Here is a 115343-nt window from a genome sequence, read left to right on the forward strand (position 1 = left end):
ATTCCCTCGCTCGTCCGCGGTACCGCCGAATGCCGAAGCAAAACTGCGGAACCGCACTATCCTTGTTATCTGTCCTCACAATTTCAATGATCTCTTTCTCATCTCGCCCCGGGTCATCCCCGAAAGCGAGTGCAAAGGTACACACTTTTTCCGAAACTGCAAGACTAAAGACAAACTTTTTTCAAACTTTTTTGCATCCCAAACAGCAATTATCTGAAAAACAGATATATACATTATATAAAAAGATGAAAAGAAAAAAGAGTAAAAGAGAAGGCCTTATACATATAATAATATACTTCAAACATTTATTCAGAAGAAAAACTGTTTGACCCCAATATTTTTTAGCAGGCCTGCAGTAAAAAAACAAACTTTTTCGGAAAAATCCATATCTCCAACCTCAAGATGCAAATCTCCAGCCCAAAAATATATATCTCCAGGCTAAAGATAGACATCTTTAACCTAAGATTCTATTTAATTTTTCCAATTAATCATCTTATCAGCTTTCCCTTACGTTTAAATCCTTAAGAACAATCCACAAATTAAAGCCGGAGAAAACTAAAAACAAACCCTAAGTTTGCAACCAGAGAATAATCATTTTCATGGAAATAAGAAACACCATTTCAATATCAAACCTTAAAATTCAAACAGTCTCCAAGGAATAATGGTTTCCATAAGGAAAATATAGCACAAAAAAAAATACAGAACACATTCTTGTACAAAAGGAGAAAGAAACGAAAGGACATAAAAAAAGGAGTACCGCTGTACTCCAACCTTTGTTAACCTTAAAATCTAATACTATGAAAAACACATTGCAAAGATACGGACTTTTGGGTTATCTGCAAATATTCAGCCCCAAAGTCCATGCTTTATAACATCTTTTCAGCAATTAGAATCCGGCATTAATAGTCTTTATCAATTAAATACTGGCTAGAACTGCAGGACATCAATCCTTAACCATTCAATTCCTTTCTGGCCACATCCAATGCTTCGTTAATGTTGCTGCAAATGTTTTCTTTTCCCAGCATCTCATAAAATCCGGCCTTTTCCAATACGGCATGCACTTGAGGATTCACTCCCGAAAGAATCAGATGGATATTCTCTTTTTGCGACATTTCGCAGAAAGTTGTCAAGTTGTGGATGCCGGTGGAATCGATGAAAGGCACCTTCCGCATACGGATGATACGAATTTTAGGACGGTCACCCAAACGCGCCATGATTTCTTCGAATTTCGTAGCTATTCCAAAGAAATAAGGACCGTTGATTTCATACACCTCCACTCCGTCGGGCACAGCCAAATGCTCTTCGTGCATTTCCATATCCGATTCCTTATTCGGATCTATCTCATCCGTAATGACAGATATTTCAGTCGTTTCCATCACACGCTTCATAAACAACACGCAAGCAATCACCAAGCCTACCTCAATAGCCACGGTCAGATCAAAGATGACAGTAAGAAAGAATGTCATAAGCAACACCACCACGTCAGACTTCGGATTTCTGAGCAGTCCCTTAAAAACCCGCCAGCCACTCATATTATAAGAAACCACGACAAGAACCCCCGCCAGACAAGCCATCGGAATATACTGGGCCAAAGGCATCAAAAAAAGCAATATCAGCAACAGCACCACCGCATGAACAATGCCGGCTACCGGCGAACGCCCGCCATTGTTTATATTAGTCATCGTACGTGCAATAGCTCCGGTTGCAGGGATTCCGCCCAACACAGGAGAGGCAATGTTGGCTATGCCTTGCGCAATCAGCTCTGTATTCGAATCGTGCCGGTCACCAATCACACCGTCTGCAACTGTAGCTGAGAGCAGCGACTCGATAGCCCCCAAGACAGCGATGGTAATGGCCACAGGAAACAGGTTTTTAACGGCTTCCCAATTGAGTGAAGGGACAGCCGCTTCAGGAAGCTGCGACTTGATGCTGAAACGGTCGCCTATCGTATCGATGCAGTCAACTCCGCCATACATCTTCAGGAAATACACACCGGCCGTCACCAAAACGATAGCAACCAGCGAACCAGGCATCTTCCTTGAAAGCCTCGGAGTAAGAGCGATAACCACTATGCTTACAATGCTAACCGCCACATTCCACCAATTGACCGTATCAAAATGGCGGGCATAAAGCATCCATTTCCCTATAAAGTCACCCGGCACTTTCTCATCTCCGAACCGCAGCCCGAACACATCCGCAATCTGAGTCGTAAAGATAGTCAATGCTATACCGCTCGTAAAGCCGACAATGATAGGATAGGGAATAAACTTGATGATTGTTCCCAGCTTAAATACGCCCAACAATACGAGCAGCACCCCCGCCATCATTGTAGCGACCATCAGACCTTCGATTCCATATTGCTGAATAATTCCATAAATAATCACGATAAAGGCACCCGTCGGCCCGCCTATCTGCACCTTGCTTCCTCCCAAAAAAGAAACAATGAATCCGGCAACGATTGCTGTGATAATTCCCTTTTCCGGACTCACTCCAGATGCAATGCCAAAAGCGATGGCCAAAGGCAAAGCCACGATTCCCACAATAACTCCAGCCATTACATCCGTCATCAGATTGGCCCTCGAATAGTTTTTTAATGTTTCAAATAGTTTCGGTTTAAATTCAACCCCTTTCATAAAATATTCTGTTTAGTGTTATAATTCTCAAAAGAAGTGCAAAAGTAGGTAATTATTTGAACATTAACTCCAAATAATGCGTATTTTAGATAAATAAAAATTGCAATATCCATCCAGCACACAAGGAATAGTCTTAATAAAAACTAAATAAACATTGTAATTATTACAAATTTGAATAAAACAGTTACCTTTGTCAAAGAAAACAGATCACTAACCAATTAAAAACAGAAAATTATGGAAAAGAGCATTAAAGGAACAAGAACAGAAAAAAACCTTGGCATTTCGTTTGCAGGAGAATCACAGGCAAGAATGCGTTATACATATTTTGCAAGTGCAGCCAAAAAAGAAGGATATGAACAAATCGCAGCCATCTTCACCGAAACGGCTGACCAGGAAAAAGAACATGCGAAACGGATGTTCAAATGGCTGGAAGGCGGAATGGTGGAAATCACCGCCAGCTATCCTTCGGGCGTAATAGGCACGACTCTCGAAAACCTGAAGGCAGCAGCAGCAGGAGAAAACGAAGAGTGGAGCCTTGACTATCCGAAATTCGCCGACATCGCAGATGAAGAAGGATTCCCGGCCATCGCCAAAATGTATCGTGAAATTGCCGTAGCTGAAAAGGGCCACGAAGAAAGATACCTGGCTTTGGCAAAAAATGTAGAAAAAGGAAAGGTATTCAAGAAAGATGCCGAAGTAATATGGCAATGCCGTAACTGCGGCTACCTGTTCGTCGGCAAAGAAGCTCCCGAAATCTGCCCGGCATGTTTGCATCCGCAGGCTTACTTTGAAGTAAAGAAAAATAATTATTGATTTTTCAACATATAAACAAGAGGATGGGAATTCGATTTTCAGAATTGAGGGCTCCATCCTCTTTTTTAATCCTGCAAAATACCTAATTCAAGGTATTGCCTTCTTTGAAAGAAGTTCTCAATTTTGTAGCTGGAATATTGTATAATCTCAAAAACATAAAGCATCATGAAAATCAAAGCTATTGTCGGAAGAGAAATTCTTGACTCACGCGGTAACCCTACCGTAGAAGTGGAAGTAAAACTGGAATCAGGCGTTATCGGACGCGCTTCTGTTCCTTCCGGTGCATCCACCGGCGAAAATGAAGCATTAGAGCTAAGAGATAACGACCCTAAACGGTATGGAGGAAAAGGCGTGCTGAAAGCTGTCGAAAATATAAACAGAATCATTGCCCCGGCATTGTCCGGATGGTCATCGCTCGAACAGCGCGCCATCGACAAGAAAATGCTGGAACTTGACGGCACAAAGACCAAATCGAATCTGGGAGCCAATGCCATCCTCGGCGTGTCGCTGGCTGTAGCTAAAGCAGCGGCAAATTATCTGAACATCCCGCTTTACCGTTATATCGGCGGTGTAAACACATACGTGATGCCTGTCCCGATGATGAACATCATCAATGGCGGCTCACACAGCGATGCTCCCATTGCTTTCCAGGAGTTCATGATTCGCCCGGTGGGCGCCTCTTCATTCCGCGAAGGCCTCCGAATGGGTGCAGAAGTATTCCACGCACTGAAAAAAGTGCTCCATAACCGCGGACTAAGCACGGCCGTAGGCGATGAAGGCGGATTTGCTCCTTCGCTGGCAGGCACAGAAGACGCTTTGGAATCCATCATCACAGCCATCAAAACAGCAGGCTATGAACCGGGAAAGGATATCATGATCGGCATGGACTGCGCTTCTTCTGAATTCTACAAAGACGGAATCTATGACTATACCGTATTTGAAGGCGAACACGGAAAGAAACGCACTTCTGACGAACAGATAGCTTATCTGGAAGAACTTATCAACAAATATCCTATTGATTCGATCGAAGACGGAATGAGCGAAAACGACTGGGAAGGCTGGAAGAAACTGACTGCACGCATCGGAAACCGTTGCCAGCTGGTAGGTGACGACCTGTTTGTGACAAATGTAGAATTCCTGTCGAAAGGCATTGCCATGGGATGCGCCAACTCCATTCTGATAAAAGTAAATCAGATAGGCTCATTAAGTGAAACACTCGACGCTATTGAAATGGCTCACCGCCACGGATACACTACCGTCACTTCTCATCGTTCAGGCGAAACGGAAGATGCAACCATTGCTGACATTGCCGTAGCTACCAACAGCGGACAGATCAAGACCGGCTCATTAAGCCGTTCAGACCGTATGGCTAAATACAACCAGCTGCTCCGCATCGAAGAAGAGCTGGGCGATCTGGCCGTTTATGGGTATAAACGCATCAAATAATCTTTAGCTAAATACTTTAATCCGCAGATTCCACTGATTCATAAATCGATGGAATCTGCGATTATTTTTTATATCAGCTTCAATAAGAAACACTCACCGGGATTCCAGCTTTCTTCACCAACGCAGCGATCCGGTCAAGTTCCTCATGCGAAGCTTTCATCAAGAAATGGTCGGGCGTTTCGCGATCAATGGTATAAATCATCACCTGACGGGGAGAAACCTCCTTCATCACTTCCAACCAAGGCAATACATACTTGTCAGAAGTATTATCCACATCTTCTCCTCCATCCGTTTTTCCCTTCATAAACATAGTCTGGATTATGAGATTTCCTTTAAATGCTTTCAACCCCTCGATAATTTCATCCAAATCATAATGCCCGACAGGACGGTCAACTTTCCGAATATAGTCAATATCCACCGTATCCAGTTTCAATATATTATTGTCCACCTTATTCAACGCCGCAAACACTTCGGGCTTGCGGATAAAAGTAGAATTGCTTAAAACACTCACTTTCGCATCTGGAAAATATTTATCTCGCAAGGCTAACGTATCATCGATAATCTCTGGAAAATAAGGATTGGCCGTAGGCTCTCCGTTACCGGCAAAAGTCAGCACATCAGGAAATGGACCGTTTGCCTTCATTTCAATAAGCCGCTCCTCAAGTGATTCACGCACTGCCTCACGCGTCTGAACCTTCAATTTAGGACGATGCTGGCCGTTATACCCGCATTCACAATAGATACAATCGAAAGTACACACTTTACCGTCAGCAGGAAGCAGGTTGATACCTAACGATACTCCCAAGCGCCGACTATGAACAGGACCGAATATAGGAGCTGAATAAATGACTGTAGACATAACTGTATTTTTTTATTGATTACAAAAATAACAAATTATTCAATCCCGTACGCATAATACCTTTGCTCTTCACCATTTTATTCGCAATTGCAATTGCAGGTCAAATTTATTGTTGCCTTGTATCTTTTCCATACCCGAACCAATCGAGCTGCGGTCGCCATAATGTGTCCATCCCCATTTCGCTTGAATTGTCAACAGTTTTTTCCACCGCCAGTTCATATTTAATGCCAGCCTGGTTCCTTTTCCATAGAACGATATCATTGAAAAAGCATAAAGCAGTCCTGGTTCATAAAGATAGATGCGCGAAGCATAATCATCCGTAAAAAAACAAGAAGCCGAAACGGAGCCTCGCAAAGGAAACTTTTCAGTTCCCAACTTAAATGTTGCACTCCCCGCATACCCGTTAGAAGGCCGCTGTTTCCAATACGATGAACGGACATATTCTGCCACACCTTTCATATGCATCCAGTCCGTACATTGATATGAAACCTGCCCATGAAAACGCTGCCGGATATTCGGCAAAATATATTTCTCCTCTTCTTTCCATATAAAGTTTTTCGCCTTGTTTTTGCAGCTATACTTTATCAACATATTCAGTGAATTTGAATGTGAATAACTTAACTGAAAAACACCTTCCAATCCTATTGTTTTCCGTCTGTCCACCTGATACCGATACCACGGAAAGTAAAAGAAATCTACGTATGAAACCAATTTGCATTTAGACAATGCATTTGTTTCCAGTCCTATATAGAACCCAAGTTCATTTTGAGTCTTGGTATTTTCACCGAAACCGTTCGCATAAAGACTTTGATAACGCTTGTCATAATATCTGTTCATAAATATGAATGTAGTATTAACAGACGGTGAATAACTCAATGTATGAAGCATGGCCAAAGCTCCCGACTTGTCAAAAGCCAGCTCGCCAGACAAAATCAGTTTTTGAAGAAAAAATTTATAATTTGCCCCGATATTGAAAAAACATTGCCCCCTCGGATAATACCGATTATACAAACGAGGGGCAGGATTCAACAGCTTGTTGAAAACATTATAAACAGTAGTTAATCCATATTCCATATATTTACCATTATAAGATAAATTACAACCAATCAAGTGATTATTGACTGTATTTTTCTTTTCCATATCTTTCTTCAAACGATGATATCCATCCGTTTTCATCGTTCTTATAAACATGTCCTCCACACGTGCATCCTGCATGCGGAAAGAATAGAAAACCGATCCTGTCCACCTTCTTGCCAGCTCCACAGTTATTCCAGCTCCCTGAAGGTAGTCCGACTCATTGGTAGAAGCATATTTCATAAGCCCTCTTCCGACACGGTTCATGCTTCCCAAAGAAGATGACTTCCCCATATTGAATCCCATGTTCATCACAAGCCCGTATCCGAAACTTGCCCGGTAGTTTCCAAGAACCAATGCCTTGATCTTTCCAAAGTTGTTAAGAAACAGACTGGCCGAATAAAAATCATATCCCTTCCGGTTATACAAAGCAAAGAACGGTTCGCCCGCATCTTTTTCAGCAGCAAATCCAAAGAATATCCGATCTTTATATTGAAACTTGTACCGCACATTATGATAAAACGGATCACCTATATATTTTTTGTCAGGATTTTCAGAAAGCGTTTTTTCTGAATACTCAGCGTATCCAGCTTTCTTATTCACAGGGAAGTCAACACGAGCCATCAGTTCCTGCTTGCCATATTTCCATATTTTCCGGAACCCCATATCTTTTCTGTCATCTTCTGCAGGCCCTATATATATAAAATCTTCAAGAAACCGCCTCGTCTGCACATCCATTCCCTCTACACCGAGAAGTTCATTCTTTGTCAGCATCGGACCATACTTATACAGATAATACAAAATATTTTCAATCATCTTATCAGAAAGAAAAGGCAACTGCTCTAACTGCTCTTTTGTGATGGTGTTGATATTGAAAGGATGCTCCGCAAGTTCGCTGAGCTCTTCATACTGCTCCTGCATAAACGACACGCCTTCGTCAGTATCCATATGCTCCCACCATTCCATCCACTCAGACTGTGCACAGAGATTTGAACAGATGCAACAACTTAATATACAGACCAAATAAAACTTTTTCAACATAGAAATAAACAGGGTTAACAACTCACATAAATACGTTAATAACGGCATAAAATCAAATTATTATTTTTATTTTTGCCAATATGAAACGATGGCTATACATATTATTTTTTCTGCCGTTCGCTTTGGCATTCAAAGCTTACGGACAAGAACAGCTTCACACCGAAATCAAAGGGTATAAAGTCCCTGCCATCATATACAACGGTGACACTATACCTCATATAACGCTCAGACTTGTCTACGTTTACCCTGAACTGAAATTCAAGAACAAACGTCAGGAAAGATATTATTACAAACTGGTGAGAGATGTGAAGAAGACACTCCCTCTTGCCAAGGAAGTGCGGAATGCCGTCATAGAAACATACGAATACCTGGAAACTCTTCCCGATGAAGAGGCCAAACAGAAACACATCAAAGCTGTTGAAAAAGGCTTGAAAAAGCAATACACACCAAGAATGAAGAAATTAACATTCTCGCAAGGCAAGCTGTTGATAAAACTGGTTGACCGGGAATGCAACCAGTCTTCGTTCCAACTGGTGCGTGCCTTCATGGGGCCCTTCAAGGCCGGATTCTACCAGACTTTCGCTGCTCTGTTTGGAGCAAGCCTGAAAAAGGAATATCGTCCGGATGATGAAGACAAAATGATTGAAAGAGTCGCTACTCTTGTAGAAAACGGCCAACTGTAACTATTGTCGTTCAAATAATTAACATGTTATAAACCGACTAATAAACATAGCGGTTAATATCCGAAAAGTTCCTTCATTTTATACGCAAATTCCCATAAAACGATACCTGCCGTAACAGAAACATTCAGGGAGTGTTTAGTTCCGTATTGCGGAATCTCGATACATCCGTCGCACATATTCACAACTTCCTGCTTTACCCCTTTCACTTCATTTCCCAATACAACGGCATATTTCTTCCCTGGCTCAAGCTGAAATTTGTCGAGCATGGTGCTGCCTTCACACTGCTCAACAGCCAATACCGTATATCCCAACGCATGAAGTTCATCTACAGCCTCTTGCGTTGTATCAAAATACTTCCATCCAACCGTAAGCTCTGCCCCCAAAGCCGTTTTGTGCATTTCCGGATGAGGAGGAGTGGCAGTTATTCCGCAAAGACAAATCCGATTGATAAGAAACGCGTCCGAAGTACGGAACACAGCTCCGATGTTATGCAAACTTCTAACATCATCAAGCACCACCTCCAACGGCAACTTGCTGGCTTCCTTAAATTCATCTGCCGTCAGGCGGTTCATTTCCGTAATTTTCAGTTTTCTCATTTCAGACATAGAGTAAAAGTGTTTTTAGATGTGTACAAAGATACAAACTATATTCATAACCCTGTTGAAAACATGTAAATAGTATGGGAAAAGAAAATGAAAAAAAGTTCTTGCACATTCCGCATAAATTCCTATAAATGCCGGAAAGCGAACAATGCAAAGAAAGAAACTTATTTTTTGTATCTGCAATTTAAACACATTCTTACCCGATTTCAGCAAGCGGATAAATGAAAAGTTTTTAACTTTGCAACAAATGAACAATTTGTTAATAGAACATATAAAAAGAACAATATCAGGGATTAAAGATGTGAATGAAGCACTCATATCTCGTTTCCTTGCTTTAATAACGGAAAAAACAAATCAACAGATGTTTTTTTTCTAACACAATTAACCGGATATTATCACTATCATACATTTCTTTTAAAAAGAAGAAAAAATAATAAGATTATGATGAATAAAGAAAATAGGTTGAAAAAGGGTTATGCCGATGAAGCCGTTGACAAAGGCATTGATTTGAGAAAGGAGATAAAGAAACTCTGCAAGGAAAAGAACGCTGTCATTTTAGGGCACTTCTACCAGGCTGACGAAATCCAGGAGATAGCCGACTTTATAGGAGATAGCCTGGCACTTGCACAATGGGCCGCAAAGACTTCTGCAGATATCATTGTCATGTGCGGCGTACATTTTATGGGAGAAACAGCTAAAATTCTTTGTCCCGACAAGAAGGTGCTTATACCCGATCTGAATGCAGGATGTTCGCTGGCCGACAGTTGTCCGGCCGATGAGTTTGCACGTTTTGTGAATGAACATCCCGGATACAAGGTGATTTCGTATGTAAATACAAGCGCAGCCGTAAAAGCTGTGACTGACGTTGTGGTCACATCTACCAATGCGCGCCAGATTGTAGAAAGCTTTCCGAAAGATCAGAAGCTGATATTCGGTCCCGACAAAAATCTGGGAAACTACATCAACTCGATTACAGGACGCGACATGCTTCTTTGGAACGGAGCCTGCCATGTGCATGAGAAGTTTTCGGTGGAGAAGATTCTGGAACTGAAGAAACAGTATCCCGATGCGCAGGTGCTTGTGCATCCTGAATGCAAGGGAGCCGTTGCCAAACTGGCCGATAAAGTAGCGTCTACGGCCGGCTTGCTGAAGTTTGCCATGCAGAGCGACAACAAAAACTTCATTGTAGCTACAGAAAGCGGAATCCTGTATGAGATGAAAAAGAAGTGTCCGGGAAAAAATTTCATACCAGCTCCTCCGGAAGACAGTACCTGCGCATGCAACGAGTGCAATTTCATGCGCCTGAATACGCTTGAAAAACTGTATAACACCTTGAAGTTTGAATGGCCTGAAGTGCAGGTGGACCAGGAAATCGCAGAAAAAGCCATAAAGCCGATTGAAAAGATGCTGGAGATCTCTGCAAAGCTAGGTTTATGACATTTATTTGTTAACAGCCTCTAAGCTGAAACATCTTCTTGTTAAAACATGTTGTAAAACATGGATTTTTGGGCTGAACATTTGCAGATAACCCAAAAGTCCGTATCTTTGCAATGTGTTTTTCATAGTATTAGATTTTAAGGTTAACAAAGGTTGGAGTACAGCGGTACTCCTTTTTTTATGCCTGCATGTTTGGTTCAAATAGAGGCAACCAGTTTTGGTCGAGCAATGGAGAATGCAGTCTATTTAAGATGGTTTCAATAGATTCTGATATCCAGATGGTTAAAAAAAATAATGAAAAAAATATTCTGAAAATATTGCAGATAAGAAAAATAGTTGTACCTTTGCAACCGCAATCGAGAGAGAAAGCAGCAAAATCAAAACTTAATGGTGCGTTAGTTCAGTTGGTTAGAATACATGCCTGTCACGCATGGGGTCACGGGTTCGAGTCCCGTACGCACCGCAACAATAATTAGAAGCCCTTGAAAGTCAATCACTTTCGAGGGCTTTTTCTTTATGGGTCTCAATCGGGAGACCACTTCTCTGACACATTATGATACATGGGGATACATTAGATATTATTCCATTCACTTAAAGATTTCTTTCATTCATAACCATTTGTTCTATATGTTCTATTGGGATAATTGGGTATATGCGGATTCCGAGCTGGATTCCACATATATCGCTATACCCCTATCTTGTAGCATGATATACAGATATATTCCCTCTCCAATATAATCCGATATACTATTTGGTCTCTTTGTTGGTCTCTACGAAACTATATCCTACAAATTTTATTTTATCGCAAGAAAATTCGACAGCAAGTTAAGGTCTATTTTGGCTGTTAATTTCATCAGAAACATATCATATACTATCTTTTCTATATTTTTTTAGTTGGTAGTGCATTTTTCTTTAAAACTTCGATTTCCTTATATTAACCTTTGCTTAGTTCTTGTACTTGGTAGTGATTGATACCAATTTTTTAGTAATTAAAATCTGTATTGGTAGTATTTTTATCATTATTTGGTAGCATATAAAATATTGATTATCAATATGTTATTTGGATATATTAAAACTTAACGATACTTTTGCACTCGTAATCACAACAACAAATGTGATGAAAAATATAGTAATCATACTAATATTAAAAAATATGAAACAATACATTTCAATAATAGGTGATTCCGAGTTGCAAAAGCGACTTAAGCCATTGTATGAGTTGAAATCAGATATTAACAGTCTGAAATCGGAAATCAATAAAAAGGCTACCGCCAAGTTTTATACGATTCTCCAAGTATGTGAAATTCTACATCTATCAAGAAGTACGGTGTATAGGATGATTCGTAACGGAGATCTGAAAGCACATAAGGCATACCGTAGGGTATTAATCCCAGAAACAAGTATCAAAAATTTATTAATCAATATAAACAATTAATTATGATGAATACCAATCAAAGAAGTATGGATTATGTAACAAAAGACAGAATCTATAAATTTTCTCAAGATTGTAGTAAGAGTTCGTTAGCTCAATTTATGTATCGGTTCTTTCCAAAAGAACATGTTGACTCTCGTATGGATTGGAGCAACATAAGGACAGATACAACACTTTGCTATCACGGCTATTATGCTGTAATTATACCGTTCAAAAGCAAAGACGGAAAAATAAGAAATGTGCTTAAAGTCCTTTATAACCCAGAAACAGGAATGATTGTCCGTGATGGAGACGGTGATGCCCTTATACAACATGCTTCCAAGCAGAACAGCCGTGCTGGGTATGAATCTTATCCTTGGGGAGACAAATGTTACTCTATTGCTAAGGAATTGGCTAAGGGATATAGGTTGGAAAAAATACCTACATTGTTTGGTATGGAAAAAATATATGAAGCTGACCATATTTGCGTAGTAACATCAGTTGTGGACGCTTTGGTTATGTCAATTATATGTCCTCATTATCCGTGGGTAGCAACAGGATATGAGGGTATGTTGGGAACAACATTGTATCATTCCAATGTACGGAGGGAATTGATTGACCAAAATGCCCAAATAACAATCTTCCCCGAAATAGACGGTATAGCAGAAGCCAAAGAAATTCAATCGTATCTATTAAAATCTGGCATAGAAGCAAAAGTCTATCCGCATTGGGACTATCTCAAGAACTGCGAATATGTAGGACACCGTAAGAGTATAGCAACAATCGCACTGAAAATGCTTGAAATGCAATACTCATATAGTGATATTATGCTTGCATTACGATTAATTGATGAAAGCCAACTTGTACCATTTTAACAAGAGGTATCCCCATAAAGTAACACAGACAAGGGATATTGCCCTATCTATTCCAATCTACCAAGTTGGTTCTTCGTATCCGCTTCGATAACGTAATAACCTGTAAAACATTATTAATCAGATAAAAACATTCTAATATACACATAAAAAGAATAAAGCTATGAATACAGAACTTGACAATAACAGCAAACTTTATTATGATACTGTAAGATTCACAACAAGCAGTGAATATATTACTCTAATCACAGGCAATGAAAGCCTATTCAAGCATGAAGTTGATATAGAGACAGGAGAATTGAAGTCTATAGAATTTAACTCCCGGTCCAATAGTATCAACCGTGATAAAATACCATTCTCCTTGTATATCCGTGCAAATATGCAGTCAAGGAAAATGACGATAGAGTTCTCCTCCAAATTATTGCTTGAAGACTATCCTCTGTTAATATCGGAAGATACCTTTCCACAAGCATTGCAGAATATGGAACGATTGGGTATTTGTATCCTTGATATTGAATCCATTACTAAAGATTGTAAATTTAACAAATTGCACTTGACAAAAGATATTGATATGAAATTGACAGAAAACATCTTGAATAGTCTGAACCTGTGTACTGGCAATTATCGCAAGCGTACTTGGAAATACTATGAGGGAGAAAGTATATGCTTCAAGAAAGATGTAAAAACAAAAGATTGCAAGGAAGAACTGAATATCTATAATAAGGAAAAAGAAATCCAAACCACAAAGAATAAGGCATTCCTAAAAATGACAGGCAATGCGGAAAAAATCATATCATATTATAAGAACAAAACAAGATTTGAGCTTAAAATGGAGAGCATAAGAAAGATTAAGCAGAAACTAAAGATTACAGATACATCACTCCATAGCGTAATGCGTGGAAACCCAGATATACTGTTAGAGCAGTTTGACGACATTTTCACATCTTCTACCAATAACAAAGCCACTGATAAACGTCTTATTGACAGCATAGGGGATTATGGTCTGTATAACACATTGCGCTATCATAACTTTGACTTGAAAAAAGTGGAGCAGGAAATAAAAGACTTAGGTGTGTATGGTTCTCAATCAAGGGCAGCTCTTTCAAGACAAATGAAAAAGTTGAAGCAAATGCTCCATACTTGGAGTGAACAGAATATACAGTCAAATAGCATAATTGACAGTATTAGGAATAAATTAGCAGATAAGAACGACAAACGATATGATGAACCACCTGATATTGCTTGCTAACTTGTATAAATTACCTTGTCATATAAGATAATCAGATATGACGACTTGTCATATAGTAAAAGAGTATTGATTGCAAAATCACTTGTAAACCATTACAATACCTTGTCTTGAAAGGAACGATTCTTGAAAAGATTAATAATGGAATAATAATAAAACTGATATGTCTAAAAAAGAATTTTTCTACTGTAAAGATGTTATACGATTTTCACTAAAGAATGCCACAAAGAAAATTTCATCCATTAGATTAAGAATGAATATACATGGTGAGCGTATGACATGCTATCTACCTGCGGAATACAAGATATGCCCCCAACATTGGGATAAAGAAGCTGGTTGCGCAATAGAGGACAGCAAGCGAAATCCAGACTTGAAAGGTAATGTGCAGTTGCAGCTTATATTGCGGAACATAAACAAAGAGATTGAGAAAACGACCAATGCTCTTATTAGGGTGTTAGAGGAATTGAAGCTACGGGACATCTATCCTACCGTAGAACTGGTGCGTACCAGATTAAGGGAAGAATTGGATCGTACAATCAAAGAAAAACAGACATTCTCCGACTTTATCAGTTTTATGGATTATTATATTTCTCTTTGTAAAGACGGAACAATATTAAACAGTAAAGGCGGAAGACTGGCTATGGGAACTATACAGAGTTATGTCTCCACCAAAAAGATTATGCAACAATATTGTACCAACAGACACGTTAAGTTGAGATTGGATGATGTTACGATTAACTTCTACAATGACTTTGTAAAGTATATGAACGAAGCAAGTCATTCTCGTGGGAAATACAGACCTAACGTAATAGGAAAGTTTATCAAGAGCATTAAGGCGATATTACGTTATGCCTATGATAACAATTACACGACCAATGACGACTTCAAGCGTAAAGATTTTAAGGTGTATAAAGAAAATGTGGAGACAGTCTATCTTACGGAAAAGGAGTTGGACAAACTCTATAATCTTGAGCTGAATGAAAACGATACCCATGTAAGGGATTGTTTCATCATATCAAGTTATACAGGATTGCGTTATTCTGATATAGCCCGTCTGCAACGGAAACATTTGGACTTTGAAAATAAGTTACTGACTATTGTTACCCAAAAGACAAATACACTTGTGGTAATCCCTATGCACCCCAAAGTAGAAGCCATCTTCCGTAAGTATGGAAACCAACCTCCTAAGGCTCAATCAAATCAAAGTACAAATAGAGTCTTAAAAAGATTGTGCCGTAAAGCAGGAATTACTAACTTTGTATCAGTGGTTGAGACTTCTGGCGGAGTTAAACACGAAGTTACACACGAAAAATGTGATATGGTAACCAGTCATACAGCACGAAGAAGTTTTGCCACCAATGCTTATAGGGCAGGAATACCGAGCTTGTCTATTATGCAGATAACAGGACACAGCACGGAAACCAGTTTTATGAAGTATATCAGAATATCTAAGGAAGAAAATGCTATTGCATTGAGCAAACATACTTTTTTTCAAGCAAATGCATAATTCGTAAATTAAAAGATGATAAACATGCAAAAAAAAGAAATAAAGAAAAAATCAGGAATAGAAATAAACAAGAATTCTAATGAATCTATTAACCCAATAGCAATAGAAGAGTTACTGTTTATGCTGCTTGTTATAAAAGATGTGATTAGCCAGATACTACAAGATAAAAAGTTTTCACACGAAAAAACATTCCAAAAGATACGTGATTATGTGGAAAAATACTATGCGGATAACAGGTTGTATTATTCCAAGAATAAGTTTATCTTTCATGAAGATATAATAATCAACAAGAATGTTGCTGACATATGTATAGACAAATTAGACGAATTACAATATGAAGATGTATATAAACAATTAGAAGTGCATGAAATAGTCGAAAATGGATTTTTAAGTATTCCTCGCTTAATATATCTATTATCTGAAAAATCATTTTGGGATGGATTATACAATGAAGCTAAAAAACAAGGACCTGATTTTGCAAATTATAATGATTTTTTGCAGATAAAAAAAGAATTACAGAACTATTCAAATGAAATAGGAATACAGCTTTATATACCTATTAATGTAAAAAGATGGTGTAGATTTGCCCTTGACACCGCATCAAAAATGATAAATTCAAATGAGATGACAGTTAAGGCAAAATCATTGTTTTTGTATAAATTATTGACAGAAGCAGGTATAGAAAATAAAAATCAGACTAGCATTGCAAGCTTCATTGCAATGTTAATAGGTGGTGATAAAGATACGATATATGGATATTTTAAGCATATAAAAAAAAGTCCTATGAATCGAAAAAAAGGAGAGTATATCAGTGGTTCTGTAAATGAAATAATGGAAGCTTGCCAATCTTTGTTAAAGGTGGAACAAGGTACAGAATCTGTTTTTAAGAAAGTATATACAGATTTGGTCGCAATGAAAGAGGAAGAATGTAATAAACTAAAACAATATGCCGACAAAGAACATAATACGCAGACATTATCTTATAATCCGCAGGATATTGCAGAATGACTATCCGAGCAAGCATACCCTAATGGAGTATATGAAACGGTATGATGCGGAAATAGGAGAAAGAACATTCCAAAGAGACTTGGCGGAAATACGGAGCAACTTTGACATTGATATAATATATGATGAACAAAGAAACGGTTATTATTTGCTGAAAGATAGTACATTGTATATTGACCAATTACTGTATTTCATCGGATTAGCTGAAAGTTCTGACATAGCCCTCTCTACCCTCAAAGATAAAAACAGATTATCGGGCTATGTGTCAATCAGTCCCAATCCGAAATCAAAGGGAGTTGAGCATATTGGTTGGTTGCTTAGAGCCATACAATACCGACAGGTTATAACCATTATACATTGCAGCTATCAGAGAGGAGAACAGACAACCTATACCGTAGAGCCTTATCTCTTGAAAGAGTTTGAGGGAATGTGGTATCTGTTTGCTTATTGTGAGGATATAAAAGCATTCCGTACCTTCGGGCTTGACAGAATCGGGCAAATACAGATAACAGACAGAACATTCCAACGTAAAGAAGAATTGGAGCGGACAGCAGAGAAGTTTGATAATGTATATGGATTGGTATATGAACCCGATAATAACCCCAATGCTCCGATAGAGGAAGTAAGACTGAAAGTTTCTTCTGTTATGCTGCCTTATATCCAATCTCTGCCGATACATTCCTCACAAACCATAGACGGAGATACAATAACACTACATCTGATAATAAACCCAGAATTGGAAAACAAGATAATGGGTTATGGAGAGCATATTGAGGTATTGTCTCCACCATCCTTACGGAACAAGATTAAGGAAAGGATGAAGCAATCACTATCAAGATACGATGATTGAGCAATCACAGAGACCGTTACAGCAATGTAGCGGTTATTTTTTTACCCATAAACCAAGAAAACAATGAAAAAGGCAAGACCACCGACTTAATCTGTCGTACCCATAGTCCGATATTTGCGGAAAACTTACAACTCTGCATCAAGAGGAGGGAAGAAGTCGGCAGGAGAACACTCAAATTCCTGTGCTATGACATACAACTGATGGACGCTGTATTTCATGTCGAATTTGTCGCTCTCTATCTGTCCGATGAAGCTGGGGGAACAGCCAAGAATCTCAGCCATACCACGCTGCGATATGCCAAGCTCCTTACGCTTTTCCTTTACTTTCTGTATGACAAATATATCAACCTTTGACTTCATGCAAAAAACTCTGATTAACAGATTGTAAAGTTGAAGAAAAGATTTATCTTTGTGCTCAGTATTACTAAGCATATACTAAAAAGCAAAGGATTATGGGAAAGAAAATTATTGAAAATGGATGGCTGTACGAGTATGAAGAAACAGCAGAAAGCCAGATTATAAACGGCTATGAAGTTACAGGAGTGAGATATGTATTGGGAGAGCAATTTGACACCTCTTGCAAGAAAGCATTAATCTGCATCGGTATAAATCCAAGCACGGCAATCCCCGAACAGCTTGACCCGACACTAAAAAGGGTACAGAAATATGCCAAAAACAGCGGAGAATATGGAGCATGGTATATGTTGAACGTATATCCGCAACGTGCAACCAATCCCGATGATATGGATACAGAGCCTAATATGGAAATACACCGTAACAATCTGACTGCCATAAAGAACCTGTTATCGGAAATCAAGGAAGCAGATGTATGGTGTGCTTGGGGAAATACCATCGGAAAGAGGAAGTATCTGTATGATTTGTTGTTTGGAAATAAAGAAAAAGGTATTGACGGTATTATCAGCCTGTTCAATACAAACTATCACTTCAAGGCATACGGATCTACCGTTAAAGGTTGTCCTAAACACCCTCTTGTGATGTCCAATAATGACGAACTGAAAGACTTGGCAGAGGTTGGATTAATCGAACTGAATAATAACATCAATAAAACAACAGGAAAATGAATATCAGGAATTTAATTTTATTTGGTGCAGCAATATTCATGGCTGCTTGTAGTGATGAGGAAGGTATAGATAGACACAATGGGGGTAACGGTAATGACAGTCCTGTATTGGTCGGACTGAATATCAAGGATGCAAAATATATCTACGGTAGCGAAAGCAATACCCGTTCATCGTCTGTCCAATACAGGCAGATAAAAAAGGACGGCACGGATATGATACTCGGATGGATAACCGAAAAAGGAGATACTGTAGAAGTAAAGAACATTACCAATATATGGGATATTAACGAGAAATATCTTTTGGTAAATACTAACTCCCCTATAAAATTGGAGGAAAAAGAAGATAAACCCAAATATGACGGGAATGGGTATCCTTTGCTAGATGAAAGTGTTGAAGTTTTCTTTGGAGTATCTTATCTTATTGACAAACAAACCGAGTCGGTATTTGAGATAAAAGGACATGTCAAAATTGGTGAACATTTTTATGATGGATATTTTGCGTTGGACGGTAGTAAAGCAATTACCGATAAAAATGGAAATATCTATATGTCGATAGACAAAAGTCTTTGGGGAGAAAATATCAAACCGATACTCTTTAAAATTCATACACAAGACCAATCAGACCTTAAAATAGAAAGTTATGCCGAAATCAATTCGGAAGATTATTTCTATAATGAAGATATGAAATACGACTGGTTTGTCGTCAACAGTCAAGGTACATGTTTCTATGACAAGCGTTATATTCGACCGTCTTCGGGTACTCGTCAATATACCATAGGGCAGTTCATCAAGGGAAGCACGTATGGGGCAGGATTTGTTTCTTCTGATAAAAATGACTTGTATCTGACGGCAATAGGAGGACAAGAAAATGACAGTTATCTGACAGTAGCCAAATTATCGGATAATGGAAATGGCTTGCAAGGAGAAGAAGTCGCTGAAATAGCTACATATTTTTATGAACCAAACTATAAGATCTGTACATTATGGAATCAGTTCAAGAACTCCACTATAATTTGGGCAGGAGATTTCTATGAATTTAATATGGACGATTACAGCCTGACCAAAATTGACGCTGATTTGTGGGGATTCTTTCAGAAAAACTCTTATACCACCACTACTGCATCATTCATACAGAATAGCGTGGACAAACTTAACATAGTGTCATTAAGAGATTATAGTACAAAGACTATTGACTTGGCAAATGAGGGTATAGACCTGCGAAACATATACACAATGGAGGGAAGCGAGTTTCTGCACTTCTCTGGTTTCAGATATACGGACAGCCAGTCTGTCATCGGTACGATAGACGAGAACGGAAATGTGGCAATATCCGAAACATTGCCTGTAAATACCATTACCACCATTATACAAATCAAATGAAAAAACAGCTTAAACAATTAGAGGAGTTTCACAAGGCATTCGGACTGTATATGAACGAACACCCCACCTTACGCATTCCCCAAGAACTGCACGAACTGCGCATGAGGGTAATGAAAGAGGAAGTGGACGAGTATGCAGAGGAATACGCAATCACAGGAGACAGTGAAGATGCACGCTTACAGGCAGTAGCCAAAGAATTAGCCGACATAGCCTATACTTTGTTGGGTACGGTTGTCTCTCACGGATTGCAGGACGAGTTTGAGCGTATCTTCGATGCGGTACACGAAAGCAACATGAGCAAGCTGGACGAGAATGGCAAGCCTATCTACCGTAAAGACGGAAAGATACTGAAATCAAGCCGTTACCATGAACCCGACTTGAGTTTCTTGAAGAACAAGAAATAACTATAATGTATAATTTGTTAAGCCACGACCAATACGAACAAGGTTGTGGCTTTTTTCTGTCCCTACGTCTAATTCTGTCGTAACCGCCACTCTACCTTTGTTACAAAAAATCCCATGCAAAGGAAAATATTCAAATTCAAGATAATAAGCAAAGAGGGACATTGTACCCTGTCGCTTGATTATACCAATCTGACTAACGAGATTATCCGTCCAATCACTGCAAGGCTTATCAAGATAGAACCCAATGAGAAATGCAAATTGCTGTTTGTCGGGAAAGAAGATTGCAGGCTCACATTGGAAGATGTCTATAACCTGTCGAGCCTGTTCCAATCGGTTATAGGCTCTGCTTTGGTATGGGATATTATAGGGGATTATCTGCATACGGACGACAGCCAAGAATTGGACGGCTACCTGATTATTAACTCTGACCTTATCAACTAATGAGCAATATACTACCACTATTCCAACAATACACTCCATACGATACCAAGATTGTAAAGACCGCTACCCGATACGGCTTGTATCTTATCGGGGGAACGGCAATAGACCTGCTATGCAGATATTACTCCGTTCCGTTTTGGAGAAGCAGATCCAATAATGACCTTGACTTTTGGACGGCATACGACAACAGCCATAAGGACAGGTTTATCCGTCGTATCAAGCGTACTTTAGGATTTGTGGTTAAGGAAGATTCAGACTACATGCTCTCTTTAGAATCCTCTTCCATCCATACAGACACGGATATTCTAATAGACTATGACCGTAAAAACCGCAAGTTCGGCTATGCCGTTAATGATATTAAGGTCATGTCTCCGATATATCTCTTTGCATCCAAGTTTGACCGTTATGTGAACTGCAATAATGAACAGCGCAAGACTACTGATTTCAAGGATTTACAAACTCTCTTATTACTAATTGAGCGGACAAATGGTTTTGACGAACTTGAAAACCATTTATCCGCTCTGAATTATGACCAAAGAGCCGAAGATTTACTCAATGGCATTATAGCAAGTATGGGGTGTTAGATATTATTATCCGCTTTGCCGATGCGTCTCCTTTTCCTCTGATTGAGGGTGTTGTTAAGATATATGCTTGGCTTGAAGTTCACGACCTTTTTAGCAGGGATTTCGATTGGAGCAAATGTTGTGGGATTCATTCCTTTACGTGCTGCCTTTTTCTTCACGGAGAATGTTCCGAAGCCGATAAGAATAATCTGTTTGTTCTGCTTCATTTCCTCTGTAATGATTTCCATTACTGCATTTAAGGCATTCAGCGATTCGGTTTTGCTTAATCCTGTCTTGTTAGCGATTGCATTGGTTAATTCTTTCTTGTTCATAAGGTTGAAATTTTATTGATTTACAATAAGAATTTCAAGAGCCGTTCCTTGCCAATAAGATATGACGGCTTGTCATGGCGTGATTTGGTGATATATGACGCATGTCTAACAGATATGACAGCTTGTCAAGTCAATATAGGCAGGTCTCAATCTGGGTCTCAATTATGAGATATATGGTGATACACCATGACACACAGAGATACAAGCCCTATTGTCTGTCATAGTGATTCTATGTGTCAATATACATCATTGTGTATCATAACACTCCTATGTTCGCAACCCGTACGCACCGCAACAAACATCCGGCTTTGCATTCTTTGATGCAAAGCCGGATGTTTGTTTTCTATTATAATGCAATGGGGCTTTTCTGAACAAACTGGCAAATAAATCAATATTGAAGAATTGATTTTGTCTAACGGCGATGATATTAATTAAGAATTTCCTATGTTTGCAATCGAATAGAGGTAATTCTAAGATTATAGAAATTGCATATTGAATTTATCATAAGATGAAAAAGATTCTTATACTATTATGTGTTTGTTTATTTGTAAAAAATACTTTTGCATATAGACAAACTGGGGAAACCGAACTAAATGCACCCACGAAAGCTTATATATTGTCGCGTTTTTGCACAGAAGTAAAATACAATTTTGCTTTTTATGATAAACTAAAATTCGATTGGGATAGTTTGTGTGTAGCTTCGATGCCGTCTTTGATAGCAACTTCATCCGATGAAGATTTCTTGAAAGGGATGCAAATTCTTTGTAATCAGCTTCATGATGGACATACATATATTTTCCCGATGAATAATCCCAAGAATCCGTCTGATTGGATTCGGCCGTTTCCGATGAAAACTAAAAGAATCGGTGATAGAGTATTTGTAACGGATGTATATAGTTCAAATCTGCAACAGTCGAGAGTACGTCCCGGGTGTGAGATTGTAGAAATAGATGGCGAAAATGTACTGGATTATGGAAATAGACATATTCGACCTTATTTAGCTTCTTCAACTCCCCAATGGTCAAAATATAGACCATTTGCAGAGTTTGAATTGACCAAGGATAAAGGCTCTAAATCAAGTAAAATTTTATTCAAGAATGAAAAAGGGAAGGAGTTTGTAGTAGAGAGTAATAGAAATCTTTCATGGGACTTACAAAAAGATACTCCTTCGATGAGCTTTAGGGTAAAGGAAGATAATATAGGCTTGTTGACTGTGGGTAGTTTTCAAAATTCCGATTTCAATCGTGCATATTTCGATGAACTGTATGATGAAATATTAAAAACAGATGCTTTAATTATTGATATTCGTAATAATAGCGGTGGAAATTCATTAAATGCAGATTACCTTGTCAGCCATTTTATCCATCTGCCCATTCCACAAGGAACATGGAGTTCGCCAATGTATATAGCAGCCCATGCTTCTTGGAATTATCCGCGGGAATGGTATATGCAAACTCCAGCCCCCATTTTACCTATTAATGAAAAGGAAATTTATCAGAAACCTATTGTGTTATTGGTAAATGCTACCACTTTTTCTTCCGCTGAAAATTTTTGCGTACTGTTCAGAGGTGCTAAAAGAGGAAAAATTATCGGGACTCCTACCGGAGGAAGTACAGGAAATCCAATCTTTATTGATCTTGGATTTGGATTGGGTTGTTGTATTTGCACCAAACATGAATTAGATACCGATGGAAATGAATTTATAGGTGTTGGAATTCAACCAGATATTGTAGCTGAAGAAGATATTGACACGTTTTTAAATAATGGAGATAGTGTAATAGAAAAAGCCCTTGATCTTTTGAGAAATAAGTAAGATATCAATTGAAATAAGAATTAAGGCTGAATAATGTGGAAAAATGAACGGACTGCACTTATTTTGAAGTGTGGAAAAGAAGTAATTCCTGCCATGCTTTTTGGCATACCCTCGCTCGATTATTTTCTTTCTGTTTTTCGTCAGCAGATAAATCTGAATTCCGTATATTTGTTGCTTTCCAAACTATTGTTGCTATGAATATCTCTTGTTTTGTCAATGATTATAGGGAAGCGTTCGGAGAATGTGCTCCTTTGCCTGTTCTGTTCTTTTATTCAGACACTCCTTTGGCCGACACTGAGAAAACCGGAGGCTGCTTTTTTAAGGTGCTGCAACGTGTGCGTCAGGGCATTCCGGTGAGTCTGAACGGAGAAGTAATCGGTTGTGGCGGAGGTAAGTTTTATACCGGATTTGCGTCGATGCCTGAATATGTTCCCGATTTTGTTTCGCAGAAAGAACATTACAAGCAGACACCCGGAATGGTGGCGGATTATATAGAGCAGCTCGGACTTGAAGCGGCCGGCAAGAAGTTTCTGAATTTCGTGCGGGCTGATCAGGTAGACGACGGTTTTGAAGATGCCGAAGGACTTTTGTTTTTTGCCACTCCCGATATGCTTTCCGGTCTGTGTGCCTGGGCATTCTATGACAACAATTCGCCTGATGCCGTGACTTCCATGTTCGGTTCGGGATGTTCTTCTGTGGTATCGCTTGCCGTGAAGGAAAACAGGGATAAGGGAAGCCGTACCTTTCTTGGCCTGTTTGATCCTTCGGTGCGGCCGCATGTAGGGGAGAATGAATTGAGTTTTGTCATTCCTTTTCATCGGTTTAAAACCATGTGCGTAACTATGCGGCAATGTTGTCTGTTCGGCACACGTGCTTGGGGTAAAGTAAAAGAAAGGATAAACGGGCATTGCAGCGGCATTTGAGTTTTTTTGGCAATTTCCTTGATTCTCCCCTTAATATTCAGTACATTTGTTTTTTTAAACAGGGGTACTATGGGGTTGCACAAAATATCGTTTGCTGTTGTTTTCGTTTTGCTTATGCTGCCGGGCGCCGTTCCTGCCGTTGCAGCGAACTCGGGGAACTTCGCCACATGGAGTCTGATAAAGGTGGATTACAGAATGACGCATAAGCTGGGATTTGTCGGTTATGCGGAATTTCGTTCCAAAGACAATCTGAAGCACACCGACCGTTGGACTTTGAGCGCGATGCTGAATTACAGGCTGAATTCTTATTTGAAGGTTGAAGGAGGGTACGCTTTCCATTATCGGTATAAAGGCGAAGGTGTCTGGGGTGTCCGTAACCGCTATAAATTGGGCTTGACGGGCACTTTAGGCTGGAGCAATATAAAGCTGTCCCTTCGTGAAAGATTGCAGCGTACAACGGCTGACGGCGTGTCGGAAGACAGGTTGCGCTCGCGGCTTAAGTTGAGTTATTCTTCCGGCAAGAGTGTGTTGTCCCCTTATTTCTCGGCGGAACTTTTTCAGCCTTTGGGTGACGACGCTTTTTTTACTGTCAGCAGAATGCGTTACCGTCCGGGAATTGTGTTCAAGCTTTCAAGGGTCTGTTCATTGGACTTGTTTTATTGCCGGCAATATGAACCGAAAGAATGCCGCAATATCATGGGGGTAGAGTTGGGGCTGAAATTCTGAAACTCTGCAGGTCGGTCCGGGTAATCAAGGCAAGGCTATGCGTGCTAAGATGTGGCGGTGCAGGACAAGGAGGCCATGCAAGCCGCATGGAAATCTGCCATTCCCATGAAAATCTGTATCTCTAGCCTAGAGATATAAATCTCCAGCTTAGAGATACATGTCTTCAGGCTGAAAATATATATATCCAGCCTGGATATGAATTTTCTGTAAAGTCCGGCGGTTTTTTTTATGGTCAGAATACGCCTTTGCCGGATGCAGACTGTTTGAGTTCGGAGATGGTTTTTCGGAATACGGGATGAAGCAGGCCACCCGCTATTTCGCTCAGCGGAGTCATGACAAACGCTCGTTCCGTCATCAGCGGATGCGGAAGTACAAGTTCTGGAGAGTTAAAAACAATGTTGTCATACAGAAGCAGATCAATGTCTATCACCCGGTCGGAATAAATGCCCTTCACGGACTTTTTGCTGCGTCCCATCGCTTTTTCTATGTCTTGTGTGAGGTGCAGTACTTCCAGCGGGGGAAAAGCCGTTTCTACGCACGCCGCTGCGTTCAGAAAGCTGTTTTCCGAGTCGAATCCCCAGGGAGCGGTTTCATAAAAAGAAGAAAGGGAAACAACTTTCCCTATCTTCTCTTTTATTGCTTCTATGGCTCTGAGCATGTTTTGCTTTTTGTCGCCCAGATTGGTGCCTAATCCTAAATAAACTTTTGACACGTCACCGTCATTTATCGAGAATCAACATAGCGTCCCCATACGTGCCGAAGCGATAGTCTTCCTTGAGCGCCACATCGTAGGCATGCATGACCAGTTCGTATCCTCCGTATGCACATACCAGCATCAGCATGGTGGAAAGCGGCATGTGGAAGTTTGTAACCATGGCGTTAGCTACAGAGAATTCGTAAGGAGGGAAGATGAACTTGTTGGTCCACCCTTCGAACTCTTTCAGATGGCCGTCTGTGCCCACCGCCGTTTCGATGGTGCGCATGACGGTAGTTCCTACGGCACACACCTTGTTTCCCCGGTCTTTGGCCTCGTTGACAATCCGGCAGGCTTCGGCATTGACAAACATCTGCTCCGAATCCATCTTGTGTTTGGTAAGATCTTCCACATCGATGTCGCGGAAATTGCCGAGCCCGGCGTGCATGGTGATGAAGGCAAAATCTATTCCTTTGATTTCCATGCGCTTCATCAGCTCGCGGCTGAAATGGAGTCCGGCTGCAGGAACGGTTACTGCCCCTTCATTTCTGGCGAATATGGTCTGGAAACGTTCTTCGTCGAGCGGTTCTGCCGGACGGTGTATGAATGGAGGCAATGGCGGTTCTCCCAAGGCATAGAGTGCTTTCTTGAATTCGTCGTGCGGCCCGTCATAAAGGAAACGGAGCGTGCGTCCGCGTGAAGTGGTATTATCGATAACTTCGGCTACCATCGAGTCGTCGTCGCCGAAATAAAGCTTGTTTCCGATACGGATTTTCCGTGCGGGGTCTACCAGTACGTCCCACAAGCGGAGTTCTTCGTTCAGTTCGCGGAGCAGAAATACCTCGATTCTGGCTCCCGTCTTTTCCTTGTTTCCGTACAAACGTGCAGGAAATACTTTTGTGTCATTAAAGATAAAAGCATCCTTGTCATCAAAGTAGTTCAGAATATCCTTAAAAATGACATGTTCTATTTCGCCTGTTGACTTGTGTACAACCATCAGGCGCGATTCATCCCTGTACTTTGCCGGGTAAAGAGCGATTTTCTCTTCCGGCAGCTTGAATTTGAATTGTGACAGTTTCATCTTCTTCCTTTCTTTCCTTAATCGTTTATAACATCTATTTCTTGTTGGTTGAGCCATTGCTCGAAGTCGTCCACCTTCATGCAGTTTTCCAGCTTCACATCACCCACACGTGTGCGTATCAGTCCGGTCAGGTGCGCTCCGCTTTCAAGCGCTTCGCCGATGTCGCGCGCCAGTGCCCGTATGTAGGTTCCTTTGCTGCATACCACACGTATCTTTATTTCGGGCAGGTTGCATTCCAGCAGTTCAATTTCGTCGATGACAAGAATTTTAGGTTTCAGTTCCACTTCATCACCTTTTCTTGCCAGGTCGTAGGCACGCTTCCCGTCGATCTTGCATGCTGAGAATGCCGGCGGAATCTGCTCGATTGTGCCGACAAATTTTTTCAGCGCTTCTTCCACCGCTTCTCTTGTGATGTGCTCTGTAGGGTATACAGCGTCTATTTCTTTCTCAAGATCAAACGACGGTGTGGTGGCACCTAGTTGAAGGGTGGCGATATATTCTTTGGTATGATGCTGAAACTCTTCGATGCGCTTCGTTGCTTTTCCGGTACAGATTATCATCACTCCGGTTGCCAGCGGGTCGAGCGTTCCTGCATGACCGACCTTTATCTTTTTTACTCCCAGCTTTCTGCTGATATGGTATCTTATTTTATTGACAACCGCGAACGATGTCCATCGGTACGGCTTGTCGAAATACAGCACTTCTCCTTCCTTGAAATTCATCAAACCAATTCTAAATTATAACCCATTAATATCATGGCAAGTATTATTCCTCCTACGATAATCCGGTACCATCCGAAAGCTTTGAATCCGTATCTGGTGACAAAGCTGATGAAGAATTTGATGGCCAGCATCGCCACGATGAAAGCTACTACGTTTCCTACTATCAGTGCAGTGAGGTTGGTGGTTATGATTTCAATGCCTCCGTCCATGAAAAGTTTGGCCATTTTATATACGGTGGCCGCAAACATGGTAGGAACTGCCAGGAAGAATGAAAATTCTGCCGCGGCTTTCCGTGTGAGCTTCTGTGCCATACCTCCTACGATGGTGGCCATGGAGCGTGACACGCCCGGTATCATTGAGATACATTGGAAAAGTCCGATGATGAAGGCGCGCTTTTCGGTCATTTGGGTATTTTCTTTTCCGTTTCCGAATATTTTGTCGCAGAACAGCATGAATACGCCTCCCACGATCAGCATGACTGCTACTACCGTTACGCTTTCAAGCATTTCGTCGATGAAGTCGCTGAAAAGCAGACCAAGAACGGCCGCCGGAATGAAAGCTACCAGAAGTTTCCAGTAAAAGTCATACTTGTGGAGAAAACGTTGCAATGCGCCGCTTCCTTCGGGAACCGGTGTGTGGTTCAGCCGGAAAAAGCGTTTCCAGTAAAGCACTACAACCGACAGGATGGCACCGAACTGGATGATAAAGGTAAATGCCTTTACGAACTCGGTGCTTTTTACTCCCAGCATGTTCTGTGCTATAATCATGTGTCCGGTTGAAGATACCGGAAGAAACTCGGTCAGTCCCTCAACAATCGCAATGATGATTGTCTGCAATAAATTCAAATCCCCTTCCATCATTTATCTGTTTTATTCGTTGTGTCTATATTGTCTGTTGTTTTGTCCGACGGTTTGCGCAGGATTCCGTAGATCATCGAGATAAATCCGATGAAGCATACGGCAGGCGCTACTTTGATGCGGCGTGCACTGAATATGTCCGGCTGAAAAGTAGTTTCTGTTGATCCGGGACCTGACATCAGCAGAAAGCCGATGATAATGACAATCATCCCTGCCGCAAGCAGGATGAAGTTTGTCTTGTCGAAGGCAAATTTTTTTCTGTCCATATTGTTTCTTGTTTTTATTGTTTTCTTTTGGAGTGCGTCTTGAATTTATAAGTTGTAAAGGTCGCCCACCTTCATCCTGAGGTATTTGTTGATGGAAAAGTAGGCGCAGAGCGAAGTGATGGCGATTCCGAACACGAACACCGCACCCATAACGGTCAGCATTACCGCAGGGGTGATGATTTCCAGCAGTCCCCTTTCGTATTTCACCAGAAAATAGGCCATGCCTATCAGCAGCGCGTCAGCCATGGCCGAGGCCAAAACTCCTATCCATATGTGTCTTGTCATGAAAGGCCTGCGGATGAACGACCAGCTTGCTCCCACCAGTTTCATGGTATGGATGAGAAAACGTTTGGAATAAATGCCCAGTCGTATCGTATTGTTGATGAGCGCAAACGAGATGAAGGTCAGCAGCGCGGCCAGTCCGAGAAGAAAGAAACTGATTTTCTTGATGTTCCGGTTCACCGAATCCATCAGTTCTTCGGGATAGTTCACTTCCATCACCTTCTTGTTTGCAAGCAGTTCTTCCTGAATCCATTTCAGGCTGTCGGTGTTGGCATAAGCTGAGTTCAGCTTGATTTCGATGGATGCCGTGAACGGATTGTATCCCAGAAACTCGGCCGGGTCGGTTCCCATCGCTTCCGTCTGTTCCTTCAGAGCCTGCGCCTTGGATATGTATGTGGTCTGTTTGACGAAAGGCTTCTGTTCGAGTTTCTTCTGGAAGCTGATGATTTCCGGTTCTTTCATGTCGTCGCTGAGCACAACAGAGCAGGAAATGTTTTCGCGCACGTATACAGAAAGGTTGTTTGCGGTCATTACAAAGAAGACCACCATTCCGAGCAGCATCAGCACCAGCATCGTGCTGATGCATGAAGTGATGAACTGCATGTCGAAAAATGTTCCGTTTTTTCTGCTCATACTTATTTCTTTCTAAATACATAAATGATAGAGCTGCTGCGTTCTTTCGTTGCCAGCGAGCTGAACAATCCTTCTGTTCCGCTTGCCATTCCTTTCAGGAAAGTCAATGCACTTTTCTTGTATTTTTCACTCAGCATGGACACATAGAATGCATCGAGCGGCATCGGGAGGAATTTGGTAAGAATAAAACCATGTTTGGCTCCGAATTGTTGCATAACGGCCGGAGAAAAATGCCATAAATGCCGCGGCACATCGTATGCTGCCCACATTTCTTTGTATTTTTTTGCGTCGAACGAGGTCGGGTTCGGAACAGCCACCACCAGTATGCCTCTGTCTTTCAGAATGCGGTTCAATGTTTCCCATGTTTCGTTGAGGTGTTCCAGATGCTCCATGACGTGCCAGAGCGTAATGACGTCAAACGACTTGTCCTCTTTCTGCTCCAGCGTTTCGGGAGGATCTATGTCGAGGCCGAAATGTTCTTTGGCGAACGCCCGTGCCTGGGGGCTTTTCTCGATGGCTGAAACCCGCCAGCCTTTTTTCTTCATATAATGAGGGAAGTAGCCCGTGCCTGTGCCTATGTCGAGCAGGATTCCGCGGCTCAGCCCGCTGTGCCGCTTGATGAGGCGTGCCTTGCGTGCGAGCATAAAGCGGCGCACCCAGTGATAGATACGGTTTGTGAGGCCCTTGTTCGTGTCACTGTGTGAAATATAGTCGGGTGATTCGTAGTAGCGTCCGATTTCGTTTTCGGCAGGAAATGATTGCGTGAACAGAAAACCGCACTTCTTGCATCGCCAAATGTCGAATGATTCCCCCGTGGCATAATGATCTATGCACGTCATTTCCTTTTCAAAATGATTCTCTCCGCAGAGCGGACATTTGTCTATATTTCGTAGATTCACTTTAATCCCTAATTTCTTGCAAAGAAACAAATAAAATGAGCATGGGTCGTTTTTCTTTAAAAGTTTTTAAGAGATTCGGTGGTTTTCAGCAGGTTTTTATTATCTTCGCCCTCATTATTGAAACAGATATTGATGTGATATGGGAAATAAAAAACTGACACGCTCGAACAACCGCATGATTGCGGGAGTTTGTGCAGGAATAGCGGATTACTTTAACTGGGACATAACGCTGGTGCGTATCGTATATGTGCTGCTTACTTTCTTCACGGTATTTTCCGGAGGCATTGTCTACCTCGTTTTGTGGCTGATCATGCCGGAAGCCCCTCGGAGCGTGGAGTAAGAAGTTGACCCGGGAAGTCTTCCGGCCTGGCCGCACAAGTCGGTTGACTTGCCGGCACAAATTGAAAAGCTTCCCGGGTCAGAATATTTGGTCATTCGGTTATCTCCACGCCTTTCAGTGTAGCCGAACTTGCTTCGGTAATGCGTACCTTCACGAAGTCGCCGATACGGTGTGTGCCGCGGTCGAATACAACAACCTTGTTTTGTTCGGTACGTCCGAAGAGCTGTTCTTTCGAGCGTTTCGACACTCCTTCGGCAAGCACTTCGAATGTCTTGCCTACATCTTTTGCGTTGCTTTCTGCCGAAAGTCTGTTCTGAAGTTCGATGAGTTCGTTCAGCCGGCGGATTTTCACATCCTCCGGAACATCGTCCGGCAGGTGTTTAGATGCGTATGTGCCCGGACGTTCAGAATATTTGAACATGAAAGCGGAGTCGTATGCACACTCGCGCATGAGCGAGAGCGACATCTGGTGGTCTTCTTCCGTTTCCGAGTGGAATCCGGAGAAGATGTCTGTGCTCAGACCGCAGTCGGGAATGATGCGCCGGATGGCTTCCACCCGTTCCAGATACCACTCACGGGTATATTTGCGGTTCATCAGTTTCAGAATGCGCGAGCTTCCGCTCTGTACGGGCAGGTGGATGTGTTTGCATACGTTAGGCATTTCTGCAATCACGCGGAGCGTTTCGTCGCTCATGTCTTTAGGATGCGAGGTGGTGAAGCGGATACGCATTCCGGGCACTGCCATGGCCACGGTTTGCAGCAGAGTAGGGAAGTCCACCGTTTTTCCGTCCTTCTCGAAATGATAGGAGTTTACGTTTTGTCCGAGCAGCGTCACTTCCTTGTAGCCTTTTCTTTCGAGATCATGAACTTCGTTCAGGATGCTTTCCACATCACGGCTCCGTTCGCGCCCCCTTGTATAAGGAACGATGCAGTAGTGGCAGAAGTTGTTGCATCCACGCATAATCGAAACGAAGCCTGAAATATGGTTCCCGCAGATGCGTGAAGGGATGACGTCGCGGTAGGTTTCGCTTGTCGACAGCTCTACGTTGATGGCTTTTTCTCCGTGTTCTACCGATGCGATAAGGTCGGGGAGAGTGAGATAAGCGTCGGGGCCGGCCACAAGATCTACATGATAGTTGTCGATCAGGTTGTTTTTCACGCGTTCGGCCATACATCCCAATACTCCCACAATCAGATTCTTGCGCTTTTTCCGGAGCGAATGGAAAAATTCCAGGCGGTTCAGAATTTTCTGTTCCGCATTGTCCCGGATGGAGCAGGTATTCAGAAATACGGCGTCGGCTTCATCAAGCGAATCGCATGGAGAATATCCCGCCATCTGCATGATGGAGGCAACTACCTCGCTGTCAGCCACATTCATCTGACATCCGTAAGTTTCGATAAACAGTTTCTTGTTTTCGTTTTCAGTCGCAGATTTAAAGTCTGTTCCTGTAGTTTCTTTTGTCATACTGTATTTATATTAAATGATTCGGCCGCAAAGATACCTGTTTCTTGGTTAACTTCCATGAAAACGGTAGGAGATAATGGATTTTATTCGTATCTTTGACCGGAACCTCATATGATTGGCCTTATGGATTTTATAACGATATTGGTATTCATGCTGGTCATGGCGGCTGTTTTTTATCAGCGTGTGACCGACAACATCCAGAAGAAAGCTGCGAAGAAAAAAACAGCCTCTCCGCATCAGACCTTTCAGCCTGTTCAGGAAAAGCCGTTTGTGCAGACCGAAGGGGAATATTCTGTACCATCATACATATCTGTGGAAGAAGGGCTGAAAAATACTTCTGTACGGAAAAAGAAAGAGCGTAAGAAACGGAATGAAATGCCGGCGGAAAGAAAGGAACAGGGCAAAGAGAAAGGCAACGAAATACATCCGTTGCCGTCCTTGAAAAATGCTTCCGAAGCGCGCCGCGCGTTTATCTATTCCGAAATATTCAATCGCAAATATGATTGAAGATCCCTTACCTGAATAACTTTGACTGATAACACTAAAAACACATTAATACCATGAATTTCAATTTTATTTCGGCGGTTGAGGCCGCCCATGTGATAAAGAACGGGGATATTGTCGGACTTAGCGGGTTTACTCCTGCGGGAAGTCCGAAAGCTGTGATGGCAGAGGTGGCGAAAATGGCGGAAGAAAAGCATGCGAAGGGCGAGGAGTTTCAGATAGGATTGATAACTGGAGCCTCGACGGGCGATTCGTGTGACGGGACGCTTACACGCGCCCATGCCCTTAAGTTTCGCGCTCCTTATACAACTAACGCAGATTTCCGCAAAGCGGTAAACAACGGAGAAATCAATTATACTGACATTCATCTTTCGCAAGTGGCTCAGCGTTTGCGCTCCGGCTTTCTGGGTCATGTGAACGTTGCGGTGATCGAGGCCTGCGAAATAACAGAAGACGGACGGGTATATCTGACCGCCGGTGTGGGCATCACGCCAACCATTGCGCGTTTGGCCGATAAGGTGATTATCGAACTGAACGCGGCTCATAGCAAGAAACTTATCGGCATTCACGACCTGTATGAAATGGAGCGTCCGCCTTACCGCCGTCCGATTCCCATCGTGCGTCCGAGCGACCGTATCGGTCTGCCTTATGTCCAGTTGGATTTGAGCAAGCTGGTAGGCATCGTTGAAACGAACATGCCTGACGAGGCGCGCGGATTTCATGAGCCGGATGCCGTTACTGAAAAGATAGGCCAGAACGTGGCCGAATTTCTGTCGGCAGACATGAAGAGAGGAATCATCCCTTCTACTTTCCTTCCTTTGCAGTCGGGAGTAGGAAATATAGCCAATGCCGTGCTGAGCGCATTGGGAAAAGACCAAAGCATTCCGCCTTTTGAAATGTATACGGAAGTGATTCAGAATTCAGTTATCAAGCTGATAAAAGAAGGCCGGGTGAAGTTCGGAAGCACCTGCTCGCTGAGTGTGACGAATGATTGTCTGGAAGATATCTACGATAATATGGACTTCTTCCGCCATAAGCTGGTTCTCCGCCCGTCCGAAATATCCAATTGTCCGGAAGTTGTACGCCGCATCGGTGTAATAACCATGAATACGGCTATTGAGGCCGATATTTATGGCAATGTCAACTCTACGCACATCTGCGGGACGAAAATGATGAACGGTATCGGAGGCTCGGGTGATTTCACGCGCAGTGCTTACATTTCTATTTTTTCTTGTCCTTCAACGGCGAAAGGCGGGTGTATCAGCTCAATTGTTCCGATGGTTTCTCATCTTGACCATAGCGAGCACTCGGTCAATGTGATCATAACTGAACAGGGTGTGGCTGATTTGCGCGGAAAGAGTCCGATGGAACGTGCAAAAGCCATTATTGAGAATTGTGCGCATCCCGACTACAAGCAGTTGCTTTGGGATTACCTGAAGATTTCTACCAAAGGACAGACTTGCCATTGCCTGTCGGCTGCATTGGGAATGCATCAGGTGTTCCTGAAGAAAGGGGATATGCGTCTGACCGACTGGGCTGACTTCCCTGCATGATTTTTTGTTTGAACGCAGAAAGGCAAAGAATCCCGGATTCCCGTCTTTCTGCGTTCAAACAGTTTTCAGTTCTCTTTAAATGCTTCCATGATGGCTGTAGGACGGCCGTTTTCTGTAAAGGCTCCCAATACATACGGAGTAGGCTTGCATTCGGGTTCCCAATAAAATACGCCCTTGCAATGTCCGTCCGTATTGTTTTTTGCCTCCCGGATAATCCGGCTCAGTATTTCTTTTCCTTCTTCCGGTTTTGCCGATTCCATTCCGGTTTCCACTATCATTACGTCACATCCATATTTTCGGCTCACTTTGCGGATATTGTCCATGCACCGGACAATTGCTTCATCGGCCGACTTTACATGTTTGTACATGATCGACCAGTATGGATAAAGCGACATGCCGATCATATCCCATTTTCCTCCGTTGGCCTTCAGACCGTCGAAGATGTAATTGTACAGATCGTTGTTGAAGCCGTTGTCCAGATGGACAATGGCAATGACATCAGGAAAAACAGACTTGGCGGCATCGTATCCGGCTGTAGTCAGCCCTGCATATTGTGCCATCTGTTTGCTTGCACGTCCCATTTCCCAAAGAAACCCGTCGCTGGTTTCGTTTCCTATCTGCACCCATTTGGGAGTGATGCCATTGTCTTTCAATAATTGCAGCACTTCTTTCGTATGAGAGGCGAGCGCTTTCTTCATGTCTTCGTATGAAAGTCCTTTCCATGCTTCGGGTACATTCTGTTTTGCCGGGTCGGCCCACCAGTCGCTGTAATGAAAGTCGACCATCAGATCCATTCCGTTTGCCTTGGCGCGTTTGGCCAGAACAAGCATGTCTTCTTTGCTGCTCCATCCGTCTTTCGGATTCACCCATACGCGCAGACGGATGGCATTCAATCCCAGTTCTTTCATCAATGCTGTACATTCGCGTTCTTCTCCCTTTGAATTATAGAAACGATGTCCTTCTGATTCAAGTTGTGTAGTCCAGCTTATGTCAGCTCCTTTATAGAAAGTGTCCTCCACAATTTTCCCTGAAGAAGAGGAGGTCGTTGCGGTTGCTTGCGGGTATTCTGTCTTTATTTGGATCTTCCCGGCTTTAATGCCTTTGGCGGTTGCCTGTAGTTCCATTATACCGGCTTCCTCTTCGGCCTGCACGATGATTGTCAGCATCCCGTTGAATGCGTGCATTTGCGGGAGATGGAAAAGGTCGAGGCAAGCCGGATCACCATTGGCAGAAGCACGGTATTTTCCCTTGCCTTTTACCTTGAAACTAACCAGCCTTCCATCGGTGGGGCAGAGATTGCCGTTCTTGTCCACAATCCGCAATGTGACATATGCCAGATCTTTTCCGTCGGCTTTCAAAGTACTCCGGCTGCTTGTCAGTTCGATGTGATGAGGTTTTCCGGCCGTGCGGACTATTTTTTCGGCTACAGCCTTTCCTTTATCGTCGTAAGCCACCACTTTTACTTCTCCCGGAGTATAGGGAACGTCCATCCACATCAGGCGGTACCGGCGTTGCAGCCAGAGTGAATCTTTTCCCTGCAAAGCCTTGCTTTCCTCACGGGTGAGTTTGTGCTGTTTGCCGTAGCTTTTTCCATTGACGAAGAGTTCAGCTTCAGGATAGCTGGTGTATACAAATACAGGCGTATTTTCTCCTTCTCTTCCATGCCAGTTCCAGTGAGGCAAGACATGCAGGGTGGGCGATTCTTTATTCCAAAGACTGCGGTAAAGATAGTAGCGGTCTTTGGGCAGACTTGCCAAATCGATGATTCCGAAAAGTGAACTGTGGCTGGGCCAGGCATCGGTATCATAGGGAGAAGGCTCGCCCAGATAGTCGAATCCTGTCCATACAAATTGGCCGATGGTCCAGGGATAGTCGTCTGCCAAGGCGAGGTCTTCATCCGGGACATTGCTCCATGAACAATGTTCCAGGTCATATCCCGTTGACTGGTGGTCGTCGTATATGGCTGTATGTTGTTTGATAACCGGAAATTTGTATACGCCCCGTGAACTGACCGTCGAGGAAGTTTCGGATCCCAGCACCAGATTTTGGGGCAGACGGTTATAGGCTTCCTGATAGCGGTGTGCGCGGTAATTGAATCCGGGGATATCTATCATGGCAGCAAATCCATTGTCAAGCACACAGCTCACCTGATCCATTCCGCAAGTGACAGGGCGTGTGGGATCTTCCCGATGACAGATGTCCTGCAAGAATTTGGCTACTTTGTAGCCTTCCGGACTGCATTGGGTGGGCACTTCGTTTCCGATGCTCCACATCACTACACACGGGTTGTTGCGGTAATGATGCAACATGTTGATCATGTCTTTTTCCGCCCATTCGTTGAAATAGCGGTGATAGCCATTCTCGCATTTGGCGATGTCCCATTCATCAAAAGGTTCAATCATCATCATGAATCCCATTTCGTCGCAAAGCTCAACCAGTTCGGGGGCAGGCATGTTGTGAGATGTGCGGATAGCGTCGCATCCCATATCCTTCAGCATGACAAGCTGGTGGCGTAAGGCAGAAACATTGATTGCCGCTCCCAGCGGACCCAAGTCGTGGTGATTGCATACCCCTTGAAACTTGCGGTGCTTTCCGTTGAGGTAGAATCCCTTGTCGGCAATAAATTCGATGGAGCGGATTCCGAAACGGGTGGCATAGCTGTCGAGCAATGTTTCTCCTTTATAGATTTTTGAAACAGCACGATAAAGTGCAGGTGATTCGGGCGACCAGAGTTTCGGCTTTTCTACAATGAAATTCTGTGTGAAAGGTTGTCCGTGGTTGATATACCCTTTATTTTTCTTGGTGGCAACCGTTTTTCCTTCAGGAGAAATGATGTCCGTTATAACCGTCAGCTCCATGCCTTCCGCGTTTTCGATGGAAGTTTTCAGGCAAACCGAGGCGTAGTCTTCTGCAACATGAGGAGTTGTAAGCTGCGTTCCCCATACCGGCACATGGATTTTCCCGGTTGTTATAACGTGTACATTGCGGTAAAGTCCGGCTCCCGGGTACCAGCGTGATGATTGCGGACGGTTCTCCAGTCGGACAGCAAGCACGTTGTCTTTTCCATTCCCGTTGAGCAGAGAAGTGACATTGCAATGGAATGAGTTGTATCCCAACGGCCAGAAACAAGCCTCTTTTCCGTTTACATAGACACGCGCCTCACTCATGGCTCCGTCGAACACCAATGTGGTCTGTTTCCCTGGTTCTGAATTGAACGTTGTGCGATACCATCCCACGCCTACATACGGCAGTCCTCCCGTGCGTCCGGTTTTGACAGAAGCCTGCGTTTCGAAGTTTTGTGTTACGGCTACGTTCTGCAAGTCGTTGTTCCTGTCGAAAGGGCCGTAGATGGCCCAATCGTGAGGAACAGTAACTTCTTCCCATTTATCATCGTTGAATCCAACGGTCTGCGCGTTCTCTATATCTCCTTTCGTGAATTTCCAGCCTTTTTCCAAAGTCTGTTCCGAGCGCTGTGCGAATGTTGTACAGACGCATCCCAGAAAAAAAGCTGTCGCAAGCAGAAGTTTTTTGTGCTTCATGGTTTTAAAGTTTGAGTTGATATAAAATTACGGAAAAACGTTCAGTTTTTCAATCCCTTTTAAATGCGTTCAATGAAGTCATCGGACGCCCGTCATCATCAAACATTCCTTTGTGATAGCTTTTCCATCCTCCATAGCATTGGGGTTCCCATGCGAATACGCCCAGACAACCTTCTACTTGTTTTGCTTTGGTGATGAAGTCAGTGTAGAATGCTTCGGCTTCTTCGTAGTTCCATGGAATGCCGATTTCGCACATCATGACTTTTGTGCTGTATTTTTCGATGAGTGCTTTCATGTTGGCGATACAGGCATCGTTCTGTTGCATCCAGGTGTTTCCGTTTTCATCAATGGGATTCCACTCCGTCAGGCCGTTTGTATCGCTTGGGTCTTCGCCCGGATAGAGCGACATGCCGATGATATCCCATTTGGCATTTGCTGCTTTCAAGGCATCAAACAGCCCGTTGTAATATTGTGGCCGGTTGCCTTTGTCAATATGGATGATAACCTGTGCATCGGGGTATACTGTCTTTACCGCATCATACCCCGCATTGATGAGTTGGGCGAAGCTGGCGGCATTGCTATAATCATAATCCGTAAATCCGTCGTTCCAAAGCATACCGTAACGGGTTTCATTGCCTACCTGTACCCATTCTACATCAATGTTCTGGGCTTTCAGTGCAGACAGGACATCTGTTGTATGGTCTGCTACAGCCTGTTCCAGTTCGGTAAGCGAATAGTTTCCCCATGCCACCGGTTTCTTTTGGTCACCCGGATCCGCCCATTCGTCGCTGTAATGGAAGTCAATCATCAGGCGGTAGCCTAACTGACTTGCTCTCCACGCCTTTACCAGTACGTCCTGTTTGTTGCACCATCCGTCGGTTGGATTTACCCACACGCGCAGGCGGACGGAATTCATGCCAAGTTCGCGGAGCAGTTCCATGCATTCGCGTTCCACTCCCGTAGAGTCGTAGAATCTGCGTCCGCTGGCTTCCATCTCGGTAAGCCAGCTTATGTCAGCTCCGCGTGCGAAGCCTGTCATGTCATAACCTCCCGTCGGGTCCGTGTTTTCCGGCTGTTCCGGGAAGGTCGGGTTATCATCATCGTTGCAAGAAACGGTTGTCAAGCCGCAAAGGAGGATGAAACTCATCCACCAGGTTTTTATCTTTTTCATAATGTAATTCTGTTTTTAGTTGTTTTCAGTATAACTCCATGTCATAGTGGTGAGATTGACTGTAATGGTAAGATTCGGTGTTACTCCCCATTCGTATCCGTAGATCCAAAGCGGACTTCCGAAACTGTTTGCTTCGAGCGATGTGCCATTCTGATTGGTTTCGCTCCATGTCGTTCCGTAGAGTGTTCCGTCTTCGCCAACGAACACAAAGTCAAAATCATAATAGCTGTTGAACGTGCCTGTAAAGATATTTTCTGAAGTTTCTTCTAGTTCAATGACCAAGTCACTTATTGTCCATGTATCTCTGTTGAATTTGTACATTGACATGTTGCCTGTGCCGGTTCCAATCGGTTCGTATCTCCATGTCATTTCGCTTAGGTTCACTGTGATGGAAACGGCTCCAGATCCGTCAAACCAGATATTCCATTTGTCATCGGCAGAAGAAAGTTTCGAGTTGTCGGTCGGATCACATCCGTACCATACCCCGTTCGTTCTGTCTACTATGTTGATTTCACTGCGATATTCGCCGGAATATGTTCCGGTATAAATACCATTCGCACTATCAGTAAGGCGAAGAGTTGTCATGAAGGTTTCGCTTCCATCATTAGAATAACATACAACATCCAAGGTTTCCGGATATGTCACAGGGATCTCTGCTCCACCTGCTTCAACCGTCACTGTCCAGTTTGTCGGGTCGGACAGATTCAGACGAATTGTACATTCTCCTGCCTGAGGAACTTCCACGTTGATGCTTCCTGCCGTTTCTGCAAGCGACAAACTTTCACCGTTCATAGCGAAAGCAATAGATGTTGATTGTCCTGAATCTGTTCCGGTAGTAGCATTGAACTGTTCCCCTTGTCCGGAAATAGTTATTGTCCGGCTTTCAGCTCCATCTGCTGTGAAGGTTGCCAGCCATTCATTGCTGCTTTCATTCAACGTCATGGCTACGTCCTCACCCGCAAGGCCGCTGACCGTGAGCGAAGAAACATGAAGCGCACTCCATTCTTCACCTTGTGTGTTGACTGTTACATAGTAACATCCGCTTGCATTGGGGTACCACATATTCCATTGGGTAGATTCATTTGAAAGAACGAAGGGCTTTCCATCTTCACCGATGTTTCCCCAAACCATTCCGTTTCCTTCGCGCATATAGAAGTTCTCCCAAGCATTAGCCACAATAAATCCTGAGTAAATGCCGTCTGCATTTGCCGAATAAAGAGTTTCGCCAGTAGCATTTTTGCTTGCGTCCAATATGATTCCTGTATTCATATCCATTTCATACGGAGTGACATTCACTTTCACCACATTGCTGTATGCAGAAGGTATATTGGTTCCCGTTGCACTTCCCAAACGGAAATAGATGGCATTCGACTGGCCGATTGTTGCACCTACCGTATTTGCGATTGTATTCAATTCTGCTCCTGTAAAGGCGTGTGACAAGGAAGTGGTTTCTGTTTCAGACACAGTACCGGAAAAATCTTCCGACAAAGACGCTTCAAGGCTGGCTACTACTTTGGCAGCCGTTCCTACATTTTCATCGCTGATTACGATTGTTTGGTCTGTCCATGCGAACGAGAGAACGATTTGCTGCGCAACGTCTGCGTTTAATGTCACATCGGTTGTGGATGCGATCAGTTCGTTGCCGCTCAAACTCTGCAAATAGATCTTGTCGCCGTCCTCCTCACACGATGTAAAGGAGAGCAAAGTTGCGATTACGGCAAACAGGTATTTTATCGTTTTCATTGTAACTTTGATTTATACGGTTAATAATTTTCGTTATACAGATTCGGATTTGCCGTAAGTTCAGTCGACGGGATGGGGTAGATGTTGAATTTGCTGTCCACTGAAGTCCCGCTTGACGAGCCTCCTTTCCATTCCCAAAGCTTGTCGGCTGTAGTGAATCGGTTGAAGCGTATCAGGTCTGTACGGCGTGTGCTTTCCCAATAAAGCTCGCGGCAACGCTCATCAAGATAGAAGTCGGTATTAAGGTCGGCTTCTGTCACGTTCTCGCTGGTGTCGCCGAACGCACGTTCACGCAATTCGTTCACATATCCCATTGCTGTTGTGGCGTTTCCTCCTTGTCCGCCTCTGGCAACGGCTTCACCATACATTAAATATACGTCTGCCAGACGGAAGAGCGGATAATCAGTGTTTGCACCGTTTTCTGCCGTATTTGATGCGGATTGGCCGTCATCGGTCAGGTTGGTCCATTTCGTTACCAGCCATCCGGTTGACTGGTCGTCCATGGCCGTTACTTCCTGCGTCTGTCCTTCCTTGAAAAACATGCCTCTTCGGTCGTTAGGGTCAAACACCTCTGATGCCGTCTGACGGATTCTCATGTTTCCCCAGCCGTTGGCAGCACCATAGTCAGCCGGCTGCTGTGCGGTAGAAGTATTGCTGATTGCTCCGCACACCATATAAGTTCCCGCTCCCCATGAAACCGTAGTTGTAGCGTCAATCGGGAGTGTGAAGATGATTTCGTTGGTGCGCAAGTGATTGTCTGCATTGAAAAGCTTGCTGTAGTCTGTTTCCAGCGAGTATCCTTGAGCTATGGCATTGTTGCAGGCCGTGATGCATTCTGTGTATTTGGCTTCGTTGATATACACTTCTGCATTCAGATACATCTTTGCCAGCAAGGTATAGGCAGCACCTTTCGATGCACGTCCGTAGGGGCAGTCGGCTCTGTCGAGCAACAAGTTCGAACCTTCAGTGAGGTCGGTAAGTTCATCCTCAATGAAGTCGAAGATCTGCTGCGCCGTATAGCGTGGAGGAATATAGCTTCCCACCGGATCATTTTCCGTAACGAAAGGAATGTTGCGGAAGAAGTCCATTGCGTGATAATAGAACAGAGCGCGGAGGAAACGGGCTTCCGCACGGTATTGGCGGATTGTGTTCTGATCTTCCGCGCTGAACGAAGCGATGCTTTCTTCCGTAGCGTTGCGCAGGAATTCATTGCAAAGCGCGATGTTGTAATAGATGCGGTAATACATGTCCGACACCCATGAGTCGTTTGCATCCCACGAAAGGTTGTTGATGTCAGTCAAGTTCTCGCCGCTCAGCCACGTATAAGCCACTTCGTCGGTGCAGACTTCCTGCAGGTTGAAGAAGCAGCGCGAATAGTCCTGGCCGTTATTGGTAGACAAGTCTGCACTTCCGTTTTTTTCTTGTCCGTTGGTCACCATGGCCGTATAAATTTTCGCCAATACCTGGAAATAGCTTTCCGGAGTGTGGTAGATGCTTTCGGAGGTGGTTTCCGTATGCGGATACTGGTTCAAGTCGTCCACGCAAGAAGGAGTCAGTACCGCTGTGCAGCAGATCAGTGCTGTGTATAATATCCTTTTCATTTTAGTATCGTTTGCTATTGTTGATATTTGACCGTTGACAGCTAACAGCCAGCTGTCAGCAGCCGGTTATCAATTGTTGATTATCGGTTAGTTTAAAAATTGAGTCCCAGATTCAATGAATAAGTCCTTGGGCGCGGATAGAACGAGTTGTCCATTCCGTTGGGCACTTCCGGGTCTACGCCGCTGTATTTGGTAATGCAGAACACATTCTGGATCATTGCGCTGACATTAAGGCTGCATCCTTTGAATATTTCTCCGAAGTTATATCCCAAAGTCAGGTTGTCCATTTTCAGGAACGAAGCGTTTTCTACATAATAGTCCGACAAATACTGGCGTGTCTGGAATCCCGTTTCAAGATAACTTGTCGAGAGGTTGTTCAGCTGGTAGCTGTTGTAGCTCATTGTTTCAAACGCTCCCGTGTTCATAGCCATGCCGTTGTATACGTAGTTGCCGATATTGGCGCGGAAGCTCATGCCCAGATTCCACTGTTTCCAGCGGAGCGAAGTGCTGAGTCCCATGATATAGTCGGGAGCCGGTGAATGGTAGCGGTATAAGTCGTCCGAATTAATCGTGCCGTCATTGTTGAGGTCGGCATACGCGCCTTCAATTGGCTTTCCGGTTTTTTCGTCATAGAGCTGCTTGTAGACGTAGAACATGTAAGGTTCGTAACCTTCGGTTAATGTCTGGAACTGGTAGCCGTCGATAGAAGGTCCTACCGGTGTATTGGTTGCTTCGCCGCCCTGTACAAGCGAGAGGTTCTTTACTTTCATTTTCTGCCAGGTCATGTTGAAGCTGATGTCCCAGGTCAGGTCATCGGTCTGTATGGGAGTAGCGTTCAAGGAGAATTCGATACCTTGGCTGTCCACATTTCCCACGTTGGTGGTAATGGTTTTGTTGAAGGTAGATCCTGCGGCCGCGGGAACTGTGGCGATCAGATCTTTTGTCTGGCGGGTATAATAATCGAAGCTACCGGTCAGACGGTCATCCAGAAATCCGAAATCAAATCCGACATTCCATGAAGTAGTCGTTTCCCATTTCAAGTCTGAAACGTATGCTTCCGGACGGTAAGTGTAGACAGGTGTTCCGCCTACTATTCCCTGCGCTCCGTCCTGGCTCAGCGTATAGAGCGGAAGATAGTTATAGTTCCCGATTCCGTCTTGCTGTCCGGTGACACCGTAGCTGGCACGGAGCTTCAGGTTGCTCAAAACTTTCTGGTCTTTCATGAACTCCTCTTCGGTCAATCTCCATCCCAGGGCGACAGAGGGGAAAGTACCCCAACGTTGGTCGGGTGCGAAACGGGAAGTGGCATCACGGCGCACGGTAGCGGTCAGCATATAGCGCGAGCCGTATGAATAGTTGATACGTCCGTAGTACGAAAGCAGCACATGGCGGTAATCTGTAGCTCTGTAAGCGGTCTGAACATCTCCTGCCGCGTTCATGGATGCCGTGGCAGGAGAGCTTGACTTCCAGTATTGGTAATCGTATCCTGCCGTAATGTCGAAGCTGCTGTTTATCGAGTCGAAGAACTTGTTGTAGTTGGCATAGAGGGTCAGCAGCCGGTTGATGTTTTTCTGCGGCCCGTAAGGATAATAATATCCGCCCGTTGTGTAATATTGTGCGGCTTCCGGACTGACGTATTCAGAGCCTTTTCCTTCGGCATAGTCGTAGCCCAGTGTGGCGTGAAGCTTCAGTTCGGGAAGAAAATGCACCCGGTAGTCAATATCGAAGTTCCCGATAAAGCGCACTACCTTGCTGTGTGCGTCGCGCTGTTCCAGCAGTCCGACCGGGTTCACCAGCGCACCGTTTACCGGATTTCCGTCGCTTCCTATCGCTTCGTTGAACCCTCCGAAGGCATCATTGCCCGAATAGACGGGGATGGTGGGGTTCATGGTGGCTCCTCCCCAAATGGCTGAAGTGTTGGCAAACTGGTTTTTGTTGAGCGCTCCCTTTGCGTTGAGTGTCAGTTTCAGATGGTCATCGAAGAACGAGGGCGAGAGCGAAACGCTTCCCGTGAAACGTTCTGCGTTGTCGGTTTTCAGCAGACCGTCCTGGTTGTAGTAGCCGATAGAAACTCGGATGGGCCAGTTGGGAGCGATGCGTCCCGAAAGGCTCAGGTTGTTGTCGGTTCCGTATGCGTTGTGATAAATCTGGTCGTTCCAGTCGGTGCGTGCTGTTCCGAGTAGAGCTTGCTGGGCTGCAGAACCTTGTGTGTTGACTACGTTGATAAACTGGTCGTAGTCGAGCATGTCGGCCAGTTTGGTTCTTGTCTGAATGGAATGGGTCGTGCTGAGCGAAATCTTCAGCTTGTCGGAATTTCCTTTCTTGGTAGTGATGATGATGACACCGTTCGACGCGCGCGATCCGTAGATGGCGGTTGATGAAGCATCCTTCAGGATGGTCATGCTTTCGATGTCATTCGGATTGATGAGGCTGAGGAAGTTTCCGTCGTTGCCGCTGATTCCTCCTTGTTCCAGGGGAACTCCGTCAAGCACGATGAGCGGGTCGTTGCTGGCATTAAGCGAAGCTCCGCCACGTACGCGGATGGTGCTTCCCGATGTAGGAGAACCGCTGTTCGACATAATCTGTACGCCTGAAATTTTTCCGTTGATAAGCTGTTCGGGTGAACTGACAAGTCCTGTATTGAAGTCTTCGCTCGATACGTTGGTTACGGCACCGGTGAGGTCGCTTTTCCGTTGCGTTCCGTAGCCAATAACCACAACGTCGCTCAGCACCTGGCTGTCGGGCTGCAGCTGCACGTTCAATACGTTGCCTTTGATGGCAATTGTTTGCGAGGCATAGCCGATATAAGAGAACTGCAGTTCTTTCGCTCCGTCGGGTACGGTGAGCGAATAATTTCCGTCGAAGTCCGTAATGGTTCCTACGGCTGTTCCTGCTACAAGTACGTTTACGCCGATAAGCGGCTCGTTGGTGTCATCGGTTACTTTGCCTGTAATCGTTCTGCCTCCCGACTGGGCGAAGGCGGCTGACACGCAGACCTGCCAGAGGATGCAGAAAAGCAGGAGCATCTTGGCTTTGGTCACGGTTAAAAGGTTTGTTTTCATAAAGCGGTAATTAGATTAAATTTTGGTTTAATGTTTTCCATCAGAATTTCAGGTCCTTGAAACTCAAGTACAAAAGTAGAGAATGGAAATATGGAACAACGACAAATATTGGACATATCAAGACAATTTTTGGACAAAAGCCTGTGGAGGGTGTCCGAAAGGCTTTTCGGGCTTGTGCAGCCTGGTCTGATTTGTGTGCAGGGAAGGTTCAAGGTCTTCAGTCTAGAGATATGCATCTCCTGTCTGAGGATATGTATCTTTAGTCTGAAGATTTATATCTCCAGTTTGAGGATAAAGATTGGTTTGCGGTGCCCGGCTTTTGTCTTCCTGTGTCTGCTATGTTAAAAATAGAGTAAGGCTGCATTTATTCCGATAATAAATTCTATCTTTGCAGGCGAAATAAAAAAGTGGAAAGATTTGAGTAGCTTGCAACCACGGAAAAAAATGCTAAAACACAGACTTGTTTCCCCGATGATTACTTTCCTACTCTGTCCGTACACGGATAAACAAACAATCATTTTTTTAATTTATTCAGTAAAATGGGATACTTATTCACATCCGAATCGGTGTCTGAAGGACACCCCGACAAAGTGGCCGATCAAATATCGGACGCTGTGCTTGACAAACTGCTGGCGTATGACCCCAGTTCGAAAGTAGCTTGCGAAACTCTGGTGACTACCGGACAGGTGGTACTGGCGGGAGAAGTGAAAACCAAGGCGTATATCGATTTGCAGCGTGTGGCGCGCGAAGTGATCAATAGAATCGGATATACCAAGAGTGACTACATGTTTGAAGGAAATTCGTGCGGCGTGCTTTCTGCCATCCACGAGCAAAGTCCCGACATCAACCGAGGCGTGGAACGCGAAGACCCGATGAATCAGGGAGCCGGCGACCAGGGCATGATGTTTGGCTATGCCACCAACGAAACGGAAAACTACATGCCGCTTTCGCTCGATCTTGCGCACAAGCTGCTGATGGTGCTGGCTGAAATCCGCCGCGAAGGAAAGTATATGACTTATCTCCGTCCGGACTCGAAGAGCCAGGTTACCATCGAATACGATGACGACCGCCGTCCGGTGCGCATCGATACCATTGTGGTTTCTACTCAGCACGATGAATTTATCCGTCCTGCCGACGAATCTGCAGAAGCGCAGCTGAAGGCAGACGAGGAGATGCTTGAACAGATCCGCAAGGATGTGATCGAAGTGCTGATGCCTCGCGTGGTAGCTGAAATCCATAATCCGGAAGTGTTGAAGCTCTTTAACGACAAAATCAAATATTATGTCAATCCGACCGGAAAATTCGTTATCGGCGGCCCGCACGGAGATACGGGTCTTACGGGACGTAAAATCATCGTAGACACATACGGGGGTGCCGGCGCGCACGGCGGAGGAGCTTTCTCGGGGAAAGACCCCAGCAAGGTTGACCGCAGCGCGGCATACGCGGCGCGTCACATCGCGAAGAATCTGGTGGCTGCGGGTGTAGCCGACGAAGTGCTTGTGCAGGTTTCATACGCTATCGGCGTGGCACGGCCCATCAATATCTTTGTAAATACTTACGGCCGCAGCCATGTGTCTATGAGCGACGGAGAGATAGCAAAGAAGGTGGACGAACTGTTTGACATGCGTCCGCGTGCCATTGAAGAGCGTCTGAAATTGCGCTATCCGATTTATAGCGAAACCGCGGCTTACGGACATATGGGACGTGAACCGAAAATGGTGACCAAGCATTTTGAATCGGCTTACGAAGGCAACAAGGATATCGAAGTGGAGCTCTTCACTTGGGAAAAGCTTGATTATGTGGACAAAGTGAAGGAAGCATTCGGGCTGAAATAAGAAAGGGATCCCCAAAGGATGTGTCAAAACGGAAAATGACAGTCAAAAATCAAGGTCATTCTGGCATAGCGGAGAATCTCGTGTAAATCATTTGTCTTTTCGAGATCCTTCACTGCATTCAGAATGACGAAATGAAGGCTGGTTTTCGTTTTGACACAGCCTCTTGAATAAATGGTCATAATCTTCCTCTAGGAGGGGATTGGTTAGACTTTAAACCACAATTCCTATGAATGAAATCAAGAACGTATGCGTTTATTGCGCTTCGAGCACGCAGGTTGCGCCTGTCTATTTCGATGCCGCTTCCAGACTGGGGGAGATTCTTGCTTCTCAAGGCATCAACCTGATTAACGGGGCGGGATGCCAGGGGCTGATGCGCAGCGTGTCAGACGCGGTGTTGGCCGGAGGGGGAACCGTGACGGGAGTTATTCCCCGGTTCATGGTAGAACGCGGATGGCACCACAGCGGGCTTACCCGGCTTGTACAGACAGAAACCATGCACGAGCGCAAGCGGCTGATGATTGACATGGCCGACGGCATCATAGCCTTGCCGGGCGGATGCGGTACGCTGGAGGAACTGCTTGAGGCAATTACATGGAAACAGCTCGGGCTGCACCCGAAGCCTATCGTTGTGCTCAACACCAATCGTTTTTACGACCCCTTGCTTGAACTTCTGAGGCAGGCCGCTGATCAGAAATTCATGCGCGAGCAGCACATGAATCTTTGGCAGATGGCTTATACTCCCGAAGAAGCGGTAGATTTATTGTATACAATACCTTATTGGAGCAAAGAAATTTGTAAATTTGCGGCAATATGAATGAATATTGCCATACAGGTTTTTCACAGGTCAGGGTGCTTTATCAGCAGCATAAGGCAGAAACAGACAGCGCGTTGGTCCGGAGCATGGAAGCGAAGGACGCTTCGGGGATGCAGGGCGAGCCTTTGCCCTATTCGCTTTATGCCGACTGGTCTGTAACCTGTGTGATATTCTGCTGCTTCTTTTTGATCTTTTATGCCATAAGGAACGGAAAGAAATACCTGTACCAGCACTTTAAGGGCTTTTTCAAGCAGAAAGACCGCGCCAGTCTGTTTGATGATGATTCCGGCTACAATTTCAGATATGCGCTGGCTTTGTCGGCTTCATGCTGTGTGCTGTATGGCCTGTTCCTTTACGGTTATTTCACGGAAACCGCTCCTTCCCTCCTGCATGTCATGCCTCATATTCTTCTGCTGGGCATTTATATAGCCAGCGTTCTTTTGCTTGTCTGCATCAAGTGGGGGGCTTATCTTTTTGTCAACTGGGTCTTCTTCGAAAAAGAGCAGAACGCGCGCTGGATAACCTCTTATTTCGACCTTTTGGGAGGCTGCGGACTCATGCTTTTCCCGGTTTCTCTGCTGGCTGTTTATTTCGGTCTGTCTGCCGGATTTTCGTGCGGCATTGTTCTTTTTATATTAATTTGTGGCAAAATATTGTTATTTTATAAGTGCATTAGGAACTTTTTCAGCCGATTTCATGGCATTTTACATTTAATTCTGTACTTTTGTGCCCTCGAAATAGGACCTCTTCTTTTTCTTTGGAAAGGATTGGCGTATATAAACAACTTATTAATTCTAAATTTTTAGAACATTGAAGATAAAGAAAGTACTGGTTTCTCAGCCTAAACCGACGTCAGAAAAGTCACCGTATTATGACATCGCTGAGAAGTACGGAGTGAAGATAGATTTTCGCCCGTTCATAAAGGTAGAGAGTTTGTCGGCTAAAGAATTTAGACAACAGAAGATTTCTATTTTGGACCACACAGCTGTTGTGTTTACTTCACGTCATGCAATAGACCATTTCTTTAGTCTTTGTACAGAGTTGCGTGTGACCATTCCTGAAACGATGAAATATTTCTGTACGTCAGAAACAATTGCACTTTATATCCAGAAGTATGTGCAGTATCGCAAGCGCAAGGTGTTTTTCGGGTCTACAGGCAAGTTTGCCGACTTGGTTCCGCTGATGGTGAAGCACGGTGGAGAGAAATACCTGATTCCGATGTCCGACGTACATAATGATGAGGTGAAGAACCTGCTCGACAAAAATAAAATCCAGCATACAGAAGCGGTGATGTACCGGACTGTCAGCAACGACTTCACTCCGGAAGAGGAATTCAACTATGACATGCTGATTTTTTTCAGCCCGGCGGGAATCCAGTCGCTCATGAAGAACTTTCCGAACTTTGAGCAGAAGGATATCGCTATCGGCAGTTTCGGACCGACAACGGCGAAGGCTGTGAAAGATGCAGGCTTGCGTCTGGATCTGGAAGCTCCGACAAGTGCCGCTCCTTCCATGCCTGCCGCATTGGATATGTTTATCCGCGAGCATAATAAATAAAAGAATAGCATTTTCGCCGCAGAGGCTGCAGAGGCGCACAGAGCTTTCATCTTTCTGTGAAACTCTGCGGCCTCTGTGGTGTATTGACAAGATATGAAAACATATGCGTTGCCAAAGAAAGAACGGCTGAACAGCCGGATACTTATCGAAAAGCTCTTTTCCGGAGGGAGCAGATCGCTTCCTGCCTTTCCGCTGCGTATTGTATACATGCAGGTGGAAGGGGAGAATCTTCCTGCGGCAAGTATTATGGTAAGTGTGCCTAAAAAGCGGTTTAAACGAGCTGTCAAGCGCAACAGGGTGAAAAGACAAATACGTGAGGCTTATCGTATGCATAAGGATATCCTTCTTGACTCGCTGGAAGCGGCCGGACGCAAAGTTGCCGTCGCCTTTATCTGGCTCGACAACGAACTGCATGATTCGTCCGAAGTGGAAGCTAAGGTGAAAAAACTGTTGCAACTTGTAGCGGAACGCATTTCATGATCCGGAAATTCTTTACTTTTCTGCTTCTGCTTCCCATTTATTTTTACAGGAACTGCATTTCTCCGTTTACGCCTCCTTCCTGCCGTTTTACTCCGACCTGCTCGCAATATGCTGTTGAGGCGATAAAGAAGCACGGGCCTGTCAAAGGTTTGTATCTGGCCATACGCCGCATTCTGCGCTGTCATCCGTGGGGCGGTTCGGGATATGACCCCGTTCCATAACTTTTTCTTTTCCCCGATTATGTTGCTTGATGTCCATACCCATCATTTGCCGCCCTTGCCCGAAACGGCGCTATGGAGCTGCTGCATGCAGGACAGGGATCTGCCGGCGTTTGAGCAGGCCCGGTGGATTTCGCCGGGAATTCATCCGTGGTATCTTTCTTCCGGTACGCTTGACAGGCAGGCAGAATGGCTGGAGTCGCTTCTTGCCGGCGATGCGCGTGTGCTTGCGGTGGGCGAATCGGGCCTTGACCGGCTGTGCGGCACTCCTTTTGATGTTCAGCAGGAAGCGTTCAGGATATCTGTTTCCCTTTCCGAGCGTTACCGGATTCCGCTTGTTATCCATGCGGTGAAAAGTTTCAATGAACTTGTTGCGTGTAAAAAAGAAACGAATCCTTCCCAGCCCTGGATCATTCATGGATTCCGCGGGAAAAAGGAGCTGGCCGCAAGTCTGCTCCGTCACGGTTTTTATCTGTCGGTGGGGGATAAGTTCAATGCCGAAGCGGTGAAGATTGTTCCTTCGGGACGTTTGCTGGCGGAAACAGACGATAAAGGCTGCAATATCTCAGAGGTAGTGCGTAAATTGGCTGAAGTGCGGGGCGAAACATGTCAGGCATTGCGCACAGTCCTCAGCCTCAATGCTGCGCATCTCTTTTTTAAGCGATAAAAATTGGTTATTCAGATAAAGTGTCGTATTTTTGCTTCCCACAATATATCTATAAAATCATAATATGTTAAATTAAGAAACTCATTCGATGAACTTTGTAGAAGAATTAAAATGGCGTGGAATGGTCCACAACATGATGCCGGGTACAGAAGAATTACTGGAAAAAGAAATGGTTACTGCTTATTTGGGTATTGACCCTACTGCCGATTCGTTGCATATCGGCCATCTGTGCGGAGTCATGATGCTCCGTCATTTTCAGCGGTGCGGCCATAAGCCTTTGGCATTGGTGGGAGGAGCTACCGGCATGATCGGTGATCCGTCGGGAAAGTCGCAGGAACGCAACTTGCTTGACGAAGAAACGCTGCGCCATAATCAGGAGTGTATCAAGAAGCAGTTAGGAAAATTCCTTGATTTTGAGTCGGATGCACCCAATAAGGCGGAATTGGTGAACAATTACGACTGGATGAAAGACTTTACTTTCCTTGAATTTGCGCGTACGGTAGGAAAACATATCACTGTGAACTATATGATGGCGAAAGAATCGGTTCAGAAACGTCTGAACGGTGAAGCGCGTGACGGCCTTTCGTTTACGGAGTTCACTTATCAGCTTTTGCAGGGATATGACTTCCTGCATTTATATGAAACTAGAAACTGCAAGCTGCAGTTGGGCGGTTCCGACCAGTGGGGGAACATCACGACAGGTGCCGAGCTGATCCGTCGTACGAATGGAGGAGAGGTCTTTGCGTTGACTTGTCCGTTGGTGACTAAGGCTGATGGAACAAAATTCGGCAAGACCGAGTCGGGCAATGTATGGCTTGACCCTAGATATACTTCTCCTTACAAGTTCTATCAGTTCTGGCTGAACGTGAGCGATGATGACGCAGAGCGTTACATCAAGATTTTCACTTCGCTTACCAAAGAAGAAATAGACGCGCTGGTTGCTGAGCATAAACAGGCTCCGCATCTGCGTGTGCTTCAGAAGCGTTTGGCTAAAGAAGTGACTGTGATGGTTCATTCAGAAGAAGATTACAATGCTGCGGTGGAGGCATCGGGCATTCTCTTCGGCAACTCAACCTCTGAAGCGTTGAAGAAACTGGATGAGGATACGCTTTTGTCGGTATTCGAGGGGGTTCCTCAGTTTGAAGTTGCCAAGGCTGAAATAGAGGCTGGTATCAAAGTTGTTGATCTCTTTACAGAAAAAGCGGCTATTTTCCCGTCAAAAGGGGAGATGCGCAAGCTGGTGCAGGGAGGCGGCGTTTCGCTTAACAAGGAAAAACTGTCTGCTTTCGACCAACTAATCACTGCTGCGGATCTGCTGGATGACAAGTATCTTCTGGTTCAGAAAGGAAAGAAAAACTATTATCTGGTCATTGCCAAATAAGCAGGCAATAGTTGCAGATATATTCCGATAAAAGAGATTGTGCCAATTTATAGGTTGAATCTATAATTGGCACAATCTTTTTGTTTTTACGGCTTCTTGTCCAGCTCTTTCAACAATTCGTCAACTGCGGCTTTCAGTTGCGTGTCTTCACCTGTCACTATCGTTTCGGGAGCATTCAGCACGTAAATGTCCGGTTCGAGCTGTTTGTTCTCCAGGTAGCTTCCGTCCGGCAGCTGGTAGCCTATAACAGGGATTCCGAATATTAGCGACGGGTCTTGCAGCCGTACCCAGTTGACACTGGTCATGGTTCCCGGTACCGATGCTCCTACCAGTTTCCCGATGTTCTGGTGTTTGTAGACCCAGGGCGTACCGTGTGCGTTCGAGTAGTTCGCTTCACACTGCAGCATGATGGAAGGTTTGTTCCAGCGACGGCTTGGCATGTCACAGGCGGCACGTCCGCGGATTACCTGAGTCAGGTATTTTTTTCCGCTGAACAGCACTTCAATGTCTTCATGCAGGCGTCCTCCTCCATTGAAACGCGTATCGATGACGATACCGTCGCAATTGTTGTATTTGCCCAGGATGTCTGAATATACGGTGCGGAAACTTCCGTCGTCCATCGATTCGATATGTACATAGCCCAGCCGTCCGTTTGACCATTTTTCTACATCGGCGGCGCGCTGTTTTACCCAGCGTTCATAAAGCAGCCCGTTCATTGTTCCGCTGCTTACCGGTTTTACAACCTCGTCCCAGCGCTCCTTGGTTGCCGGATTGCAGAAAGAAACCAGTACTTTTTTCCCGGCTTTCCCGTTCAGCAAAGCTGTGCAGTCGGTTGTGCCGGTCAGTTCTTTGCCGTCTATTTTTTCAATGACAGTACCGGCTTCCACTCGTGAAGATTTTCTGTCGAAGGGGCCTTTCTCAATCACTTCAGCCACTTTCAGACCGTTATCCGTGTAGTTCCAGTCGTAAAGCAGGCCGAGGCTGGCTGTTTTCTCTCCTCCAGACTTGCTGTAGCGCCCTCCGGTGTGCGACACATTCAGTTCGCCCAGCCATTCGCTCAGCAGCTCTGCAAAGTCGTAATTGTTGGTGATGTGCGGAAGAAACTTGCGGTAGGTGGCCGTCATCGCTTCCCAGTCAACCCCGTGCATGTTCTCATCGTAGAATCTCTTCTTTTCCTCTTTATATACATAGTTGAACATGAATTCCCGTTCGGCCGCCAGATCCATCTTCATTTCTGCGCGATAGCTGATCGGTTTCAGTGCATCCGAAGCCAGATCCATTTTCTGCATGGCACTTCCTCCCAGAATGAACAGGTTCTTTTCTTCCTTATCTAGCTGCATGCCTCCCCATCCGGCATTCATCTTGTGGATGAGCTTGGTGTCATGCTTGCGGAGATTCATTTTCCACATGTCGAATCCCCCTTCGAAAGCCGACAAGTAATACAGCGACTCGCCGTCTTTGGGTATGATGGCCGAAGCGATGCGTGATGAATTTGGGGTCAGACGCACGATGCGGTCTTCGATGCCGTCGAGTTCTACCACAATGTCTTTTGTTTCTTCTTTCTTGGCTTCGTCTTTCTTGCCGTCATCCTTTTTCTTCTTGTCTTGCTTCTTTTCAGCTTCTGCCTTTGCTTTTTCCTGTTCTTTTTCAAGTTCTTTCTGCAGTTCGTAGTCCTCTTTGCTCAAACGGAACTTGTCGTAGGCATCTTGATTGACAAATGCAAGCATCACGTCATCGAGCGATCCCCATGAGGCATGGTTGCGCATGCCGTACCGTTCGGTTGTGAAAAGGATGGCGTTTCCTCCCATCACCCATTGGGGAGAGCCGCTGGTATATCCGCTGTTGGTGAGGTTGACCGGAGATCCTTTTCCGTCGGCACTTGCAATAGCTATATCGGTATACGGGTCGTGGTGGTTTGCGACGAATTCGAACGTGAACCATTTGCCGTCGGGCGACCAGGAGTAGCTGAACGGGCTTCCCAGGCTGTACCATGTAGACCCGTCTGTAATCTGGCGCACCTTCTTCGATTGCAGGTTAACGACTTTCAGGCGGAGCCGGTCTTCGATGAAAGCCACTTCTTTCCCGTCGGGAGAAAAAGAGGGATGCGTTCTTTCAACCGTTTTCGAAGGCAGCAGCACTTCTTCTTCGATCAGCGTGGCGTTTGGAAAGTTGAGGTCTTCCTTGCGCGATATTCGGGCAATGTACATTTCCCAATTGCCGTTGCGCAGGCTGGAATAAACCAGTGAGCGGTTGTCGGCACCGAACGACAGCCCTTCTTCTGCTTCGGGAGTATGGGTGATCTGTTTGGTCGTTCCGTACTCGACGGAGGTAACAAACACATCTCCGCGGACGATGAACGCCACCTGCTTGCCGTCGGGCGAAACCACCGCTTCGCTGGCTCCTCTGGTGAATGTCAGTGTGGCCGGGATGTCTTCATCGTCGCGTGTAAGCGAAATGTTTACTTTTTTCGGTTTTCCTCCGGTTTGCTGTGTATAGATTTCTCCGTCATAAGTATAGCAGAGCAGGCCGTTGTTTCCGGCGGAAAGGAAACGCACCGGATTTGTTTTGAATGCGGTGAGCTGTTCTGTCTGTTGCGGATTGTCAAGAGAAGCTTTGTATACGTTGAACGAGCCTCCGTTGCGTTCGCTCAGGAAATAAAACGCATTCTCGTCGCCGGTCCATACCGGATTGCGGTCCTCTCCTGCATGGTTTGTCAGATTGGTATGCTTTCCCGTCTGGGTGTCGTACATCCAGACGTCGCGGGTGATGGACGAAGTATGGTGCTTGCGCCATTCGTCTTCGAATCCCTTCCTGTCCTGGTAAAGGAATCTGCTTCCGGCCTTGTCAAAGCAGACAAGTTCGGCTGGAGTTCCAAGAATCTGTTCTGTCTTTCCTCCCTCTGCCGGCACTTTATACAGTTCGGTCATGGCAGAAGTCGGGAAGAGGGCGCTGTTGGCCGGATCCTGTATGCTGGCTGAGAACACCACGTACTTTCCGTCGGGAGTGAAAGCCGAAGGAGTTTCTGCGGCCGAATTCATTGTCAGCCGTTTAGCCGACCCTCCTTCTGCCGGCATTACGAAGATGTCGGCGTTTCCGTAGCGGTCGCTTGCAAAGGCGATTTGTTTGCCGTCAGGGCTCCACACGGGAGAGGATTCATACGAATCTTGCGTTGTGAGCCGCACGGCTTCTCCGCCCGTTGCGGCTACCTTATAAATATCCCCTTTGTAACAAAACACAATATTCTTTCCGTCGGGCGAGATTCGCACGTCGCGCATCCAAAGAGGGGTGGCTGCCGTGGCTCCTGCCGTAACGGTTCCCAATACAAGGCTTAGCAATAGTTTCTTCATTTTGTCTGATAAATTTAAATTTCCGTTTACAGCGCGGAAAGTTATCAAAAATAACCGAATCGGCAAAATCAGTTTTTGAATGTTGTGCAATTTGCCAGCTCAGGGGCAGACCGACGGGCATTGGCTGGTGACCTGTGGGCGGAAAGGAAGGTTGCGCAACAAAAAAAGTGAAGATTTATTTGGAGCATATTCTAAAAAACATGTATCTTTGCACCGTTTTCTGAGGAAAACGCATGAAGTTTGGACTATGGTGTAATGGTAGCACAACAGGTTTTGGTTCTGTTTGTCCAGGTTCGAATCCTGGTAGTCCAACAGAGATTCTCCGAAAAGCTTTGCTCTTCGGAGAATCTTATTTTGAGGGCACTCTTGATATGCCTTGTCCGCCGCTGGAAGATAACAGGCAACTTAAAAAAATGAGCCGTCATCTTCATGAAGATAAGCCGTCATCTTGTCCAACTTGTCCCATCATCTTAATCGGTTTTTCCCATCATATTTTTTCAGGTTGTTTTTATTTTCCGAATACGCATGGCAAGAAACTTGTACCTGTAAAAGATTGTTACATAATTCATGCAAAAGTAATCCGAAAGAAACCGTTCTGTAACATAAAACAGCGACTTTTGTGCAAACTAAAATCAAGAGGAGGACACAGACAATGGAAACTATCGGAAACAAATACGTAGTGGAATGCACTTCGGGCGGAGAGTATTATGCTTATCTGTTGAATCACGAACAATGCTGCGCTTTCGGGGAAACGGCAGAAGAGGCCATTGAAAACCTTGAAGAGGCCGCCGAAGAGTTCTTCAGCGAAATCAATTCGGTCTTCTACATCGAAGACATCGCGTGAGAGGAAAGCTCTAACACACCAAATAGATAATTGCCAATATTTTTTAGTCATTCGGCCATCTCTGTGCGAACAGCGATGGCTTGTTTTTTGAAATGCCATATTAACTCGGCAGACATATCTCTGTAATATTATCGGGCTATTTTTGTATGTCGTTAAGAGAAAAACATAGATATGGAAGGAAGACCTTATTACCGGACCATTGTAGTTTCGGACATTCATCTGGGTACATCCCATTCGAAGGTAAACCAAATCAGCGATTTCTTAAGAAGGGTTGACTGTGACCGGCTCATCCTGAACGGGGACATCATCGACGGCTGGCATCTGCAGAAGTCGGGCATCGGCAAATGGAAACAGGAGCATACGCACTTCTTCAAGATCATCATGAAGATGATGGAGAAGCACGGGACGGAAATCATTTATGTGAGAGGGAACCACGATGACTTTCTCGACAATCTGGCTCCGCTGCGCCTTGCCAATCTCCATATTGTAAAAGATTATATGCTGGAGAGCAACGGGAAGCATTACTTCGTGACGCATGGGGATGTTTTCGACAAGGTGACGACCGAAATGAAATGGCTCGCCAAGTTGGGCGATATAGGCTACACCCTGCTGCTCTGGCTCAACAGCCTGTATAACAAGTATCGCGTGAAGCGGGGAAAGCCTTACTATTCGCTTTCGCAGGCCATCAAGCAGAAAGTGAAGTCTGCCGTATCTTATATTTCTGACTTTGAGAATGTGCTGGTTGATTTTGCGCGTGCGCGCCAGTGCGAGGGAGTGATTTGCGGGCATATCCATCACCCTGAGAACCGGATGATAAACGGCATCCATTACCTTAATTCGGGCGACTGGGTAGAAACCATGTCGGCTCTGACGGAAGACGTGGACGGAGAATGGAGGGTTGTCTATTATTCAGACCTTGCCGGAGCGGTTCCGCCGGAAGAGGAGAGCGAACAAGAAAATGTATTACCTTTAATATCTATAGCTTCATGAAAGTACTGTTTGTTGTTCAGGGTGAGGGCAGAGGACATCTTACTCAGGCTATAACAATGGAAAAGTTGCTGAAAGGCAACGGGCACGAGGTGGTTGAAGTGCTGGTCGGAAAAAGCGAGTCGAGGCGTCTGCCTGGATTCTTCATCCGTTCCATGCATGCTCCCATCAGGCAGTTTACGAGTCCGAACTTTTTGCCTACGCATGCCAACAAGCGGGCGAATCTCTCCCGGAGTGTGGCGTATAATCTGCTGAAGCTTCCTGAATACTTCGAGAGCATGTGCTATATCCGGCAGCGCATAGAAGAAACCGGTGCGGAGCTGGTCATTAACTTTTATGAGCTGCTGACGGGGCTGACTTATTTCTTTCTCCGTCCCAATGTGCCGCAAATCTGCATCGGCCATCAGTATCTTTTCTTACATAAGGATTTCAAGTTTCCCAAGGCCAACCGTTTCAGCCTTTTTTTCCTGAACCTTTTTACGAAGATGACTTCGCTGGGAGCATCCCACAGGCTGGCTCTTTCGTTCCGTCCGATGGACGAAGACGCAGAAAGGCATATCACGGTTGTTCCCCCTCTGCTGCGTTCGGATGTGTTCCGTCAGGAAAGCAGGCAAGGCGACTATATTCACGGGTATATGGTCAATTCGGGCTTTTCGGAAAGCATTATGAAGTGGCACAAGATTCATCCAGAGATGCCTCTCCGCTTCTTTTGGGATCATTGGGAAGAAGAACCGGTGAAGAAAATAGACGGCACGCTTTCGTTTTACCAGCTTGATGACGTGGAGTTCTTGCGTCAGATGGCGGGATGCAAGGCTTATGCCAGCACGGCGGGGTTCGAGTCAATCTGCGAGGCCATGTATTTGGGGAAGCCGATCATGATGGTTCCGGCCCATATCGAACAGGAATGCAATGCCTTCGATGCAGAACAGAACGGAGCCGGCATCATTGACGGGAACTTCAATCTGGACAATCTGGTTGACTTTGCCGGCAGATTCCGGCCCAACAGAGAGTTCCGCAGATGGGTTGAATCGGCCGAATACATCATTTTGAATGAAATCGAGCGTTTTGCTCCGCAAAATTCTTTGCATCAGATGTATATGGTAGAAGAATTTGTGTAAAAAAGTCTAAAATTCTCTGTTGAAATCATCTTGTAACATAAAATCGTTTATTTTGCAAAAAAAGTGATTTTATGGCACAGAAGAAGAAAGAAAACCCTTATCTGGAAAGGGATATCAGTTGGATGTATTTTAACAGACGTATTTTGCAGGAGGCGTGTCGCCCGCATGTTCCTATTCTGGAACGTATGGCTTTTCTGGGGATCTACTCGAACAATCTTGATGAATTTTTCCGCGTGCGTGTCGCCACACAAAGCCGTATTGCCGAGTGTATGGACCGCTCGGCTGCGGCTGAGAGGGAAAAGGCGAAAAAGCTGCTCAAGCAGATCGGAAAAATAAACTCTCATTACGTAAAGGACTATGAAGAAGCTGTGCATAATGTAACTGCCGACCTGCGCAAAGACAACATTTATCTGGTTTCAGACGCGGAAGTGACTTCCGAGCAGTTGGAATTCATACGCTCGTTCTATAAAGCTAAAATTTACGGATTTCTGATTCCCGTATGGTTCTCGGCAATCAAGCTGCTTGATTATGAAAACGACGAGAATATCTATCTTGCGGTGAAGGCAACGAAAACAGGGGAAAAAGCTGTGTCGGACTATGCCTTCTTGGAGCTTCCGGTAAATATCTGCGGACGCTTTGTGCGTCTTCCGGACAGCGGCGACAAGAGTTATCTGATGTATCTTGATGACGCAATCCGCTGCTGCCTGCCTCTGGTGTTTGAGGGGCTGGGCTTCGACAAGTTCGAAGCGTATGCTTTCAAGTTTACGCGTGACGCAGAAATGGAAATAGACAACGACCTGCGTACGGGTACGCTGCAGAAAATTTCGAAGGGTGTGAAAAGCCGTAAGCGCGGTGAGCCGCTGCGTGTGATTTATGACTCGAATATGCCGAAAGACTTGCTGAAACGGGTATTGAAGAAGCTTGATCTCGACAGCATGGACACGGTAATCAGCAGCGGACGCTATCAGAACCATAAAGACCTGATGAAATTCCCTGACTGCGGACGTCCGCATCTGAAATATCCTTCCTGGCAGCCCATTCTGAAGAAAGAGCTTGACGGGTCGGACAGCCTGCTGCACAAGATTCAGGAGAAGGACCGCTTTATCCATGTGCCTTATCACAGCTTTGATTCATTTATCCGTGTGCTTCAGGAGGCGGCTGTGAGCAAGGAGGTAGAAAGCATCAAGATTACCCTCTACCGCCTGGCCAAGGAGTCGAAGGTGGTGAAGGCTCTTATCGGTGCAGCCCGGAACGGGAAAAAAGTGACCGTATGCATTGAACTGCTGGCACGGTTTGACGAAGCGTCAAATATCAACTGGTCGAAAAAGATGCAGGATGCGGGAATTAAAGTGATTTTTGGTGTGGAAGGCTTGAAAGTGCATTCCAAGATCACGCATATCGGCATGAAGAAGGGGCCGGATATAGCCTGCATCAGCACCGGCAACTTCCATGAGGGCAATGCGCGCATGTATACCGACTGCATGCTGATGACCGCTTATCCGCGGCTGGTAAGGGACGTTGACCATGTATTTGATTTTATCGAACGCCCGTATACTCCCATTAGATTCAAGGAACTGCTGGTTTCTCCCAACGAGATGAAGAACAAGTTTGTGGCGCTCATCAATAATGAAATAAAGAACAAGAAGGCGGGAAAACCGGCTTACATCAAGATAAAGATCAACCATATCACCGACCCGATTATGGTGAACAAGCTGTATGAAGCGTCGCAGGCCGGTGTCGACATTGATCTGGTGCTCCGTGGCAACTGCTCGCTGGTGACTGGAATTCCCGGAATCAGCTCCAACATCAGAATTCACGGAATTATTGACCGTTATTTGGAACATTCACGTATCTTTGTATTTGCCAACGGCGGTGAGGAGAAGGTGTTTATCGGTTCTGCCGACTGGATGCCGCGCAACCTCGACAACCGCATTGAAGTGATCACTCCTGTCTATAATCCGGAAATCAAGGAGGAGATGAAGCTCATCGTTGAATACGGGCTGAAAGACACGATGCAGGGACGCATCGTCGACGGGCACGGAGAAAACAAGTTCTGGGGAGAGGAAGAAGAAGGCGCCCAGCCTTTCCGCTCTCAAGAAGCACTTTACAATCATTATGTGGCAGAGAACATGAATGACTAAATAATTATGGATTTGAAAGACAAATTTGAAAGCTACGGCTTCAACTATGCTGCAATTGACATCGGTTCGAACGCGGTCCGTCTGCTCATCAAGCATGTGGAGGAAGACCGGAACGGAAAGGCGACTTTCTCGAAAGTGCTTCTTTTGCGCGTGCCTCTCCGTTTGGGATTTGATGTGTTTGCCATGGGGAAGCTCTCCGAACGGAAAGAGAAAGACATGATCCGGCTGATGGACGCTTTCCAGAATCTTATGAAAATTTACGATGTGGAGGATTATCGTGCCTGCGCCACTTCGGCCATGCGTGATGCCAAGAACGGAAAGGCAATCATCAAGCGCATCAAGAAGAAAACGGGCATCAACATCGAAATCATTGACGGACAGGAAGAAGCGAAGATGGTCTACAATAACCACATCGAATGCATGGAAGACCGGAACGGAAACTATATGTATGTGGATGTGGGCGGCGGAAGCACCGAAATCAACTTGCTTTCTCAGGGAGAACTGGTGTGCAGCCGTTCGTATAACATCGGCACGGTAAGAATCCTGAACAAGGCGGTGAAATCCAGCGAATGGGAACGCCTGAAAACCGACATGGCTGACATTGCCAAATCATATCCCGGAACAAACATTATCGGTTCGGGAGGAAATATCAACAAGATTTACCGTCTGGTTGAAAAGAAAGACAAGAAAGAGCAGAAAATGCCGGTTGAGGCGCTCCACGAGCTGCACGACAGTCTGAAGGTGCTCTCGGTGGAAGAACGTATGGAGAAATACCAGTTGAAGCCCGACCGTGCGGATGTTATCGTGCCGGCAGGGGAAATATTCACGACCATTGCCGACATTATCCATGCCAACTATGTATACGTGCCGGTAATCGGTTTGTCTGACGGCATCATCGACGGACTGTATGCGCACCATCTGGAAGAGGAAAAGGCTGCGTTGGGCGGCAACTGAATGCGTGTGGTCTTCCCGTACCAAACCTTTTCTGAAAGGATAAAATCTCTTGCTCCAGGCTAAAGATACATATCTCCAGCCTGGAGATACATATTTTTAACCTGAAGATGCATATCTTTAGGCTGAAGACAGAAATGCCGACCACATTTCTGTCTTTTTGTATCCGGAACTTCCGGAGTGTTCTGCCCGGCGCATCCTCCTTTTTCGTATGCCCGAGAATTTCGCCGTATCATAAAATCACGTATCTTTGCAGGAGTTTTTCATTTACGTCGAACACAACAAAAAAGAAAGGGAAACATTGTGGCTAAAGATAATGAAGTGGTATTGACCCCGATGATGAAGCAGTACTTTGAACTGAAGGCGAAGCACCCGGACGCGATTATGCTGTTCCGGTGCGGTGACTTTTATGAAACTTATTCGGAGGATGCTGTGACTGCTGCCGATATTTTGGGAATCACGCTGACCCGGCGCGCCAACGGACAAAGCAAGACTGTAGAAATGGCGGGTTTTCCTTACCATGCGCTCGACACTTACCTGCCCAAGCTGATACGTGCAGGCAGGCGTGTGGCTATCTGTGACCAGCTGGAGGATCCGAAAACGACGAAAAAGCTGGTGAAGCGGGGCATCACGGAGCTGGTGACACCGGGAGTAGCCATCAATGACAATGTGCTTTCTTATAAAGAGAACAACTTTCTGGCAGCCATACACTTCGGGAAAACCGCTTGTGGTGTGGCTTTTCTAGACATCTCGACCGGAGAGTTTCTCACGGCGGAAGGTCCTGCGGACCATATAGACAAGCTGCTGAACAATTTCGCTCCGAAGGAAGTGCTTTTTGAACGCGGAAAGAAGCCGATGTTCGAAGGAAACTTCGGCAACAAATTCTTCACCTTCGAGCTTGAAGACTGGGTGTTTACCGAAAACTTCGGGAGAGAAAAGCTGCTGAAGCATTTCGACACCAAGAACCTCAAAGGGTTCGGTATCGAGAATCTTCATAACGGCATCGTGGCTTCGGGAGCTATCCTTCAGTATCTGGAGATGACGCAGCATTTCCAGATTGACCATATCACTTCGATCACGCGCATCGAAGAGGAGCGGTACGTGCGTCTTGACAAGTTTACGGTGAGAAGCTTGGAGCTTGTAGGAAGCATGAATGACGAAGGAACCAGCCTGCTCGACATTATCGACCGTACGGTCAGTCCGATGGGCGCGCGTATGCTGAAGCGCTGGGTGCTGTTCCCTTTGAAGGAGATACGGCCGATAAACGAGAGGCTGGATGTGGTGGAGTATTTTTTCCGAGAACCGGATTTCAAGGATTTTGTTGAGGAAAAGCTGCATCTGATCGGCGATTTGGAACGCATCATCTCGAAGGCGGCGGTAGGACGCATTTCGCCGAGGGAGGTGGTGCAGCTGAAAGTGGCTTTGCAGGCAATCGAACCGATCAAGAATGCATGTCTGAATGCGGACAACGAGAGCCTGCGGCGCATCGGCGAACAGCTGCAGCCCTGCGCTGAGCTGCGCGACCGGATTGCCAGAGAGATAAAGAACGATCCGCCGCTGCTCATCAATAAAGGCGGAGTGATTGCGGATAACGTGAACGGAGAGCTTGATGAACTGCGCAAGATTGCTTATTCGGGAAAAGACTATCTGCTTCAGATACAGCAGCGGGAGATCGAACAGACAGGCATTCCCAGCCTGAAGATCGCCTATAACAATGTGTTCGGCTATTATATTGAAGTAAGGAATACCCACAAGGATAAGGTTCCTTCCGACTGGATCCGCAAGCAGACGCTGGTCAATGCGGAGCGTTACATCACGCAGGAACTGAAGGAGTATGAAGAAAAGATTCTGACAGCGGAAGAAAAGATTCTGATTCTGGAAACCCGCCTGTATAATGAACTGGTGGCCGGACTGACCGAATACATTCCTTCCATCAAGGTCGACGCATCGCATATTGCGCGGCTGGATTGCCTGCTTGCATTTGCCGGCGTGGCGAAGGAGAACAGATACATCCGCCCGGTAGTGGCTGACGATGACATTCTTGATATCAGACAGGGACGCCATCCGGTCATTGAGAAGCAGTTGCCTTTGGGAGAGAAATACATAGCCAATGATGTTTATCTGGATACGGAGAAACAGCAGATCATCATTATTACCGGACCGAATATGGCCGGAAAGTCGGCTTTGCTCCGGCAGACCGCATTGATCACGCTGATGGCTCAGATCGGATGCTTTGTGCCGGCGGAAAGCGCGCATGTGGGGCTGGTCGACAAGGTCTTTACACGTGTGGGAGCAAGCGACAACATCTCTGTCGGCGAGTCAACCTTTATGGTTGAGATGAACGAGGCTGCCAATATCCTGAACAACCTTTCTCCCCGCAGCCTGGTGCTTTTTGACGAACTGGGGCGAGGAACTTCCACTTATGACGGCATCTCGATCGCGTGGGCGATTGTGGAGCATATCCACGAGCACAAGCGCGCCCGTGCCCGCACGCTTTTCGCTACGCACTATCATGAGCTGAACGATATGGAGGCTAAGTTCTCGCGTATAAAGAACTACAATGTTTCGGTGAAGGAAGTGGACAACAAGGTAATTTTTCTCCGCAAACTGGAACGGGGAGGCAGCGAGCATTCCTTTGGTATTCATGTGGCGAAGATGGCCGGCATGCCCAAGTCTATCGTGAAGCGGGCGGAAGAGATTCTGTGCCAGTTGGAAAAAGAGAACCGTCAGGAGGGTATTGCTTCCAGATCGGTTGCAGCGGCGGCGGCATCACGTCCGAAACCCGGAGAAGGAGTGCAGTTGAACTTTTTCCAGCTTGATGACCCTGTATTGTGCCAGATACGTGACGAGATTCTGAATCTGGACGTCGACAATCTGACTCCGCTGGAGGCTCTGAACAAGCTGAACGACATAAAGAAAATCGTGAGGGGAAAATAGTTCTTCGCAACCCTTCCTGCGGCAGCCGTTTGTCTATGATTCTGCGGTGTATTGTCTGGGTGTTTTGCCGAAAGCAGCCTGGAAGCATTTCGAGAAGTAAGACGGGTTGGAGTATCCTACCATATACATGACTTCCGCGATGCTGAACTTCTTTTGTTTGAGCAGCATGGCAGCTTTTTTCATCCGGATGGACTTGATGTATTCTACGGGACTCATGCCTGTGAGCTGTTTCAGTTTGCGGTAAATCTGTTTGCTTCCCATCCCGGACAGTTCGCAGAGCGAGTTTACGTTCAGGTCTGAATCCGAAATATGGTCTTCAATGAGCTGGGTGATGCCGGCCAGAAATTTTTCGTCCTGCGAAGCGATGTTGTCCGGTTCCTTGGGAGTGGACAGGCTGTCAACTCTCGCTTTGGTTTCATAGGCTGCTTTGTTGTCAAGAAGCTGTGCCACCTTGTATAAGAGCAGCTCAGCGTCAAAGGGTTTGGAGATGAAGGCATCTATTTTTGATTGCAGGCTTTCCCGCCGCGTTTCCCTGTCGTCTTTGGCCGTAAGCAGAATGATGGGGATGGTGGACGTGTTTATGTTCTTTTTCAGGATGTCGCTCATTTCGATTCCGTCCATAACCGGCATCATAAAGTCTGAGATAATGAGGTCGGGCATGTGGCTTCCAACGCTCGACAACGCTTCTTTTCCGTCCGATGCGTACAGGCAGTTGTAGTGACCTGTCAGGATATTTCCTATCATATCCCTCATCTCGGCATTGTCGTCAACGACCAGAACGGTTTGTTTGTCCTCATCTTCCGTATTCTCAGCTTCTTCCGGCTGAAGGTTGATTGTCCGGTCGGCGGGAAAAGACAGGGTAAACGACGTTCCTTTGCCGTCATCAGAAGTCACGGAAACAGCTCCATGGTGCATTTCTGTATAGGTCTTGACCAGATATAGCCCGATGCCTGTGCCTTCCTTGACGTGCTTGGTGCGTGACGACTGGAAGAATCGCTGGAAGATGTAAGGGAGTTCGTTTTGTGGAATGCCGATTCCGGTATCTGAAATGGTTATGGATACTGTTTCCCGTTCTTCGTCATAATGGATGGCGACTGATACGCTTCCTTCTTCCGGCGTGTATTTGTTTGCGTTTGACAGCAGGTTATTGATGATCGAGTCAAACTTGACAGCATCCATGTCCATATAAAGCTTGTCCGTGTCGCTGGTGAATTTCCATTCGTGCTTGTGCGTTACGTCAGCTTCGGCAAATCCCATGTATATGCTTCTGACGCGTGAAACCAGTTCGATTCGTGAAGTTATCAGAAACGAATCCTCCTTGCTGTCGATGCGGTTGAAGTCAAGCAGCTTATGAATCATTGCATTGAGTGACATGGCGTTCCGGTATACGCTTTCCAGCATGGCCTTTTGCCTGGAGTCTTTGGTGTCTATGATCAGCTTGCTTACCGGTGCGATAATCATGCTTACCGGATTTTTCAGATCATGCGAGATGTTTGAAAGAAAGTTGATTTTTCTTCGCGACTGTTCCAGTATCTGTCTTTTTTCGATGCGTTCCAGCCGAAGCCGGTTCTTGACAATGAAAAAATTGATGATCCATGCAATAAGCGCGCTTGCCAGCATGAAGTAGCATATTTTTGCCCAAAGAGTATAGTACCATGGCGGGAGGATGTTGACAGTCAGAAGATTGTCTGTTTCTTTTCCGCTTTCCATGTCTTTCACCGACAGTTGGTATTTTCCGTATGGCAGGTTGTTGTATACGATTCGGTTTGAATGTCCGTTTTCCAGGTGCCATTTGCTGTCGAGCCCTTTCAGTCTGTATGCAAACATTTTTCTTTCCGTTTGCGAATAGGGAAGGTCGGAAAACTCCAGGATCAGGTTGTTTTCCGTATGTTTCAGGCTGACTGTTTCACTGTAGCGGATGCTCTTTTCTGTCTTGAACGGATGGTTGTTTACGTAAATGCCGGTCAGGCGCACGGTTGTGGGCATCTGTTCGGGTTCGTTGACTATCGACTGGCTGCAAATGCCTATTCCGTCGTTTCCTCCGAGAATCACCCGGCGGTTGGTCTTGTCATAGTAAAGACAGGAAAACGGGCGGTCGGCAATGCGCAGCCGGGTAGCCTTGCACTCGCTTTTGCATATAGTCCAGAGCCCTTTGGAGGTTGAAATCCAGATAGCGTTTTCCACCTCTGTCATCGACAGTATTCCGCAGTCGTGTGATTCTTCAAGAGGGATGAGGTCTGTGTGCTCCGTGGCCGGGTCGATACGGAGTATCTGATTGTGGCATCCTATCCATACCAAGCCCTCTGAATCGGTCATGAGAAAGTCTGGCTGTGTCCCTGAAAGCGAGTCGGGGAGGTTGAATGTAGAGATGGCATTTGTTTCAGGGTTCAGTTTCTGGATCCCGTTATTGTAGAGCATGAGCCAGATATTTCCGGTTTTGTCTTGCACGATCTGGTTCACGAACATGCTTTTCAGTCCGTCGGCCGATGTATAGTTCTTGTCTGCGATAAGATAGTTGGAGCGCGATTCTTTCAGTTTCTTCATGCTGATGCGGAAGATTCCCCCGAGGCAGGTACTTATCCAAAGGTTTTTCTGCTTGTCTTCAAACAGATAGTATGCCCAGTTTGCGTTGTAGGTATGGGTGCTGTCGGTTATGAAATAATGCACGAACTGTCTGGTCTGTTTGTCGTATCTTTCAATGCTTCCGTCCGTAGCTATCCACACATCTCCGTCGTTGTCTTCATAGATATGCCGGATGCGGTTGTGCGCCAGAGGGAGTGAGGTGTTTACCTTGAACCAACGGACTTGCGGTTTCTCTTCGTCCAGGCTTGTCAGTTGCAGCAGTCCGTCCGTACCTCCTGCCCAGTAGGTTCCTTTCGAATCATGCAAGATTGAGTAAAACTGGTTTCCCTCTCCGCTGTCGGTCAGTTGCCAGATCGGCATGAAGCGGTAGTGTCTGGAGTTTTTTGCCAGCGATACTCCATTGTCGGTCCCGATCCATACGTTGGCGTTTGCATCAGCAAACAGACTCCATACGATGTTGTTTGGCAGGGAGGCTGTATTTCTGGAATCATGGCGGAGGTGGGTGATTTGCCGTGTGGATTTGTCGAAAATATACATTCCATTGTCTGTTCCGAGCAAAAGATTCTTTTCCGTGTCGAAGGCCAGCGATTTGATAGAGTTCCGGTGAAACGATTCGATTCGTTCCGTTTTTCCGTCCGGCTTATACTTCATCAGTTCACCTTCGGTTCCTATCCAGATACACCGCTCTTCCTTGTCTTCCAGCAGAGCGTTGATGAAAAGGTTCTTGTGTTCGTTGGGATTTTGGATGTTTATCTGTTTGAAGTCATTCTTTTCTTCGTTGAAGCTGCACAACCCGTTGTAGGTGCCTACATAGAGCGTACTGTCTGATGATAGCAGCAGTGAATAGATGGTGGGGTGCGGAAGATTGCTGTTGCGGGGAGTGAACTGGCGGAGGCGTTTTGTGTTCAGGTCATAAAGAAACAAGCCGCTGAACGTGCCTATCCAGAGCCGGTCTTCCTGGCGGGCAATGCTGCGCACATCGGCAGGGAAAGAAACCGGTGCGGGCAGATAATGGTCTGTTTTATAATTGTATATCAAGATGCCGTTGTCTGTTCCGAGATAGAAACAGTCGCCGATGCATATGCCGCAGTAGATGCGCACGTTGTTTTCCGTTCCGTACTCAAAATGGGCGTGGGCGGTGTATCCGTCGTAGCTGAGCAGGCCTGCGTTTGAGCCAAACCATATCAGGCCGCTGGGATCTTGCAGGAAGCAGCTGGTGATGGACGATTCGGTATCGTTGTGAATCCTTTCAAGTTGCAGGTAAGAAATCTGCTGCCCGAAAGCAGAAAAAAGGCTTTGCAGAATCAGGGTCAGGAGCAGCAGAATATGTTTTTTCATACGGAGTGATTTTGGGTAAATGATACATTAGCAAAGGTAACAAGATTTTTTAATTTGTAAATGCCTATAAACCTGTTAACTTTCATTATCTTTGCACGTCTGATGGGAAATAAATAAAAATCAAATATATAATTACTCGCTATGGAATATAATTTCAGAGAGATTGAGAAGAAATGGCGGCAGAAGTGGGTGGAAAATAAAACCTACAAGGTTGCTGAAGATGAAACAAAGAAAAAATATTATGTGTTGAATATGTTTCCTTACCCTTCGGGTGCAGGACTGCATGTGGGACATCCCTTGGGATACATCGCCAGTGACATTTATGCGCGCTATAAAAGGCTGCAAGGGTTCAATGTGTTGAATCCGATGGGCTATGACGCTTACGGCCTGCCTGCCGAACAGTATGCCATCCAGACCGGACAGCATCCGGCGATCACTACTGTCAACAACATCAACCGCTATCGGGAGCAGCTTGACAAGATCGGCTTTTCGTTCGACTGGGACCGGGAGGTTCGCACATGTGATCCGGAATATTACCACTGGACGCAATGGGCGTTCCAGAAGATGTTCAACAGCTATTACTGCAACCAGGAACGGCAGGCGCGTCCTATAAGCGAACTGGTCAAAGCTTTTGAAACAAGCGGTACCCAAGGGCTGGATGTGGCTTGCAGCGAAGAGCTGGACTTCACGGCAGAAGAATGGAAGGCCAAGTCGGATAAGGAAAAGCAGGAAACGCTGATGAACTATCGCATTGCTTATTTGGGTGAAACGATGGTGAACTGGTGTCCGGCCTTAGGCACGGTGCTTGCCAATGACGAGGTTGTTGACGGTGTGTCGGAACGTGGCGGCCATCCGGTGGTGCAGAAGAAAATGCGCCAGTGGTGCCTGAGAGTTTCGGCGTATGCCCAGCGTTTGCTTGACGGTCTGGACACAATTGACTGGACTGATTCGCTGAAAGAAACGCAGCGCAACTGGATCGGTCGTTCGGAAGGTGCGGAAGTGCGCTTCAAGGTGAAGGACAGTGACATGGAGTTTACCATCTTCACCACTCGTGCCGATACGATGTTTGGCGTAACATTCATGGTGCTGGCACCCGAAAGTGAGCTGGTTTCTCAACTGACTACCGACGGGCAGCGTGCTGAAGTGGAGGCTTACCTTGACCGCACGAAGAAACGTACAGAGCGTGAACGCATTTCTGACCGCCGTGTGACGGGTGTATTCAGCGGTTCGTATGCTGTCAATCCGTTTACGGGTGAAGCTGTGCCTGTCTGGATCAGCGATTACGTATTGGCGGGATACGGTACGGGAGCCATTATGGCGGTTCCGGCTCACGACAGCCGTGACTATGCGTTTGCAAAGCATTTTGGCCTGCCGATTGTTCCTTTGGTGGAAGGATGCGATGTAAGCGAAGAAAGTTTCGATGCGAAAGAAGGCATCGTATGTAATTCTCCGAAAGAAGGCGTTACGCCATATTGTGATCTGAACTTGAACGGACTGACCATCAAGGAAGCGATTGCAGCGACCAAGAAATATGTGAAGGAACATAACCTGGGGCGTGTGAAGGTAAACTACCGTCTGCGTGACGCCATCTTTTCGCGCCAGCGTTATTGGGGCGAACCGTTCCCTGTGTATTATAAGGACGGGATGCCTTATATGATTGACGAAAGCAAGCTGCCGCTGGAATTGCCGGAAGTAGACAAGTTCCTTCCGACAGAAACAGGCGAGCCGCCGTTGGGGCATGCAGCCAAGTGGGCCTGGGATGTAACGAAGGGCGAAGTGGTGGAGAACTCAAAGATTGACAATGTGAATGTGTTCCCGCTCGAACTGAATACCATGCCGGGATTTGCCGGTTCAAGCGCTTATTATCTGCGCTACATGGATCCGCACAACAGCAAGGAGCTGGTTTCTGAGAAGGCTGACCGTTATTGGCAGAACGTGGATTTGTATGTCGGCGGAACAGAACATGCGACGGGACATCTGATTTATTCCCGTTTCTGGAACAAGTTCTTGTATGATTTGGGTGTAAGTGTCAAGGAAGAGCCCTTCCAGAAACTTGTGAACCAGGGCATGATTCAGGGACGAAGCAATTTTGTTTACCGCATCAAGGATACCAATACTTTTGTTTCGCTGGGACTGAAAGATCAGTATGATGTGACTCCGCTGCACGTGGATGTAAACATTGTATCGAACGACGTTCTTGACATTGAAGCCTTCAAAAACTGGCGTCCGGAATACAATACGGCGGAATTCATCCTGGAAGACGGAAAATACATCTGCGGATGGGCCGTTGAGAAGATGAGCAAATCAATGTATAATGTCGTGAATCCGGATATGATTGTAGAAAGATACGGTGCCGATACGTTGCGCATGTATGAGATGTTCCTTGGTCCTGTAGAGCAGTCCAAACCTTGGGACACGAACGGCATCGACGGTGTTCACCGCTTCCTGAAGAAGCTTTGGAACATGTTCTACGACCGTCAGGGCAATTTCATGCCGGCAGAGGGAGAGGCTTCCAAAGAAGAACTGAAATCGATCCATAAGCTGATCAAGAAGGTGACGGCAGATATTGAGGTGTTCTCTTACAATACATCTGTAAGTGCATTCATGATCTGCGTGAACGAACTGACTGCACTGAAGTGCCGCAACAAAGCCGTGTTAAGCGACTTGATTGTGCTTCTGGCTCCGTTTGCTCCTCATCTTGCGGAAGAGTTATGGGAAGCGCTCGGACACGACACAACCGTGTGTGACGCAACGTGGCCGCTGTGCAATGAAGAATATCTGAAGGAAGACTCTGTAAAATATACGGTATCGTTCAACGGAAAGGCTCGTTTCACGATGGAGTTCCCGGTAGATGCAGACAATGATACCATTCAGGCTGCAGTAATGGCCGAAGAACAGTCGCAGAAATGGATTGACGGCAAGACACCGAAGAAGGTGATTATTGTGCCGAAGAAGATTATAAACATCGTATTGTAACCTTTTTATTCACCGTAGAGGGTGCAGAGGGACACAGAGAAAGACGATTGATCTTTGTGCTCTTTGTGTCCTCTGCGGTGATTTTTTTATATCGGTTTTTATGGAATCATCATTGTTAATCAAGAAATTGGGCCGTGAGTCGAAAGACTATCTGGCCATTACGTTCGGTCTGATCTGCTATTCGCTTGGTTGGGCGGCTTTCCTTCTGCCTTATCAGATTACTACCGGGGGAGTGACAGGTATTGCAGCTATCATCTATTATGCCACAGGGATAGAGATCCAGATTTCTTATTTCATCATCAACGCCGTCTTTCTGGGATTTGCCTTGAAGATTCTGGGCCCGAGATTCAGCGTGAAGACTGTGTATGCCATCTTTATGCTGACTTTTCTGCTTTGGTTTTTCCAGATGCTGCTGAAGGACGAAAACGGACATTTGCCGCAACTGCTCGGCCCGAATCAGGACTTCATGGCCTGTGTTATCGGGGCAGGTCTTTTGGGTTTCGGCATAGGCATCGTGTTCTGCAACAACGGTAGCACGGGCGGAACGGATATCATCGCATGGATTATCAACAAGTATAAGGACGTGACGCTGGGCCGGATGATGATGTACTGTGACATTGTCATCATTTCTTCCTGCTATTTCATTTTTCATGACTGGCGCAGGGTGCTGTTTGGCTTCTGTGTGCTGTTTATCATGAGCATTGTGATCGACTACGTTATCAACAGTGCCCGCCAGTCGGTGCAGTTCCTGATCTTTTCGCGCAAATACGAAGAAATCGCTGAAGGAATAGCCACGAAGATTGACCGCGGCGTGACGCTGCTCGACGGGAAAGGATGGTACAGTAAGCAGGAAATCAAAGTGGTGGTGGTGCTGGCTAAGAAAAGCGAGTCAATAGACATTTTCCGTCTGGTGAAGGATATAGACCCGAATGCTTTCGTTTCCCAGAGCAACGTGGTGGGCGTGTACGGCGAAGGGTTTGACAAGCTGAAAGTGAAATAGGGGAGTGTGCCGTGAGCAGAGAGGTTCTCATACAAGTGTCCTATCCTCACGGACCGGACACAGGCAATGTATATGATAATGAAAAGAAAAGTGTGTCCTTAGTTGTTTCCGCCGCTAAGGCATGATAGAGGCTGATGACGCTTTGTATCTCATCGTAGCGGTCGGCTATCAGTGTCAGGCGGGCTGACAGCAGCGACTGGCGCGCGGTAAGAGCTTCCAGGAAGTTTGTTGTTCCGTGTTCCATCAAGAGCTGCGTGTCGTGTACCGTGTTTTGCGGGTGTTTAACCTGTTCGTCGTTCAGGCGTATCCGTTCGCGGGCCGTCTGCCATTGCGACAGGGCGTTGTTCACTTCTTCGCCGGCATCAAGCAGCGACTGCCGGAAGCTGAGCAAGGCTTCTTCTTGCTGAGCCTTTGCTATTTTCAGGTTAGCAATGTTTTCTCCGCGGTTGAAAAGAGGCTGTATCAATGATCCGATGGCCTGCAGAAGCCATCCGCCCGGATTGGTTATGGTTGTCCCTCCATTGTTTGTCCATCCTGCCGCACCGTTTAGCGTGATGCTCGGATAGAAGGCCGCCCGTGCGCTGTTGGTTGTATAGAATGCCTGCTTTAATGCGGCTTCAGCCTGCCGGATGTCCGGACGGTTTGCGAGCAGGTCGAGCGGAACTCCCGTGCTGAGGTTTTGCGGAAACGACTGGCGGCTGAGGCTTCCCCGTTCGATATGCCTTGCTGTTTGTCCCAAGAGGGAAGACAGCGAGTTTTCCGTTTCTTTTATGCTTTGCTGAAGGCTGAGCAGCGAGGCGGCTGCATCGGCACGGCTGGCTTCTGCCTGACTTACGGTCGAGCGGTCGGCCTGTCCGGCTTTCATCAAGGAATAGAGCGTTTGCACGTATTCCTTCCAGTTTTCCACGGTTTCGGCAGTGACATTTGCTTGTTCGTCAAGCATCAGGAGTGTATAGTAGCTTTCGGCTACGGTGGCGATGAGCTGTGTTTGTACGGCTTGCCGGTAGGCATCGCTTTCTTCCAGTGCAGCGCGTGCGTTTCGCTTTGCGTTTGTCAGTTTGCCGAAAAGGTCGGCTTCCCAGCTTGCCGATGCTCCCAGCGTATAGGTTTTGGCCGGTTTGCTTCTCTCAAAACTGCTCAGGCTTCCTTCCGGATCAAGTTGCAAGGAAGGGAGATAGGCGAGTTTGGAAGACATCAGCGAAGCTTGTGCTTCCTTGACTTTCAGGCGGGCTATGTGGAGATCCGTATTCGTCCGGAGTGCCTGGCTTATCAGATCCTGCAGTTGAGGGTCGGCAAAGAGTTCTTTCCATGAGAGTTCTGCCAGCGACGAAGCGGTGTCGGCAGCCAGTTCTTCACGGAACAGGCTGTCGGTTGTGGCTGTAAGATCGGGTTGCTTGTATTTGTTGTAGATGCCGCATCCTTCAAGCAGGCATGTGGCAAATAGGGCAAACAATATCTTTTTCATATGCTTGGTCATTTTTGTCCGGATTTTCTGCTTTTGCCGGTGTTATTGCTTATTTGTATGATGGTCAATGTCTTCTTTATATATACGTTTGGGCATCAGCCGTTCCTGCATTGCCTGGAACACGATGAAGAGGGCCGGAACGGTGAAGAGCAGGGCGATGGTTCCTATAATCACGCCGCCCACCACGCCTGTGCCGAGCGAGATGTTGCCGTTGGCCCCTGCTCCTGACGCGAATACCAGGGGAAGCATGCCGATAGCCATGCAGAGTACGGTCATCAGAATCGGACGCAGGCGGACGGATGCGGCAGAAACGGCAGCTTGGGCGAGGCTCATTCCCTGGCGGCGGCGTTCGGCGGCGTATTCGGTTACCAGAATCGCAGTCTTGGCCAGCAGTCCGATAAGCATGATCAGTCCCGTCTGCATGTAAATGTTGTTTTCCAGTCCGCACAGATTGCTCAGGGCGAAGCTGCCCAACAATCCGAAAGGTACGCTGAGCATTACCGCCAGTGGGACGAATAGGCTTTCATAGAGAGCGCAGAGAATGAGGTAGACGAATACAATGCAAATGGCAAACACGATGACCGTGTTCGAGCTGCTTCCTGCTTCTTCGCGGGTGATACCTCCGTACTCGTAGCCGTAGCCCACGGGCAATGTGCTCTGCGCCACCTCTTCTACAGCCTTTATGACATCGCCCGAACTGTATCCGTCGTTCATCATGGCATTGATCTGGATGCTGTTGTAGAGGTTGAAGCGGGTCAGCGTTTCCGGCCCGTATGTCTTGGTAAGGGTGACGAATTGTCCGATGGGAGCCATTTCTCCGGCATCTGTGCGTACGAACATGTTGTCAAGCGCACCGGTGTTCAGACGGAAGTCTTTTCCGGCCTGCACATAAACGCGGTAGAGCTTGGAGAACCGGTTGAAGTTGGACGAATAGCTTCCTCCTATGTATCCGGACATGACGTCCAGCACGTCGGTGGGTGATACGCCCATCCGTTTGCATCGCGCGGCATCCACCTCCACACGGTATTGCGGATAGTTTATGTCAAAGGTAGAATAGGCTGTCTGTATTTCGGGGCGTTTGTTCAGTGCCGCGATGAACTTGTCTGTATATTCCTTCAGTGTCGAGATGTCGCCTCCTGCGCGGTCCTGCACATAGAGCTCCACGCCGCTTCCTGTGCTGTATCCCATGATGGTGGGTTGTGCGAAGGCGAAGAGCTTGGCACTGTGTATATTGGCCGTACGGCGGTATATTTCTCCGATGACAGCAGTGATGTAGTCTTCTTCCTTTTGCCGTTCTTCCCAGTTCTTCAGTTTGATGATGAGCATTCCGCCGCTGGCAGCCTGTCCGCCCAGCATGCTGTATCCGGCTACGTTGGAGTAGCGCATGATTTGCGGTATGTCTTTGATGCTGGCTTCCACTTCGGCCATGGCCTTGATGGTTCGTGAAAGGCTGCTTCCGGGAGGCGTGGTGGCGTTGACGAATACAGTGCCCATGTCTTCGTCGGGCACAAGTCCTGTTTTAGTGGACTTCATCAGTACGGCCAGCAGGACGATGGATGCCGCAACACCGGCTCCGATCAGCCACTTGCGGCGGAAGAGCCATTTCACCCCGCTTTTATAGCGTAGCAGGAGGCGGTTGAACGAAGCCTCGAACGCCTGATGGAAACGCGAAGAAAAGCTTAGCTTCTGGCCGGTGGATGCATCGGTGTGCGGCGTCATGATCAGTGCGCAGAGTGCAGGACAGAGTGTCAGCGCATTGATGGCGGATATGCCTACCGCCACTGCCATTGTCAGTCCGAACTGCATATAGAACGTTCCGCTGGTTCCTCCCATAAACGAGGTGGGTACAAACACAGCCATAAATACCAGCGAAGTGGTGACGATGGCCGTGGCGATGCCGTCCATTGCCCGCGTTGTGGCCTGATAGGGCGAGCGGATTCCTTCATCGAACTGCGCCTGCACCGCTTCTACCACCACAATGGCATCGTCTACCACCGTACCGATGACCAGCACGAGAGCGAACAATGTCAGCAGATTCAGTGAAAATCCGGCTACATAGAGGAATGCAAAGGTTCCTACCAGCGATACGATGACCGATATGGCAGGAATGACGGTCGACCGTATGCTTTGCAGAAAGACGTAAACCACGAGAATGACGAGAATGATTGCTTCGACCAATGTTTTCACAACCTCGTGGATGGAAGCATCGAGAAACTCTTTTGTGCTCATCAGGTCCGCCAGCACCAGTCCTTTGGGAAGTTCTTTGTCCACTTCTTCCATCAGTTTGTCTATTTCGCTGATAATTTCGTTTGCGTTCGAGCCGGCTGTTTGTGAGATCATAGCCGTGGCTCCCGGGTGTCCGTTTACCTCACTGTTGTGCGAATAGCTTTGCGTGCCCAGTTCAATGGTAGCGATGTCTTTCAGGCGCAGCACTTCTCCGCCTTCCAGAGAGGTGATGACCAGGTTTCCGAATTCTTCGGGTTTCTCATAGCGTCCGCGGTATTTTAAAGTGTACTGGAATGTGTTGTCCGAGTCCTCGCCTAACGTACCGGTGGCGGTTTCTATGTTCTGTTCGTCAAGAACGGCAGTTATGTCGGCAGGCACCAGCCCGTATTGCGCCATCTTTTGCGGATTGAGCCAGATGCGCATGGCATAGTCGTCCCCCATCACGTTTACGTTTCCCACGCCGCTGATGCGTGACAACCGCGGCTCGATGTTTATCTTGAAATAATTGTTGATGAATGTTTGGTCGTAGCTGTCGTCGGGCGAATAGAGTGCGATGATTTTCAGCATGCTGTTCTGCCGCTTTTCTACGGTGACTCCGATTTGGGTCACTTCGGCCGGCAGCAGTCCCTCGGCCTCGCTCACGCGGTTTTTTGTATTGATAGTCGCCATATCCGGGTCGGTGCCTTGCTTGAAATAGACGGTAATGTCGCCTGCACCGGTATTGGTGGAAGTGGATGTCATATAGATCATGTCTTCTACGCCATTGATGGCCTCTTCCAGCGGTACGACAACCGATTTCTGTACGGTTTCGGCATTGGCTCCCGTATAAGTGGTCGATACCATGACAGTAGGCGGTGCTATGTCAGGATATTGTTCCATCGGAAGGTTGCTTAGTCCGATAAGTCCTACCAGCAGGATCAACACCGATATTACGCCTGCCAGGATGGGACGGTTTATAAAGGTCTGTAATTTCATAATGCTTTAGTTGATATTGTTTGTTGTAAGAATAGTCCAATCATACTTGTTTGTCGTTTTTGCTTTCATGGCTCTTTCAGGTCTTTTCGTGTCCGCTTTCAATCAGTGTCCCCTCTTGCAGCAGGCCTGCTCCTTCGGCCACGATCACGTCACCGGCCTTCAGTCCTTGCTCTATAATGTATTCTTTTCCGTTGTCAACCGGAAAGACGGTTACGGGAGTGGATGTCGCTTTGCCGTCTGTCACGCGATAGACAAAGATTTTGTCCTGTATTTCGTAGGTAGCCTCTTGCGGTACGACAAGCACATTGTCCATCTGATACGGAAAGACCACCGTTCCGCTTCCTCCGTTGCGCAGCATCCGTTCGGGGTTGGGAAAGGTGGCCCGCAGGCTGACGCTTCCCGTTCCGGTATCGATTGTGCCGCTCATTGCATCTATTTTCCCTTTGTGCGCATACATCAGTCCGTCGCTCAGCCGTAATTCTACTTCAGGCATCTGCTTCATGGCTTCTTCCAGCGTTCCGTTTTCTCGTATCAGCGACAATACCTGATTCTCGGTCATCGAGAAGTAAACATACATTTCCCCGTCGTCCGAAACCGTGGCAAGCGGTGTGGTTATGGAAGCATCGACCAGTGCGCCGACACGGTATGGAATCATGCTTGCCACTCCGTTGACCGGACTTTTCACTTCTGTGTACGAGAGGTCATTCCGCGCGCTGATTTCGGCTGCTTGTGCCTGCTCCAGCGCGGCTTCCGCCTCAAGCAGCTGGTTGCGTGCCGTTTGCAGGTCAAAAGCCGATACGACATGCTCGTTGAACAGCTCTTCTTTGCTGCTTGCAGTCATCCGTGCAGTTGCCACAGCAGCCTCTGCGCTTTTTACGTTGGCCACAGCCGTCTGCAAGGCAGCTTTGTATGGCACCTGGTCGATGATGAAGAGTGTTTGTCCTTTAGTGACTTTTGCTCCTTCTTCGATGCATACTTCTGTTATCGTGCCGCTGACTTGCGGCCGTATTTCCACGCATTGCCTTCCGGTGATGACCGCAGTATAGTTTTGGTTGAGCGTGCGGCTTTCGGCGGTCATGGTCATCGTGTTGTATCTGCCCGTTTCGGCAGTATGCGGTGTGTTGCTGCAGGATGTTGCCAGCAGCAGACATCCGATTTCTGTGTATAAAAACAACTTCTTCATTTCTTTAATTTGATTTTGTTTTTAAGTTAATTCTGACAGCAAAAGTAGGAAGTGCGCTTCTCAGAGTTCGGGTTTCATTCCGTTTTTTGTTGGTTTGAATTTGCTGCTTAATGTTTTTAAACGCTAGTTGCAGAATGTTTTGATTTTTGCAGGCAGGATGGAACGCAAAGAGGCGTATGGCAGAAAAATTGTCAGAATCCGAAAAGAAATAGTTTCAAACCGATGATTATATCTTTTTTCAGTTTACAAACTATAAAACATTGAAAATGATTTCTGCCGTTGGACCGATCTGTCTATTTTTATGGGCAAAATGTCAGATAAGCATGAAATGTAAAGTTTTTTCAGAGTGGATTTCGCCTGAGGCCGTGACTAACGGACAGGTGACAGAGAAGGCCTCCAACAGCAGGATGAGCATACTGGAACTTTCAGGCGAGCATGTGTTTCTTTTGGGGGCGTGTCGGAGAAATCGTGTGAAACTTCTTTGCTGCTCATGGAGGGGGAGATTAGCTTTTCGATACGCGGAGAACGCGTTGCGGTTCTTGCTCCGGCGTACATCGATTTTATCCTTGTCAGCAACAGGTGGAGCGACATAAAGACGAATGCAGCATTTAAAGGCCGCCTGATTCTGTCAGACAAGATTTTCTTTAAGAAAACGATAGACAATATCCGCTTTAATTTTTCGGAAGTCATCTATTGGTGTGCGCAAAAGCCTTTTGTTTCGTTCGGCGACGAGGAGAGCAAGCGCATGATTTTGCTTACAGATCTGCTGATTGACATCATCAATAAGCCGGACCATCATTTCTGCGAGGAAATTCAGAAAGACTTCTTGCAGACCTTGCTGTTGGATTTGTGGAACATCGTTTTCAAGCTATACAAGACAGGTTCTGGCAGCGAAAGGTATGTGTGGGCCGATATGCTCGGCCGTTTTCTCCATCTGGTGCGGACTCATTGCCGTGAACACCATGAGGTGAAATGGTATGCCGAGCAGCTTTGTGTTTCGCCGGATGTGCTTTCGACCAGGTTGCGCAAATTCTACGGGAAGAACGCCAGCCAACTGATTGAGGAAGAGCTGCTGCTGGATGCCAAAGGCTGTCTGCTCGACCCGGAAAAGTCGGTTCAGGATGTGGCGGAGCTTCTCAATTTTTCCGACCAGTCTGCTTTCTGCAAATTTTTTAGACGGTGCTGCGGAGTTTCTCCCGGTGCGTACAGAAAAAATGAATGCATCGAGAAAGAGTGACGTATCCTTATTGCTCTGCAGACTCCGATTCTTTTGTGTATTCTTCGATGCGGAACTGGTTGACGGTTATGTTGATCGAGTCGTAGTTTGTGCGGTATACGACGGTGCGGATAGCCATGCCATCGTTCGCCTCAAGAATATACTCGTTGGCATAATTGCTGTTCATGCGGTACCACATGCCGTTCTGGCCGTATAGAAAGCGGACTACATTCTTTTCCGATTCATAGTCCCAGCTGATTCTGTATGTCATTGTTTCTCCTTTGTTGAACGAAAAAGTGCAGGACTGCTCGTCATAGTCGATGTAGTCGAGATCCGTGACCTCTTCTTTGTAGAAGTTCAATACTGCTGCGCTTCCGAGCGAGTCGTATGCCATCTGGATGTAGTTTTCCGGCACGCAGAGGTATCTGAACGTTTCTCCCAGGTGGATTTTCGGAAGTGGAGTGTATTCGCCTGTTTCGTATTTGTCGCAAGCCTGGGCGATGAAGGGAAGCAATATGGTGAATGCGATTCTTTTAAGTCCCGTTCTATTCATCACGAACCGGACGGGCATATATGATAATGAAAAGATGTTTTGATGCAGAAATATAGTTGTCATGGCTTCTGTCGTAGTTTGTATAAGTTGAAGCAGAGTCTGGAGCATGGTCAGTGGATGCTGATTGTTCCGTCTTCTGCTGTATCCGTATTGTTTTCTGTTTCTTCTTCCTGGTTCTCTTCAGCAATGTAGTAATCTCCTTCTGTGACATACGTTCGTTCTTTGCCGTGTCGGTCATACCATGGATATTCCACAATCACATGCGTCTTCTCCTTTGTTGCGAGTGTGTCGATGTGGAACGAAGCCGTGGCCCTGCCTGTACGGGTTTTTAGGGTATCCCCGTATGCATTGTGGCGCAGACTGAACCGGAGGGTGTCGTTTGTGCTCAGCGTGTCGTTGTAGACAAGATTCAGCAGGTGAGAGATGCCTGATGAAGGATTGTAGTACATTTCAGCCTGCAGGTTCAGACATTCTCCTCCGAACCATGCCCTGAGGATATTGAAGGCATCGTGTCCCAAGGTGTCGGTATCGGAAGGCATGGTGATATAGCTTTTTTCCAAGAGCTGGTGGTATTTGTTCACTTTCACCAGATACCGTGTTTCGCTTTCCCTGTCCAGTATTTCTCCGCTGATGAACACCCTTTTTCCTTCTTCAAGTTCGTGTTCGACCGACGTTTCGTCTATGATAAGCGTATTTCCCTTGTCGGTCAGGATTTTGCCGTCTTTTACCGTACCCATGCTTATGCATCCGGTGCTGTGCGCCGGATAGTAGATTTTCCGGCAGTTGTCGTCGTCATCGCAGGCGGCCAGTCCGGAAAATGCCCATATAAGCGCGACGACATGTTTCCAAGAAATCAGATTCGTTTTCATAACCTCATTGTTTTGTGTTGTACAATTTTTCTGGAACTTGTCTTCGTAGCAATGGTTTTCTTTATGGTGCAAAGAAAAGCAATGCCGGCGGAAATTTGTTTGTCTGAAAGCCGAATAGATTTGTCTGAATCCGATGGGAAAGAAGAAAAAGCTCCGGCATATTCTTCAAACGGCGATGTGGTTTATACAAACGACACTGTGGTTTATACATTCAACATCGTGGTTTATACAAACCACATTGTTGCCTGAAGTTTTAATCCCGGAATTTTATGGCTTCCGCCATGCCGTTTCCGGAAATTATCCGTACCTTTATCCCGATTAAAAACGGTTGACGATATGAAGAAGAAACTGGTCTTTGCAACGAACAATGCGCACAAGCTGGACGAGGTGCGTCAGATATTGGGTGAAAAGGTAGAAGTGCTGAGTCTGAATGATATCAACTGCCATGCAGATATTCCGGAAACCGCCGATACGCTGGAGGGGAATGCGAGGCAGAAAGCGGAATATATCTATAAGAATTATGCGATGGACTGTTTTGCAGATGATACAGGCCTGGAAGTGGAGGCTCTGAACGGCGCACCGGGAGTTTATTCGGCACGCTATGCCGGTGGAGAGGGGCACGATTCTGAGGCGAACATGAAGAAGCTTCTTGCTGAACTGAGCGGGGAAACGAACCGCAAGGCTCAATTCCGCACCGCCATCTGCCTGATTGAAGGCGGCACAGAACATCTCTTTGAAGGCATTGTGAAAGGCCGTATAATCGAAGAAAAACGCGGAGGCTCGGGCTTTGGCTACGATCCGGTGTTCGTGCCCGAAGGCTATGACGAAACTTTTGCCGAAATGGGCAACGAGGAAAAGAATAAGATCAGTCACCGTGCCCGCGCGGTGCAGAAGTTGTGCGAGTATTTAAGATAAGTAAATTGTATACATGAAAACATACATTCTAAGTGTTTTTGATGATTTACAGCGGTTTGGTGATTCGTTAGATGTAAAAGCCGCTTTGTGTAATAAATCATGGCTTGTATTTAATGACCTAGGGGTGAAGGAGGTTTATGTTTTTCAAAAAGACGGAACCTTGTTTGATTCCATCAATGGCAAAGTGACAAAAGGTTCGTGGCAATACATAAAAGCCAATAAAACCTTGCTTATAACTGTAGAAGAAGATGCTTATATGTTTCATCCATTGTTCATGGACGGTACTGTTCTCGTTTTACAAATGGATGGAACAGAAGACTGTTGTTTTATGATAGATGAAAATAATCAGAAGTTTTTTCTTCCTAAAACGGTGGAAGCTTTGTGTCTTTATTTCAAGCAAAACGAATCTGTCGCACCGGATGAAAAATATAACCAATTGTCATCGGATAAGGAATTGCAGGAAGAAAGAATAAGGCAAGACGAAGCAGCCATAGCTGAAATCTTGGAGAAAAATGTAACTTATCAGGCGTTGGTGGCGAGAGGTAGCCGCAATATAAAACTAGCGGGAGCCTTTCTTTTTGCAACATTTATTATTCCTTTAATTTTGAGTTCGTTGTTTGTAGGTGATATAATTTCGCTAATTGCACTTTTCATTGGAGCGGTTTGTTTTGTTTTAGCTGTTGTTTATTGGCGTTATTTCAATCTTGCAGAAGAGAGTGCAAAAAAAATCAGCAAGGAAGTCAGTCAAGAGTATTATAAGAATAATCGTCCTTAATATTAGTTGACTTTGCTGAGAGAGAGCTCTCTCAGAATCCGTTCCACCTTTTCGAAAAAGAGCGAGATGTGCGCTCCGTCCACAAAAGCATGGCTTACGGTCAGTGCGATAGGCATGTAGAGCCGTCCGGCACGGGTGATGGCCTTGCCTGCATTCATCAGCGGATAGTCCAGCGGATGGCCTACAGACTGCTGGGTGTAGGTGATAGACGTGAAGTAGAGTTTCGGTGTGGCACTCAGCAAGAATACATCAAAATCCCCTTGGGAGGCTATCTGTTTGTCGGTTCCGTAAGGATCGCCGTCTTCCGGAATGGAGGTTACTATCTGCCTGGCTTTCTCATAGAACGTGCAGAAATCCTTGTGGTAGGGGATGCGTACCGTATAGAAAGTCTTTCCCGGCACAGCGATGGGGGAGATGACATCTACAGTGTCGTGATAGACCACCTGCCCGTTCTTGTCCCAGCGGTAACGCAGCTCCTTGATTTCGTTTACAGACCGAAGAATGGCATACAGGTAATAAAGGAAAAAGGACTTTCCCTTTGTCTTGGCGGAAGCATACGCTTCGGTGCAGTCCGCTTCGCCGGTAACGGCAATCCATGAGTTGGCGAATCCGCGGAAGAAATTGTAGTTGTCCTTCCGCTCCCACGTATCGATGTCAATGATATGTTTCATGCTTTTCCGAATTTTTGTGCTACTTTATGATAGGTCGGCAGATTGACATGCAGGCGTTCTCCCAGTTCGATCATGTCAAACAGCAAGCCTTGTATTTCTGATTCGTGTCCGCGCGCAATGTCCTTCTGCATGGAGGCCGTGCTGTGCGGGTCGAGCTTGTCGATTACTTTCAGGTTGTATGCGACCGGGTCTTCAGGGAAAGCTATGCCCAGCCTGTGCCCGATTTCGGCGCTTTCGCGCGACAGGCCGACGAAGGTGTCGCGCACTTCTCCCTCGCGCTGCACTTCACCCATCGGAACGTCGTGATATGCGCCCGTACATGCCATGGCTGAGATGAACGCCCACTTGATGAAGGTGTCGCGGTTTATATCGTCGGAAACATCTGCTTTAATACCGCATCCGCGCAGTTCTCCGGCTATTTCTTCCAGCCGTTCCCGGGCAATCCCCTGTTCGGGGCGTGCTCCGAATACCATGCGGAATATGCTTCCCATCTGGGTGATCTCTCCTTCGCCCGAAACAAAGCCCACGATATAGATGCATCCGTCGAGCACATCCACTGAAGGCACGAGCCGTCCGATACGCGGACCTGTGCCGTATACGTTGAGGATAGGAATCACCAGTGTGCCGGGAGCTGAGGCACGTTCCAGCACATCCTTGATTGAATCGATGGAATATCCTTTTACGCACACGAAGATCACGTCTGCTTTCCCTTCGAACTCTTCAGATGTGCAAGCTGTGACCGGGAGATAATGCTCTCCTTTCAGGTCTGACTTCAGGTGAAGTCCGTTGCGGCGTATGGCTTCAAGGTGTCTGCCGCGTGCGATGCAGGTTACATCTTTGCCTGCCAGGGCCAGGAATCCGGCTATGGAACCTCCCACGCCCCCTGTTCCTACTATCAAATATTTCATGCGAATGAGTTTTTATGTTCTTGTGTCTGCAAACTTATAGATAAACTGAAAAACAAGCAAACCTGAAGGCTTAAAAACATATTTGAATCCGATGGGGTTTGCGTGGTTTGGCTTCTGATTGCATGGAATTCCTGCCGGATAAGGATTGTTGTTAATGAAAGATGTTTGTATCGGAGTACACAGGTCTGTTATTCGTGTACTCCGAGGCGGTCCTTATACGTTGAAGCGGAAGTGCATGATGTCGCCGTCCTGCACTACGTAGTCTTTGCCTTCCACGTTCAGCTTGCCGGCTTCCCGTACGGCAGCTTCGCTTCCATAATGGAGATAGTCGTCATATTTGATGACTTCAGCGCGGATGAATCCTTTCTCAAAATCTGTGTGGATAACGCCTGCACATTGCGGAGCCTTCCAGCCTTTGTGGTATGTCCATGCCTTGACTTCCATTTCGCCTGCAGTGAAGAATGTTTCCAGATTCAGCAGCTTGTAGGCCGACTTGATGAGTCGGTTTACGCCGGATTCTTCGAGCCCCACTTCTTGCAGGAACATCTGGCGGTCCTCGTAGGTTTCCAGTTCGGCGATGTCTGCTTCTGTTTTGGCGGCAACGATCAGTATCTGTGCGTTTTCATCCTTTACGGCTTCGCGCACCTGCTCTACGTATTTGTTTCCCGTAACGGCGCTTCCTTCGTCAACGTTGCATACATACATCACCGGTTTCGAGGTCAGCAGAAAAAGATCGTGTGCAATCTTCTGCTCGTCTTTCGATTCAAACTGCACGGTGCGTGCGGATTTGCCTTGTTCCAGCGCCTCCTTATAGCGTACCAGCACTTCATAAGTCTGCTTGGCAACTTTATCTCCTCCGGTTTGCGCCTGTTTCTGTACGCGCTGGATGCGGCTTTCGATGGTTTCAAGGTCTTTCAGCTGAAGCTCTGTATCGATAATTTCTTTGTCGCGTACGGGGTTGACCGTGCCGTCTACATGCGTTACGTTTTCATCGTCGAAACAACGCAGCACATGAATGATTGCGTCGGTTTCGCGGATGTTGGCCAGAAACTTGTTTCCGAGTCCCTCGCCCTTGCTTGCTCCTTTCACAAGTCCGGCGATGTCTACTATCTCTACCGTTGTAGGGACAATGCGGCCCGGATGTACCAGTTCGGCAAGTTTGTTCAACCGTTCGTCGGGAACTGTAATCACTCCCACGTTCGGTTCGATGGTGCAGAAAGGAAAATTGGCCGCTTGGGCCTTTGCGTTTGATAAGCAGTTGAAAAGAGTTGATTTGCCCACGTTCGGCAGACCAACGATACCACATTGTAATGCCATAAAGTTTATTTTGTTTTTAATATTATCCGTTGATATTCAAACGATGTGCAAAGGTACTTAATTTTTATCATATATTTGTGCGTGCAGAAATTGTAATTGCATGGTGGCAGACTTTTCCGCTCATCTGCTTTCAGTTTATAAGTGAAACCGGTGCTTTTGTGCGGTTAACTTTAGAAATCCGGGCGCAGAGAACAATAAAAAAGAGGCACTTCCTCACGAGGTGCCTCTTTCAAAAGATGAGAGAGTTTATGAATTTTGTTTTCTGCTATCAGGTGGTTTATTTATCCATTGTAACGGTCATTTCCGGAATCAGAATGAAATCTTTCTTTTTGTTGTTCCATTTGTAGTATTCCGTTGTAACGCTCTTGTTATCATAAATATAACGGATGCACAAGTCATTCTCCCAGCGGTTCTTCATGCCGTTCCATTTTTGTGACATGTTTTCAGTCATCTGGTTGTTTGCGTCATATTTATAGTTATATTTCATATAGTTGGTCAGCATATTGCCGTCTTTCTTGTAAACGGTTTCTGAAACTTTCACGCCGTTTACCTCTTCTGCGTTATAGATGAGATTGTTGTCCCATTCTTCTGCAAAAACTGTAAGATTAGCTACGAAAGCAATCACTACGACAAACAAACTTCTCAATAAACTTCTTGTCTTCATATCTTTATTTTTTTAAGGTTTGACTGACATTTTGTTTTTAATCACAGTGCAAATATACGGATAGTTTTGATATTGCGTATATGTTTTGCCGAAAATTTTGCGGTTAATTAGCAAAATGTTATCAAATAAAGATATGTTAACAATCTCTTCAGATCAATGCGCTTCGAGCCAATTCTTTCCCCAACCGCAGTCTGCACGCAGAGGTACTTTCATTTTGTAAGCACTTTCCATTTCGCTTATCACTATTTGCTTCACTTTTTCCTTTTCTTCAGGCAGTACGCTGAAGTTCAATTCGTCATGAACCTGAAGAATCATTTTCGATCGGATGCCCTCTTTCATGAAGCGTTGGTAGATGCGGACCATTGCTACTTTTATAATGTCGGCAGCACTTCCCTGGATCGGAGCGTTTATGGCGTTCCGTTCGGCATATCCGCGTACAACGGCATTGTGTGAATTAATATCCGGCAAGTAGCGTTTGCGTTTGAATATAGTTTCGATGTATCCCTTCTCACGTGCCGAGCGGATGCTTTTATCCATATATTCCCGTACGTGCGGATATGTTTCGAAGTATCCGTCGATAAGGGCTTTTGCTTCTTTCCGGTCTACATTCAGACGCTCCGCCAGGCCGAATACAGAAATGCCGTAGATTATGCCGAAGTTTGCTGTTTTTGCTTTGCTCCGCTGTTCGCGGGTGACCCCTTCCAACGGTTCCTTATATATCTTTGCTGCGGTTGCCGCATGGATATCCTGCTCTTCATTGAACGCTTCAATCATGTGCGGGTCTTCGCTCAGATGCGCCATGATACGCAGCTCTATCTGTGAATAGTCGGCCGAGAAGAACTCGCAACCGTCGTCCGGTATGAAGGCCTTCCGTATTTCTTTGCCGTCTTCGTTGCGTACCGGGATGTTCTGAAGGTTCGGGTTGCTTGAGCTTAGCCTTCCCGTAGCCGTAACGGTCTGGTTGAACGAAGTGTGTATCCGTCCTGTCTTCGGGTTGATCAGTTGGGGGAGAGCGTCGATATACGTTCCCAGCAGTTTTTTGAGTCCGCGGTGTTCAAGGATCTTGCCTACGATTTCATGTTTTCCCTTCAGGCTTTCCAGCACTTCTTCTGAGGTTACATATTGTCCGCTCTTGGTCTTTTTGGCTTTCTCCACAATCTTGAGCTTGTCGAACAATATCTCGCCCACCTGTTTGGGAGAAGCGATATTGAAGTTTGTTCCGGCCAGCTGGTGCACCTCTTCTTCAATCTGGTTCATCCGAGCGGTGAAGTGTCGGGAGGTTTCCTTCAGAGCCTCCGTATCAATCCGTACTCCGTTCCGTTCCATATAGGCGAGTACGGGGACGAGCGGCATCTCGATTTCCTCGAACAGGTCTTTTACTCCGTTCTCGGCCAGTTCGCCTTCCAGCACATTTTTCAGTTTCAGCGTCACGTCGGCATCTTCGCACGCATACTTGTATACTTCATTGGGCGGAAGGTCACGCATGTTTTTCTGGTTTTTTCCTTTGGGTCCGATCAGTTCCTCTATTTTGATTGTATCATATTTCAAATAGATTTCCGCCAGATAGTCCATTCCGTGCCTGAGTTCGGGCTGGAGAACGTAGTGGGCAATCATTGTGTCAAACATTTTCCCTTTTAGGGTTACTCCATAGTTTTCCAGAACCAGCAGGTCGTATTTGATGTTTTGTCCGACCTTGACTATTTTTTCGTTTTCGAATACGGGCTTGAATATGTTTACAATCTTTTGTGCTTCTTCACCGTCGGGCGGCACCGGAACATAAAAAGCCTGGTTTTCTTCATACGAGAAGCTCATTCCAACCAGTTCGGCACTGATTGGATCGGTTCCTGTTGTTTCCGTATCTAGACTGAGAACTTGCGTTGTAATTAATTTTTGAAATAAATCACGCATTTTCTCTTCATTATCAACAAGTTGATAGTCGTAATGCAGGTCGTCAAGCCTCGTGAGATTTGAATTTTTCGTTTCTTCCGTTCCGTTGTCCGTGAAAAATCCAAAGAGATCGGGTTGTGCGGGCGTGGCCGGTGCGGATTTCTTTTCTCCGTTCAATACCCGTTCTATGAGGGTGCGGAACTCCAGCTGCTCGAAGATCCGGCGCAATTCTTTTTCGTCCGGTTCTCTTCTTTTCAGGGTTTCCATGTCAAGCTCTACCGGCACATCGGTCTTGATGGTGGCAAGGAATTTTGAGAAGCGAATCTGTTCTTCGTTTTCTTCCACTTTTTTCTTGATAGCTCCTTTCAGCTCATCGGTATGGGCCAGCAGGCTTTCGATGCTTCCGAATTGCGCAATCAGTTTTTGCGCTGTCTTTTCTCCTACGCCGGGACATCCTGGAATGTTGTCAGCCGTGTCGCCCATCAGCCCGAGCATGTCGATGACCTGTGCGGGCGATTCGATATTGAATTTCTCCTTAACTTCATCGACTCCCATGATGTCGAAGTCCTTGTCGCCGTATTTCGGGCGATACATGAATACATGTTCGCTTACAAGCTGGCCATAGTCTTTGTCGGGAGTCATCATATACGTATTGATGCCCCTTTTCCCGGCCTGTGTCGCCAGTGTGCCGATCACATCGTCTGCCTCATAGCCTCTTATTTCCAGTATGGGAATCCGGTAGGCTTTGATAATATCCTTTATCGGCGTTACCGACCATTTGATTACCTCAGGCGTTTCTTCTCTCTGCGCTTTGTATGCGGCAAAGGCATTGTGTCTGAATGTCGGCCCGGGAGGGTCGAATGCGATTCCGATGTGTGTGGGTTCTTCTTTCCGCAACACTTCCTCCAGTGTATTGACAAAGCCTAGTACGGCTGAAGTGTTGAAGCCTTTTGAATTGATACGGGGATTCTTGATGAATGCATAATAGGCACGGTAAATCAGTGCGTATGCGTCTAATAGGAACAGTTTCTCCATGTCGGCTAAAAATCTTTAGTTTTTTCATGTAAATGTACAAAAAAATACGCTATTATTTCTTTTATTATTATTTTTGTACGCTAAATAAATGCACATGAACAAAATAGATTTGATAAAGCAGCCCGTAGAAACAGAATTAAATGAATTTAGGGCACTTTTTGAGGCCTCTTTGACAAGTTCAAATCCGAGGCTGCAGGATGTGTTGTCGTATATAAAGAAGCGGAAAGGGAAGATGATGCGTCCTATTCTGGTGATGTTGATGGCCAAACTGTTCGGCAAATTGAATGACGCGACGTTTCATGCTGCTCTTTCTTTGGAATTGCTTCATACGGCGAGCCTTGTTCATGATGACGTTGTGGACGAAAGCGATGAACGTCGGGGGCAATCCTCTGTCAATGCGATCTATAATAACAAGGTGTCTGTGCTTGTAGGGGACTACATGTTGGCAACGAGTCTGAAGCATGCTTCACATACAGGGATGATACGTCTGGTTGAACTGGTCGCTTGTCTGGGACGGGACCTTTCTGAGGGTGAAATACTTCAGCTGACCAATATCGAGAACAATGATTTTTCAGAACAGGCTTATTTTGATGTCATACGCAAGAAGACGGCTGCTCTGTTCCGTGCGAGTGCTGAGAGCGGAGCTGTATCAGTAGGGGCAGGTGAGGAGAACATCCGCAAGGCCTCCCTCTTCGGCGAGCTGATTGGAATAGCCTTTCAGATCAAGGATGACATATTCGACTATTTTGACAGTTCCCAAATCGGCAAGCCCACAGGCAATGACATGATGGAAGGCAAGCTTACTCTTCCGGCCATTTATGTGCTGAATAAATTAAACGATTCCAAGTTGAATGAACTTGCTTTGCGCATACGGAAACTGGAGGCTTCGAAAGAGGAAATAGGCAGCTTTGTAGAGCGGGTCAAGAATGAAGGCGGCATTGGATATGCCGAAAAAACAATGAGGGATTTCCGGAACAAGGCTTTGGGTCTTTTGTCTGACTTTGAAGGCAATGCCATTTGCCGGTCGTTGGCTGCTTATATTGATTATGTAGTGGAACGCGACAAATGATTTTGCGCAGCATAAGAAAACAAGGGTGAGCAGGTGTATTTGTACGCTGTTCACCCTTGTTCTTTTGGGGACTCCGTTTCCTTTCGTATGGAGATGGCCGGAGCTTTGTTTTGCTTGAGATTAAAAGAGCTTCGTTTCTTCGCCCAATATGTCTGAAAGCAATTTGTTTGCCAGGCGGCTGGTTCCCAGACGGAACAAGTCGTTGTTCAGCCAGTCTTTGCCGAGAACTTCCTTTACAATGGTGTAATAAACGATGGCATCGTGCACTGTGTTCAGTCCTCCGGCAGGTTTGAATCCCACTTTCCTTTCCGTTTCAAGGTAGTATTCCTTTATAGCCTGACACATGACGTAAGCTGCTTCGGGAGTAGCGGCCGGCTGTTCTTTTCCCGTGGACGTCTTGATGAAGTCTGCTCCCGAATACATTGCCAGAATGGCTGCTTTCTTGATGTTTGAGGCAGAGCCCAAGGCACCGGTTTCAAGGATTACTTTCATGTGCTTTTCGCCGCATATGTCTTTCAGTTCCTGAATCTCGTCACACATTCCTTCATAATCTCCGCTGAGGAATTTTCCGACAGAGATCACAATATCTATTTCGTCAGCCCCTGCATGAAGCGCCATGGCCGTTTCTGCAACTTTTACTTCCATGAATGTCTGTGAAGAGGGGAATCCTCCGGACACGCATGCTATCTTCACATGGTCGGCTTCCAGTGTGTCGTTGACGATTTCTGCCATGTTGGGATAAACACAGATAGCTGCAACGTTTTTCAGATCGGGGTATTTGTCGTCGAAGTCATTGACTTTCTCTGTAAACTCCATCACGCTGGTTTCGCTGTCTGTACATTTCAGCGTTGTCAGATCGATGCAGTTGAACAGGAACTTCTTGACTTCAGGTGTGTTGTTTTCATCCGCATGCTTCTCGATGAGATGCGATACTTTTGATGCGATTTCATCGTCTTTGAGATCTGTATTGTATTTTCCCAAAGCCACCTCATATTTGCTGGGCTGGTTCAGGTTTTCTTTGTTTTCCTCTTCCATGTTGCGGAACAGGTCGCTTTCGAATTCGTCGTTGTTATACATATCGCTTATAATTTAGGGTTGTTCTTATGTCGGTCTTTGTCACGTGCAGTTTTCTTGTCGAGATTCTTTTTGAAGGCTTCTGTCAGGTCTGTTCCGGTTTGGTTGGCGATGCAGAGCAGTACCCATAGCACGTCGGCCATTTCATCTCCCAAATCGTGCTTCTCGCCTTCCTTGAAAGACTGGTCGCCATAAGTGCGTGCCATGATGCGGGCAAGTTCGCCCACTTCCTCTGTCAGAACCGCCATGTTGGTCAGTTCACTGAAATAGCGTACGCCATATTTTTTTATCCAGTTGTCTACTGTTTTCTGAGCTTCTTCTATTGTCATTTTATTCTTTGTTTTTGGTGTCCATGCAGATTGTTACCGGACCGTTGTTCAGCAGTTCTACTTTCATGTCTGCTCCGAAGGTTCCTGTTCCCACCTGTTTCCCTAAGGCGATGCTCAATTCATTGCAGAAATAGTCATAAAGGGGGACTGCTGTTTCATGTCTGGCTGCACGTATGTATGAGGGACGGTTTCCTTTCTTCGTAGAAGCCATGAGCGTGAACTGACTTACTACAAGTATTTCTCCGTTTGTGTCTAGAATCGATTTGTTCATGACTCCGTTTTCATCATCAAATACGCGGAGATTGACAATCTTTTTGCACAGCCAGTCGGCATCTTCCCGGGCGTCGGCTTCCTCAATGCCCAGAAGGATCAGAAATCCCTCTTTAATGGACGACTTGCATGCTCCGTCAATTGTAACCGAAGCATGGCTGACACGTTGTATTACTACTCTCATTGGTTCTTGTTTTTTACAAAAATACGAAATTTATTTGTTTTCTTGCAGGCTTTCCTTGACGGTTTTTGCATTTGTTTCGCCAATTACTTCAGCCAGTTCTTCAAGGCTTGCCTGGCGGATACGGGCCACGCTCTTGAATTTCTTCAGCAGAGCGGTTTTCCGTTTTTCTCCGATGCCTTTGATGTTGTCGAGCGCCGAAGCTATCTGACTTTTGCTCCGTTTGTCCCTGTGGAAAGTGATGGCAAACCGGTGCACTTCATCCTGGATATTTTCCAGCAGATGGAAGAGGGGCGTTCCTTGTTTTATGCCTACCGTTTGTGGGGGGAATCCGAACAGAATTTCCGAGGTCCGGTGCTTGTTGTTCTTGGCCAGTCCGACGATTGGAATTGACAGGTGAAGCTCGTCTTCGATGACTTCTCTGACCACCTCCATTTGTCCTTTTCCTCCATCGGTTAAGATGAGGTCGGGGAGTTCTCCCTGCTCGTCAAGGATTCGCGTGTATCGGCGCCTTACAACTTCCTGCATGGAAGCGTAGTCGTCCGGACCGGTAACAGTCTTGATTATGTATTTCCGGTAATCTTTTTTGCTTGGCTTGGCCTTCTTGAATACTACGCATGCGGCCACAGCATCCGCTCCCTGGATGTTCGAGTTGTCGAAGCATTCGATATGGTTCGGCATATGGCTTAGGTTCAGCTGTTCTTGTATCTCTTTCATCAGGCGTACGCTTCGCTGTTCCGGATTCAGCTTTTCCGCCTGTTTCAGGCGGTCGATTTTGTATTGCTTTACGTTCATGACCGAAAGATCCAGCAGGTGTTTCTTTTCCCCCCGTTGCGGGATGGTAAACGTCACTCCGTTCATTTCCATATCCAGTTCGAACGGGATGATGATTTCTTTCGACTGGCTTTTGTATCTTTCCCTCATTTCTGCGATTCCGAGCTGAAGAAGCTCCTCTTTGCTTTCGTTCATCCGTACCTTGTACTCGAATGTGAAAGCCTGGTTAATGCATCCGTTGGTGATGTGCAGGTAATTGATGTAGGCTGAGTTTTCGTCCTTCTCGATAGAGAATACGTCAATGTTGTGCAGGGTCGAGCTGACAACCTCGCTTTTTGAACGGTAGTTTTCAATCAGCAGGTATTTCTCTTTTACCTTTTGAGCTTCTTCAAATCGCATTTCGTCTGCAAGCCCTTTCATCTTTTCCATGAGAAGAGCACTTATGGACTGCGTGTTTCCTTTCAGTATCTCTTTTATCTGACCGACATTCTCCATGTATTCTTCGTGTGAAATCAGTCCGATGCAAGGCCCTTTGCAGTTCTTTATATGATATTCCAGGCAGACTTTGAATTTTCCTTGGCTGATGTTTTCGGGAGTCAGCGCAAGCCGGCAGGTGCGTAGCGGATACAGTTTCTTGATGAGTTCAAGCAATGCCATCATCGAAGGAATGTGGCTGTACGGTCCGTAGTAAGTTGATCCGTCCCGGATGATTTTCCGTGTTCTGTAGACCCGCGGAAAATACTCGTTGCTGACGCAGATTGACGGATAGGTCTTGTCGTCTTTCAGCAGGACGTTGTATCTTGGCTTGTATTTCTTGATGAGGTTGTTTTCCAGAAGCAGCGCGTCTTCTTCCGTATTCACCACGATATATCGTATGTCGGCAATTTTCGTTACAAGAATCTTTGTCTTTGCAGACTGATGCTCTTTTGAAAAATAAGAATAGACGCGCCTTTTCAGGTTTTTGGCTTTCCCTACATAGATGATTGTTCCTTCTGCGTTCAGGTATTGGTAGATGCCTGGCCCTTCCGGCAGATTGAGTACGATTCTGTGCAGGTACTCAGCCGTTGTCAACCCGTTTGTCTTTTCGTTTTCTTCCATTGCTGGATATTATAGCTGCAGCAGGGTAGTAACCTCCGTACCTTCTTCGAAGGCTTTTCTTCCGTTGAGTCCCTTCAGCTCGATGACAAAGTTTACATAAGCTTTCTCCACGCCAAAGCGTTTGGTCAGTCTGTATGCGGCAGCCATGGTTCCTCCTGTGGCCAGAAGGTCGTCGTGCAGCAAGACAACATCATCCTTTGATATGGCGTCTTTGTGTATCTGTATGGTGTCCGTCCCGTATTCTTTCTCGTAGGTTTCTTCTACCACCTCTGCCGGCAATTTCCCCGGCTTGCGCGCCATGATGAATCCGGCTCCGAGGCGTGCGGCCAAGGCTCCTCCCAGGATGAACCCTCTTGATTCGATTCCGACTACTTTTGTGATGCCTTTGTCCTTATACATCTCATACAGCTCTTCTATAAGTCCTTGAAGGCACTCGGCGTTTTTGAAGAGTGTCGTTACATCATAGAACAGGATTCCCGGTTTGGGGAAATTCTGGATTTCTCTCAAGTTCTTTCTTAATGTTTCTTTATTCATAACCAATGTTTTATGTGATTTCCTTAAATAAATTGTTTCACGTGAAACACTCCGTCCGTTACCGGCCCATCAGGACAAGAAGCACGTTGATGTCGCTTGGAGATATCCCCGGAATGCGGCTTGCCTGCGCAAGGGTTTCCGGATCGATCTTTATCAGCTTTTGTCTGGCTTCGGTTGACAGGGACTGGAGGTTGGCGTAGTCGAACTTGCCTTTGATCCGGATTGACTCCAGGCGATGGATCTTGTCGGCAATCGTCCGTTCGCGGTCGATATATCCCTTGTATTTGATGAGGACTTCTGCCGCTTCTACGATTTCATCTTTCCGCTCCTTTACTTGGTCGATGGCTTCTTGAAGTGCGGGGATATGCGGCGCGATGTTTTCGACGGTGATTTGCGGCCGGCTGATAAGGTCGATCAGTTTGCACCCATGGGAGAGGCGTGCGGTTCCGAGAGCCTCCAGCGTGTCATTTATCTTGTCGGCCTTGATGGAGTAGGTCGTGGCAAATTTTGTCAGCCGTTCTATCTCTTCTTTCTTCTTGCAGAAGATGTCATAGCGATCCTGCTTTGCCAGCCCGATCCGGTAAGCCCGTTCCGTGAGTCGCATGTCAGCATCGTCCTGACGCAGAAGGATGCGGTATTCGGCCCGCGAGGTAAACATGCGGTAAGGCTCGTCTACGCCTTTGGTCACCAAGTCGTCGATAAGCACGCCGATATACGCTTCGTCGCGTCCCAGTACGAACGGTTCTCCGCCATGGCAGTTGATGTGCGCATTGATTCCGGCAACGATTCCCTGTCCTCCTGCTTCTTCGTATCCGGTGGTTCCGTTTACCTGTCCGGCGAAGAACAGGTTCTTGACGATTTTCGATTCCAGCGTATGCTTGAGCTGTGTCGGGTCGAAATAGTCGTATTCGATAGCGTATCCCGGCCGGTATACTACAATATCCTTGAAGCACGGAATCTTTTTCAGGGCTTCGAGCTGGATCTCCATCGGGAGCGAAGAAGAAAATCCGTTCAGGTAAAGTTCGTGTGTCGTTTCACCTTCCGGTTCCAGAAAGAGCTGGTGCTGGGGCTTGTCGGGGAAAGTCACGATTTTCGTTTCGATGCTCGGGCAATAGCGCGGCCCGATGCTTTGGATCTGCCCGTTGAAGAGAGGAGAGTCCTTCAATCCGCTGCGCAGCACCTCATGCGCTTCTTCGTTGGTGAAGCAGGTCCAGCACTGGAGCTGTTTGAGTTTGCGAGGCTCGCTGATGAAGGAGAAGCGGTGAAAATCATTTTCTCCGTCCTGCGTATCCATTAATTCGAAGTGTACGCTTTTCGCGTCAATCCGCACGGGTGTTCCTGTTTTCATTCTCCCCGCAGTTATGCCATGCCGGGTGATTGACTCGGTCAGGTGATACGATGCCGGCTCTGCGCACCGTCCGCCGGCAAGCATCTTGTGCCCGATATGCATCAGTCCGTTCAGGAATGTACCGGCGGTAAGAACTACGCATTTGGCATGAAAGGTAACGCCCCAGCATGTTATGAGTCCCGTCACTTCGCCGTTCTCTACAATCAGCTCTTCCACTGTATCCTGCCAGATATGAAGATTTGGAATGTTGTCCAGCACTTCGCGCCATGCCCAGATGAATTTGCCGCGGTCGCATTGCGCGCGCGGGCTCCACATGGCAGGTCCTTTTGAGCGGTTCAGCATTCGGAACTGAATGGCGGTCTTGTCGGTTACCAGACCCATATATCCTCCAAGGGCATCGATTTCTCTCACGATTTGCCCTTTTGCGATGCCGCCCACGGCCGGGTTGCAGCTCATCTGCGCAATCTTGTTCATGTCCATTGTGATAAGACATGTTTTTGAGCCGAGGTTGGCGGCCGCGGCCGCGGCTTCACATCCCGCATGTCCGGCACCGATTACAATCACATCGTAGTTGAAGTTCATTCTTCTTTTTATAGTTTTGATTCGGGGGCAAAAATACGAAAAAATGGTGGCATGGTCAACACCAAACGTTCCGTTTAAGGCGGTTGCTTGATGTGATGAAAACTGCAGCCTGTTTCCCTGGTACGTTTAAGAGCCTGATATAATATTTTATTGGAAAATCAAAACGCTCTAAGGCTTTCGGAAGTCTGGGCCAAGCCGCATGTCTTTTGTGCATGAGCCGAAAAAACTGCGGCTTGGCGTCTTTTTTTTCTTTTTGTGTGGAAGAGGTGTTCCGGCGGGACGGGTTCATTGCATTTGGTCCAGCATCGCCAGCGCCCGGTTTTCCGCCGCTTCCATAATCTCGCGTTCTCCCGGTCCTTTGTCGTTGATTCCGCAGAGATGAAGGATTCCGTGGATGATGACGCGGTGCAGTTCGGTGTCGTACGGCGCATTGAATTGTTCGGCGTTGGTGCGTACGGTGTCAAGACTGATGAAAAGGTCGCCGGAGATCCGGTTTCCTTCCGTGTAGTCGAATGTGATGATATCCGTATAGTAGTCATGTTGCAGGTACTGGCGGTTTACCTCCAGTATTTTCTCGTCCGAACAGAAAATGTAGGCTATTTCGCCTGTGCGTTTTCCGTAAGTTTCGGCTACGGCTTTTATCCATGCCGTGATTTTAGATTTCTTGATGTCGGGCATTTCTACCCCTTCGGTCTGATAACTAATCATGGGTTGCGTAATATTTTAAAAGAACAGATAGCAGATGAAAATCGAAGCGATAACTCCGGCAAGGTCGGCCAGCAGCCCGCAGGGAATCGAATGCCTCATGCGGGAGATGCCGACGCTTCCGAAGTATACGGCAAGGATATAGAATGTAGTGTCTGTAGAGCCCTGGAAAATGCACGACAGGCGGCCGACGAAAGAGTCGGCTCCGTATGTGCTCATGGCATCTACCATCAGGCCGCGCGCCCCGCTTCCGCTCAGCGGTTTCATGAGGGCGGTGGGGAGAGCTCCTACGAACTGACTGTCTATGCCGCAAAGTTCTGCCAGCCGTGCGATTCCCTGGATCAGATAGTCCATGCATCCCGAAGCGCGGAACACCCCGATCGCTACTAGTATCGCCACGAGGTAAGGAATGATGCGGATGGCGGTTGTGAATCCTTCTTTCGCTCCTTCCACAAAAGCGTCGTACACGTTGACCTTCTTTCGCGCACCGGCCCATATAAAGCTGATGATGATGGTGAAGAGAAGCACGTTGGCGATGGTCGTCGACCAGGTGTTTATCTGTTCTCTCGACAATGTGCTGAAGAAGAATATCAGGCAGGCGATGAACAGGCTGGCTCCTCCGAGAAAGAGGAGGATGGTGCGGTTGAGCAGGTTGATTTTCTGGTAAATGCTGACCGCAATGATGCCGGCCAGTGTAGAGAAGAATGTCGCAAGCAGAATCGGGACGAACACATCGGTGGGCTGGGCGGCTCCGAGCTGGGCGCGGTAGACCATGATGCTGATAGGTATCAGTGTGAGCCCCGACGTGTTGAGCACCAGAAACATGATCATCGGGTTGCTTGCCGTGTCTTTTTTCGGATTCAGCTCCTGCAAGCCTTCCATCGCTTTCAGTCCGAGCGGCGTGGCCGCATTGTCGAGCCCCAGCATGTTTGCCGCAAGATTCATGAAGATGCTTCCGGTTACGGGATGGCCTTTGGGAATATCCGGAAAAAGTTTGCAGAACAGCGGACTCAGAACGCGTGAGAGCACGTTGACCACACCTCCCTTTTCGCCGATCTTCATGATGCCCAGCCAGAGCGAAAGCACTCCTGTCAAGCCGATGGAAATCTCGAAGGCCGTCTTCGATGATTCGAAGGTAGAATTGATGACGGCAGGGAAGATTTCCGTGTCGCCGAAAAAGATCAGACGTACCGCCGCCACGATGAAGGCAAGGGCGAAGAAAGCAATCCAGATGTAGTTTAATACCATGTCCGTGTTTTTTGATTCGGATGTCAAAGGTAATGAAAAAAGTCGGAAAACAAAAAGCGATGCCGCAAACGCTGCATTGGAAAACTTTTTGTAAATTCGTGGGCATGAAAACGATGAAGCAGAAATATGTCCGCTGGACGGTTGAGGGGATTCTGGCAGCCTTTGTGCTGGTGTGCCGTTTTGTGCCGGATTGCGGAGAATGGTATGCCCGCACGGTTTATCCTTCGGTTTCGTTCGTGCTTTCGGCTTGTACGAGCTGGATTCCGTTTTCGCTCGAAGAGTGGGTGGTGACGGGATGCGTTGCGGCACTTGTGCTCATCCCTTGGGCCGGGCGGAAAAAGAAGGCATCCTGGCGCACGGTCCTCCGGCGCGAGGCCGAACTTCTGGTCATTGTCTGGTGCTGGTTCTATGTGGGATGGGGAGCCAATTATTTCCGTCATGATTTCTTCACGCGCTCCGGAACAGAGCGGGCCGAATATCGTGCGGATGCTTTCGGCCGCTTCCTCCGCGCCTATACCGATAGCCTGAACAAGTCTTATACGATTGCCCCCATGCCTTCCCGAGAGAAGCTGGAAAGCGAGCTGAAAGCCGTGTTCGCTTCGGTCCGCCCGCACTTCGGACTTGCCCGGCCCCGTCCGTTCCATCATCCCAAGCGGGTTGCCTTCAACGGCCTTTATTCGGGTGTAGACGTGCTTGGCTTCATGGGGCCTTTCTTCTCTGAATCGCAGTTGAACCGCGACCTGCTTCCCGTAGAATACCCGTTCACTTACGCCCACGAATATTCTCATCTGTTGGGCGTGAGCAGTGAAGCCGAGGCCAACTTCTGGGCTTACCAGATCTGCATCCGTTCAGATAGTCCGGCGGTACGCTATTCCGGTTATTTCGGCTTGCTTCCGTACGTGTTGTCGAATGCCCGTTCGCTGCTTCCGGAAGAAGCATACGCCCGGCTGGTTTCCTCCGTCCGTCCCGAAGTGCTGGACGATTTGCGGGAAAAGCAGGCGCATTGGGCTTCGTTGTACAGCCCTTTTGTCGGGAGCATTCAGGAAACCGTCTATTCATGGTATCTGAAAGGAAACCGGATACCTTCGGCCCAAAAGAACTATGCCGAGGTGATCGGGATGATTCTTTCGTTGCCGGATTCGCTCGCCTTGACGGATTGAGCGATTGCGCACATTGTCGTGAAATCCGGCCTCCGGCCGTCATAACGTTGTGAAAATCCGGTTTGCGCTGACGGGCGAGGGCGTCGTTGGGAGTGAAACAGGATGCATCTTCAGGCAGGCTTCCATGCATACCCCGCTCAGGAGCCTTATGGAAGGGGCAGAATGACGGGACATCTTTGTCTGAACACCGCGGTGTTTGCCGGAATCTGACGGGACATTCCGGTAAAAGTGTCCCGACAGATTGGGAGAAGTTTTCCGGATTTGTGCGTATCGTTTCAGAAAAACGTGGACCGCGTGGCGGAAGAGGCATTTTTATTCTGAAAGCATTCGGGACGGATACAGTTTTGAAAAGACAAAAAGACAACAGAATGTCCGATTATGTTGTTTTGTTACCTGTTTTAAGGCTTATTTTTCGGTCTTATTGTTGGCGATAGGGGTGAATCTGTTTCTATCTGACAATCTTCGGGGCGATTTCCTTGCGATTTTTCCGGATTCCCCGTCCCTTGGCCGGAAATGAGCGATTCTCGTGCGTCCGGTTTGTCATTATGTCAAAATGATAAAAACGAAAAATGTGTGCGGACAATGTGATTCCCGATAAAAATCCTTATCTTTACAGCCTGAATTTTTCTATGCAGTAACGAAAGAAAAAGACCGATGACCATTACAATCAAGAAAGTAACGACAAAGAAAGAGCTCAAGAAATTTATCCGTTTCAATTACGAGCTTTATAAAAACAATCCTTATTCGGTTCCTGATTTGCTGGATGACATGCTGAACACGTTCTCTCCGCAGAAGAACGCAGCGTTCGAATTTTGTGAGGCTGACTATTTTCTGGCTTACCGCGGCGGTGAGATTGTTGGCAGGGTAGCTGCCATCATCAATCATCGGGCCAATGAAACCTGGAACAAGAAAGAGGTCCGTTTCGGCTGGATTGACTTCATCGACGAAGAAGAGGTGTCGGCGGCTCTGCTCAAGACCGTTGAAGAATGGGGGAAGGCCCGCGGCATGGAAGCGATGGTGGGTCCGCTCGGATTTACCGACATGGATGCCGAAGGAATGCTGGTGGAAGGATTCGACCAGCTCAGCACGATGTCTACCATCTATAACTATTCTTATTATCCGGAGCATATGGAGCAGCTGGGCTTCCAGAAGGAAATCGACTGGGTGGAGTATAAGCTCACCGTTCCCGACAAGCTGCCTGAAAAGTTTGTCCGCATCTCAGAACTTATTCTTCAGAAATACAAGCTCAGGATCAAAAAGCTCAAGCGGGGCGAAATCAAGAAGTATAACTACGGCCAGCGCATCTTCGATCTGATAAACGAGGCGTATGCTCCGTTGTACGGATATTCGAAGATGACTCAGGGGCAGATCAACCAATATATAAAGATGTATCTTCCGCTCATTGACCTCCGCATGGTGTCGCTGGTAGAAAACGAAGAAGGCGAGCTGGTGGCCGTGGGCATTTCGATGCCTTCGCTTTCGGAGGCTTTGCAGAAGGCGAAAGGCAAGATGCTTCCTTTCGGATGGTATTATCTGCTGAAGGCATTGTTCGTAAAACGTCCGAAGATTCTCGATCTGCTGCTGGTGGGAGTGAAGCCCGAATACCAGAGCAAGGGTGTGAACGCGCTTCTGTTTTATGACCTGGTGCCCGTTTACCAGCAGATGGGGTTTGTGTATGGCGAAAGCAATCCCGAACTGGAGCTGAACAAGAAAGTGCAGTCGCAGTGGAGCGCCTTCGAATCGGTTCAGCACAAACGCCGCAGAGCTTACAAGAAAGTATTTTGAATGTCCCTCCGGCCTTTTCCGAAGAAAGGGCCGGCGAGGCTAAATGTATAAGTTATGGAAGACAATCGTATTCAGCAGGAAAATCCGGTTTCATATACAGAGGAAAACATCCGCCATCTGAGTGATATGGAGCATGTGCGCACCCGTCCGGGCATGTATATCGGTCGGCTGGGCGACGGTTCGCAGGCGGAAGACGGCATTTATGTTCTCCTCAAGGAAGTGATAGACAACAGTATCGACGAATTCAAGATGGGTGCGGGAAAACGTATCGACATCACGATGGAGGACAACCTCCGGGTTTCGGTGCGCGACTACGGGCGGGGCATTCCGCTGGGAAGTCTGGTAGATGCCGTTTCCATGCTGAACACGGGAGGAAAATATGATACGAAGGCTTTCAAGAAAAGCGTCGGGCTGAACGGAGTGGGAGCGAAGGCGGTGAATGCGTTGAGCTCCCGGTTTGTGGCGCGGAGCGTGCGCGACGGACAGATGCGTGAAGCCGTGTTCGAACGCGGCGATCTGGTGAGCGACACGTCGGGACCCACGGATGAAGAGAACGGAACCTATATCTTTTTCGAGCCGGACAATACGCTTTTCACGGGCTATCATTTCCGCATCGAATACATCGAAACGATGCTCCGCAACTATACTTATCTGAATACGGGGCTTTCCATCTATTATAACGGCCACCGCATCGTGAGCCGGAACGGTTTGGAGGATCTGCTCAACGACAACATGACGGCTCCGGGACTTTATCCGATCATTCATCTGGTGGGTGAAGACATTGAGATAGCCTTTACCCACAGCTCGCAGTATGGAGAAGAATACTATTCGTTTGTCAACGGGCAGCATACAACGCAGGGAGGAACGCACCAAAGTGCCTTCAAGGAACACATCGCCCGCACCATCAAGGAGTTTTACGGGAAAAGCCTGGAGTATCAGGACATACGCAACGGACTGGTGGCGGCCATTGCCGTCAATGTGATTGAGCCGACGTTTGAGAGTCAGACAAAAATCAAGTTAGGCTCGCTGGTGATGGCTCCCGAAAAAGACTCCGAGGGAAATCCTTATCCGTTGTCCGGAGTGAGCGTCAACAAGTTTGTGGGGGATTTCGTGAAGGAAAATGTAGACAATTACCTCCATAAGCATCCCGATGTGGCAGAGGTGATGCTTAAAAAGATACAAGAGTCGGAAAAGGAACGCAAGGCGATTGCCGGAGTCACCAAGATTGCCCGCGAACGTGCGAAGAAGGCAAATCTTCACAACCGCAAGCTGCGCGACTGCCGTGTGCATCTGAACGACCTGAAGGGGCCGAAGGACGGGGAAGACGACCCTCGCCTGGAAAGCTCTATCTTTATAACCGAGGGGGATTCGGCAAGCGGCTCCATCACCAAAAGCCGTGACGTGAATACGCAGGCCGTGTTCAGCTTGCGGGGAAAACCGCTGAATTCTTTCGGCCTTACAAAGAAGGTGGTTTACGAGAACGAGGAGTTCAATCTGCTTCAGGCAGCCCTGAACATCGAGGACGGCCTTGACGGACTTCGGTATAATAAGGTGATAGTGGCTACCGATGCGGATGTCGACGGCATGCATATCCGCCTGCTGATGATCACTTTCTTTCTGCAGTTCTTTCCGGATCTGATAAAGAAAGGGCATGTGTATATCTTGCAGACTCCTTTGTTCCGTGTGCGAAACAGAAAGAAAGGGGTATACGAAACCATCTACTGCTATTCGGAAGAAGACAGGCTGGCGGCTATTGAGAAGCTCAGTCCGAACCCGGAAATCACCAGGTTCAAGGGATTGGGCGAAATATCTCCGGACGAGTTCCGTAATTTCATAGGAAAAGACATGCGTCTGGAGCAGGTTACGCTCCGAAAGACGGATGCGGTGAAGGAAATGCTGGAGTTCTATATGGGAAAGAATACGATGGAGCGTCAGAATTTCATTATCAACAACCTGGTGATAGAAGAAGACTTGATTAGTTAACAGCTGGAAACAGGCGGCTGGTGATTTGCAGTGAAGATTCCGGTTATCAGCTGCCAAGTGTCAATTATCAATTATTTAGAGGTGAAAAGGGCAATATTCCCGGGCACGTTCGACCCGTTTACAATCGGACATTATTCGGTGGTGCGCCGTGCGCTCACTTTCATGGATGAGATAATAATCGGTATCGGGATAAACGAGAGCAAACGCACTTGGTTCCCTACCGAGAAGCGTGTGGAAATGATCCAGAAACTTTATGCGGACGAACCCCGTATCAAGGTGGAGGCTTATGACGGGCTTACGGTCGACTTTGCCCAATCGCGCGGAGCGCAGTTTATCATTCGCGGAATCCGGACGGTCCGTGACTTTGAATACGAGGAAACCATAGCGGACATCAACCGCAAACTGGCCGGTGTAGAAACGATTCTGCTGTTTACCGAGCCGGAACTGACTTCGGTCAGCTCGACGATTGTACGCGAACTGCTTCAGTTCGGCAAGGATGTTAGCGACTTCCTGCCGGAAGGTATGGAAATTGATTGACATTCTGACCCGATAGAGAAGAAGAACTCCGGTTTATGTAATGAAAAACAGTCTTTAATATAGAATATAGAGATGAAAAGGAATATCATGCTGGCAGCATTCTGCTGCCTTTTTTGGGGAGGGGTGTTCGCTCAAAACAGCAAGTTCAATTCTCCGTCGCGCAAGCTTCAGTTGGCTGAGTTTGCCATCGCAAATTTGTATGTGGACAATGTAGATGAAAACAAGCTGGTGGAAACGGCTATTGTCAAAATGCTGGAGGAACTGGATCCGCATTCCACTTACTCGGATCCCGAAGAAGTGAAACGTCTGAACGAGCCTCTGCAAGGCAATTTCGATGGGATAGGCATTCAGTTCAATATGGTGACAGATACCTTGTTTGTTATCCAGCCCGTGTCGGGAGGTCCGTCGGAGAAGGTCGGAATACTGGCTGGCGACCGGATTGTGGAGGTGAATGATACCGTGATAGCTGGAGTGAAAATGAATACGGATGAGGTGATGCGGCGCTTGCGGGGACCTAAAGGGTCGAAAGTGAATGTAAAAGTGCTTCGTGGAGGTGTAAAGGAACTTCTGTCGTTTACTATCAGGCGAGATAAGATTCCGGTGTATAGTTTGGACGCTTCTTATATGGTGGACGGACATATCGGCTATATCCGTGTAAACCGGTTTGCGGCTACGACGGGAAAAGAATTTGCCGATGCGCTGCATAACTTGCAGAAACAGGGCATGAAGGACTTGATTCTTGACTTGCAGGGAAACGGAGGCGGCTACCTGAATGCGGCTATTGACCTTTGTGACCAGGTGCTCGGATCCAAGGAGCTGATCGTTTATACGGAAGGACGCCGCAATCCGCGTACGGAGTTTAAGGCGAAAGGGGATGGGGATTTTCAGAACGGACGGCTCGTTGTGCTGGTGGATGAATTTTCAGCTTCTGCAAGCGAGATTGTGACGGGTGCCATCCAGGACTGGGACCGTGGAATTGTGGTAGGACGGCGTACTTTCGGGAAGGGGCTGGTTCAGCGTCCCATTGATCTGCCCGACGGTTCGATGATCCGGCTTACCGTGGCGCGTTATTATACGCCTTCGGGCCGTTGCATCCAGAAGCCCTATGAGAGTGTGGAACAATACAACCGTGATCTGATCGAACGCTATAACCGGGGTGAGATGATGAGCGCCGACAGTATTCATTTTCCGGACTCATTGAAAGCCAAAACGTTGAAGCTCGGGCGTACGGTGTATGGCGGAGGCGGCATCATGCCTGACTATTTCGTGCCCATCGATACGGCGATGTATACCGATTATTATATGAATCTGCGTGACAAAGGTGCCATTGTCCAGTTCAACATCAAGATGATTGACCGCCATCGGCAGGAATGGCTGAAGAAATACAAGACGTTCAGCCGTTTTAACCGTGACTTTGAGGTGGATGACGCGATGCTGAAGGAGCTTGTGGCGTTGGGCGAAACGATGAAGATACCTTATAATGAAACGCAATACCAGACAGCGCTTCCGCTTATCAAGACGCTGGTAAAAGCGTTGATAGCTCGTGACATGTGGGATATGAGCGAGTATTTTCAAGTGATCAATACGCTCAGCGACAGCATGAAGAAGGCGGTTGAACTGCTCTCGGAACCGGGAATGAATTTTCCGAGGCACAAGTGAATTGTCTGCAAATAACCGAAAAACTGATTATGAAAACAAAAAGATTGCCATCAAGTGTATTTTTCGTCCTGCTGGCCCTTTTCTATTTTGCGGGCGACGGAAACGCACAAGTCCGCTTCTCAACGGCAGGCTTTCATGTCCTTTCCGATTCTCCGCGCCAGGTCTTCGACATGAATCCCGGATGGAGATTCTGCAAAGGCAGAGCGGAAGGGGCAGAGCGGGTGGATTTCAACGATTCGGAATGGCAGGTCGTATCATTGCCGAACGGACTGGAAACATTGCCTTTGGAAGCCAGCGGGAGCATCAATTACCGTGGTGAGGCCTGGTATAGAAAACATTTTACGCTTCCTTCCGGCCTGCAAGGCGAACGGTGTGTCCTCTATTTTGAAGGGATTATGGGGAAGAGTAAGATCTGGGTGAACGGAACTCTTGTCGGAGAACATTTTGGAGGCTATTTGCCTGTAAGCCTGGATATCACAGAACAATGCCGTTTCGGGGAAAAGAATCTTGTATCTGTCTGGGCTGACAATTCGGATGATCCGAACTATCCTCCTGGAAAACCGCAGACAATGCTGGACTTCTGCTATTTCGGAGGTATTTATCGTGATTGCTGGCTGTATACTACCTCGGAAACTTACATTACAGATGCCAACATGCGCAATGCAAATAAGACAGGCAATGGGGGCGTTGCTGTATATTATGAGCATGTGAGCGACAAATCGGCGGATGTTTGCATACAGGTGAATCTGCAGAATGATGCCGTTTCGCCGGTCAGGGGTGAGGTGGAGTTCGTTTTGCGTAATGATTCCGGTGAAGAGGTGGCGAAATCCCGTGAGAACTGCAGGCTGAAGGGAAATACGACGCTGAAGAAGCGGATGACCTTGAGCAGTCCTGTGCTGTGGTCGCCGGATACTCCTTATCTATATACGCTGGAAGTGAGGGTGAAGGACGGAAAGGGAAATGTGCTTGACGGATATGGAATCCGGACGGGTATCCGGACTATCGGATTTGATCCCAAACGGGGACTGATCCTGAACGGGAAGGTTTTCTCAAGAAAGCTTATCGGCGCTAACCGCCATCAGGACTATGCGCTGATAGGGAACGCGCTTTCAAATTCGTTGCACTGGCGTGACGCGAAAAAGCTGAAGGATGCGGGCATGGATATCATACGGAATGCGCATTATCCGCAAGATCCCGCATTTATGGAGGCCTGTGACGCCTTGGGCCTTTTTGTCATTGTAAACACTCCGGGCTGGCAGTTCTGGAGCGACGAACCGGTATTCAGAGAACGTATTTATTCTGATATCAGGAATATGGTGCGCCGTGACCGGAATCACCCTTGTGTTATTATGTGGGAGCCTATCCTGAACGAAACCAACTATCCGGATTATTTTGCGAAGGAAGTGCACGGCATTGTGAAGGAAGAGGCTCTTCCGGGAAACAATTATACCGCGGCCGATCTTCGGGCTACGGGCTCACGGTATTTTGACATAAGCTTCACCGCTCCTCTGTCGGAAACAGATCCCGGTTACGATGAGAATAAAATTTATTTTACGCGTGAGTGGGGAGATAATGTGGATGACTGGAATGCGCACAATTCTCCCAGCCGGGTGGCCCGGCAATGGGGAGAGCACGCACAGCTGATTCAGGCAAGAGATTATGGCAGATCTCCTGTGGGATGGGCAAGCATAGATGTGTTGTATGAAACGAAGCCCAACCATCTCGGAGGATGCCTTTGGCATTCGTTCGACCATCAGCGCGGCTATCATCCGGATCCTTTCTACGGAGGAATCATGGATGCTTTCCGTCGTCCGAAATATTCATATTATATGTTCCAGGCCAAAAGCCATCAAACCCGTCCCATGGTATATGTTGCGAACCTTATGACTCCTTTTTCGCCTGAGGACGTAACGGTGTACAGCAATTGTGATGAAGTAAGGCTGACTACCCAAACCGGGGAAAAGCAGCGCGTATACAGAGTGCCTCAGGAATTGGGCAACAAACCTTTTCCTATTGTCAGGTTTGAAAAGGCTTTTGACTTTATGGTTGACAAGAAATTTGCACGGGGAGGCAAGCATTCTGAATCTTATTTGTTGGCTGAAGGTCTGATTGACGGGAAAGTAGTGGCTTCGCACAAAGTTTGTCCGGCTCGTCAAAGTGCCGAAATCCGTTTGTCTGCTGATACGGAGAATATGCAGCCGGTAGCCAATGGCGGGGATTTGGTGACTGTTGTAGCGCAGGTGACCGACCGTAACGGTGTGGTCAAGCGTCTGAACAACACTTCCATCGTGTTTGAGATAGAAGGAGAGGGGCGGTTGATTGGCGCAGACAAGGCAGTGCCCGTGCTTTGGGGAGAAGCCTGCGTGTTGGTTCAAACCACTTCCAAGGCTGGAAAGGTCAGAATCAAGGCACGGATGGAGTATGCCGGTGAGGTCAAGCCGTCGGCCGGCGAACTGGAGTTTGCCACCTTGCCTTCGCCAGTGCCCCAGCTCTTCGATGCAGATGAAGAAAAGCAGACCACGGTTGCTCTCCCGACACAAGGAAGCGGCGCATTGAGCGAAGAGCAGAAACAGGAGCTGATGAAAGCAAGCAAGATTGTAGAGGCTCAGCAGGAGCAGTTTGGAGAGAAAGACGGAAAGCGGTAGAATCTGACAGGTCGGCTGGAGGATTCTGTGCGGTGCAGACGGAGAACTTGTGCGGCAAAAATCTTCCTTTTCTCCGCACAAGTTTGGAAATATGCCAAAGTATTTGGTCAGATTAAAGAATTATTTCCTTAATCTTTTGTGTTATCTCGATAAAACTTCTAATTTTGCAACGTATTACGAATCATCGAGTAGGATATTTTAGTTCTAACAATTAAATAATTTAAATTCAATCATTTATGTGGTTAAGTAATTCATCTATTGGAAGGAAAGTGGTGATGAGCGTAACTGGTATCGCCCTTGTCCTGTTTCTTACATTTCACATGTTGATGAACCTGGTCGCATTATTTTCGGCGGAGGGTTATAACACGGTGTGTGAATTTTTGGGAACTAACTGGTATGCCCTTATCGGTACACTGGCATTAGCTGCTCTGTTTGTAATTCACATTATCTATGCCTTCTGGCTGACAATGTTGAACCGTGCGGCTCGTGGCAGCGAGCGCTATGCTGTTAGCGTGAAGCCTAAAACAGTGGAATGGGCATCTCAGAACATGCTGGCTTTGGGCGTTATCGTGATTTTGGGCTTGGCATTGCATTTGTTCAACTTCTGGTACAACATGATGTTCGCCGAACTGATCGGAAATCCCATGATGGGCGGTTTGAGCGCAACAGATGGTTACGGCTACATTATGGAAACGTTCTCAAATCCTGTATTCTTTGTGCTGTACATTGTTTGGCTGTGTGCCTTGTGGTTCCATCTGACTCATGGATTCTGGAGTTCAATGCAGACTTTGGGTTGGAACAACACGACCTGGATCAGTCGTTGGAAATGCATTTCTAACATCTATTCTACTATCATCGTGCTGGGATTCATGCTGGTAGCAGTTGTATTTTTCGTGAAGAATTTATAATACGTTGACAAAACAGGTTCAATGCCTTATCAACTAAAAAAGAAAACAATTATGACTAAGATACTTGATTCTAAAATACCTGAAGGTCCGATAGCTGAAAAATGGACCAACTATAAAGCTCATCAGAAACTGGTGAATCCGGCCAACAAACGCCGTCTGGATATCATTGTTGTAGGAACAGGTCTGGCAGGTGCTTCTGCCGCTGCTTCTTTGGGCGAAATGGGATTCCGCGTGTTTAATTTCTGCATTCAGGATTCTCCGCGCCGTGCGCACTCTATTGCAGCTCAGGGAGGTATCAATGCAGCCAAGAACTATCAGAACGACGGTGACTCGGTATATCGTCTGTTCTATGATACAGTGAAAGGCGGTGACTACCGCGCCCGTGAAGCTAACGTTTACCGTCTGGCTGAAGTTTCAAACAATATCATCGACCAGTGTGTTGCACAGGGTGTTCCTTTTGCCCGTGAATACGGAGGCTTGCTGGCTAACCGTTCGTTCGGTGGCGCACAGGTTTCACGTACATTCTATGCGAAGGGTCAGACGGGCCAGCAGCTCTTGCTGGGCGCATATTCTGCATTGAGCCGCCAGGTAGGTGCCGGAACTGTAAAGCTGTATACCCGTTATGAAATGGAAGACGTGGTTATCATCGACGGCCGTGCGCGCGGTATCATCGCCAAGAATCTTGTAACAGGTAAACTGGAACGCTTTGCCGCTCATGCCGTTGTAATCGCAACCGGAGGCTATGGAAATACTTACTTCTTGTCTACCAACGCGATGGCATGTAACTGCTCTGCAGCAATGGCTTGTTATCGTAAGGGTGCGTTCTTCGCAAACCCGGCTTACGTGCAGATTCATCCGACTTGTATCCCGGTACACGGCGACAAGCAGTCTAAGCTGACTTTGATGTCTGAATCTTTGCGTAACGACGGCCGTATCTGGGTTCCGAAGAAGCTGGAAGACGCGAAGGCATTGCAGGCTGGCACCAAGAAAGGAAGTGACATTCCCGAAGAAGACCGCGACTATTACCTGGAACGCCGTTATCCGGCATTCGGTAACCTGGTTCCGCGTGACGTGGCTTCGCGTGCAGCAAAAGAACGCTGCGACCATGGTTTCGGCGTGAACAACACCGGTCTTGCTGTCTTCCTTGATTTCTCTGAAAGTATCGAACGTCTGGGCCTTGATGTTGTCCGCCAGCGTTACGGCAACCTCTTTGATATGTATGAAGAGATCACAGACGTAAATCCGGGTGAACTGGCCAATGAAATCAACGGAGCAAAATACTATAATCCGATGATGATTTATCCGGCTATCCACTACACAATGGGCGGTATCTGGGTTGACTATGAATTGCAGACAACCATTAAGGGATTGTTTGCTATCGGCGAATGTAATTTCTCTGACCACGGCGCTAACCGTCTGGGAGCTTCTGCTTTGATGCAGGGACTGGCTGACGGATACTTCGTATTGCCTTATACTATCCAGAACTATCTGGCAGATCAGATTACAGTTCCTCGCTTCTCTACGGACCTTCCGGAATTTGAAGAAGCAGAAAAGGCTGTTCAGGCTAAGATCGATCACCTGATGGGCATTCAGGGCAAGCGTTCGGTTGACTCTATCCACAAGGAACTCGGACACATCATGTGGGAATATGTCGGCATGGGACGTACAGAGGCAGGCTTGAAGACAGCACTGGCCAAACTGAAAGAAATCCGCAAGGAATTTGAAACAAATCTGTTCATCCCGGGCAAGAAAGAAGGCATGAACGTTGAGCTGGATAAGGCTATCCGTCTGAATGACTTTATCACAATGGGCGAACTGATTGCTTATGATGCATTGAACCGTAACGAATCATGTGGCGGCCACTTCCGTGAAGAATACCAGACAGAAGAAGGCGAGGCAAAACGTGATGACGAACACTACTTCTATGTGTCTTGCTGGGAATATCAAGGCTCAGACGATAAGGCTCCGGTTCTCTACAAAGAGCCGCTGGTTTACGAAGCAATCAAAGTTCAGACTCGTAACTATAAGAGCTGATCAGTGAAGTTAAACAATTAAAAGCATCTAAGTAAAATGGATAAAAATATATCATTTACGCTGAAAATTTGGCGTCAGAACGGACCGAAGGAACAAGGTCATTTCGATACATTCCAGATGAAAGATATCCCGGGTGATACCTCATTCCTGGAGATGTTGGATATCTTGAATGAGCAGCTGATTGAAGAAGGAAAAGAACCGGTTGTATTTGATCATGACTGCCGTGAAGGTATCTGCGGTATGTGCTCTTTGTATATCAACGGACATCCGCATGGACCGGCTACAGGTGCAACGACTTGTCAGTTGTATATGCGCCGTTTCCATGACGGTGATGTGATTACTGTAGAACCGTGGCGTTCTGCCGGTTTCCCGGTTATTAAGGACTTGATGGTAGACCGTTCGGCCTATGACAAGATTATGCAGGCTGGAGGTTATATCAGCGTGCGTACAGGCGCTCCTCAGGATGCGAATGCTATCCTGATTCCGAAGGACGTTGCTGATGAGGCTATGGATGCCGCTACTTGTATCGGTTGCGGCGCTTGTGTAGCAGCCTGCAAGAATGGTTCGGCTATGCTGTTTGTTTCTGCAAAAGTGAGCCAGCTGAATCTGCTTCCGCAAGGCAAGCCTGAGGCACTCCGCCGTGCAAAAGCCATGATTGCCAAAATGGATGAACTGGGATTCGGTAACTGTACAAACACCCGTGCATGTGAAGCAGAATGTCCGAAGAACGTTTCAATCAGCAATATTGCCCGCTTGAACCGCGACTTTATCAAGGCCAAATTGAAAGATTGATTTAGTCTGTAGCTTTTATTTGATAAATAATTTGCCGTCTTATGGAAGCAGCTTCTGTCTGTTCCATAAGACGGTTTTTTGTGGTGGATCTGGCTGTGTATGGCACAGTATGTTTCTTTCCGGTTTCGCTTGTCAGCCTGTCTTAAGTGTGAAATAAGACTAAAACATGGGCGGGAAAGGTAGACGGTGTTGCTTTTTTTAGATAGTATTCTTATATTTGTGTCGTGATTTTTTTCATAGTATTAGATTTAAGGTTAACAAGGGAGGGAGAAGGCGTTCTCCCTTTTTTATTTTCAGCCTTACAGTCCAAGTTCACTGTGTATTTGCTCGTAGGTAGCGTCCTTCAATATCACATTCTTATTTCCGTCCAGCAGGTAAAGGGAAGGCATGGACTTTATATTGTAGAGTGCGCGCATTCTGATGATTTCCTTGTCGGTGCCTATAATCCAGTTTGCCGGCATGTCTTTCAGCGAATTGCGCCAGGCCTCCATGTTTTCTTCAGTGTAGACAGCCAATATGGAAAGTTTGTTTGCGTCGACAGCTCTTTTCAATGACTCGTCATTGATCATTTCCTGCAGGAGATGGTGGCAGGTGGGGCATTCGGGGTCATAGAAGACGAGCAAAAGCCGGTTGTTGTGCACTTGCGTATTCTTGAGCGTGCTTGTCTTTCCTGAAGGCAGATAGTAAGTGAAATCGGAAGCCTGTTTCCCTGGCTGGTTTCTGCTTATCAGATCCAGTCTGAACTTGAAGTTTTCTCTTACGGCTTCATCCGTTTCATACTTCCCGATCATCTGTTTCAGGTAAGCAGCATACAGTCGTTCGTTGTAGAACGGCGAGTTAGGATCGGACAGATAATCGTCAAACAGTTTCATGAATACTTGCCTTGCGTGCGGATGCGGGTACATGAGCCTGCATAGATTCCCGATGCTGGGTTCTGCTTCATCCGGATTCGTCTGCGTATCGGCAAGCAGGGCGATGTGGTCGACAAACCCTTGTTCGGTGACATTGCTGTTATTGACCAGGGCTGTATCTGCAAAGTTGAATTCATCCCAGTAATGCGCAAGAAGAAACGTCTTTCTCGATTCCGGATCCTTCAGCGATTCGGGAATCTTGGGGTAAGGGAACTGCGGTTCCTGCTGCACGGACTTTTCCGTTTGCAGGCTTTGCTGTGCTGCGTTTCCGATTTTTTGCCTGTTACTGTTCTTGCATGAAAGCGTAGAGATTGAAAATGTCGCAAGAAAGAGGCAATACATATATTTTTTCATGTTGCTGTATGCTGTTTTCATAAAATAGAAATGTTTGATATTGCTTTCGGGAGATTATAGAAGGCGGTATACTCCACCGGCCAACGCCTTTATAACCCCTTTCATCTCGAGTTCGAAAAGAATGCCTGCCATCCGGTTGATAGCGATGTTGCATTCCACCACCAGCGTGTTTATCTGTTTTCCTTCCGGCTGTTTCTTGAGCAGGTTTACAATCCGTTCTTCTTCTTCAGACAAGTCCGGGAAAAGCTGGCGCTGGATGGCTCTGGGCACCTTGTTTTCTACGTCCCAGCACATCGCTTTGACGAAATCTTCCGCATTTTGCACGAGCGTCGCCTTGTTTTGTCTGATCAGTTCGTTGCACCCTGCGGAGTATTCATCATTGATTCTGCCCGGGAAGGCAAAGCAGTCGCGCTGATAGCTGTCTGCAATTTCTGCCGTGATGAGCGACCCTCCTTTTACGGCTGATTCGATGACGATTGTTGCATTGCTGATGCCGGCCACAATGCGGTTTCGCTTGACAAAATTCTGTTTGTCGGGATTTGTTCCACTGGGGAATTCGGTGAGCAGTCCGCCGCACGAAAGCATTTCGGCAGCCGTATGTTTATGGACGGCCGGGTAAATCCGGTCAAGCCCGTGAGCCAGCACTCCCACGGTGGGAATGCCGTGATTGAGAGCCGCCCGGTGAGCATGGATATCGATGCCATAAGCAAGTCCACTTACCACCAGCACGTCCGGGAGCATTTCTTTCAGGTCGTGCAGAAAAGTTCTGCAAATCTCTTTCCCGTAATCGGTTGCATTCCGTGTGCCGACAACGCTGACGATGTGCAGGCTGTTCAGGTCGGCGTTTCCTTTATAAAACAGAGCCAGAGGCGCATCGTCGCATTCTCTCAGGCGTGAAGGATATGCTTCGTCAGACGGTATCAGGCAGCGGATTCCGTTTTTCTCGGCAAACTGCAATTCCGCTTCACAGATGCGCAGAATGTCTGGCTTTCCCAAAGCCCCGGCAAGCTTCGGCGAAAGTCCGGGAATCTCCTCGGCCAGTTCTTTGGCGTGGAGTATGATTTCAGCGGCGCTTCCCGCCGTTTTCAGCAGATTGTGGGCACCGGCCAGTCCCAGACCCGGCGTGCGGGTAAGCGCCAGCGTATATAGGCGTTCTTCGTCTTTCATTCGTTCAGGTAGGGGGCCAGAGTTTGATTCAACAGTTCGCTCTCTCCCAAACGTCCGTTGACGAGGCATACGGTTTCTACGCTTGACTTGACGACAGCCTTCATGTCCGGAAGCCGGAAGATGTCCTGGTAAAACACATATTTGATGCCTTCCTTTTTGATGTACAGTTTGGAAACAAATTCGTCCTGGCTGGTGAGCGGAGTCTTGAATGCCATGTTCAGCCGGGCGACAACAGGGTCTATTCCTTTCCGGTGCAGTTCGGCGAAGCTGATTCCCGTGGAAGACAGAAATTCATGGCGGGTATGTTCGATATAATGCTGGTAATTTGCGTTGTTAACAATGCCTTGCAGGTCGCATTCGTAATCGCGGACCTTCATCTTCAGTTCAAAAATGTATTTCTCCATAAATTCTATGTTTTTGTACAAAAGTAATGATTTTGTCGGAAGTAATGCGGGGTTCCTTGTGCGGATTCGGGAAAGGCCATCAAATTTCCGTCAAACCTTGGGCAGAGGGCATGCATCCGTTTGCTTTCCTTGTCCGGTTGAAACTGGCCGATCTGGCGGCAGGGCTGACGCATTAAAAAGAATATTGATTATTAAATACTTATTATTCAGCATATACTGATTTTATAGGTAAAAAACAGCCTTTTTATCAGGCTTTAGTATATCTCTAAATATCAGATACTCTGAATATCAATGACTTTAGTAATGCGTCAGCCCTGATCTGGCGCAGGGCTGACGCATTAAAAAGAATATTGATTATTAAGTACTTATTATTCAGCATATACTGATTTTATAGGTAAAAAACAGC

At 46.6% G+C, this 115343-nt stretch carries 92 protein-coding genes, 2 tRNA genes and 1 pseudogene; 52 read left to right on the top strand and 43 right to left on the bottom strand.

The window, feature by feature from the left end; genetic code table 11:
* Window positions 1–950: 950 nt before the first annotated feature.
* Window positions 951–2633, bottom strand: coding sequence for a SulP family inorganic anion transporter (locus QUW60_RS05935; RefSeq protein ID WP_258339340.1), 1683 nt, complete (start codon window positions 2631–2633; stop codon window positions 951–953).
* A 234-nt stretch (window positions 2634–2867) separates the two neighbouring features.
* Here QUW60_RS05935 and rbr point away from each other — a divergent pair, with 234 nt between their 5' ends.
* Window positions 2868–3446 (top strand): rubrerythrin, encoded by a 579-nt coding sequence (gene rbr, locus QUW60_RS05940; protein WP_289559155.1) that lies wholly within the window; start codon window positions 2868–2870, stop codon window positions 3444–3446.
* A 165-nt stretch (window positions 3447–3611) separates the two neighbouring features.
* A complete protein-coding gene (gene eno / locus QUW60_RS05945) occupies window positions 3612–4892 on the top strand; it encodes a phosphopyruvate hydratase (protein WP_289559157.1) in 1281 nt (426 codons plus the stop codon).
* A gap of 79 nt (window positions 4893–4971) precedes the next feature.
* Here the strand turns inward: eno and QUW60_RS05950 are convergent, their stop codons facing one another.
* Together QUW60_RS05950 and QUW60_RS05955 are read right to left on the bottom strand one after the other, a co-directional pair.
* On the bottom strand, window positions 4972–5751 hold the full coding sequence (locus QUW60_RS05950) for a radical SAM protein (RefSeq protein WP_258339337.1): 780 nt from the start codon (window positions 5749–5751) through the stop codon (window positions 4972–4974).
* A gap of 69 nt (window positions 5752–5820) precedes the next feature.
* On the bottom strand, window positions 5821–7866 hold the full coding sequence (locus QUW60_RS05955) for a helix-hairpin-helix domain-containing protein (RefSeq protein ID WP_434736847.1): 2046 nt from the start codon (window positions 7864–7866) through the stop codon (window positions 5821–5823).
* An 80-nt stretch (window positions 7867–7946) separates the two neighbouring features.
* Here QUW60_RS05955 and QUW60_RS05960 point away from each other — a divergent pair, with 80 nt between their 5' ends.
* The gene (locus tag QUW60_RS05960) at window positions 7947–8549 is read left to right on the top strand and encodes a DUF4294 domain-containing protein (protein ID WP_258339335.1); all 603 of its coding nucleotides are present in this window, start codon (window positions 7947–7949) and stop codon (window positions 8547–8549) included.
* A 53-nt stretch (window positions 8550–8602) separates the two neighbouring features.
* Here the strand turns inward: QUW60_RS05960 and QUW60_RS05965 are convergent, their stop codons facing one another.
* The gene (locus QUW60_RS05965) at window positions 8603–9145 is read right to left on the bottom strand and encodes an RNA methyltransferase (protein WP_258339334.1); all 543 of its coding nucleotides are present in this window, start codon (window positions 9143–9145) and stop codon (window positions 8603–8605) included.
* Between the two features lie 450 nt (window positions 9146–9595).
* On the opposite strand from QUW60_RS05965, the gene nadA reads away from it, so the two are divergent.
* The 8 genes from nadA to QUW60_RS06005 all read left to right on the top strand — a co-directional run bounded on the left by nadA (window position 9596) and on the right by QUW60_RS06005 (window position 17479).
* The gene (gene nadA, locus QUW60_RS05970; protein ID WP_289559285.1) at window positions 9596–10588 is read left to right on the top strand and encodes a quinolinate synthase NadA; all 993 of its coding nucleotides are present in this window, start codon (window positions 9596–9598) and stop codon (window positions 10586–10588) included.
* A gap of 389 nt (window positions 10589–10977) precedes the next feature.
* A tRNA-Asp gene (locus tag QUW60_RS05975) sits at window positions 10978–11051 on the top strand.
* A 690-nt stretch (window positions 11052–11741) separates the two neighbouring features.
* The gene (locus QUW60_RS05980) at window positions 11742–12023 is read left to right on the top strand and encodes a helix-turn-helix domain-containing protein (RefSeq protein WP_289559287.1); all 282 of its coding nucleotides are present in this window, start codon (window positions 11742–11744) and stop codon (window positions 12021–12023) included.
* A gap of 2 nt (window positions 12024–12025) precedes the next feature.
* Complete coding sequence (locus tag QUW60_RS05985; RefSeq protein ID WP_289559162.1) at window positions 12026–12874, top strand: DUF6371 domain-containing protein; 849 nt, start codon at window positions 12026–12028, stop codon at window positions 12872–12874.
* A gap of 160 nt (window positions 12875–13034) precedes the next feature.
* Window positions 13035–14120, top strand: a complete 1086-nt coding sequence (locus QUW60_RS05990; RefSeq protein ID WP_289559163.1) for a hypothetical protein — start codon at window positions 13035–13037, stop codon at window positions 14118–14120.
* Window positions 14121–14280: 160 nt separating this feature from the next.
* Window positions 14281–15624: a tyrosine-type recombinase/integrase gene (locus tag QUW60_RS05995; protein WP_289559164.1), complete on the top strand. Its 1344-nt coding sequence runs from the start codon at window positions 14281–14283 to the stop codon at window positions 15622–15624.
* A 24-nt stretch (window positions 15625–15648) separates the two neighbouring features.
* Window positions 15649–16632: a hypothetical protein gene (locus QUW60_RS06000; protein ID WP_289559167.1), complete on the top strand. Its 984-nt coding sequence runs from the start codon at window positions 15649–15651 to the stop codon at window positions 16630–16632.
* A gap of 31 nt (window positions 16633–16663) precedes the next feature.
* Complete coding sequence (locus QUW60_RS06005) at window positions 16664–17479, top strand: helix-turn-helix transcriptional regulator (RefSeq protein WP_289559169.1); 816 nt, start codon at window positions 16664–16666, stop codon at window positions 17477–17479.
* 125 nt (window positions 17480–17604) lie between these two features.
* Here QUW60_RS06005 and QUW60_RS06010 read toward each other — a convergent pair whose 3' ends face one another.
* Window positions 17605–17838, bottom strand: a complete 234-nt coding sequence (locus QUW60_RS06010; RefSeq protein ID WP_289559170.1) for a helix-turn-helix domain-containing protein — start codon at window positions 17836–17838, stop codon at window positions 17605–17607.
* Between the two features lie 92 nt (window positions 17839–17930).
* Between QUW60_RS06010 and QUW60_RS06015 the strand changes: the two genes are divergently transcribed.
* From QUW60_RS06015 to QUW60_RS06035, 5 genes are all read left to right on the top strand, one after another.
* Entirely contained in the window at window positions 17931–18560 is a 630-nt protein-coding gene (locus tag QUW60_RS06015; RefSeq protein ID WP_289559171.1) for a DUF1643 domain-containing protein, read from the top strand.
* The gene (locus tag QUW60_RS06020) at window positions 18557–19939 is read left to right on the top strand and encodes a hypothetical protein (protein WP_289559173.1); all 1383 of its coding nucleotides are present in this window, start codon (window positions 18557–18559) and stop codon (window positions 19937–19939) included. The genes QUW60_RS06015 and QUW60_RS06020 overlap by 4 nt, the downstream gene beginning before the upstream one ends.
* On the top strand, window positions 19936–20343 hold the full coding sequence (locus QUW60_RS06025) for a nucleoside triphosphate pyrophosphohydrolase family protein (protein ID WP_289559175.1): 408 nt from the start codon (window positions 19936–19938) through the stop codon (window positions 20341–20343). The genes QUW60_RS06020 and QUW60_RS06025 overlap by 4 nt, the downstream gene beginning before the upstream one ends.
* A gap of 114 nt (window positions 20344–20457) precedes the next feature.
* Window positions 20458–20784, top strand: a complete 327-nt coding sequence (locus tag QUW60_RS06030) for a hypothetical protein (RefSeq protein ID WP_289559177.1) — start codon at window positions 20458–20460, stop codon at window positions 20782–20784.
* The gene (locus QUW60_RS06035; protein WP_289559179.1) at window positions 20784–21368 is read left to right on the top strand and encodes a hypothetical protein; all 585 of its coding nucleotides are present in this window, start codon (window positions 20784–20786) and stop codon (window positions 21366–21368) included. Before QUW60_RS06030 ends, QUW60_RS06035 begins: the two co-directional genes overlap by 1 nt.
* Here the strand turns inward: QUW60_RS06035 and QUW60_RS06040 are convergent.
* The gene (locus QUW60_RS06040) at window positions 21365–21679 is read right to left on the bottom strand and encodes an HU family DNA-binding protein (protein ID WP_289559181.1); all 315 of its coding nucleotides are present in this window, start codon (window positions 21677–21679) and stop codon (window positions 21365–21367) included. The genes QUW60_RS06035 and QUW60_RS06040 overlap by 4 nt on opposite strands.
* 508 nt (window positions 21680–22187) lie before the next feature.
* On the opposite strand from QUW60_RS06040, the gene QUW60_RS06045 reads away from it, so the two are divergent.
* The 3 genes from QUW60_RS06045 to QUW60_RS06055 all read left to right on the top strand — a co-directional run bounded on the left by QUW60_RS06045 (window position 22188) and on the right by QUW60_RS06055 (window position 25141).
* Window positions 22188–23492 carry a S41 family peptidase gene (locus QUW60_RS06045; RefSeq protein ID WP_289559182.1) on the top strand — a complete coding sequence of 435 codons (1305 nt, stop codon included), beginning with the start codon at window positions 22188–22190 and terminating at the stop codon, window positions 23490–23492.
* Between the two features lie 194 nt (window positions 23493–23686).
* Complete coding sequence (locus QUW60_RS06050) at window positions 23687–24415, top strand: DUF169 domain-containing protein (protein ID WP_258339332.1); 729 nt, start codon at window positions 23687–23689, stop codon at window positions 24413–24415.
* Between the two features lie 69 nt (window positions 24416–24484).
* Window positions 24485–25141: a DUF2490 domain-containing protein gene (locus tag QUW60_RS06055; protein WP_289559184.1), complete on the top strand. Its 657-nt coding sequence runs from the start codon at window positions 24485–24487 to the stop codon at window positions 25139–25141.
* A gap of 232 nt (window positions 25142–25373) precedes the next feature.
* Here QUW60_RS06055 and folK read toward each other — a convergent pair whose 3' ends face one another.
* From folK to QUW60_RS06090, 7 genes are read right to left on the bottom strand one after another with little or no spacing between them, the layout of a single operon-like run.
* Window positions 25374–25853, bottom strand: a complete 480-nt coding sequence (gene folK / locus QUW60_RS06060; protein ID WP_289559186.1) for a 2-amino-4-hydroxy-6-hydroxymethyldihydropteridine diphosphokinase — start codon at window positions 25851–25853, stop codon at window positions 25374–25376.
* 7 nt (window positions 25854–25860) lie between these two features.
* Window positions 25861–26916 carry a tRNA preQ1(34) S-adenosylmethionine ribosyltransferase-isomerase QueA gene (queA, locus tag QUW60_RS06065; RefSeq protein WP_258337245.1) on the bottom strand — a complete coding sequence of 352 codons (1056 nt, stop codon included), beginning with the start codon at window positions 26914–26916 and terminating at the stop codon, window positions 25861–25863.
* A 17-nt stretch (window positions 26917–26933) separates the two neighbouring features.
* Window positions 26934–27638 (bottom strand): tRNA pseudouridine(55) synthase TruB, encoded by a 705-nt coding sequence (gene truB / locus QUW60_RS06070; RefSeq protein WP_289559189.1) that lies wholly within the window; start codon window positions 27636–27638, stop codon window positions 26934–26936.
* Window positions 27638–28495 carry an undecaprenyl-diphosphate phosphatase gene (locus tag QUW60_RS06075; RefSeq protein ID WP_491745707.1) on the bottom strand — a complete coding sequence of 286 codons (858 nt, stop codon included), beginning with the start codon at window positions 28493–28495 and terminating at the stop codon, window positions 27638–27640. The genes truB and QUW60_RS06075 overlap by 1 nt, the downstream gene beginning before the upstream one ends.
* Window positions 28495–28761 (bottom strand): DUF3098 domain-containing protein, encoded by a 267-nt coding sequence (locus tag QUW60_RS06080; RefSeq protein WP_258337248.1) that lies wholly within the window; start codon window positions 28759–28761, stop codon window positions 28495–28497. The genes QUW60_RS06075 and QUW60_RS06080 overlap by 1 nt, the downstream gene beginning before the upstream one ends.
* Before the next feature lie 45 nt (window positions 28762–28806).
* Window positions 28807–29676 carry a cell division protein FtsX gene (locus tag QUW60_RS06085; RefSeq protein ID WP_258337249.1) on the bottom strand — a complete coding sequence of 290 codons (870 nt, stop codon included), beginning with the start codon at window positions 29674–29676 and terminating at the stop codon, window positions 28807–28809.
* A 2-nt stretch (window positions 29677–29678) separates the two neighbouring features.
* The gene (locus QUW60_RS06090; protein ID WP_289559289.1) at window positions 29679–30515 is read right to left on the bottom strand and encodes a class I SAM-dependent methyltransferase; all 837 of its coding nucleotides are present in this window, start codon (window positions 30513–30515) and stop codon (window positions 29679–29681) included.
* Window positions 30516–30714: 199 nt separating this feature from the next.
* Between QUW60_RS06090 and QUW60_RS06095 the strand changes: the two genes are divergently transcribed.
* Entirely contained in the window at window positions 30715–30915 is a 201-nt protein-coding gene (locus tag QUW60_RS06095) for a PspC domain-containing protein (protein WP_258337251.1), read from the top strand.
* Window positions 30916–31006: 91 nt separating this feature from the next.
* On the opposite strand, the gene miaB is transcribed toward QUW60_RS06095, so the two are convergent.
* On the bottom strand, window positions 31007–32380 hold the full coding sequence (gene miaB / locus QUW60_RS06100) for a tRNA (N6-isopentenyl adenosine(37)-C2)-methylthiotransferase MiaB (RefSeq protein ID WP_258337252.1): 1374 nt from the start codon (window positions 32378–32380) through the stop codon (window positions 31007–31009).
* A gap of 123 nt (window positions 32381–32503) precedes the next feature.
* Here miaB and QUW60_RS06105 point away from each other — a divergent pair, with 123 nt between their 5' ends.
* The gene (locus QUW60_RS06105; protein ID WP_258337253.1) at window positions 32504–32887 is read left to right on the top strand and encodes a hypothetical protein; all 384 of its coding nucleotides are present in this window, start codon (window positions 32504–32506) and stop codon (window positions 32885–32887) included.
* A 53-nt stretch (window positions 32888–32940) separates the two neighbouring features.
* Entirely contained in the window at window positions 32941–34437 is a 1497-nt protein-coding gene (locus QUW60_RS06110; RefSeq protein ID WP_289559195.1) for a butyryl-CoA:acetate CoA transferase, read from the top strand.
* A gap of 65 nt (window positions 34438–34502) precedes the next feature.
* Here QUW60_RS06110 and QUW60_RS06115 read toward each other — a convergent pair whose 3' ends face one another.
* The 6 genes and pseudogenes from QUW60_RS06115 to QUW60_RS06140 all read right to left on the bottom strand — a co-directional run bounded on the left by QUW60_RS06115 (window position 34503) and on the right by QUW60_RS06140 (window position 45517).
* Window positions 34503–35456: a glycoside hydrolase family 53 protein gene (locus QUW60_RS06115; RefSeq protein ID WP_258337372.1), complete on the bottom strand. Its 954-nt coding sequence runs from the start codon at window positions 35454–35456 to the stop codon at window positions 34503–34505.
* A 45-nt stretch (window positions 35457–35501) separates the two neighbouring features.
* A pseudogene (locus QUW60_RS06120) lies at window positions 35502–37976 on the bottom strand (glycoside hydrolase family 2 TIM barrel-domain containing protein); the annotation flags it as partial.
* 49 nt (window positions 37977–38025) lie between these two features.
* Window positions 38026–39147 carry a glycoside hydrolase family 53 protein gene (locus tag QUW60_RS06125; protein ID WP_289559197.1) on the bottom strand — a complete coding sequence of 374 codons (1122 nt, stop codon included), beginning with the start codon at window positions 39145–39147 and terminating at the stop codon, window positions 38026–38028.
* Between the two features lie 15 nt (window positions 39148–39162).
* Entirely contained in the window at window positions 39163–40890 is a 1728-nt protein-coding gene (locus QUW60_RS06130) for a DUF5114 domain-containing protein (RefSeq protein WP_289559199.1), read from the bottom strand.
* 20 nt (window positions 40891–40910) lie between these two features.
* Window positions 40911–42491, bottom strand: a complete 1581-nt coding sequence (locus QUW60_RS06135) for a RagB/SusD family nutrient uptake outer membrane protein (protein ID WP_289559201.1) — start codon at window positions 42489–42491, stop codon at window positions 40911–40913.
* 92 nt (window positions 42492–42583) lie between these two features.
* The gene (locus QUW60_RS06140) at window positions 42584–45517 is read right to left on the bottom strand and encodes a SusC/RagA family TonB-linked outer membrane protein (protein WP_434736809.1); all 2934 of its coding nucleotides are present in this window, start codon (window positions 45515–45517) and stop codon (window positions 42584–42586) included.
* 575 nt (window positions 45518–46092) lie between these two features.
* Between QUW60_RS06140 and metK the strand changes: the two genes are divergently transcribed.
* From metK to tyrS, 8 genes are all read left to right on the top strand, one after another.
* Complete coding sequence (metK, locus tag QUW60_RS06145; protein WP_258337259.1) at window positions 46093–47388, top strand: methionine adenosyltransferase; 1296 nt, start codon at window positions 46093–46095, stop codon at window positions 47386–47388.
* A gap of 226 nt (window positions 47389–47614) precedes the next feature.
* Window positions 47615–48202, top strand: a complete 588-nt coding sequence (locus tag QUW60_RS06150) for an LOG family protein (protein WP_258337260.1) — start codon at window positions 47615–47617, stop codon at window positions 48200–48202.
* Window positions 48199–49008, top strand: coding sequence for a DUF4271 domain-containing protein (locus QUW60_RS06155; RefSeq protein WP_258337261.1), 810 nt, complete (start codon window positions 48199–48201; stop codon window positions 49006–49008). Before QUW60_RS06150 ends, QUW60_RS06155 begins: the two co-directional genes overlap by 4 nt.
* A gap of 4 nt (window positions 49009–49012) precedes the next feature.
* Window positions 49013–49759 carry a uroporphyrinogen-III synthase gene (locus tag QUW60_RS06160; RefSeq protein WP_258337262.1) on the top strand — a complete coding sequence of 249 codons (747 nt, stop codon included), beginning with the start codon at window positions 49013–49015 and terminating at the stop codon, window positions 49757–49759.
* Window positions 49760–49852: 93 nt separating this feature from the next.
* Window positions 49853–50239 (top strand): ribonuclease P protein component, encoded by a 387-nt coding sequence (locus tag QUW60_RS06165; RefSeq protein WP_289559207.1) that lies wholly within the window; start codon window positions 49853–49855, stop codon window positions 50237–50239.
* A complete protein-coding gene (gene yidD, locus QUW60_RS06170) occupies window positions 50236–50460 on the top strand; it encodes a membrane protein insertion efficiency factor YidD (protein ID WP_434736815.1) in 225 nt (74 codons plus the stop codon). The genes QUW60_RS06165 and yidD overlap by 4 nt, the downstream gene beginning before the upstream one ends.
* Before the next feature lie 19 nt (window positions 50461–50479).
* Entirely contained in the window at window positions 50480–51124 is a 645-nt protein-coding gene (locus QUW60_RS06175) for a TatD family hydrolase (protein WP_289559209.1), read from the top strand.
* Window positions 51125–51212: 88 nt separating this feature from the next.
* Window positions 51213–52505, top strand: a complete 1293-nt coding sequence (gene tyrS / locus QUW60_RS06180; protein ID WP_289559211.1) for a tyrosine--tRNA ligase — start codon at window positions 51213–51215, stop codon at window positions 52503–52505.
* 86 nt (window positions 52506–52591) lie between these two features.
* Here tyrS and QUW60_RS06185 read toward each other — a convergent pair whose 3' ends face one another.
* Window positions 52592–55852, bottom strand: a complete 3261-nt coding sequence (locus QUW60_RS06185; RefSeq protein WP_289559212.1) for a S41 family peptidase — start codon at window positions 55850–55852, stop codon at window positions 52592–52594.
* 241 nt (window positions 55853–56093) lie between these two features.
* Here QUW60_RS06185 and QUW60_RS06190 point away from each other — a divergent pair.
* From QUW60_RS06190 to mutS, 7 genes are all read left to right on the top strand, one after another.
* A tRNA-Gln gene (locus QUW60_RS06190) sits at window positions 56094–56164 on the top strand.
* A 340-nt stretch (window positions 56165–56504) separates the two neighbouring features.
* Window positions 56505–56696: a type II toxin-antitoxin system HicB family antitoxin gene (locus QUW60_RS06195; RefSeq protein ID WP_258337374.1), complete on the top strand. Its 192-nt coding sequence runs from the start codon at window positions 56505–56507 to the stop codon at window positions 56694–56696.
* A 171-nt stretch (window positions 56697–56867) separates the two neighbouring features.
* Window positions 56868–57686: a UDP-2,3-diacylglucosamine diphosphatase gene (locus tag QUW60_RS06200; RefSeq protein WP_258337267.1), complete on the top strand. Its 819-nt coding sequence runs from the start codon at window positions 56868–56870 to the stop codon at window positions 57684–57686.
* Window positions 57683–58801 carry a glycosyltransferase family protein gene (locus QUW60_RS06205; RefSeq protein WP_258337268.1) on the top strand — a complete coding sequence of 373 codons (1119 nt, stop codon included), beginning with the start codon at window positions 57683–57685 and terminating at the stop codon, window positions 58799–58801. Before QUW60_RS06200 ends, QUW60_RS06205 begins: the two co-directional genes overlap by 4 nt.
* Window positions 58802–58872: 71 nt before the next feature.
* Window positions 58873–60942, top strand: a complete 2070-nt coding sequence (locus tag QUW60_RS06210) for an RNA degradosome polyphosphate kinase (protein WP_258337269.1) — start codon at window positions 58873–58875, stop codon at window positions 60940–60942.
* Window positions 60943–60948: 6 nt separating this feature from the next.
* Window positions 60949–61896 (top strand): Ppx/GppA phosphatase family protein, encoded by a 948-nt coding sequence (locus QUW60_RS06215; protein WP_258337270.1) that lies wholly within the window; start codon window positions 60949–60951, stop codon window positions 61894–61896.
* A gap of 333 nt (window positions 61897–62229) precedes the next feature.
* Window positions 62230–64830 (top strand): DNA mismatch repair protein MutS, encoded by a 2601-nt coding sequence (gene mutS / locus QUW60_RS06220; RefSeq protein WP_258337375.1) that lies wholly within the window; start codon window positions 62230–62232, stop codon window positions 64828–64830.
* 33 nt (window positions 64831–64863) lie between these two features.
* Here the strand turns inward: mutS and QUW60_RS06225 are convergent, their stop codons facing one another.
* The gene (locus QUW60_RS06225; protein WP_289559214.1) at window positions 64864–68751 is read right to left on the bottom strand and encodes a hybrid sensor histidine kinase/response regulator transcription factor; all 3888 of its coding nucleotides are present in this window, start codon (window positions 68749–68751) and stop codon (window positions 64864–64866) included.
* A gap of 141 nt (window positions 68752–68892) precedes the next feature.
* On the opposite strand from QUW60_RS06225, the gene leuS reads away from it, so the two are divergent.
* The gene (gene leuS / locus QUW60_RS06230) at window positions 68893–71727 is read left to right on the top strand and encodes a leucine--tRNA ligase (protein WP_289559216.1); all 2835 of its coding nucleotides are present in this window, start codon (window positions 68893–68895) and stop codon (window positions 71725–71727) included.
* Window positions 71728–71827: 100 nt separating this feature from the next.
* Window positions 71828–72727, top strand: coding sequence for a YitT family protein (locus QUW60_RS06235; protein WP_258337273.1), 900 nt, complete (start codon window positions 71828–71830; stop codon window positions 72725–72727).
* 46 nt (window positions 72728–72773) lie between these two features.
* On the opposite strand, the gene QUW60_RS06240 is transcribed toward QUW60_RS06235, so the two are convergent.
* From QUW60_RS06240 to QUW60_RS06250, 3 genes are all read right to left on the bottom strand, one after another.
* Window positions 72774–74192, bottom strand: a complete 1419-nt coding sequence (locus tag QUW60_RS06240) for a TolC family protein (RefSeq protein WP_289559219.1) — start codon at window positions 74190–74192, stop codon at window positions 72774–72776.
* Between the two features lie 42 nt (window positions 74193–74234).
* Window positions 74235–77393, bottom strand: coding sequence for an efflux RND transporter permease subunit (locus tag QUW60_RS06245; protein ID WP_289559221.1), 3159 nt, complete (start codon window positions 77391–77393; stop codon window positions 74235–74237).
* A 76-nt stretch (window positions 77394–77469) separates the two neighbouring features.
* Entirely contained in the window at window positions 77470–78576 is a 1107-nt protein-coding gene (locus QUW60_RS06250; protein ID WP_258337276.1) for an efflux RND transporter periplasmic adaptor subunit, read from the bottom strand.
* Between the two features lie 490 nt (window positions 78577–79066).
* Here QUW60_RS06250 and QUW60_RS06255 point away from each other — a divergent pair, with 490 nt between their 5' ends.
* Window positions 79067–79813 carry a helix-turn-helix transcriptional regulator gene (locus QUW60_RS06255; protein ID WP_289559223.1) on the top strand — a complete coding sequence of 249 codons (747 nt, stop codon included), beginning with the start codon at window positions 79067–79069 and terminating at the stop codon, window positions 79811–79813.
* 7 nt (window positions 79814–79820) lie between these two features.
* Here QUW60_RS06255 and QUW60_RS06260 read toward each other — a convergent pair whose 3' ends face one another.
* Both QUW60_RS06260 and QUW60_RS06265 read right to left on the bottom strand, forming a co-directional pair.
* The gene (locus QUW60_RS06260; RefSeq protein WP_289559225.1) at window positions 79821–80408 is read right to left on the bottom strand and encodes a hypothetical protein; all 588 of its coding nucleotides are present in this window, start codon (window positions 80406–80408) and stop codon (window positions 79821–79823) included.
* Between the two features lie 47 nt (window positions 80409–80455).
* Window positions 80456–81214: a NigD1/NigD2 family lipoprotein gene (locus QUW60_RS06265; RefSeq protein ID WP_289559227.1), complete on the bottom strand. Its 759-nt coding sequence runs from the start codon at window positions 81212–81214 to the stop codon at window positions 80456–80458.
* 336 nt (window positions 81215–81550) lie between these two features.
* On the opposite strand from QUW60_RS06265, the gene QUW60_RS06270 reads away from it, so the two are divergent.
* Window positions 81551–82129: a non-canonical purine NTP diphosphatase gene (locus QUW60_RS06270; RefSeq protein WP_289559229.1), complete on the top strand. Its 579-nt coding sequence runs from the start codon at window positions 81551–81553 to the stop codon at window positions 82127–82129.
* A 13-nt stretch (window positions 82130–82142) separates the two neighbouring features.
* Entirely contained in the window at window positions 82143–82904 is a 762-nt protein-coding gene (locus QUW60_RS06275) for a hypothetical protein (RefSeq protein ID WP_289559231.1), read from the top strand.
* A 2-nt stretch (window positions 82905–82906) separates the two neighbouring features.
* Here QUW60_RS06275 and QUW60_RS06280 read toward each other — a convergent pair whose 3' ends face one another.
* From QUW60_RS06280 to polA, 5 genes are all read right to left on the bottom strand, one after another.
* Complete coding sequence (locus QUW60_RS06280) at window positions 82907–83575, bottom strand: chloramphenicol acetyltransferase (RefSeq protein ID WP_289559232.1); 669 nt, start codon at window positions 83573–83575, stop codon at window positions 82907–82909.
* On the bottom strand, window positions 83572–84483 hold the full coding sequence (locus QUW60_RS06285) for a ketopantoate reductase family protein (protein WP_289559234.1): 912 nt from the start codon (window positions 84481–84483) through the stop codon (window positions 83572–83574). Before QUW60_RS06285 ends, QUW60_RS06280 begins: the two co-directional genes overlap by 4 nt.
* Window positions 84484–84696: 213 nt before the next feature.
* The gene (gene ychF, locus QUW60_RS06290) at window positions 84697–85800 is read right to left on the bottom strand and encodes a redox-regulated ATPase YchF (RefSeq protein WP_258337284.1); all 1104 of its coding nucleotides are present in this window, start codon (window positions 85798–85800) and stop codon (window positions 84697–84699) included.
* A 277-nt stretch (window positions 85801–86077) separates the two neighbouring features.
* Window positions 86078–86464, bottom strand: a complete 387-nt coding sequence (locus QUW60_RS06295; RefSeq protein ID WP_258337285.1) for a DUF3836 domain-containing protein — start codon at window positions 86462–86464, stop codon at window positions 86078–86080.
* Between the two features lie 153 nt (window positions 86465–86617).
* Window positions 86618–89386: a DNA polymerase I gene (polA, locus tag QUW60_RS06300; RefSeq protein WP_289559238.1), complete on the bottom strand. Its 2769-nt coding sequence runs from the start codon at window positions 89384–89386 to the stop codon at window positions 86618–86620.
* Window positions 89387–89480: 94 nt separating this feature from the next.
* Here polA and QUW60_RS06305 point away from each other — a divergent pair, with 94 nt between their 5' ends.
* Window positions 89481–90455: a polyprenyl synthetase family protein gene (locus QUW60_RS06305; RefSeq protein WP_258337287.1), complete on the top strand. Its 975-nt coding sequence runs from the start codon at window positions 89481–89483 to the stop codon at window positions 90453–90455.
* Window positions 90456–90575: 120 nt separating this feature from the next.
* Here the strand turns inward: QUW60_RS06305 and deoC are convergent, their stop codons facing one another.
* The 8 genes from deoC to QUW60_RS06345 form a co-directional block, all read right to left on the bottom strand.
* The gene (gene deoC, locus QUW60_RS06310; protein ID WP_289559294.1) at window positions 90576–91490 is read right to left on the bottom strand and encodes a deoxyribose-phosphate aldolase; all 915 of its coding nucleotides are present in this window, start codon (window positions 91488–91490) and stop codon (window positions 90576–90578) included.
* Between the two features lie 47 nt (window positions 91491–91537).
* Entirely contained in the window at window positions 91538–91858 is a 321-nt protein-coding gene (locus QUW60_RS06315; RefSeq protein ID WP_258337288.1) for a nucleotide pyrophosphohydrolase, read from the bottom strand.
* Window position 91859: 1 nt separating this feature from the next.
* Window positions 91860–92312, bottom strand: coding sequence for a D-aminoacyl-tRNA deacylase (dtd, locus tag QUW60_RS06320; RefSeq protein WP_258337289.1), 453 nt, complete (start codon window positions 92310–92312; stop codon window positions 91860–91862).
* Between the two features lie 30 nt (window positions 92313–92342).
* Window positions 92343–94181 (bottom strand): excinuclease ABC subunit UvrC, encoded by a 1839-nt coding sequence (gene uvrC, locus QUW60_RS06325; RefSeq protein WP_258337290.1) that lies wholly within the window; start codon window positions 94179–94181, stop codon window positions 92343–92345.
* 9 nt (window positions 94182–94190) lie between these two features.
* Entirely contained in the window at window positions 94191–94715 is a 525-nt protein-coding gene (locus tag QUW60_RS06330) for an adenine phosphoribosyltransferase (RefSeq protein ID WP_289559241.1), read from the bottom strand.
* Between the two features lie 58 nt (window positions 94716–94773).
* Window positions 94774–96645 (bottom strand): tRNA uridine-5-carboxymethylaminomethyl(34) synthesis enzyme MnmG, encoded by a 1872-nt coding sequence (gene mnmG, locus QUW60_RS06335; protein ID WP_289559243.1) that lies wholly within the window; start codon window positions 96643–96645, stop codon window positions 94774–94776.
* A 285-nt stretch (window positions 96646–96930) separates the two neighbouring features.
* On the bottom strand, window positions 96931–97353 hold the full coding sequence (gene ybeY, locus QUW60_RS06340) for an rRNA maturation RNase YbeY (RefSeq protein WP_289559245.1): 423 nt from the start codon (window positions 97351–97353) through the stop codon (window positions 96931–96933).
* Window positions 97354–97368: 15 nt separating this feature from the next.
* Window positions 97369–98598, bottom strand: coding sequence for a nucleoside recognition domain-containing protein (locus tag QUW60_RS06345; RefSeq protein ID WP_258337294.1), 1230 nt, complete (start codon window positions 98596–98598; stop codon window positions 97369–97371).
* A 104-nt stretch (window positions 98599–98702) separates the two neighbouring features.
* On the opposite strand from QUW60_RS06345, the gene QUW60_RS06350 reads away from it, so the two are divergent.
* The 9 genes from QUW60_RS06350 to QUW60_RS06390 all read left to right on the top strand — a co-directional run bounded on the left by QUW60_RS06350 (window position 98703) and on the right by QUW60_RS06390 (window position 112101).
* Window positions 98703–99758 (top strand): DUF3810 domain-containing protein, encoded by a 1056-nt coding sequence (locus tag QUW60_RS06350; RefSeq protein WP_289559247.1) that lies wholly within the window; start codon window positions 98703–98705, stop codon window positions 99756–99758.
* A 654-nt stretch (window positions 99759–100412) separates the two neighbouring features.
* Complete coding sequence (locus QUW60_RS06355) at window positions 100413–101543, top strand: N-acetyltransferase (RefSeq protein WP_258337296.1); 1131 nt, start codon at window positions 100413–100415, stop codon at window positions 101541–101543.
* Window positions 101544–101597: 54 nt separating this feature from the next.
* Entirely contained in the window at window positions 101598–103526 is a 1929-nt protein-coding gene (locus QUW60_RS06360) for a DNA topoisomerase IV subunit B (protein WP_289559251.1), read from the top strand.
* Between the two features lie 81 nt (window positions 103527–103607).
* Window positions 103608–104063, top strand: a complete 456-nt coding sequence (coaD, locus tag QUW60_RS06365) for a pantetheine-phosphate adenylyltransferase (RefSeq protein WP_289559253.1) — start codon at window positions 103608–103610, stop codon at window positions 104061–104063.
* A gap of 72 nt (window positions 104064–104135) precedes the next feature.
* Entirely contained in the window at window positions 104136–105722 is a 1587-nt protein-coding gene (locus tag QUW60_RS06370) for a S41 family peptidase (protein ID WP_434736848.1), read from the top strand.
* 29 nt (window positions 105723–105751) lie between these two features.
* A complete protein-coding gene (locus tag QUW60_RS06375) occupies window positions 105752–108367 on the top strand; it encodes a glycoside hydrolase family 2 protein (protein WP_289559255.1) in 2616 nt (871 codons plus the stop codon).
* Between the two features lie 236 nt (window positions 108368–108603).
* Entirely contained in the window at window positions 108604–109275 is a 672-nt protein-coding gene (locus QUW60_RS06380; protein WP_258337300.1) for a succinate dehydrogenase/fumarate reductase cytochrome b subunit, read from the top strand.
* Between the two features lie 51 nt (window positions 109276–109326).
* Window positions 109327–111309: a fumarate reductase/succinate dehydrogenase flavoprotein subunit gene (locus tag QUW60_RS06385; RefSeq protein ID WP_289559257.1), complete on the top strand. Its 1983-nt coding sequence runs from the start codon at window positions 109327–109329 to the stop codon at window positions 111307–111309.
* 36 nt (window positions 111310–111345) lie between these two features.
* A complete protein-coding gene (locus QUW60_RS06390) occupies window positions 111346–112101 on the top strand; it encodes a succinate dehydrogenase/fumarate reductase iron-sulfur subunit (RefSeq protein WP_258337302.1) in 756 nt (251 codons plus the stop codon).
* A 299-nt stretch (window positions 112102–112400) separates the two neighbouring features.
* On the opposite strand, the gene QUW60_RS06395 is transcribed toward QUW60_RS06390, so the two are convergent.
* Genes QUW60_RS06395 through QUW60_RS06405 form a run of 3 tightly spaced genes read right to left on the bottom strand, consistent with a single transcriptional unit; the run spans window position 112401 to window position 114937 of the window.
* Window positions 112401–113387 carry a DUF5106 domain-containing protein gene (locus QUW60_RS06395; RefSeq protein ID WP_289559259.1) on the bottom strand — a complete coding sequence of 329 codons (987 nt, stop codon included), beginning with the start codon at window positions 113385–113387 and terminating at the stop codon, window positions 112401–112403.
* Between the two features lie 33 nt (window positions 113388–113420).
* Window positions 113421–114533, bottom strand: a complete 1113-nt coding sequence (dprA, locus tag QUW60_RS06400; protein WP_289559261.1) for a DNA-processing protein DprA — start codon at window positions 114531–114533, stop codon at window positions 113421–113423.
* Complete coding sequence (locus tag QUW60_RS06405) at window positions 114530–114937, bottom strand: acyl-CoA thioesterase (RefSeq protein ID WP_258337305.1); 408 nt, start codon at window positions 114935–114937, stop codon at window positions 114530–114532. Before QUW60_RS06405 ends, dprA begins: the two co-directional genes overlap by 4 nt.
* Window positions 114938–115343: the final 406 nt, after the last annotated feature.

This window comes from Bacteroides gallinaceum (genome assembly GCF_030373775.1).
GTDB classification, from domain to species: domain Bacteria; phylum Bacteroidota; class Bacteroidia; order Bacteroidales; family Bacteroidaceae; genus Phocaeicola; species Phocaeicola excrementipullorum.

Coding starts and splice junctions, on each gene's coding strand:
- QUW60_RS05935 (WP_258339340.1), bottom strand. CDS start 2,633: ATGAAAGGGGTTGAATTTAAACCGAAACTATTTGAAACATTAAAAAAC.
- rbr (WP_289559155.1), top strand. CDS start 2,868: ATGGAAAAGAGCATTAAAGGAACAAGAACAGAAAAAAACCTTGGCATT.
- eno (WP_289559157.1), top strand. CDS start 3,612: ATGAAAATCAAAGCTATTGTCGGAAGAGAAATTCTTGACTCACGCGGT.
- QUW60_RS05950 (WP_258339337.1), bottom strand. CDS start 5,751: ATGTCTACAGTCATTTATTCAGCTCCTATATTCGGTCCTGTTCATAGT.
- QUW60_RS05955 (WP_434736847.1), bottom strand. CDS start 7,866: ATGTTGAAAAAGTTTTATTTGGTCTGTATATTAAGTTGTTGCATCTGT.
- QUW60_RS05960 (WP_258339335.1), top strand. CDS start 7,947: ATGAAACGATGGCTATACATATTATTTTTTCTGCCGTTCGCTTTGGCA.
- QUW60_RS05965 (WP_258339334.1), bottom strand. CDS start 9,145: ATGAGAAAACTGAAAATTACGGAAATGAACCGCCTGACGGCAGATGAA.
- nadA (WP_289559285.1), top strand. CDS start 9,596: ATGAATAAAGAAAATAGGTTGAAAAAGGGTTATGCCGATGAAGCCGTT.
- QUW60_RS05980 (WP_289559287.1), top strand. CDS start 11,742: ATGAAACAATACATTTCAATAATAGGTGATTCCGAGTTGCAAAAGCGA.
- QUW60_RS05985 (WP_289559162.1), top strand. CDS start 12,026: ATGATGAATACCAATCAAAGAAGTATGGATTATGTAACAAAAGACAGA.
- QUW60_RS05990 (WP_289559163.1), top strand. CDS start 13,035: ATGAATACAGAACTTGACAATAACAGCAAACTTTATTATGATACTGTA.
- QUW60_RS05995 (WP_289559164.1), top strand. CDS start 14,281: ATGTCTAAAAAAGAATTTTTCTACTGTAAAGATGTTATACGATTTTCA.
- QUW60_RS06000 (WP_289559167.1), top strand. CDS start 15,649: ATGCAAAAAAAAGAAATAAAGAAAAAATCAGGAATAGAAATAAACAAG.
- QUW60_RS06005 (WP_289559169.1), top strand. CDS start 16,664: ATGAAACGGTATGATGCGGAAATAGGAGAAAGAACATTCCAAAGAGAC.
- QUW60_RS06010 (WP_289559170.1), bottom strand. CDS start 17,838: ATGAAGTCAAAGGTTGATATATTTGTCATACAGAAAGTAAAGGAAAAG.
- QUW60_RS06015 (WP_289559171.1), top strand. CDS start 17,931: ATGGGAAAGAAAATTATTGAAAATGGATGGCTGTACGAGTATGAAGAA.
- QUW60_RS06020 (WP_289559173.1), top strand. CDS start 18,557: ATGAATATCAGGAATTTAATTTTATTTGGTGCAGCAATATTCATGGCT.
- QUW60_RS06025 (WP_289559175.1), top strand. CDS start 19,936: ATGAAAAAACAGCTTAAACAATTAGAGGAGTTTCACAAGGCATTCGGA.
- QUW60_RS06030 (WP_289559177.1), top strand. CDS start 20,458: ATGCAAAGGAAAATATTCAAATTCAAGATAATAAGCAAAGAGGGACAT.
- QUW60_RS06035 (WP_289559179.1), top strand. CDS start 20,784: ATGAGCAATATACTACCACTATTCCAACAATACACTCCATACGATACC.
- QUW60_RS06040 (WP_289559181.1), bottom strand. CDS start 21,679: ATGAACAAGAAAGAATTAACCAATGCAATCGCTAACAAGACAGGATTA.
- QUW60_RS06045 (WP_289559182.1), top strand. CDS start 22,188: ATGAAAAAGATTCTTATACTATTATGTGTTTGTTTATTTGTAAAAAAT.
- QUW60_RS06050 (WP_258339332.1), top strand. CDS start 23,687: ATGAATATCTCTTGTTTTGTCAATGATTATAGGGAAGCGTTCGGAGAA.
- QUW60_RS06055 (WP_289559184.1), top strand. CDS start 24,485: ATGGGGTTGCACAAAATATCGTTTGCTGTTGTTTTCGTTTTGCTTATG.
- queA (WP_258337245.1), bottom strand. CDS start 26,916: ATGAAACTGTCACAATTCAAATTCAAGCTGCCGGAAGAGAAAATCGCT.
- truB (WP_289559189.1), bottom strand. CDS start 27,638: ATGAATTTCAAGGAAGGAGAAGTGCTGTATTTCGACAAGCCGTACCGA.
- QUW60_RS06075 (WP_491745707.1), bottom strand. CDS start 28,495: ATGGAAGGGGATTTGAATTTATTGCAGACAATCATCATTGCGATTGTT.
- QUW60_RS06080 (WP_258337248.1), bottom strand. CDS start 28,761: ATGGACAGAAAAAAATTTGCCTTCGACAAGACAAACTTCATCCTGCTT.
- QUW60_RS06085 (WP_258337249.1), bottom strand. CDS start 29,676: ATGAGCAGAAAAAACGGAACATTTTTCGACATGCAGTTCATCACTTCA.
- QUW60_RS06090 (WP_289559289.1), bottom strand. CDS start 30,515: ATGACGTGCATAGATCATTATGCCACGGGGGAATCATTCGACATTTGG.
- QUW60_RS06095 (WP_258337251.1), top strand. CDS start 30,715: ATGGGAAATAAAAAACTGACACGCTCGAACAACCGCATGATTGCGGGA.
- miaB (WP_258337252.1), bottom strand. CDS start 32,380: ATGACAAAAGAAACTACAGGAACAGACTTTAAATCTGCGACTGAAAAC.
- QUW60_RS06105 (WP_258337253.1), top strand. CDS start 32,504: ATGGATTTTATAACGATATTGGTATTCATGCTGGTCATGGCGGCTGTT.
- QUW60_RS06110 (WP_289559195.1), top strand. CDS start 32,941: ATGAATTTCAATTTTATTTCGGCGGTTGAGGCCGCCCATGTGATAAAG.
- QUW60_RS06125 (WP_289559197.1), bottom strand. CDS start 39,147: ATGAAAAAGATAAAAACCTGGTGGATGAGTTTCATCCTCCTTTGCGGC.
- QUW60_RS06130 (WP_289559199.1), bottom strand. CDS start 40,890: ATGAAAACGATAAAATACCTGTTTGCCGTAATCGCAACTTTGCTCTCC.
- QUW60_RS06135 (WP_289559201.1), bottom strand. CDS start 42,491: ATGAAAAGGATATTATACACAGCACTGATCTGCTGCACAGCGGTACTG.
- QUW60_RS06140 (WP_434736809.1), bottom strand. CDS start 45,517: ATGCTCCTGCTTTTCTGCATCCTCTGGCAGGTCTGCGTGTCAGCCGCC.
- metK (WP_258337259.1), top strand. CDS start 46,093: ATGGGATACTTATTCACATCCGAATCGGTGTCTGAAGGACACCCCGAC.
- QUW60_RS06150 (WP_258337260.1), top strand. CDS start 47,615: ATGAATGAAATCAAGAACGTATGCGTTTATTGCGCTTCGAGCACGCAG.
- QUW60_RS06155 (WP_258337261.1), top strand. CDS start 48,199: ATGAATGAATATTGCCATACAGGTTTTTCACAGGTCAGGGTGCTTTAT.
- QUW60_RS06165 (WP_289559207.1), top strand. CDS start 49,853: ATGAAAACATATGCGTTGCCAAAGAAAGAACGGCTGAACAGCCGGATA.
- yidD (WP_434736815.1), top strand. CDS start 50,236: ATGATCCGGAAATTCTTTACTTTTCTGCTTCTGCTTCCCATTTATTTT.
- QUW60_RS06175 (WP_289559209.1), top strand. CDS start 50,480: ATGTTGCTTGATGTCCATACCCATCATTTGCCGCCCTTGCCCGAAACG.
- tyrS (WP_289559211.1), top strand. CDS start 51,213: ATGAACTTTGTAGAAGAATTAAAATGGCGTGGAATGGTCCACAACATG.
- QUW60_RS06185 (WP_289559212.1), bottom strand. CDS start 55,852: ATGAAGAAACTATTGCTAAGCCTTGTATTGGGAACCGTTACGGCAGGA.
- QUW60_RS06195 (WP_258337374.1), top strand. CDS start 56,505: ATGGAAACTATCGGAAACAAATACGTAGTGGAATGCACTTCGGGCGGA.
- QUW60_RS06200 (WP_258337267.1), top strand. CDS start 56,868: ATGGAAGGAAGACCTTATTACCGGACCATTGTAGTTTCGGACATTCAT.
- QUW60_RS06205 (WP_258337268.1), top strand. CDS start 57,683: ATGAAAGTACTGTTTGTTGTTCAGGGTGAGGGCAGAGGACATCTTACT.
- QUW60_RS06210 (WP_258337269.1), top strand. CDS start 58,873: ATGGCACAGAAGAAGAAAGAAAACCCTTATCTGGAAAGGGATATCAGT.
- QUW60_RS06215 (WP_258337270.1), top strand. CDS start 60,949: ATGGATTTGAAAGACAAATTTGAAAGCTACGGCTTCAACTATGCTGCA.
- mutS (WP_258337375.1), top strand. CDS start 62,230: ATGATGAAGCAGTACTTTGAACTGAAGGCGAAGCACCCGGACGCGATT.
- QUW60_RS06225 (WP_289559214.1), bottom strand. CDS start 68,751: ATGAAAAAACATATTCTGCTGCTCCTGACCCTGATTCTGCAAAGCCTT.
- leuS (WP_289559216.1), top strand. CDS start 68,893: ATGGAATATAATTTCAGAGAGATTGAGAAGAAATGGCGGCAGAAGTGG.
- QUW60_RS06235 (WP_258337273.1), top strand. CDS start 71,828: ATGGAATCATCATTGTTAATCAAGAAATTGGGCCGTGAGTCGAAAGAC.
- QUW60_RS06240 (WP_289559219.1), bottom strand. CDS start 74,192: ATGAAAAAGATATTGTTTGCCCTATTTGCCACATGCCTGCTTGAAGGA.
- QUW60_RS06245 (WP_289559221.1), bottom strand. CDS start 77,393: ATGAAATTACAGACCTTTATAAACCGTCCCATCCTGGCAGGCGTAATA.
- QUW60_RS06250 (WP_258337276.1), bottom strand. CDS start 78,576: ATGAAGAAGTTGTTTTTATACACAGAAATCGGATGTCTGCTGCTGGCA.
- QUW60_RS06255 (WP_289559223.1), top strand. CDS start 79,067: ATGGAGGGGGAGATTAGCTTTTCGATACGCGGAGAACGCGTTGCGGTT.
- QUW60_RS06260 (WP_289559225.1), bottom strand. CDS start 80,408: ATGACAACTATATTTCTGCATCAAAACATCTTTTCATTATCATATATG.
- QUW60_RS06265 (WP_289559227.1), bottom strand. CDS start 81,214: ATGAAAACGAATCTGATTTCTTGGAAACATGTCGTCGCGCTTATATGG.
- QUW60_RS06270 (WP_289559229.1), top strand. CDS start 81,551: ATGAAGAAGAAACTGGTCTTTGCAACGAACAATGCGCACAAGCTGGAC.
- QUW60_RS06275 (WP_289559231.1), top strand. CDS start 82,143: ATGAAAACATACATTCTAAGTGTTTTTGATGATTTACAGCGGTTTGGT.
- QUW60_RS06280 (WP_289559232.1), bottom strand. CDS start 83,575: ATGAAACATATCATTGACATCGATACGTGGGAGCGGAAGGACAACTAC.
- QUW60_RS06285 (WP_289559234.1), bottom strand. CDS start 84,483: ATGAAATATTTGATAGTAGGAACAGGGGGCGTGGGAGGTTCCATAGCC.
- ychF (WP_258337284.1), bottom strand. CDS start 85,800: ATGGCATTACAATGTGGTATCGTTGGTCTGCCGAACGTGGGCAAATCA.
- QUW60_RS06295 (WP_258337285.1), bottom strand. CDS start 86,464: ATGAAGACAAGAAGTTTATTGAGAAGTTTGTTTGTCGTAGTGATTGCT.
- polA (WP_289559238.1), bottom strand. CDS start 89,386: ATGGAGAAACTGTTCCTATTAGACGCATACGCACTGATTTACCGTGCC.
- QUW60_RS06305 (WP_258337287.1), top strand. CDS start 89,481: ATGAACAAAATAGATTTGATAAAGCAGCCCGTAGAAACAGAATTAAAT.
- deoC (WP_289559294.1), bottom strand. CDS start 91,490: ATGGAAGAGGAAAACAAAGAAAACCTGAACCAGCCCAGCAAATATGAG.
- QUW60_RS06315 (WP_258337288.1), bottom strand. CDS start 91,858: ATGACAATAGAAGAAGCTCAGAAAACAGTAGACAACTGGATAAAAAAA.
- dtd (WP_258337289.1), bottom strand. CDS start 92,312: ATGAGAGTAGTAATACAACGTGTCAGCCATGCTTCGGTTACAATTGAC.
- uvrC (WP_258337290.1), bottom strand. CDS start 94,181: ATGGAAGAAAACGAAAAGACAAACGGGTTGACAACGGCTGAGTACCTG.
- QUW60_RS06330 (WP_289559241.1), bottom strand. CDS start 94,715: ATGAATAAAGAAACATTAAGAAAGAACTTGAGAGAAATCCAGAATTTC.
- mnmG (WP_289559243.1), bottom strand. CDS start 96,645: ATGAACTTCAACTACGATGTGATTGTAATCGGTGCCGGACATGCGGGA.
- ybeY (WP_289559245.1), bottom strand. CDS start 97,353: ATGATTAGTTATCAGACCGAAGGGGTAGAAATGCCCGACATCAAGAAA.
- QUW60_RS06345 (WP_258337294.1), bottom strand. CDS start 98,598: ATGGTATTAAACTACATCTGGATTGCTTTCTTCGCCCTTGCCTTCATC.
- QUW60_RS06350 (WP_289559247.1), top strand. CDS start 98,703: ATGAAAACGATGAAGCAGAAATATGTCCGCTGGACGGTTGAGGGGATT.
- QUW60_RS06355 (WP_258337296.1), top strand. CDS start 100,413: ATGACCATTACAATCAAGAAAGTAACGACAAAGAAAGAGCTCAAGAAA.
- QUW60_RS06360 (WP_289559251.1), top strand. CDS start 101,598: ATGGAAGACAATCGTATTCAGCAGGAAAATCCGGTTTCATATACAGAG.
- QUW60_RS06370 (WP_434736848.1), top strand. CDS start 104,136: ATGAAAAGGAATATCATGCTGGCAGCATTCTGCTGCCTTTTTTGGGGA.
- QUW60_RS06375 (WP_289559255.1), top strand. CDS start 105,752: ATGAAAACAAAAAGATTGCCATCAAGTGTATTTTTCGTCCTGCTGGCC.
- QUW60_RS06380 (WP_258337300.1), top strand. CDS start 108,604: ATGTGGTTAAGTAATTCATCTATTGGAAGGAAAGTGGTGATGAGCGTA.
- QUW60_RS06385 (WP_289559257.1), top strand. CDS start 109,327: ATGACTAAGATACTTGATTCTAAAATACCTGAAGGTCCGATAGCTGAA.
- QUW60_RS06390 (WP_258337302.1), top strand. CDS start 111,346: ATGGATAAAAATATATCATTTACGCTGAAAATTTGGCGTCAGAACGGA.
- QUW60_RS06395 (WP_289559259.1), bottom strand. CDS start 113,387: ATGAAAACAGCATACAGCAACATGAAAAAATATATGTATTGCCTCTTT.
- dprA (WP_289559261.1), bottom strand. CDS start 114,533: ATGAAAGACGAAGAACGCCTATATACGCTGGCGCTTACCCGCACGCCG.
- QUW60_RS06405 (WP_258337305.1), bottom strand. CDS start 114,937: ATGGAGAAATACATTTTTGAACTGAAGATGAAGGTCCGCGATTACGAA.